Raw genomic sequence first — 114957 nt, 5'->3', positions numbered from 1 at the left:
GAGGGCGGGGCGGCATAATCCGGTCCACTCCCGCTTCCATCCAGATACTCATCGACTTGCCCATGCCTGTTTCCCGGCCCCCCGCTCATCCACCCGCCCCGGCACAGGTTGCGGGGACGGCCGCGTTCTCCAAGTTCATGCATGTGTTGCAGCTGGTGGCCGACTCCACCGAGCCGCTCAATGTGGCCGCGCTGATGCGGGCCAGCGGCTATCCGCGACCCACGGTGCACCGCATCGTCGCGGCCCTGCTGGCCGAGCGGCTGCTGGTGGAGACCACGCGCGGCGCCTTCCTGGCGCTGGGGCCGCGGCTGATCCAGCTGGCCAGTCGCAGCTGGGGGCGCTCCGAGTTGCGCCTGGCGGCGGTGGACGAGCTCAAGCGGCTGCGCGACGTCACGGGTGAAACCGTGCACCTGGCCGTGCCCAATGGCAGCACCATGGTCTTCATCGAAAAGCTCGAAAGTCCAAGTGCCGTGCGCATGTCTTCCCGCATCGGCACCAGCGTGTCCCTGCATGCCACCGCGGTGGGCAAAGCCTATATGGCGGCACTGGGGACGGCAGAACTTGAAGCCTTGTTGCCGACGCTGACCTTGCCGCGCTACACCGAACACACCCTGGTCGAGCTGACCGATCTGCGTGCCGAGTTGCAGCGCATACGAGCGCGCGGCTGGTCGGTGGACAGCGAAGAAAACGAGATGGGCATCTATTGTTTCGGCGCAACCATCCTGGGCAGCCGCGGCGTGCCGGTGGCCGCGATCAGCGTCAGCACCTTGATGTTCCGGAAAAAGGAAAATCCGGAACAGGCTTATGTAGCGCCGCTGCTGGAGGCCTGCAGGGCTATCTCGGCGCGGATTGCCGAGACGCCGGCGCTTTCGGCTGCGGATGTTCTGTAGGGGGGCGTTGGTTTTTTTGAGGGTTGCTGGCCGGGGGTAGCCCGGCGGCTACTCACTTTCTTTTGCTTCGCCAAAAGAAAGTAAGCAAAGAAAAGGCGACCCTGCTGTCTGCGGCCCTTCGCTGCGCTACGGGCACCCTGCGGTGCTCGGTCCAAGCGGGGTCCGCGCAAACTCGCTTCACTGCGTTGCGCTCAAACAGCGCGCGGCCCTGATCCGCCTGGCCCTGCGCTCCTCGGCGCAGCCAGAAGGGCTTGAGGGAAAAATACAAACAGCCAAATACGCAGAACGCGCTTTGCGCGTTCTGCTCCCCGATTCCGATTCCGCTTTTTGTCTCCAACCCGTCCTGGCTGGGCTGAGCAGCGCAGGAGGGGACGGATAAAAATTTTAGATGTCCGAAGGCGGCGAAGCCGACAAGTTTCTAAAATTTCCGTCTCCTCCGAGCAGCGCAAGGTGCCCGGAGCGCAGCGTAGGGACCCAGACTGCGGGTCGCCTTTCTTTTGCTTACTTTTCTTTGGCGAAGCAAAGAAAAGTGAGTCGCCCGCCGGGGCGAGACCCGGCCTCCACCCTCAGCAAATCCAACCCCAGACCTCTCAATCAGCAAAAATTCCGCAAAGCCGCCTCAACCGCCGCCGCCGTAGCCTCAGGCTTTTCCATAGGAAACAAATGGCTGCCATCCAGCATCATGATGCGGCCCTTGGTGACTTTCTGGGTCATCGCCATCCCAACTTGCTTCATCTCCACCGACTGGCATCCGCCGATAAAGGCCGCCGGGCATTTGAGTGGATGGCGCTTGAGCAGGGCTTCCAGGTTGTCGGGCAAGGTGTTGTAGATGGCGGTTTCCACGTCGCGGTCAAAGCTCAGCAGGCGCTGATCGGGCGCTGTGCCGTCGTGGGTGCCGTGCTCGATGTAGTCGAGCAGGACCTGCTCGTCCCAGCGGGCGAAGGCTTTTTTGCTGCGGAAATGCGCCAGCACCTCGTCCCGGTTCTGCCACTGGAATTTGCGTCTGCGGCTGATGGCGCCGGGCGAGACTGAGCCCACCAGTTGCGCGCGCTTGGCCACATTCAGCGCGGTGGCGCGCCAGCCGCCCAGGATGGGCGAGTCGAGCAGCAGTACGCCACGCACAGCCTGGCTGCCCAGCACCGGGTTGCGGGCGGCGCACATCAGGCTTAAGAAACCGCCCAGCGAATGGCCGACCAGAAAGGCCGGCTGGCCGGATTTTTCAACTTCCTGGCTGGTGAAATCGGCCAGCTGCTGCACCAGATGCGGCCAGTTGCTGGTGACCGGGTAGCGCGGGTCGTGGCCGAATTTCTCTATCGCCTTGACCTGAAAGCCCCTGGCTTTCAGGCTTTGGAACAAGACACCATAGGTGCTGGCTGGAAAGCTGTTGCCGTGGGAAAAAATGATGAGGGGTTTGGAACTGGAGGGCACAGTTTGGCGGCGCCGCGGCGCGTGGGTTGCAGGTGTCAGCCTGAGGACTAAATGAGCTTTTGCTCGGGAGTGCTGATTTTTTTCAGCGCCGCATGACGGGGGGCTTGCAACTTGATGGGCGTCTCGGTGGGTTGGTCGTCCCAGACCGGATCTTCAATGCTGTCAAACACGGCGCGGAGTTTTTCGCCCCAGCTGCTGTGCAGCATCTGGTAGTAGGGGTTGTCGTGGTCTATGCAGACCATTTTTTCGCTTTTGAAACTGTCCGCCTCATAGACCACCAGGTCCAGCGGCAGGCCCACCGAGAGATTGGATTTCATGGTCGAGTCCATGGACACCAGCACGCATTTGGCGGCTTCGGCCAGCGGCGTCTCGGGGGTCAGCACACGGTCCAGCACCGGCTTGCCGTATTTGGATTCGCCGACCTGGAAGTAGGGCGTCTCGTCGGTGGCCTCAATGAAGTTGCCGGCCGAGTAGACCTGGAACAGGCGCATGCCTTCGCCGCGAATCTGGCCGCCGAACACCAGCGACACGTTGAAATCCACATCGGCGTTTTTCAGCGCCTCGGCATCGCGTTCGTAGACGCGGCGAATCGCCGAACCCAGCACGCGGGCGGCGTCAAACATGCTTTTGGCATTCCAGATGGTGATGGGCTCGGCGTGCTCATGGTCCTTGAGTTGCTCGATCTGCAGGATCTCGCGCACCGATTGCGAGATGGACAGGTTGCCGGCCGTCAGCAGCACCATGAAGCGGTCGCCGGTCTTCTCGTAGACGATCATTTTGCGGAAGGTGCTGATGTAGTCCAGGCCTGCGTTGGTACGGGAGTCGGACAAAAACACCAGCCCGGCGTTGAGTTTGGCGGCGACACAGTAAGTCATAGGCGAGTTGGAGTTCGTTGTGAGGTAGGGGTGGCGCTGGGTCACGATGCGAGGGACAGCTTTTTCAGCCGGTACAGCGCTTCCAGCGCTTCACGCGGGCTGAGCGCGTCGGGGTCTATGCCTGCCAATGCCTGGATGGCGGCACTTTGCACGGGTGCGGCGGCTTCTGGCGGCGCGGCAAACAAGTCCACCTGGGCCTGGGCTTGGCTTTGGTGAGCCTCCAGCGCCGTCAGCGCGTGGCGCGCATGGTTGACCACGGCGGCCGGCACACCGGCGAGCTTGGCCACGGCAATACCGTAGCTCTTGCTGGCTGGGCCGGGTTCTATGTGGTGCAGGAACACGATGTCGGCGCCGGATTCGACCGCGCTGACGTGCACGTTGATGGCGCCATGGTGTTGGGCCGGGAACTCGGTCAGCTCGAAGTAGTGGGTGGCAAACAGCGTGAAGGCCTGGGTCTTGTTGTGCAGATAGGCGGCAATGCCGCCGGCCAGCGCCAGGCCGTCAAAGGTCGAGGTGCCGCGGCCGATCTCGTCCATCAGCACCAGCGAGTGCGGGGTGGCGGCGTGCAGGATTTGCGCCGCTTCCAGCATTTCCAGCATGAAGGTCGATTGCGCGTTGGCCACATCGTCGGCCGCGCCTATGCGGGTGTGAATGGCGTCTATGGGGCCGAGCCGGCAGTGGCTGGCGGGCACATAAGAGCCCACGCTGGCTAGCAAGACGATCAGCGCCACCTGGCGCATATAGGTCGATTTACCGCCCATGTTGGGGCCGGTGATGATTTGCATGCGGCTCTTGCCGGTGAGGCAGCAGTCGTTGGCAATGAAGGCGCCGCCGCCCGTCTCGGCCAGCCGCGCTTCCACCACCGGGTGCCGGCCCTGGGCGATGTCTATGCAGGGCTCTATGACAAACTGCGGCGCGCACCAGTTCAGGGTCAGCGAGCGTTCGGCCAGCGCGCACAGCACATCGAGCGAGGCGATGGCGCGCGCCAGCCGGCTCAGCGCCGGGACGAAGTTCTGCAACTGATCGAGCAACTGCTCGTACAGCCACTTCTCGCGCGCCAGTGCGCGCTCCTGCGCCGACAAGGCCTTGTCTTCAAAGGCCTTGAGTTCGGGCGTGATGTAGCGCTCGGCATTCTTCAGGGTCTGGCGGCGCCGGTAGTCGTCGGGCACTTTGTCGACCTGGCCCTGCGTGACCTCGATGTAAAAGCCGTGCACCTTGTTGAACTGCACGCGCAGGTTGGCAATGCCGGTGCGGGCTTTTTCGCGGCCTTCCAGGTCCAGCAAAAACTCATCGCAATTGGTCTGTATGGCGCGCAGCTCGTCCAGGTCGGCGTCGCAGCCGTGGTTGATGACGCCGCCGTCGCGAATCAGCGCTGCCGGCTCGTCAAGAATGGAGTGGCGCAGCAGCTCGGCGCAACCGGCCGGTGGCTGCAAATCTTCGAAAATCTTGCTTAAAAGTGCCGCTAGCCCAGTATCCACGGGTGCAAGCAGCTCTGTTTTTTGTAGCGTATCGCGCAAGGCCACGAGCTCGCGCGGCCGCACCTGGCGTAGCGCGATGCGGGCGGTGATGCGTTCCACGTCGCTGCAGCCCTTGAGCCGGGCGCGCAGGCTTTGCTGGGCGCCGCCGCGCAGCTGCGTGATGGCGTCCAGTCTGGCCGCAGCCTGGGCGCGGTCGCGGCGGGGGCTGAGCAGCCAGCTTTTCAGCGCCCGGCTGCCCATGCCGGTGGTGCAGCTGTCGAGCAGCGAAAACAGCGTCGGCGAGTCTTCGCCGCGCAGGGTTTGCGTCAGTTCCAGATTGCGCCGCGTGCTGGGCGGCAGCTCGATCAGCTCGCCCGTGCGCACCACCTGCAAGCCTTGCACATGGGGCAGGGCGCGGCCCTGCGTGTGCTCGGCATAGCCCAGCAGCGCCGAGGCGGCGGCGTGGGCTTCGCGCAGGTCTTCGGCATTCCAGGCGGCCAGCGAGGCCACCTTGAGCTGCTCCAGCAGGCGGCGCGCGCCCAGCGCGCCATCAAACTGCCAGGCCGGCCTGGCGCTGGTGGCGCAGCGCTGGGTTTTCAGGCGCTGCTCGAAAGCCTGCGTGACATCCACGTTGTAGAGCAGCTCGCTGGGCGCAATCCGGGCCAGCCAGGTTTCCAGCTCGTCATTGGGGCAATGGGCCAGGTTGATTTCGCCCTGCGTGACGCTAAGCCAGGCCAGGCCGCAGGTGTTGCGGGGCCCCTGATGCACCGCCAGCAGTATGGCTTCGGTCTTGTCGCTGAGCAGCTCGGTGTCGGTCAGCGTGCCTGGCGTGACCACGCGCACCACCTTGCGCTCTACCGGGCCCTTGCTGGTGGCAACATCGCCGACCTGCTCGCAAATGGCCACCGACTCGCCCAGCTTGATGAGCTTGGCCAGATAGCCTTCCAGCGAGTGAAAGGGGATGCCGGCCATGACCACGGGTTCACCGGCCGACTGGCCGCGTTTGGTCAGGGTGATGTCCAGCAGGCGCGCGGCTTTCTCGGCATCCGCGAAGAAAACCTCGTAAAAGTCGCCCATGCGGTAAAACACCAGCGTGTCGGGGTAGCCGGCCTTGATGCCCAGATATTGGGTCATCATGGGAGTGTGCTCTGAGACTCCTTTTGGGGTGGATTTCAAAACGCCTATTTCCTTGTAAATCAATGGCTTGCAGCCGCCTGGAGCTTCGCTTGCCGTCATGCATCGTCATTATTTTCAACATCCCCAGGCCCCATGGGGCTGTGCGGGGATAGCTCTTTGTGAGAACACGGTTCACTGAAACTTAAGTCCCTGAGTCCGCATGGCGACGAAAAAGGGAGAGAAACCCGCCCGCCACGCCCGTGTTCAAGACCGATCTTGATCTCAGGATTATCGAGGGTTTGGGGCTGTCCCGGATGCCGTTGGGCTAGGGCGCCAGCCACTGCCCGGTATCCGGGCACACCATGGCCGGTGCGCCGTTCAGCCAGACTTGCTCTTCAGTCAGTTGCAATGCTGCCTGAGGGGCTATGTCGAAGACGACGCCAAGGGCGCGCGCCACTTGGGCGTCTTCGATGGGAAGCTCCCAGGTCAGAAACACTTGGGTGCAGTCCAGCTCGGGCGGGAAGTCGGCCTTATTGAAGCCGCTGCTGCTGCGTTGAATGACGGCGTGCGGCTGGCCGGTATCGAAGATCACCACCGTTCCTCGGCTCAGGGGGATGCGACGCCCTGTAGCGGGGAAGTGCAAGTCCAGGCCCCTGTCCTCGCTCAGGAAGAGATTGCAAAAAGCCGCACTGCCATACTGCGCGCCGTCGTGGTGGTATCTCGCACCGCGGCAGGCCATCAGCGCCACATCGCTCTGGGCCAGCAGCTCAGGCAGGCCGAGCGTGCGGATCCACTCGGACACCGCCTGCACGCAGTGCTTGTAGTCCGGCCAGCGCACGCGCGCACGCGCCAATGGCAAGGCTTCGACGTCGCCGGGTTCCAGTTCCAGGCGCGAAGCGAGCTCTTTTTTCCAATCGGTAGTCAGTCGTGCAGGAGGCATGGGCACGTCGAGCGCGCCCGATAGCAGGACATCACTCACGCTGCGACTGCGAATGGCGTCGCCACTCCAAAAATAGGATGTAAGAAGGTCTCGCACGTGATGCTGTTGAAGGGGCTGGCTCATCGGGTTCAGTGTAATGAGGCTAGCCACGGAAGCCGCGAGCGCCACCCCGACTCAAGGCCGTCGAAATGCGGTCCTTTGCTTTGACCAGTAGCCGGAAGCTAACTGATCCATGCGTACCGTGCCCCCGGTGGAGGGCGCGTGCACAAATCGCCCCTCTCCCACGTAGATACCCGCGTGGGTGGGGTTTCTATCCGTACCAAAAATGACCAAATCGCCGGTGCGCAGTTCATCTGGGGCTATGGCTTGGCCAAAACCGCCCAGTTGCGCCACGGTGCGTGGCGGGGCCATGCCGGCGCGGCGGCTGTACACGTAGCCAATGAGGCCGCTGCAATCGAAGCCGCTGTCGGGTGTGTTGCCACCATAGCGGTACGGTGTGCCGACCAGACCTAGTGCGTGGATAGCGATGTCGCTGGCCTGATCGGGTGAGAGGCGGGAATAGGCAGGGGCGCCGCGTGGTGGCGCTGGCACTGGGGCGGTGCTGCAAGCGGCCAGCATCAGCAGTGCGGTGCTCAGGGTCAGGCAGGGAAGAATACGCATGGCTCAAGGGTAACGGATGCACGAGCGGATTCTTTCCCTAACGCTGTGACGTCCGGCTGCTGCAGCGTGACTTAGATTAGATGCGAATCCGGTCGGCCGCCAAGCGCAGCTCCCTGGCCATGGCACAGGCCAGCTGCAGGCGGCGCAGCAGCCAGGGCGTGAGGTCGGTTGCGACCAGCCAATCCGGACGCGACAGATAGGGCTGGCCGGCGATGCTGAAGCCGGGGTCTTGGTCTGGCGCAGCACTGGGCGCCGCGTCTGATAGCACTGCTTCTATGTATTGAGCGGCCTGCTGCAAGGCCGGTGTGGCGCTTTCCATATCGAGCTGGCCGCGCCGCAGCAGCAACAGGGACTTGACGGCGGTGAGCTGGGCCAACAACTGGTAGCTGCGTGCCTGCAGGGCTTCCAGCAGCTTTAGCGGAGGGCGCACCTGGCGCGGTTCGGCCAGGCTGCGCTGGGTTGCCAGGGTCAGCGCCGACAGGCTGTCATAGGCTTCGCGGCGGGCCAGCCGCCAGTGCACATCGGAGGTTTGGGCGCCGCTCAGCAGGGTCAGCGCCAGCTTGGCGTGCTGGCTTTGCGCCTTGACGCTGCGCCGTACCAGGGCCGGAATCTGGTTGCGCTCCCAGGCCGGCAGCACGTAGCTGAACAGCCAGGCCAGCAGGGCGCCGAGCACGGTGTCGGCCAGCCGCTCGGCAATGGCAAAGGTGGGCTGCAGGCCCACCAGCAGCAAATGGGCCTGCAGCAGGCCGCTGACGGTGCCCGCAATCGTGGTGTAGAGGTAGCGGCGCAGGGCAAAGGCGTGGGCGAGGCCGGTGGCCAGCGCAACGATCAGGAATAGCAGCTTGGCGCCCGGATGGGTCATCAAGAGGGCCATCACCAGCAGGCAGCCAAGCACGGTGCCGGCGACGCGGGCATTGCGGCGCTGCAGGGTTTGCGCCAGATTGCCGCGCATGACGACGACGATGGTGATCAGTATCCAGTATTCGTGTGTGGCCCAGGGCAGGTGCAGGGCCACGGCATAGCCGGTGGCCACGGCCAGCGTGGCGCGCAGTGCGTAGCGCAGGGTCGGTGCGCGCCAGCTCAGCTGCCCCAGCAGTGGTTTCCAGCTCCAGGTGGTGGCGCTGACGAAAAGCTGCCACTGGCTGCGCACCTGGCTCAGCTCGGGCGCCACGTCGCCACGCGCCAGGGCCGCGATCTTTACCGCCTCGTCATTGATGTGGCCTATGCGGTCGGCCATGTTGCGCAGCAGCGCGGCGACGTCGGTCGTGTCGGTCAGGATTGGCTCGGGCGCCAGGGGCGCGATGCGGGCCGGGCGCGGTGGCAGCACGCCAACCAGTTGCGGGCGCAGGTCGGGGATGGCGCGTATGGCCAGCTGGCGCCGGCCCAGCAGCAAGGCCAGGCTCAGCGCTTCCAGCTCGGCGGCGCTGCTGTTCAGCGCCTGCTGCAGGTTGGACAGCAGGGGAATGCTGGTTTGTTGTTCCAGCAGTACATCCAGGTCCAGGTCGCAGGCCAGTTGGTGATCGCGCGCCTCCAGCAGGCTGAGCAGCATCGCCGCGTACTGCTGACGCGCCCGTGTGGTGGGCGACTCCAGCACCACATCGCGGGTGTTTTGCAGGTGATCGGCAAACGTTGCTTGCTGGTCCAGCATGACCGCCAGCAAGGCCTGATGATCGGGTTGCGGGGTAAAGCGCCGGGCTTGGGTGCGCAAAATCTGGGCAAAGCTGTACAGACATTCGGCCAGCAGCTGGGCGCGAAAACGTTGGTTGAGCAGATGGGTGGTGAGTACGGCCCAGAGCAGGTAGAGCGCGGCACCGGCCATGAACCAGGCTGTATGCAGGCCGATTTGCGCCAGCGAGCTGATGGGCGGCGCCGCCATTGCAAACAACATGGAAAACAGCAGCGAAAAACAGATGGGGCCACCGCGCTTGCCCCAGGCCATCAGCATCACGGCCAGAAAGGTGCCGGCGACCAGCACAATGCCCAGCAACAGGCTGTCTTGACGCGTCAGTTGCACCAGCACGAACAGGGGCGTGCCCAGCAGCGGCGCCGGTAGTACCTGCATGAGCTTGCGCCGGCGCGGCGCCGGAACGTCGGGCAGGCTGGTGATGATGATGCCGACAGCGGCGCTGGCGGCCGCTGCAAGACCGGCGGTTTCGAACAAGGCCAGCATGATCAGTACCAGGCCCAGCGCGACCGAGAGTCCGTTGGTGACGTATTGGCTGAGAGCAACGCGTAGCCAGCCTTGTGCTCTTGTCTGCAGCCAGGCGGCCAGTGGAGGCAGGGTGTTCCGGTTGGGCGGGTGCTGCTTCATGGTGCGAGGCCCCCACTTTACCGAATCACGGCGCCGGTTTCAGCTTCTGGGGCCAAAAGACTGCAATCCTGGCCTCTGTCGGGTTCGCTGCCCTGGGTGATGCGCGGTGTGTTTGCCGCGTGGTAAGTTCAGCGCCCTGGTCGTTCCGAAGGGGCATTCGACCCCGAAGTACACTTGTTGGACCTGAGTCCGTCATGCCATGCGGGTGGCGATTGGCGGTGTTCAGGGCTAACTTTTTGCATGCTCAAAACCTGGAGTTCAAGCGCTTGTGGCAGGCCATGTGTCCCCGTCTAAATTCAACCATTGCGTCGCTGACGCCTGCGGCACCCCGATACCCGTCGCAAGTACTGATTTATGGAAAACAAGCCGAACGCCGTTTTAAATGAGCCTGTTGCACAGACTGAGAGTCGTGCTGCCCTGCATGAAACCCTCAGGCTGTATCTGGGCTATCTGGCGCTGGGTTTGGTTTGCCTTGTTGTTGGCTTGCTGGCTTTCCCGATGCGCGTGATGCTGCCCCGGGTGTTGAGCAAGCGATTGGGGCGCAAGCTGATCGCCACGACTTTTCGGGCTTACTTGCGTTTTTTGCTGCTTATGGGCGCTTGCCGCTTTGATCTGAGCGAGCTCGATGCATTGCGCCACGGGCCGGCCCTGATCATCGCGCCCAACCATCCTTCGCTGCTCGATGCCATCATGATCGTGTCGCGTCTGCCCGATACGGCTTGCATCATGAAAGCCGAGATCGTCAACAGTGTTTTTTTTGGTGTTGGTGCCAGGCTGGTGGGCTACATCCGCAACACGCCGCTGCGCACCATGGTGCAATTGGCGGTTGCCGATCTGCGCCAGGGTAGCCATTTGCTGCTGTTTCCCGAGGGCACGCGTACGACCCGATTTCCGGTTGGCCCCATGCAGGGAACGACCGGCCTGATTGCCAAATATGCGGGCGTGCCGGTGCAGACGGTTTTTATTGAAACCAACTCGGGTTTTCTTGGCAAAGGCTGGTCAGTCTGGCGGGCGCCGAAAATGCCCGTCACCTACTGCCTACGTCTTGGCCGGCGCTTTGCACCTCCCCAGGATACCGCCCGTTTCACCCGCGAGCTGGATCAGTACTTTCAGTCCGAGCTGGCGCATGCGCAGCTGCCCCGCTTCCCCGCGTCGGTGCCGCCGGCCTGAGTGGCCCCGCGCGCTGTTTTTTATCTTGCCTGAATCCCATGTCGATGAATACCTCTTTACCCAGTGCATCCCGCACGCATCTTGTACTGATTCCCAGCTACAACCCCGGCCCCAAGGTGTATGACACCGTGCGCTCGGCGCGCGCGCAGTGGACGCCGGTCTGGGTGGTCGTGGATGGCAGCACCGACGACAGCGCCGAAAGGCTGCAGGCCATGGCGCTTCAGGATGATGGCCTGCGCGTGTTGGTGCTACCGCACAACGTCGGAAAAGGGGCCGCCGTGCTGCAAGGGCTGGACCTGGCCGCCGCGCAGGGCTTTACGCATGTGCTGACCATGGACTCGGACGGCCAGCATCCGGCCCAACTGATTCCCGACTTCATGGCGGCTTCTGCCAGCCAGCCGGCGACCATGGTGCTGGGCATGCCTGTGTTTGCTGCCGATGCGCCGCGCTTGCGAGTCAACGGACGCAAGTTGTCCAACTGGTGGGCCAACCTCGAAACGCTTTGGGCCGGCATTGGCGACTCTCTGTTCGGTTTTCGCGTCTACCCGATTGAGCCGCTGCGGCGCGTCATGCATGACCAGCGTTGGATGCGCCGTTTCGATTTTGACCCCGAGGCCGTCGTGCGCATGTGCTGGCTTGGCGTCAAGCCGGTCAACATTCCGGCCACCGTCAAATATTTCCGTCCCGACGAAGGCGGCGTATCGCACTTCAACTACCTGCGCGACAACCTCTTGCTGACCTGGATGCACTCTCGCTTGTTGCTGGGTTTTATTTTGCGTTTGCCGGTGCTGCTGGTGCGGCGTATCAGAGGCGGATAGCGGCCAGAGTGCTAAGCGAAGCGTGCTGCCCGCTTTTCAAGCAGGGGTCGCGGATCTGGCTTTACAAGTCCGCAGGCGCAGCGGCCCCCTCGGGGGGCAGAGAGCTACGCGAAGCGAGCGAACGTGGGGGCCATTTTTTAGATCATTCCGCCATTGATAGAAATGACCTGGCCACTGATATAGGCCGCGCGCTCCGACGCCAGGAAACTGACCAGGTCGGCGACTTCCTCGGGCTGGCCGGCGCGTTTCATGGGCACCAGACGGGCGATCGTGGGTGCGTCAAAGCTGTCCTGGCTCATGGGCGTGCTGATGATGCCGGGCGCCACGGCATTGACGGTGATGCCGCGGCTGGCGACTTCCAGTGAGAGCGACTTGGTGGCCGAATGCAGTGCGCCCTTGGCCGCCGAGTAGTTCACCTGGCCGTGGTTGCCGGTAACGCCGGCCACCGAGGTGATGTTGATGATGCGGCCCCAGCGCGTGCGTATCATCGGCATCATCAAGGGCTGGGTAACGTTGAAGAAACCATGCAGCGACACGTCAATCACACGATGCCACTGTTCGTCACGCATGCCTGGGAAAACGGCGTCGTCATGGATGCCCGCGTTGTTGACCAGAATCTGAATCGGGGCATGCTCCAGCAGTGGCTGCAGTGCGTCAGCCACCGCCTGTTTGTCCGTCACATCAAACACGAGCACCTGGGCGCTGCCGCCCTGGGCGCCAATCTCATCCGCTAGCATTTGCGCCGCGTCCACGCCGCGGTTGGCGTGGATCAGTACATGACAACCATCGGCCGCCAAACGGCGGCAAATGGCCGCGCCTATGCCGCCGCTGCCGCCTGTGACCAAGGCGTGTTTCATGGGGTCTCTCCTGAAGGGGCTAGGGGGAGCATGCCGTCGGCGTTCACGACCACGGCAGCTCGGCCATCGAGCAGCAGGCGGCCGGCCGCATGCAGGCTGAATTGGTACAGGATATGCCCCTGGTTGCTGCTCAGGCATACCGCCTCAATGTCCAGGTCGGCGGCTAGGTCGTCCAGCCGTGGTACGTGCAGCTTGGTGCCGCGCACACTCACAAGAAAACCGGCGCGCGGGCGAGGGCTGTTGGCCGGTGCCAATAGTGCGCCATGCACCGCCATGGCTTGCGCCGCATATTCAATGCCGCAGGCGGCGCCCAATTGCTGGTGTGAGCGCAGCGGGTTGTCTGTGCTGCGGTGGCTGCTGGCGCGACACTCGATACGCTGTTCATCCCAGTGCACAACCTGATCGAGCAAGCACATGCTGCCCTGATGCGGGATATGGTCGGCAATCCAGCTGTGATCTAGCATAAGGAAATGTTCACCGCCAGGCGCGTGCCGTCGAGATAGTCCAGCACCACGGCGCTTGATTGACGCTGCGCGAGGCGACGCAGCAGGGGCAGGCTGCGGGCTGCGGGAATGCCGATGCGCAAGGCTTCCAGCGCGTCGTCGTCAAGTCGCTCCGCAGCCGCATCGCTCAGGCTGACGCTGATGCTCGCCAGGGATTGCGCACTGCGCCGGGGCGCCAGCACCAGGGCCACACCGAATGCATCCGGTATGGGGCGGCAGCTGTGCAGGGGCTCGGGATATGGGGTGTCGCAGGCCAGCAGCAGACTAGGCCTGTTGTCGACGACGACCTGGGCCAGTGCCTCCAGCAGGCCGGCGCCGAAGCTGGCGTCAAACGCGCACAACACCGACGATGGGCTCGTCGCGCCGGTGGCAATGCTCCAGTAGCCTGCGGCTGCGTTATGCACCGAGTTGTGGAAACGGGTCGGCGATATCTGTCTATCGTCGGAGGCCAGCATCTGGCAGATTTCGTGGCAGTTATAACCATCGCCGCTGGAGGCGGAAAACACGCTGGGCAACTGGGCGGCATCCAGTCCGGCGGCTGCCACCGCCTCGAGACCGGTGGCCAGCGTGAGCTTGACAATGCCGCTGCTGCGTCGGCGTTCTGCCGCCGGCAGGCTCAGTGGCGCCGGCAACACGGTCGGGCTGCTTTGGTAGGGCTGCTGCCCGGTGAGCAGGGCCAGGCTGTCGGGCCAGCCATTCAAGCCAGGCCCAAGCAGACCTATGCCGTCGATGTAGGCGGTGAGTGCTTGCATGTTAGTAGCCTTCACTCTTGTCGCGTCCAAACACCAGGCTGCAGTTGGTGCCGCCAAAGCCAAACGAATTGCTGAGCACATACGAGACCGCTTGCTCGCGATTTTTCAGCAAGTAGTCGAGCGGCAGCGTCGAATCGGGCTGCTGCGTATTCACGCCACCGGGTAGCAGGCCATGCTGCAATGCCAGCGCACAGATCACGGCCTCCAGGCTGCCTGCGGCACCCAGCGTGTGCCCGGTCGCCCCCTTGGTGGAACTGCAGGGCGTGCCTGAGCCGAACAGCGCTGCGACGGCCTTGGCCTCGGCCGCATCGTTGCTGGGGGTGGCTGTGCCATGCAGGTTGATGTAATCGATATCGGCCGCGTTCAGACCCGCCATTCGCAAGGCCTCCTGCATGGCCATGCGTGCGCCCAGGCCCTCGGGATGGGGCGAGGACATGTGATAGGCGTCACTGGACTCGCCCACGCCCAATAGCAGCACGGTATTTTCATCGGTCTGCTCGGGCCGACGCTCCAGCAGAGCGAACGCTGCGGCCTCACCGATGGAAATGCCATCGCGTGCGACGTCGAAGGGGCGGCAGGGCTGGGCTGAAATCAGTCCCAGGGAGTTGAAGCCGTACAAGGTTGTCAGACACAGCGAATCGACGCCGCCTACCAGCGCCGCGTCTATCAGTCCCGCGGCAATCATGCGGCGGGCCGAGGCAAATACCTTGGCGCTGGAGGAGCAGGCCGATGAGACCACGACGGCCGGACCGGTCAGCTTGAAATAGCGACGCGCGAAATCGGCGACGGAAAAGGTGTTGTGCGTGCCGCCATAAACAAAATCGGCAGGCAGTGCAGCGCTTGCGGGGTCGCGCCGGCGGTAGGCCAACTCGGTTTGTAAGATGCCGGAGGTGCTGGTGCCGATAAAAACGCCGACGCGTTGCGCCCCATATTTCTGGCTGGCAGCGTTGACGGCTTGCGCAAAACCATCTTGCATCAGACCCAGCAGCGCGAGCCGGTTGTTGCGGCAATCAAAGTCGGACAGATGCGCGGGAAGCTGCACCTCATCCACGCCAGCCACCTCGCCAATAAAAGTGGCCAGATCCACGGTGTCAAAGGCACAGGACGCCAGGCCACCACGCTGCTGGCGTAGCGCGTCCAGGGTGGGCTGGAGACCATGACCGATGGCGCTGGTCGCGGTGAAATGGGAAAGCCAGAGCGGGTACAGAGGAAAACCAATCTAAATAAAAAGCTACTTTAGCAAAAGCAGGCGGTCGGTCCAGGTCAGATCGAGGGCGCGTTTGGCACCGTCATTGACATCTTGGTGCGCCGGTGCTGACGCAAGGAGAGATAGGCTGCAACCCCTCCCAGCACCAGGCCCGCCCACATGTCTACGGCGACATGCTGGCGTATGGCCAGGGTGGAGTAGACGATGCCAACACACCATGCTCCGTTGAAGGTGAGCAGCCAGAGTGGTCCGCTCAAACGGTGTAGTAAGTGATGTAACCAGATGCCAGAAAACACCGCGGTGGCAACATGCAAAGAGGGGAAGGCATTGCCCGAGGCATCCATGTTTTTCAGAAAATCCATGCCGGGATACAGGGCCCAGTCGATGTCAGCGGCGGGTGCGGCGGTGGGCCAGAGATAAAAAATACCCAGCCCTATCAGGCAGGTCAGGGTCATCGCCAGACCATAGGCATAGAGCTCCCGCTTGCTCGCCAAAAACAAGGGCGGCAGGGAAACGTAAACCCATAGCGACAGGTACACGGGCAGCGCCAGCGGCTGAAAGCCGATCAGGTGGTCCAGCCAGGTGACTGGCATCAGCGTGGTCGGGTAGGCCGGGTATTTGAGCAAATAAAAGTAGACGCCGAAAAACAGGCTGATGAACAGCATGGTTCCTAGGCTTTTCAGATAGAAGTGCCTGGGCATGAGCTTGGCGGCTTGCCGGTACCAGGGGTCATGACGGGCCGGTGAGTTGTTCATGCCAGTGCCTGCCTGAGGGTTACGGTATGCAGTTGGGCTGCCGCCACGGAGTCCAGCAATTCGGGCAGGACTTCAAGAATGACCGGCTTGCCAGTGGCGCTGCGGGCGGCATTGCCGTCATGCAAGAGCAGGATGGCGCCCGCGTTCAGGCCAGTCAGCAGCTTGGCTTTGACGCGTGCGGCGTCGCCTATCCGGGTATCGAAACCGCGCACCGACCAGCTGGCCAGTTGCAGTCCGAGTCGATGCAGCACCGGATCGAGAAATGGGTTGCGCAAGCCGGCCGGGGCGCGAAAGAACAGTGGCCGTTGGCCTGAAACCGCCGTCAGCGTGTCCTGTGCGGCGGCTATTTCGCGTGTCATGCCGCGCGAGCCCATTAATGAGAAATGATGGCGATGATGCTGGCTGTGGTTTTCCACGGCATGGCCGCGGCGCACGATTTCTCGGCACAAATCCGGGTGGCGCAAGACCTTCTCGCCAATGCAAAAGAAGGTGGCTTTGACCGCATAGCGGTCCAGCAGATCCAGGACTTGCGGGGTGACCTCAGGGTCGGGGCCGTCATCGATGGTCAGGGCAACTTCACGTCTGGCCGTGGCCGCGGCCGGCAGCCGTGTCCAGTTTGAACCCAACCAGTGGCTGCGTGGCCATAGTCCGGTGGCGGCGATGAGCAGGTGGTTGAGCACCAATACAGCCAGTACCCAGGGCCATTGGCCGGGTGCCGCGAGGAGCGCCAGCAAGGCCAGCAGATGCAGCGCGACGGATGCCTGCACCAAGACAGTCGGTCGCCAGCGTGAATCAGACATGGGTTTGCTTTGAAAAAATGGCGGAATACATCAGCGCCAGAATAACGCCAGGCGCCACGGTCACGCCCATGGCTTGCAGTATGGAGACATTGGAAAATGCCAGCAGACCAAAACCGGTCACTGTGGTGAGATTGGCAAACAGCATGGAAACCAGTGTGGTGGGCGGGATGGGCGTTGTCGGATCAGGTCGATCAAAGAACAAGGCGTAGTTTGAGCCCACGGCAACCACTAGCAGCAGGCCCACCAGATGCAAAATAATCAAAGGCTGGCCGAGCACGGCCAGCCCCGCGGTAACGGTGATGACCGCAGCCAGCAGCGGTGCGATGACCCGGAGCACGCGCAGGGGTGAGCGAAAAACCAGCAGCAGCAGCGCGACGATCACCAGCACGCCGCCCAGCGAGAGCAGGACGGCTTCATGCAGATAGCCGGAGTACAGGCGATTTGACTCGGCCTTCATATCCACGAACAGAACATTGGGCAACTGGAGGGTGCCGAGCGCGTCGTGAAGGTGGCTGGCATTGATGTTGCCGCCTGCAGGCGCGGTCAGTGGTAGCAAGGCCCGCCATTGCTGGCCTTGCTGAATCAGCAAGGCATCCAGGGCCATGGCCATGGAGGTTTTTTCAAGATCCGTGGCTTGCAGCAGGGGCTGGTTGCGGGCCGCATCCACATCGGCCAGAAAGGGGGTGAGGCGTTCGGCGTTGATCGGCAGGCCCTGAACCGCTTGCGCGAGCTCTGCCCTTAGTGCCGCGGGAGGTGGCAGGCTGGCCTGTCGGGCGCGCTGCGTCGCCGTGCTGGGCAGGTAGCGGCTGGGGCTTTCAAAGCCGGCGATTTCGCCTTGTTCGACCTGCGTTTGCAGCAGCTCGGAAACCTGTTCGGAGGTGCCTAAGACGGCCTCCCGGCTGGAGCCGGAAACGACCACCAGATAACGCACATCGGGCGCCCCCATGTCGGCGCGCAGGCGCTCGTCTAGCGCCACATCGGCCTGCGATACCGGACTCAAGGCGGAAATCCTGTCGTCCAGCAAGTTGGCGCGAAGGTGGATCAGGGTGGCCGCAGCCGCCAACAGCACGATGGCGGCGGGCCAGCGCAGTACCGAGGCACGCCGCACCAGGCGGGCCAGTACGCTACCGACAGCCGAGACATCATGAATGCGAAACTGTGCCGGCAAGAGATGAGGCAATACGTAACGGGTAACGGCAGCTGCGGCGATCAAGCCGGCAATCGAATACAGGCCAAGCTGTGCCAGGCCCGGAAAGCCGGACAGCAGCAGTGAAGCAAACCCGGCGATGGAGGTCAGCACACCAAGCCTGATGGTGGGCCAAAAGCGCTTGACCCAATGCTGCTGGCCTGCGCTGCCTTGCCCGGATTGCATGAACAGATAAATGGAATAGTCCACCGCTTCGCCGATCAACGCAGTGCCAAATCCCAGCGTGATGCCATGCACCGAACCAAAGCCAAGGCTGACGGCGGCGATGCCTGCCAGCACACCACTGATGACGGGCAAATAGCCCAGGGCGAGTGCGGTGAAGGAGCGGTAAACCAGTAGCAGCAAGCTGGCAATCAGCACGACGCTGATCAAGGACAAGCGGCTGACCTGGTTCTTGATGGTGTCGCGTGAAGTGACCGAAAACACGCCGGGGCCGGTCATCAGCAATTTGGCGGAAGCGGTGGCGCCGGGGGCTGTTTCAAAGGCTTGCCGTATGGCGGCCATGGCGCTTTGCTGGGCGTCGGTGTCTGAGCCTGCGGCGCGCGTTTGCAGCAGCATCAAGGCGCGCTGGCCATCGCGTGAGGCCCAGGCGCCGTCTACCAGTTTGGGCTGACTGCCACTGTTGAGTTGCTCGAGCAATTGCACCATTTCACCCGTCGGGTCGCGCGGCAGCATGGTCTTGACCAGCAGTCCGGCGGGCGAGGCCAGCAAATCTATGCTGTCGCTCAAGGCGGCGTGCAAACCGTCTGCCGTGAAACGTTCGGGTGTCACCGCAGGGCTCAATAGATAGCGGTGGTTGAACAGAAAAGCACGGTCGCGCTCGGCATTGACCGGTTCGCCATTATTGACGCTGGCAAAGGCCGGATCGGCACGCAGGCGCTGGGAAATTTGCTTGGACAGCGCGGCGCGGCTGGGCGCATCGGTGCCTTCAATGCCCACCAGGATCAGGCGTGAGGCCAGGCCGTCACGCAACTGATCCATCAGCAGTTGTTGCTCCGGCGTGGGGGTGCGCGGCAGAAATGCCGATAGATCCGTGGTGAACTGCGTGCGGCCGATGATGGCGCCGCAGGCCAGCAGGAACGCCAGCCATAGCGCGATCATGGTGATGCGGCGGCGACGCGTGGCTGTCATCACGGTGCAGCCAGTGCTTCGATGTTCATCACGGAGCGGTCGCCATCGGCCTGGGTGATTTCTATGCTGCGCACCTGCTCGCGGCTGCCGGAGATATTGATGTGCTTGACGATGGCCTGCATTTTTTCATCCAGCGGCTGCAGTTGCAGGGTCCAGCGTTCGGCTGCGCCTTCCAGGCTCAGCCGATAGCTGCGTTCCAGCGCTTTGCGGTCGCCCGCCAGGGTGCCGCGAATGCTTTCTATGAAAGCTGCCAGTTCCGGATAGGCCTGCAGTTGCAATTGGCGTTTTTGCCGGCCGCGCTCTATGGTCAGCTCGCTGCCGTTGACGATCATGGCTTCGGGCTTGGGTTTGAGCGTGCGCTTTTCGAGCCGGTCCGGCGCGGTGTAGAGCAACTCCCCGGAAGATTCGACGGGCTTGTCGAGCACGGCCAGGTATTTTTTCTCGACAAAGGTGGCGCGGCTCGATTTGTTTTGCGCCAGCGAATCCATCAGTTGCTGGATATCCCAGGCGGCGAAGGCCGAGGTGCTCAGCAGGGCCAGCGTCAAACCCATGGCGAGTGCGGCCAGTGTCAAGGCCAGGCGGCGCTGGCGGCCGCCTGGCGTGCCTGTCCGCGTCATCGCAAGGACCGGGGAAGGAGCAAAGAAGATCATGTGATGTCTGTAGAAGGCTTGCTCTGGCCGGGCACCGGAGCGCGCCAGAAGTCAAAGAAGTTGAACCAGTTGTAAGGCGCGCTGTAGCAGTATTGCGCCATCAGCCCAGCATAGCGCGTCATGGCCGCTTGCACCGCCAGCGTGCGGCCGCGCGGCGGCAGGGCTGAAAAATCGGCCAGGGTTTCAAAGTGGATGTCGTAGCGGTTGCCGCCGCGGTACAGACCGGTCATGAACAGCACCGGGCGTTTCAGTAGGGCGGCCATGCGAAAAGGGCCTGGCGGCAAGGCGGCGGCATCGCCCAGAAAATCAATCATGTGCGTGTCGTCGTTGCCCAGCGAGCGGTCGGCCAGCATGCCGACGACGCCACCCTGGTCCAGCAGCTCGTGTACCCGTAGCATGGAGTCGAGATGGCCCAGCGCAATGATGTCTTGCTGCGCATTCGGGTTGATGGCGCCCAGCGCGGCGTTGATCTTGCGCGCATTGTCTTCGTACATCGCCATGGCCACGCGCAAGCCGGGTCGCTGGCGACCCAGGGCTCTGAGCACTTCAAAGCTTCCCAGGTGAGCGCCTATCAGGAACAGCCCCTGGCCATCGGCCAGGGCCTCGTCGATCAGCGCCTGGTTGTGAATGCGGATATCGAACAGCTCAAAGCGGTTGTTGAGCAGGTAGATGCGGTCGTGGATGACAGAGGCAAAGCTCAGAAAATGCCGGAACAAATGCCGCCAGCCGACCGCAGCCGGTGATGGCAGCTTGAGCGCGCGGCGCAAATATTGGCGTGACATGCGGCGCGCTGCCGGTGCAAACGCCAGGAAGTAGGCGGCGATGCCGTATAGGAAGAAGCGGCTGGCGCTGCGGCCCAGGCGCAGGGAAATCCAGGTCATGAGGCGCAGCCAGAACACGCTGCTGCGCTCCGGGATTTGCTTCCATTCCGCGCTGCTGGCGGCGCTGGCTGTTTTGTGCGCTGCTGTCATGGCCCGGGCTGCAACACCAGTGTGCCGGTGGCCACCTTGCGGCTGCCGCTGGAAATGTCAAAGCGCATGCTGCCCGAGGCGGTGCTGGCGTAGGCAATGCGCAGGAGCTCGCCCGGACCAACCGGACTGAGGAATTTGACCGAACTGACCTGGCTGATCTGATTGACAAGGGGCATGTCCTGCCCGCTTGCTGCGGTATCGGCGCGCAGTGCCTGCAGCACGGCATGTATCGCCGCATCCAGCAGCAGCACGCCGGGCAGAATCGGGGCGCCCGGAAAATGACCGGCAAAAGCCGGGTGGTCGGGGGCAATCAGTAGCGTCGTTTCACCGTGCATGGGGCGCTCCTTGACCTTGATGCGCTTGCGCCAGTGCTGCCAGTGTGTGGCGCGGCAATTTGCCGCTGCTGTTGCGCGGCAGCGCATCGAGCAGCACCAGCGGCCTGGGCATGAACATGGCGTCTATGCGCTCACGCAGGGCTGCCAGCAAGCTGGCTGGCGTCATGCCGGGGGCGACGGCAAAGGCCATCAGGCGCGTCACCTTGTCGTTGTCGCCTTCGTCGGGCATGAAGAATGCGCCATCGATCACGCCCGGCACCGCATTGAGCTGATGGTTCAAATAGCCTAGCGAGCTGCGCTTGCCGGCGATGTTGATGAGATCGGCGGTGCGGCCGTGCAGCAAAAAGCGCTGGTCGCTGAGCAGTTCCAGCTCATCGCCCAGCGGCACGGCCTGCTCCAGGTGTGCGCCGGCGGCCCAGAACTGGCCCTGCACGGCGCTGAGTGTGACGCCGGGGAAAAGCGTCCACTCGGCGGTTTGCGTGATGCGGCGTGTGGCGACCTGCCCGGTTTCGGTGGAGCCATAAATCTCCAGCAAGGGCGCTTGCAAGCGGGTTTCGGCTGCCAGCGCCAGCTGGGGCGACAGGGGTGCGGTGGCCGACAGCACGCTATCGGGCAAGGGAATGTCCAGCTCCGAGGCCAGCAGCACTTTCAGGTGCACCGGCGTGGTGACCAGCATGCAAGGGCGCGGCGTGGCGGCCAGTACAGCGCAGATATCGGCCGGGTAAAACGGATGGCTTGCGCTCATCGCGCCAGCGCTTTGCAGTGGCAGCAGCACGGAAGACTCAAAACCAAACATGTGCTGCGGCGGCACCGTGGCCACAATGCTGTGGCGACGGCCATCGAGCAGACCGAGGCGGGCGGCTTCGGCGCGCACGCTGTGCACCAGGCCGCCCCAGCTTTTGCGATGCGCCACGGGTGTGCCGGTCGAGCCCGAGGTGAACACGATGGCCACCGTTCGTGCCGCGGGAATCTCTGGAATATCCAGTCGGTCCGTCGCCGCGCCGGCCGTCGCCGCGCCTGTCCAGGTAAATTGCGGCAGGGCCAGGGACTGCGGCTGGTCGCTCAGGCAAAACACGTCCGGTGCGAAGCCCTTGACCTGGCGCACCATCTCCGGCGTCAGGGTGGGCGGCAGCAGGCTGATCTTGTCGGCCAGCAAGGCTGCGGCCACGCCGACGGCAAAGCGGTAGCGGTCGCCGCAGGTGTTGAGCACATGCCGGCCCGGGGGCAGGGCGGCGGCCAAATGCCTGACGTCGGCCAGAAATTGCCCTGCGGTGATAGCTTGGCCATGGCCGTAAGCCAGCACGTCTTGTGCATGGGGGTGCGTGATCAGCGGCCAGCTGTTCATGGCAGGCCGGCCTTGCCTTCTGCGGATGCCTGCCGGTAGGCGCGAATCGCCTCCAGCGGCCCGGCCCGGTCGGCCGGTGGCAGCAGGTAGCAGCGCGCGGCATATTCGCCGGCGAACATCAGCACCAGCAGCGGAATGCCAAGCAGATAGGCAAACGCCGACCAGATGGCCACGGGGGCCAGCCAGAACAGCAGTAGCGAGAGCCCGGCAATGGCGCCAAAATAAGCGGTCCAGGCCCAGGTGGCCGCGCGGGTGTAACGAGTCAGCGCCGGCGTGAGGCTGCCATGCACGATGCTGGCAAAGCGCGAAATCATCGGTGTTTCACCCTGGCGCAGGGTCAGGCCAAAGCTTGCGCCAAGCAGTGAATAAGTGCCTGCATGCTCAAGCAGGAAAACCCAGTGGTAGTGAGCGATCAGCCAGTCTTTCAGGCCGTAGAGCGTGGCGCAGCCCGCCAGCCACAGGGCCAGCATGGGCAAGCGTCGCTCTGAGCGCCAGGCCAGCAAAAAAGCCAGCAGCAGTGCGGGTGCCAGGGCCACCAAGGCGCCGGGCAGGCTGTGCAGCTTTGACGACGCCGCCAGATGGGAGAGCAATGCGTAGCCTATTCCCAGGCTGAGTAGGCCGGCCCAACGACAGGCTTGTGTGAGGCTTGTCGTCTGTTTGGCGTTCACTTGCTGCGCTGGGCCGCGATATGGTCGCTCAGGCTGCGCAGCGAATGAAAGATGGCGTGGTTGTCTTCGTGGTCTGCGCGCAGCTGCAGGCCGTAGCGCTTGGAAACCACCAGCGCAATTTCAAGAATGTCTATGGAGTCCAGCCCCAGCCCATCGCCATACAGCGGCTCGTCGGCCTGCACGTCGGCGGCGGCGACTTCCAGATTCAGGGCGCTCACCACCAGCTCGGCGACTTCAAGCAGCAGGGCTGCATCAGCCGGTGTGGATGACGCTTGCGTGGTCAATTCGGACATGCGGAAAATTCAATCGGTGAGAGTAGGGAAATGATTAAAACCCCGTTGCCGGGGCTTTAATTTTAGCGGAGTCGCCCATGTAGCGAGCCTAGGCGGCCCGCTGCTGGCTTTAGAACGGTGCGTCAGGTGCGCCGGCCTGGGCCTTGATTTTGCGGGCTTTGAGCGTGGGTTTTTCCGCCGCCACAGGAGCAGCGCTTTCGCTGTTGCTGCTTTCTGCGCCGGTTTGTTCTGCCGCATCCCGCAGCGTCTGGCGTACCGTGGCCTTGTCGCCGGCGCCGGCAAACTTGCTGTACTTGCCCAGCGTTGCCACCAGCTGGCCGTAAATACGTGGGTTCGCGGCCACGCATTCGCCGTGCTCCATGAAGTCGGCCTCCCCGGTGAAGTTGCCGATCAGGCCGCCGGCTTCGGTGACCAGCAGCGAGCCCGCCGCCACGTCCCAGGGCTGCAGGCCGGTTTCAAAAAAGCCGTCGCTGTTGCCGGTGGCCACATAGGCCAGATCCAGGGCCGCCGCGCCCGGGCGGCGCACGCCGGCGCACTGGCTCATCACTTCACCCAGCATATTGAGATAGGGTTTGAGTTTGTCGCCAGGGCGGTAGGGGAAGCCGGTGGAAATCAGGCTTTCCTGCAGGCGGGTGCGCTTGGACACGCGGATGCGGCGGTCGTTGACATAGGCGCCGCGGCCCTTGCTGGCGCTGTAGATGTCGTTGCGGTTGGGGTCATACACCACGGCTTGCTCAATCTTTCCGCGTACCGACAGCGCAATGCTGACGCAGTAAAACGGAAAGCCGTGAATGAAGTTGGTGGTGCCGTCCAGCGGATCGATGATCCACACCAGCTCTGAGTCTTTGGCACCGTGTTCGCTGCCCGACTCTTCGGCCAAAATGCCGTGGCCGGGGTAGGCGGTCAACAGGGTTTCGATGATCGCTGCCTCGGCGTTTTGATCTACTTCCGTGACGAAATCGTTGGTCTGCTTGAGTGAAACGCGAACCGCCTCGACGTCAAGTGCAGCACGGTTGATGATGGCGCCGGCGGCGCGCGCAGCCTTGATGGCCACGTTGAGCATGGGGTGTAGATTGCTGGACATAAATTGTAGGAAAGAGCGGGCAGGAGCTGCGACCCGGTAACCGGGGGCAGGCGACAATAAGCGCATTTTACAGACTTCCCCTCAAAGCTGCCCGCAAATGCTAGAAACTTCCGGGTTTCAGCGGTGCGAGGGGATTTATATATCCATGAAAACCCGATTTGTCCTGATCAACACCAGCCATGCCGGCAATGTGGGCGCCACTGCCCGCGCCATGAAAGTCATGGGCTTTAACGATCTGGTGCTGGTGGCGCCGCGCTGGGCCAATGTGCTCAATCGCGAGGAAACCATCCAGCGCGCCAGCGGCGCCCTGGATGTGCTGAAAAACGCCCGCATCGTGGCCACCCTGGATGAGGCGCTCGACGGCATGGAGCACCTGTGCGCCACGGCCATGACGCCGCGCGACTTTGGTCCGCCGACCAAGGCGCCCAGAGCGCATTTTGCCGACTTGCTTGGTAGCCCTGAATCACTATCAAATCAGGAGCTGACTGCGCCCGACCAGAAAGCGCTGAGGCCCGATTCGGTTGCTTTTTTGTTTGGCTCCGAGCGCTTTGGCATGCAAAACGACGATGTCTACCGCTGCCACGTGGCGCTGAGCATTCCGACCGACCCCAAGTTTGGCTCGCTCAATCTGGGCGCGGCGGTGCAGCTGGTGGCCTATGACTGGCGCCAGGCGCTGGGCGGCTTTGCGGTGCAGTCGGCTACCGCCGAGCCGCAGCTGGCCGATGCCGCGGCGGTGTCGGGCATGCTCAAGCACTGGGAGGAGGCGCTGACCGATATCGGCTTTCTGGATCCGGCTGCGCCCAAGAAACTGATGCCGCGCCTGAACCAGTTGTTTAACCGGGCCCAGCTCAGCCCGGAAGAAATCCACATCCTGCGCGGCATCGCCAAGGCCATGTCCAAGAGCGCCCTGCATAAAGCCTTGCCGGCTGCGGACAAAGCCGCTGCGCCTGCAGAGACGCCGGCCGGCCAGTAGACTTGCCGCATGTTTTCCAGACTTCGCTCCGATATCCAGTGCATTCTTGAACGCGACCCGGCCGCCCGCAGCGCCTGGGAAGTGCTGACCTGCTACCCCGGCCTGCACGCCCTGGTGCTGCACCGGCGCGCGCACTGGTGCTGGGTGCATGGCTTCAAATGGCTGGGGCGTTTCATCTCGCAGCTGGCGCGCTGGTTTACCGGTATTGAAATTCACCCCGGCGCACAAATTGCCGGAGGTGTGTTTATCGACCACGGCATGGGCGTGGTGATCGGGGAAACCGCAGAGATTGGCGAGGGCTGCACGATTTACCACGGCGTCACCTTGGGCGGCACTTCGCTGTACAAGGGCGCCAAGCGCCATCCAACTCTGGGCCGCAACGTGGTGGTGGGCGCGGGGGCGCAGGTGCTGGGCGGCTTTGTCGTCGGCGATGGCGCCCGCATAGGCTCCAACGCCGTGGTGGTCAAGCCCGTGCCGGCTGGCGCCACCGCCGTCGGCAACCCGGCCCGCATCATCCAGGCCGAAGCCGATGTGAAGCGCGAGCAGGCCGCCAGCCAGATGGGTTTTTCGGCCTACGGCGTGACGCAGAGCGACGATCCGCTGTCGCAGGCGCTGCGCGGCCTGATCGACAACGCCTCCGGCCAGGAGCACCAGATTGCGCTGCTGTGGCAGGCGATAGAGAACTTGTCCGGTCCGTCGGTGGCGGGCGGCCGGGATTGCGTGCCCAAGGATGCTGCGCGGGAAGAGTGCTTTGAGGCCGAGAAGCTGAACCAGCTGGTCGGCAAGTAAGCCTGGCTCGCCAGCTTGGCCGAGGCGAGATGCGCCGACTATCGATTTGATAGCTGTTGGCGCAGTTCCAGCAAGGGCTGCAGGCCTATTTGGCTTGAATTCAAGGCTTGGCCGTGCTCAGCAGCTGGCGGCCGGCCAGATTCAGCATCAGCGCCGTCAGGCCAAAGGTCCAGGGCGCGACCTGGTCTGAATGCCGGACCCGGTTGACCAGGCGGCCCAGTGCGGGCGCGGACACCGTCACCACATCGCCCACCACATGGGTGAAGCCCTGACCCGGGCCGTGCCGGTCTTGCGACGGCGCAAACATGGTGCCCAAAAAGAGCATCACGCCATCGGGGTATTGGTGGTTGGGGCCTATCACCTGCGCCACGATGTCCCGAGGGTCGCGGCTGATTTTTGCCATGGAACTGCTGCCGCGCAAGGCAAAGCCGTCGGGCCCATCCACTTTCAGGGTTAGCTCGCAGTTGCGCACCTCGTCGATACCGAAGTGCGCGTCAAACAGACGGATAAAGGGGCCGATGGCGCAGGAGCCGTTGTTGTCCTTGGCCTTGCCCAGCAGCAGGGCGCTGCGGCCCTCAAAGTCGCGCAGGTTGACGTCATTGCCCAGGGCCGCGCCGACGATATGCCCTTGGGCGTTGACGGCCAGCACCACTTCGGGCTCGGGGTTGTTCCAGGCCGACTTGGGGTGGATGCCGACATCGGCGCCGCTGCCGACCGCCGACAGCACCGGCGCCTTGGTGAAGATTTCAGCGTCTGGCCCAATGCCGACCTCCAGGTATTGCGACCAGGCGCCCCGGGCGATCAGCACCTGCTTCACCTGCTCGGCTTCAGGCGATCCGGGAACGATGCCGCTCAGCTTGTCGCCCAGAATGCTGCTCAACTCATGCCGGATGGCGTCGGCCCGGGTGGCGTCGCCGCGCGCTTGCTCTTCGATCACGCGCTCCAGCAGGCTGGCGACAAAGGTCACGCCGCTGGCCTTGACGGCCTGCAGGTCACAGGGAGCCAGCAGCCAGGGCCGGCTGGCGTCGCGCGAACTCTCATCGCTGTTGGCCAGCACCTCCGCCAGGCTGCCCAGGCGCGGCAAGCGCCCGGCTTGCAGCGCCGCCTGCAGGGCCTGAGCGGGCTGCTCCAGGTTGAGCAACTGGCTGCTGGTGGCGGCCAGCGGCGACACGTCATGCAGATGGCCCTGGGACACGAGGACCAGCGTCGGGCCTATGCCGGGTTGCCACAGGCGCCCTATCAGGGTGGCGCGCGCCGCATCGTCGGGCAGGGATTGGGCCAGGGTGGCAGGCAGCGGGAGTAGGGTTGAGTTCATGGGTTGTTTGAAGTGAGGCGTTCAGGAGGCTGTTGATAAACGGTAGATGCGCCTGGCGGTACCGCCGAAGAGGTTGGCGCGTTCGGCGGCGCTGAGGTGGGCGCTCAACTGCTGCGCCTCCTGCCACCAGTCGCCGTAGCTGCCGGCGAGCTCCAGTACCGGCCAGTCGCTGCCCCACATCACGCGGTCCGCGCCGAAGCTGGCCAGCACATGTTCGCCCCAGTGGCGTGCCGCGTCGGGCCTGGGCTGCGGGCCGGCTTCGGTCAGCAGTCCGGAGAGCTTGCAGACGGCGTGGGTCTCGGCGGCCAGGCGCGCGAGTTGGTCGGCCCAGGGCTGCCACTGGCCGGCGGCAATATCGGGCTTGGCGGCGTGGTCTATCACCAGGCTTAGCTTGGGGTGGCGCGCGGCCAGGGTCAGGAGGCGCGGCAGGTGGACCGGCTTGACGAGGGCGTCGAACACCAGGCCATGGGCCGCCATGGCCTGCAGCGCGGGGCTCAGGGCGGCTTGCAGTATCCAGTCGGGATCGGGGATGTCTTGCAGCATGGGGCGCAAGCCCTTGAGCAAGGGGTATTGGTGTGCCAGCGCTGAGATACGGTCAGCTGCGTTGGTGGCCAGCAGGTCGACCCAGCCGACCACGCCGAGTACGCCGGGCCCATCAGGCGCCTGGGCTTGCGCCTGCGCCAGCAGAAAAAGGGTTTCGGCTTCGGTCGGAGCGGCCTGCACCAGCACGCCGCCGCTGATGCCCAGCGCTTGCGACTGGGCTTGCCAGTCGGCCACGCTCACGTCGCGGTACAGCGGAGCCAGCGCGGGGTTGAGCCAGCCGTAGTCGCCGCGCGCGATCTGCCAGCTGTGAAAGTGGGCGTCAATCATGCGGCGCCGCCGGGCGTGGGTGCCGCGTCGGGCAGCAGCCGTGCCTCGCGCAGGGCTTGCCAGAAGGTGGAGGGGATGGGGTGCCGCATCATGGCGAGGCCGTCTTCCCATTCGGCCACATGGCGCGCGCCCAGCATGACGATGTCGACCGCAGCATGCGCCGCCGCAAACTGCAGCGCGGCGGCGCGCAGGGGTACGTCATGGATGGCGCAAATGGCTTCGATCTGCCGGGTGCGGTCCAGCCAGTCGCCGGAGGCCGGCGCGTAGTTGAAAGTGGCCTGGCCGTTTTGCGTGCCCGTGGCCAGAATGCCCGAATTGAACACGCCCCCCAGGGCAATGCGCACCCCGCGCTGCAGGCACAGGGGCAGTAGTTCGGGCAGGGCGCTGTGGTCCAGCAGGCTGTAGCGTCCGGCCAGCAGCAAGGCGTCCAGATCCGCATGGCGCAGCACGTCCAGCACCACCTGGGTGTCATTCACGCCCAGGCCGACGGCGCGAATCAGCCCCTCGTGCTTGAGCTGCTGCAGCGTGGGCAGCGTTTCCTCTATCACCTGGCGGAGCACGGCCGGGGCCTGTTCGCCATGATTGGCGCGGTCCAGGTCATGCACGTAGACCACATCCAGGCTGGCCAGGCCCAGGCGTTGCAGGCTGTCCTCTATGCTGCGCCGCGTGCCGGCGGCGCTGTAGTCCCAGTGCTGGTCGAAGGGCAGTACGTCCACATAGCCGTGCTGCTCGCGCGCCGCGTCGGGGTTGGGCGTGAGCAGCCGGCCGACCTTGCTGGACAGGGCATAGCTGTCCCTGACGTGAGGGCGCAGGGCGTCACCCAGGCGCCGCTCCGAGCGGCCGTGGCCGTAATGCGGTGCGGTGTCAAAGCTACGGCAACCGCTGGCCCAGGCCGCTTCCAGCAGGGCTTGCGATTGTGCGTCGCTGACCACGGAAAACAGGTTGCCCAGGGCGGCGCCGCCCAGGCCCAGGCGCAGGTTGCCATCCAGGCAAGAAGGAAAGAATGAGTTCATCGTCAGGGTTTTTACCGTTAAACAGTCAGCATGTTATGACTAACATGTCAGTACGTAAACACGGTAAAAACCCGTGAATCCTTGTGACGGCACCTTAAAAAGGGGGCATCACAAGCTGACAAGCCTGACTTTTATTTTGATTGCCCGCCGTGCTGAAAAACCTGCCTTCTCTGCTGACTCCCGATGCGCTGCATGCCTTGGCGAGCATGGGGCATGGTGATGACGTCGCCATCGTCGATGCCAACTTTCCCGCCGCACGCCTGGCCGCCCAGGGGGGCGCTCGTCTGGTGGAACTGGCGGGTGTGGATGCGCCCGCAGCGCTGCAGGCCGTGCTGCAGCTGCTGCCCGTGGACACTTTCCTGGCCGATCCGGTTCGGGTGATGGAGGTGGTGGGCGATCCGGCCGCCGTGCCCTTGCCCGTGCTGCAATTCAAGTTGCTGTTGGCCGAGGCGGGCGAGGCGGCGCCGACCGGCTTGGTGCGCGAGACTTTTTACGCTCAGGCGAGCGCGGCCTTTGTGATCTTGCGCACGGGGGAGCGACGCACTTACGGCAACATCCTGCTGCGCAAGGGCGTGGTGTCGGGGGCAGTGACATGAGCAGCCCCGTGCGCGTGCCTTCCACCAGCCTTCGGGCTCAGGCCTACGAGAGCTTTCAACAGCAAATTGTCCAGGCCAATATCCATCCCGGGCAATTCATTTCACAGCGCGAGCTGATGCAGCTTTTGGGTATGCCTCTGGGCGCCGTGCGGGAACTGATTCCGCGCCTGGAGGCCGAAGGCCTGCTGCACACGGTGCCGCAGCGCGGCCTGCAGATTGCCCATGTCGATCTCAAGCTGATCAACAACGCCTTTCAGCTGCGGCTGCTGCTGGAGCGCGAAGCGGCCATCCGATTCACGACCAGCGTTTCCGACGCCGACCTGCTGGCGATCGAGGAGGCGCACCTGCAGATCGTGCGGCGCGCGCGCAGCGGCACCATTGACGACAGCCTGCTGTCGGATGCCACCATGGTCGACTGGGGCTTGCATGACCTGATGATTGACGCCTCCAACAATGAGCTGATCTCGGACGTGTACCGGATCAACAGCCTGCGCGTGCGCCTGATCAAGCTCGAAGGCACGACGCTGAGCGCCGATGTGCTGCTGCCCGCCATGGAAGAGCACCTGTGGTTTATCGACGCGCTCAAGCAGCGCGACCCGGTGGCGGCGGCGCAGCGCATTACCCATCATATTGAGAGTGCGCACCGGCGCGTACTAGGACTGCCGCGGCCCGAAATGCCGTGGTCTTTGGAGACCTTGAAGTGACTTCTCTTTCCCCTTCGCAAGCCTTTCGCGGCATCTGGCCCGCCATGCTGACCCCTTTGAACGAGGACCTGAGCATCGATCATGCCAAGTTCGCGGCCCATGCCAGTGCGCTGATACGCGCGGGCTGTGGCGGCGTCACGCTGTTTGGCACCACGGGCGAGGGCGCCTCGTTTTCCATGGCCGAGCGGCGCGAGGCGCTGGAAGCTATGGTCCGCCACGGGGTTCCGGCAGCGCAGATCATGGTGTCGACCAGTTGCGCGGCTCTGCCCGAGACGCTGGAGTTGACGCGGCATGCCGTGCAGATCGGCGTGCATGGCTGCCTGATGCTGCCGCCCTTTTTCTTCAAGGGCGTGTCCGACCAAGGCATCATCGACTGCTATTGCCAGGTGATAGACGGTGTGGACGATGCCAGGCTCAAGATCTACCTGTATCACATCCCGCAGGTCAGCGGTGTGAGCCTGTCGCACCACGTGATAGATACGCTCAAAAAGCGCTACCCCGAGACCATTCTGGGCATCAAGGACAGCGCCTGCAGCACCGCGCATTCCGTCGGTCTGGCCGAGAGTTTCATGAAGGACCTGACGGTTTACGTCGGCTATGAGCCTGACCTGCCGGAAATGGGCAGGCTCGGCAGCACGGGCGCGATCAGCGGCCTGGCCAACTTCATGCCGCGCCTGGTCCACCGCCTGGTCACGCTGCCCGATGCGCCGGCCACGCCCGCAGACCGGCAGCGCGCCATTGACCTGATCGGCCTGCTGGGCGACTACTCCTTGATGCCGGCCCTCAAGGGCATCATGGCCATACTGAGCGGCGACCAGGCCTGGCTGCGTGTGCGGCCTCCGCTGGTGGCCTTGAGCCCGGCACAATTCACGGCGCTGGAGGCGGCGATTCGCGCCTTTGGCGTGGAGCGGGTGTCTGACTAAGGCGATATCCGACCGGGCCGGTGGGTGATAGGCTTCACCGTCAATTTTTGGCAATCCATGAACGATAAAAAAGGAGACAACATGACAACTTCCCTGATTCGCCGCAGCTTGCTGGCCACCGCTTCCGCCGTGGTCCTGATGGGCGCGCTGCTGTCCACCGCACAGGCGCAGAACAAGGTGCTCTTGCGCGTTTCGACGCCGGCCGTTCCCGATGACTGGCACGCCAAGATGTGGACGGTTTTCAAGGACAACCTGGAGAAAAGCGCGCCCGGCGAATTCGATGTGCAGATCAACCTGAACGCCTCGCTGTTCAAGCAGGGCACCGAGCCCACCGCCATGGCCCGCGGCAATCTTGAGTTGTCTTCCATCTCGGCCTTTGACATTGCCAAGCTGGTGCCTGAGTTTTCGATTTTCACCGCCGGCTACATCGTGCGCGACCCGGACCACCAGCAAAAGGTGTTCAAAGGCCCCATAGGCGCGGAAATGTTCAAAACCGTGTCGGAAAAAATGGATGTGACGCCGCTGTCCACCGTCTACCTCGGCACCCGCCAAGTCAATCTGCGCGAGGCGCGCACCGTGAAGACACCTGCCGACCTCAAGGGCATCAAGTTGCGCATGCCCGGCTCCAAGGAATGGCTGTTCCTGGGTGAAGCCCTGGGCGCTACGGCCACACCGCTGGCTTTTGGCGAGGTCTACCTGGGTCTGAAGACCGGCACCATTGACGGCCAGGACAATCCTCTGCCCTCGATACGCGCTGCCAAGTTCTATGAGGTGACCAAGCAGATCGTGCTGACCAGCCATCTGGTGGACGGCATCTTCATTGCCATTTCCAACAAGGCCTGGAACGCCATGAATCCAGCGCAAAAGCAAAAGGTCAAGGCGGCTGCCGAGGCTGCGTCCAGCTACAACAACGAGAACCGCATCAAGGAAGAGGCTCAGCTGGTGGACTTCTTCAAGCAGCAAGGCCTGCAGGTCACCACGCCGGATGTGGATGCCTTCCGCAAGTCGGTGCAGACCACCTATCAGAACTCCGACTACGCCAAGGTCTGGCCCAAAGGCCTGGTTGAGCGCATCAACGCCACCAAGTAACGCTGACAGGCCTCATCCCCATGAAAACCTGGCCTCAAAAAGCCGCCAATGCCATTGGCGGCGGACTGTTCCTGACCCTGTTCATCGTGTTCGTGATCCAGGTCACGGCACGCTTCGGCTTCAACAAGCCGATGGCGTGGACCGACGAAGCCGCCGTGATCCTCTATGTCTGGGTCATCCTGTGGGCGGCGGCCGTCGTGGTACCCGAGCGTGAGCATGTGGTGTTCGACCTGGTCTGGAACAGCGTCAGCCGGCGCGCCCGGCAAGTGATGCAAATCGTCGGCAACCTGCTGATAGGCGGCTTGGCGCTGTGCGGCATTCCGGCCAGCTGGGACTATGTGCACTTCATGGCGCGTGAAGGCACCCCCGTGCTGGGTCTTTCCTTTATGTGGGTGTTTTTACCTTTTGTGCTGCTGCTGGTGGCGCTGGTTGTTCGCTCTGCGTGGGCCATCTGGAACGCGATTCGGGGTATTGGTCTTGAAGCGGAGCTGCGTATATGACATCCGGAATTCTGGTTTTGGTTTTGGTCCTGGTGGCCGGCATGTTGCTGCGCATGCCCATCGGTTTTTCCATGGTGGTCTCCGGCATTGCCTACCTGATGGTCAAGGGTCAGGACGTAGGTCTGGTGGCCGAGCAGATTGGCAATGGTTTGTACAACAGCTATGTGCTGCTGGCGGTGCCGCTCTTCGTGTTTGCCGCCAACATCATGAATGCCGGCACGGTCAGCGAGCGGATTTTTGACTTCTGCCGCATCCTGGTCGGACGCGTGCGTGGCGGCCTGGCCCAGGTGGACATTCTGGTCAGCGTGGTGTTTTCGGGCATGAGCGGCAGCGCCATTGCCGACGCCGCCGGACCCGGCCTGGTCACGATTCGCCAGATGCTGAAAAAGCCGGAATACACACGCGGCTTTGCCGGTGCCGTGGTGGTCGCCAGCGCCACCCTCGGGCCCATCATTCCGCCGTCGATTCCCATGGTGATTTACGCCCTGGTGTCGGGCGCCTCGGTCGGTGCGCTGTTTTTGGGCGGCGTGGTACCGGGCTTTTTGATGGCGTTCTTGATGATGGGCGTGGTGCATTTCATTGCCGTCAAACGCAATATGCCGCGTGAGGACAAGATTCCGCTGAAGGAATGGCCGGCCATCATCTATCGCGGTGCCCTGCCGCTGTCCATGCCCATCGTGCTGTTGGGCGGCATTTACTCCGGGATTTTCACGCCGACCGAAGCCGCCGCCGTGGCCGCTTTTCATGCGCTGGTGCTGGCAGGCGTGATCTATCGCGCGCTGACCTGGCGCACTTTCTGGGGCGTGGTGCTGGAGTCGACCCGCGGCAGTGCAGTGATCACCATGATTCTGGCCGGCTCCTTCATGCTGAATTACGCCTTCACCGCCGAAGGCGTGCCGCAGGCCATGGCGATGTGGGTCGACAGCATGCACTTGTCGCAGATCAAGTTTTTGCTGCTGGTCAACGTGATGTTCCTGGTGCTGGGCTGCTTTTTGGATGTGTCGGTGCTGCTGCTGGTGTTTGTGCCCATGCTGCTGCCCGCCGCCAAGCTGCTGGGCGTGGACCTGGTGCACTTTGGCGTGCTGGTGGTGCTCAACATGATGATCGGCCTGATTCACCCGCCGTTTGGCATGCTGCTGTTCGTGACCAAGGCGCTGACCGGTATTCCGATTGGTGAAATGATGAAGGAGGGCTGGCCCTTTCTTGCCATGTTGCTGCTGCTGTTGCTGGCCATGACCTTTTTCCCGCAAATCGTGCTGTGGCTGCCGCAGACCATGGGTTACGGAGCGAAATAAGTGACGCTTGATGACACTGCGGCCTCCGGTGAACACGCTGACGTGGTCTGCGTCGCCAGCTGGAACGCCGACCTGATCTCCAGGGTGGCACGGCCTATCGAACGCGGTGAGACCCTGATGGCCAGCGCCTTCAGCATCAGCCCGGGCGGCAAGGGCAGTAATGCGGCTGTGGCGGCGGCCCGCCAGGGTGCGCGCGTGGCCCTGATTGCCCGTATCGGGCAGGATGATTTTGGCCGCATGGGGCTCAAGCTCTGGCGGGACGAAGGCATTGCCACGGAGCAGGTGGAGCAGGTCGCTGACGAGCCCAGCGGCGTGGCGCAGATTCTGGTCTACGACGATGGCGACAACAGCATTGCGGTGTTCCCCGGCGCCGGCGCGGGCCTGGGCGCGCACCATGCCGAGGCGGCGCGCCTCTTGCTGTCGCACTGCCGCGTGGTCATGGCGCCTTGCGAGGTGCCACTGGCGGTGACTGAGCGGGCCTTTGCCATTGCGCGGGAGGCCGGCGCCAAAACGGTGCTGAACCCGGCGCCTGCGCGACCTTTGCCGGACGCGCTGCTGGCCCTCACCGATGTGCTGACGCCCAACGAGAGCGAACTGCTCCTGCTGGCCGGGCTGGATGCCGGCGCATCGACCGACGCCGCTGCGCAAGTGTTGATCGCGCGCGGTGCGGCCGCGGTGCTGGTGACGCTGGGTGGGGCGGGTTGCCGGCTGTACCAGGCCGGACAGGCGCCCTTGAGCTTGCCGGGACGCCGCATGGCGGTGGCCGACACGATTGGTGCCGGCGACACCTTCACGGGTGCGCTGGCGGCGGCGCTGGCCCGGGGCGAGGCATTGCCGGCGGCCATGGAGCTGGCCAATGCGGCGGCGGCCTTGTCGGTGACCGGCCACGGCGCCATCGGTGGCATGCCAAGTTTGGCGCAGGTGCGGGCCTTGCTGGCCGCCCCTGAATCTGAGTGAACACGGGGAAGGGTTGAGCGCCATGACTGAAGCATTGAATCAAGCCGCGGCGTCCGCCGGACAGTCTGGCGTGTCCCGCGTGATTCGCCTGCACCGCGATGACGACGTCGTCATTGCGCGGGTCCAACTGGTGTCGGGCAGCACCATCTCGGAAGAAGGCCAGGACGGTGTGAAGGTAGTGGGCTTGATCCCGCCCGGCCACAAGATGGCGGTGCGCGCCATAGAGGCCGGCGCGCCGGTGCGGCGCTACGGCCAGATCATCGGCTTTGCCAGTCAGGCCATACTGCCCGGCCAGCATGTGCACAGCCACAACCTGGCCATGGGCGATTTCGCGCGTGACTACGCGTTCAGCCAGGATGCCGTGGCAACTGCTGCCGCTGCAGCGCCGCTGACGTTCATGGGCATCGTGCGCGCGGACGGCCGGGTCGCCACCCGCAACTACATAGGCATCCTCACCTCGGTTAATTGTTCGGCCACGGTGGCACGCGCCATCGCCGACCATTTTCGGCGCGACATTCACCCCGAGATGCTGGCGCCATACCCCCAGGTTGACGGGGTGGTGGCGCTCACGCACGGCCAGGGCTGTGCCGTCGATGCCGAGGGCGAAGGACTGGCGGTGTTGCAGCGCACCCTGGGCGGCTATGCCTGCCATCCCAATTTTTCGCATGTGCTGGTGGTGGGGCTGGGCTGCGAGACCAACCAGATTTCCCAGCTGCTGGCCACGCAGGGCTTGACGCAAAGCGCGCAGTTGCGCAGCTTCAGCATTCAGGATGCCGGCGGCACGGCCAAGGCGGTGGCGCAAGGCATTGCTTGCGTCAAGGACATGCTGGCGCAGGCCAATGCCGCCCAGCGCCAGCCGGTGCCTGTCAGCCATCTGGTGGTGGGCTTGCAGTGCGGCGGCTCTGATGGTTACTCCGGCATTTCTGCCAACCCGGCGCTGGGCGCGGCGGTTGACTTGCTGGTGCAGCATGGTGGCACCGCCATCCTGTCGGAAACCCCTGAAATTTACGGCGCCGAGCATCTGCTGACGCGGCGTGCCGTCACGCCTGCCGTGGGGCAAAAGCTGGTGGACCGCATCCACTGGTGGGAGGCGCATTGTGAGCGCCATGGCGCGCAGATGAACAACAACCCCTCGGCCGGCAACAAGGCCGGCGGCCTAACCACGGTGCTTGAAAAATCACTGGGCGGCATTTCCAAGGGCGGCAGCACCAATCTGGTCGAGGTCTACGAGTACGCCATGCCGGTGAGCGCACGCGGCCTGGTGTTCATGGACACGCCGGGCTACGACCCGGTCTCCGCGACCGGCCAGGTGGCCGGCGGCGCCAACATGATCTGCTTCACCACCGGGCGCGGTTCGGCCTATGGTTGCGCGCCGTCGCCCTCGTTAAAGCTGGCCACCAACACCGCCTTGTGGGAGCGCCAGTCGGATGACATGGATTTCAACTGCGGCCCCATCGTGGACGGCACGCTGTCGATTGCGCAGGCCGGCGCGGCCTTGTTCCAGCTGATGCTGGACGTGGCCTCAGGCACGCAGACCCGCAGCGAGCTGCACGGCTACGGCCAGAACGAGTTCGTGCCCTGGCAGCTGGGCACCATCACCTGAGGTGTTTTTAGATGAAATATGGCCCTGGCCCAATGGGGGCGGGCGCAGATAGCTATTGAATTGATAGTGGCGTGGGGATTTTGAGGTCCGAGCAGCCGCGCCACGCTCAATGATATGCTATCAATTAAATAGCTTTACGCCCTTGATTTGCAAGGGCTAGAGGCTGTTTTTATGGGTTTTTCAGACCGTCTTGGGCCGTTGCGCGGCTTTGGGCCGGAAGGCCTTGCACACCGCGTCGTCGGTTTCCAGGTAAGGCCCGCCTATCAGGTCTATGCAATAGGGTACAGCGGCAAAAATGCCGGGCACCAGCGATTCACCGGTGTCGCTCTTCAAGCCTTCCAGCGTCTCGGCAATCGCCTTGGGCTGGCCGGGCAGGTTCAGGATCAGGCTCTGCTCGCGAATCACCGCCACCTGGCGCGACAGGATGGCGGTGGGTACAAACTTCAGGCTGATCTGCCGCATCTGTTCGCCAAAGCCGGGCATTTCCTTGTGCGCCACGGCCAGGGTGGCTTCTGGCGTCACGTCGCGCAGTGCCGGGCCGGTGCCGCCGGTCGTCAGCACCAGTGAGCAGCCGGCCTCGACCAGTTCGATGAGCGTGGCGCTGATGCCGGCCTGTTCATCGGGAATCAGGCGCTCTTCAAAGGTGATGGGGTTGCGCAGGGCACGCGTCAGCCAGTCCTTCAGGGCCGGCAGGCCTTTGTCGACGTAGACACCGGTGGAGGCGCGGTCGCTGACCGAGACGATGCCGATCTTGACGGACTCAAACGCGCTCATGCGTCGGCTTCCTTGCTCATCGCCTGTTTGACCAGCTGGAAAATCTCGCGGTAGGACTTGCCGTGACGCGGCGCCTCGCCGGGTTTTTCGGGCGTGGCGTCTTTGCGCGCCTGGCGGATCAGGGCGCGCAACTGCTGCGAGTCGGTGTCGGGGTGTTCGGTGAGCCAGGCGCCCAGCGCCTCGTCGTCGGCAACCAGCTTGTCGCGCCATTGTTCGGCCAGGTGCAGCATCAGCGTCAGGTCGGCCGAGCCATTGGCCTGCTCGTCGATGGCGGCGCGGATAGGCGTCATGTCCAGCGGCCGCATTAGCTTGCCGATAAATTGCATCTGGCGGCGTCTGCCCTCGAAGTTGGTGATGCGCTTGACCTGTTTCAGCGCGTCCAGCAGCTTTTCGGGCAGGTCTAGCCTCGCCATCAGGTCGGCACGCAGGGTTAGCAGCGCTTCGCCGAGCGCCTGTTTTTCATCGGCCTCGGCCTTGAGTTGGGTCTTACTGGGCGGGCCTACTTCTTCCAAAGCAATTTCTTCGGGTTTAACGAATCGGCCGTTGGACCAGTAGCCCTTAATAGGCTTGGGAGTCTTGTTGTTCATAGCAGTCAGTATCATAGCTACCCATATGACCCAAAAACCCTCTGCCCGTTCAGCAAGTAATGCTTCTCGCCTTAAAACCAGCCAACCAGAGGCCGGTTTCAGCTTTCATCGTGACTTTTTTGAGGATTTGGTGGACACGGCGCTGAGCCACGCCAAAAAACTGGGCGCCAGCGATGCGGCGGCCGAGGCCTCCGAGGGCTGCGGCCTGTCGGTCAGCGTGCGCAAGGGCGAGCTCGAAAACGTCGAGCGCAATCGCGACAAGTCGCTAGGTATCACCGTTTATGTGGGCAAGAAGCGCGGCAACGCGGCGACCAGCGATTTTTCAAAAGCGGCCATCAAGCAGACGGTGAAAGCCGCCTACGACATCGCCCGCTTCACCGCCGAAGACGAAACCTCCGGCCTGCCCGATGAGCGCGACATCGCTCGCGACTATCCGGCGCTGGACCTGTTTTATCCCTGGTCCATCAGTTCGGAAGAGGCCGCTCAGCTGGCGCTGCAATGCGAAGCCGCCGCCATGGCGACCTCCCGCCTGATCACCAACAGCGAAGGCGCCGGCGTATCGGCCCAGCAAAGCCATTTTTTCAGCGCCCACACCAAGGGTTTTCGCGGCGGCTATGCCAGCTCGCGTCACAGCATCTCGGTGGCGCCGATTGCCGGCAAGGGCAGCAAGATGCAGCGCGATGCCTGGTACAGCTCCATGCGCGATGCCGCCGATCTGGCCCGTCCTGAGGCCGTCGGCCGCTATGCCGCCGAACGCGCCTTGGCACGCCTGAAAAGCCGCAAGATTCCCACCACGCAATGCCCGGTGCTGTTCGAGTCGCCCTTGGCTGCCGGCCTGTTGGGTGGTTTTGTGCAGGCGGTGAGCGGCGGTGCGCTTTATCGCAAGAGCACGTTTTTGCTCGACAGCCTGGGCAAGCCGGCTTTCCCCAAGCACATCGACATTCATGAAGATCCGCATGTGAGCAAAGGCAAGGGTAGTGCCCCCTTTGATGAAGAGGGCGTGTTCACCCAGGCGCGCAAGGTGGTGGATGCCGGACGGGTGGAAGGTTACTTTCTGAGCACTTATTCGGCCCGCAAGCTGGGCATGCGCACCACCGGCAATGCCGGCGGCTCGCACAACCTGACGCTCACCAGCCGCAAGACGCGCGCCGGTGACGACCTGGACGCCATGCTGCGCAAGCTGGGCACCGGCCTGTTTGTGACCGAGCTGATGGGCCAGGGCGTGAATTACGTGACCGGCGACTATTCGCGCGGTGCTTCCGGCTTCTGGGTGGAAAACGGCGAGATCGCCTTTCCGGTGGAGGAAATCACCATTGCCGGCAACCTCAAGGACATGCTGATGGGCATTCAGGCGGTGGGCGCCGATGCCTATAACTACGGTGCCAAAACCGTGGGCTCGGTGCTGATCAACCGCATGAAGGTGGCGGGCAGCTGATCTCACCCTGAGGCATGACTTCTGAAGTTCTGGCCCTGCTGGCTGCCGCCTGCTGGGCCTCATCGAGCTTGTTCTCCGCTGCGGCCTCGGGCCATATGGGGGCTTTTGCCTTCACCCGCTGGCGCATGGCTTTTGCCAGCCTGGCGCTTTGGGCCGCGGCCCTGGCTGGCGGTGGCTGGCAGGCGCTGACAGGCGAAAGCGTGGCCTTGCTGGTGGCATCGGGGCTGGTGGGTATTTTTATCGGCGATACCGCCTTGTTCGTTTGCATGAACCGCCTCGGTCCGCGCCGCTCCGGCGTCCTGTTCGCGACCCATTCGCTGTTTTCTGTCGTGCTGGCCTGGCTCTGGTTGGATGAGCGGATTGCGGGCTGGCAGCTGTTGGGCTGTGCCCTGCTGGCCGGCGGGGTGATGACGGCCATTGCGCTGGGCAAACGTGAGGGCGAGTCGCACCAATGGGAGCGCACGCAGGGCCGGCTGGCCATAGGCATTGCCTTTGGGCTGCTGGCGGCACTCGGCCAGGCGCTGGCGACGCTCATGCTCAAGCCCCTGATGAGTAGCGGTGCCGTCGATGCCATCACGGCCTCCGCCGTGCGCATGAGCGCAGGTTTTGGCGCCCATGCGCTGCTCTGGTGCTTGGGCTTGTCGATTACGCGGCTGAAACAGCCCTTGCGTCGGCAGGATCTGCTCAATACCTTTGCCAGCGCCGGCGTGTCCATGGTGCTGGGCATGACGCTGGTGCTCAAGGCGCTGGAAAGCGGCAGCGCCGGCATTGTCGCCATGCTGTCCTCGGTCTCGCCAGTATTGCTGCTGCCGCTGCTCTGGGTGGTTTACCGCCGCCGCCCGGCACTGGGCGCCTGGTGTGGCGCCGTGCTGGCGGTGGCAGGCTGCGCCCTGATATTTGCCCGCCTTTGAGGTGGCCGGCAAATCTCTGGCGCTCTTTCTTTAGGCGCCGGTTTTAGCTCGCCAGTGCGGCCTTGACGGCGGCCGATACCTGGCCCATGTCGGCCTTGCCGGCCAGTTGGGCTTTCACCGCGCCCATGACCTTGCCCATGTCGCCGGGGCCGCTGGCGCCCAGTTCGGTCACGATGGCTTTGACGGCGGCCGTGACTTCTTCGGCGCTCAGGCGGGCTGGCAGATAAGCCTGCAGTACCACCATCTCGCTCGCTTCCTTGTCGGCCAGGTCTTTGCGATCGGCCTTTTGGAAGGCTTCTATCGAATCCTTGCGCTGCTTGATCAGCTTGTCGACGATGGCGACCACGGCCACGTCGTCCAGCACCACGCGCTCGTCAACTTCCTTTTGCTTGATCGCCGCCAGCAGCAGGCGAATCGTGCCCAGGCGCTCGCTGTCCTTGGCGCGCATGGCGGTTTTCATGTCTTCGGTGATTTGTTCTTTGAGTGTCATGGCGGGCTCCTGAAGGGGGCGGAAAAAGGTAATTGACTATAGGGCTGGCGTGAAAAACAAAAAAGCCCGCAGAGCGTCCTCTTGCGGGCTTGTGCTGCCAGAAGGCTGTACGGATTAGTACAGTTTCTTGGGCAACTGCATGGCGCGAATGCGCTTGTAGTTACGCTTGACGGCAGCTGCCTTCTTGCGCTTGCGCTCGGCCGTTGGCTTTTCGTAAAACTCGCGGGCGCGCAGGTCGGTCAGCAGGCCGAGTTTTTCGATGGTGCGCTTGAAGCGGCGCAGTGCCACGTCGAAGGGTTCGTTATCTTTTACGCGAATGGTGGTCATTGATGAATTGATCCAAAAGGTGCACCTTAATTGATCTGATCAGGATCAGGCCAGGTGCGGGTTTGCTAGCAAAGCCTAAGATTATAGCCGAGGAATTTGGCTCCCGCGCTTATGGCTGTGCCGCTCGTCAGGAATAGCGCGCATGATGCGCGTTTACCCCAGGAGTAATCAGGCCTAGCTCGGCTTGGGTCGGCTATTGTAGCGGCTCAGGCCGCTTGTGCCTCATGGCGTACTGCCAATGCTTCGGCGCAGGCAAAGGCCGAGGCCCAGGCCCACTGGAAGTTGTAGCCGCCCAGCCAGCCGGTGACATCGACGATTTCGCCAATGAAATACAGGCCGGGCTGTTTGGACTCCATGCTTTGCGAGGACAAATCGCGGGTGTCAACGCCGCCCAGCGTGACTTCGGCCTTTTTGTAGCCTTCGGAGCCATTGGGCGTGAGCTGCCAATCGGCCAGGCCTTGCGCCAGTGCCAGCAAGGCCTTGTCGGTGGCGTCGCTGATGGGGCGCTGCAGCGCCGGGTCCTGGCCGACCCAGGCGTCGGCCAGGCGGCTGGGCACCAGGGCGGCCAGCTCGTTGGCCACCAGTTTTTTTGACGTGGCCTTGGCGCGCAAGAGCGTGGCGGGCAGATCCACGCCGGGCGCGAGGTTGATGCGAATCACCTGGTTTTCGCGCCAGAAACTGGAGATTTGCAGCACCGCCGGGCCGCTCAGGCCGCGGTGGGTGAACAGCAGGTCTTCGGCGAAAACCGTGGCTTTTTTGCGTTGTTTGGGGCTGGCGTCAGGCGGGCCGGTTTCTATCAGCACCGGCAGTGCCAAGCCGGCCAGCTGGGCATAGGGCGCCCAGCCCTCGCCGTCAAAGGTCAGCGGCACCAGGCCGGCGCGCGGCTCCACCAGGCGCAGGTCGAATTGTTTGGCGATGCGATAGCCGAAGTCGGTGGCGCCGATTTTCGGGATGGACAGACCGCCGGTGGCGATCACCACCTGAGTTGCCTCGATCAGCCCGCGACTGCTCTCGATCTGGTAGCTGCCAGTGCCCGTCTGCTCCGGGCCTATCATGCTTTTGATGCTGCAAGGCTGCCAGCGCGTGACCGAGCCGGCGACGCACTCGGCCAGCAGCATGTTGATCACGTCTTCGGCCGAATGGTCGCAAAACAGCTGGCCCTTGTGCTTTTCGTGAAAGGCGATGTTGTAGCGCTGCAGCAGCTCGATAAAGTCCTGCGGTGTGTAGCGCGACAGGGCGGAACGGCAAAAGTGCGGGTTCTCGCTGAGGAATTGCGCCGGGGTGGCACCGTGGTTGGTGAAGTTGCAGCGGCCGCCGCCCGAGATGCGGATTTTTTCCGCCACCTTCTCGCTGTGATCCAGCAGCAGCACCTTCAGGCCGCGCTGGCCGGCCTGGCCGGCGCAAAACAGCCCGGCCGCGCCCGCGCCCACCACCACCACATCAAATTTATGCATCAAACAAGCCTCTAGTCCATAAAAGACGGGCGCTGGCAGCTATGAAAAACATAGTGTCCCGGCGCGTCTTTTGAACCGGCGAGTGTAGCCGCGCAAGGCGCACCAGCGCTTGCGCCAGGCGGCAAAACCTTACTGCTTGACGATGACCGGATGAACCGTGAAGACGTTGGCAGTCTTGGTGTTCACCGTGATGCGCACCCAGTGAATCATCGGGCTGCCAAAGGTCTGCAGGCGGGTCAGATTGGCCAGCAGCTTGGTCGGGCTGTAGAGCGGCTTGTCCAGCTTGAAGAAATGGGTGTCGCCATGCACCAGCAGGACCTGGCCGGGGAATTGTTCCGTTTCGGCGACCACGCTGCTGATGAAGTTGCGGTAGCCGCTGACGCCCGGCGCCTGGCTTTCGTCCAGGTCTTCGGTTTCCGGCAGGTCAAAGCCCGGGTCGGCCTGGAACACCAGCACCAGGCCGGGCGCTTTTTGCGCCTTGGCGGCCTGGAAGGCTTGCTGCATCCAGCGCACATTGGCGGCGTCGCGCTCCAGGTACTCGGCGTTGCTGGCCTCGCACTGTTCGGCGCTGCGTGCGCTCTTGTGGCTGCAGTCCTTGTCGTTGAGGATTTTGTTGTTGTTGCTGCCGGGGAGGTTGAGGGTGGCAAACACAATGCCGCGGTGGCTGAAACGCGTGTTTTCGACAAACTTCTCGCCCGGCTGGCCCTGGTGGATCAGCGGCATTTGGCGCTGGCCCAGGCTGCTTGTGGTCGGGAACATGGTTTTGCGCAGATAGGTCAGGCGCTCCAGGCCGTCGTAGCCGCCGTTGTTCAGGCGGTGGCAGTCGGTCCACTCGTTGTCGCCGGGTACATAGACCACGGGCTTCTTCATCTGGCCGAACATGGTCAGGGCCGAAGCGTAGATGTCATCGGTGCATTTGGAACTGCCGTCTTTGATGTCGCCGTCGTAAATCGAAAAGGCGATGTCGGAGCGGTTGATGCTTTTCAGCAGCGCCGGGATTTTCGGGTCGTCGCCGGCTTTCTGGTAAGGCATGTCGCCCCATAGGCCGAAGGAAAAGCTTTGCGCCTGGGCGCAGCTCAGGCTGAGCGCCAGCAGTGCGCCGGCCAGGATACGGTTTGACATGGAAAGGCTCCGGTTGAACAAGCGCCAGCGTAGTCAGGCGCCGTGACAGGGCCGTGACAGGGTGTTGATGGCGGCGCATGGCCTGCGCCGCCGGGTTGCTCAGGCGGCGCGAACCGCGTCCGGGTGCGCCGCCGCCAGTGCCAGGCTGCCGATCACGTCGCCAACAACGATGATGGACGGGCTGGCCAGGCCGGCCGCCTGGATTGCCTGGGCCAGCTCGCCCAGCGTGGTGGTGAGGTGGCGCTGGTCGGGCAGCGAGGCGTTCTGGATCACGGCGACCGGCGTGGCGGCAGGCAGGCCCATCAGCAACTCTTGCTCGATGTGGCTGGCGCCGCTGACACCCATGTAGATCACCAGTGTGAGCCGGACGCTGTGGGCGGTGGCGGCGAGCTGCCGCCAGTTGGTGCCGGCATCGCCGGGCTTGGCGTGGCCGGTGACAAACACCACGCCGTGCGCGTGCTGGCGGTGCGTCAGCGGCACGCCCAGCGAGCTGACGGCGGCCAGGCCGGAGGTGATGCCGTTGACCACCGCTACCGTGATGCCGGCCTGCTGCAGATGCTCGACTTCTTCGCCGCCGCGGCCAAAGATGAAGGGGTCGCCGCCCTTGAGTCGCACCACGGTCTCGCCCTGCTGCACGGCGGCGATCATGAGCTTTTCGATGAAGGCCTGCGGCGTGCTCTTGCAGCCGCCGCGCTTGCCCACGTGCACGATGCGGGCGTCGGGCCGGGCATAGGCCAGCACGGCCTCGTTCACCAGGTCATCGACGAAGAGCACGCTGGCCGCGCCTATCGCCTTGACGGCCTTGAGGGTCAGCAGCTCGGGATCGCCCGGGCCGGCGCCCACCAGGGTGCAAGGGCCGGCGCTGCGCTGGCCGTGGTCGGGAGGCGTGGAGGTGTTCATAGTCGGTCTGCCAGTTGCTGGATGTGGAGAACCTGCTGGGCGATGGCGGCCGGCAGCGGCAGCTCGCCGGCCAGCACCTGTCGCGTGTAGCGAACGGTGCTGTCTATATCGATGTCTTTGGGCAGGCCGGCCACTTCGGCCAGGGTGCCGGGCTGCTGCGCCTGCAGCGCGATGCGCTCGCCGCGCACAAAGCCGTCGATCTGCGCGGTGCGGCGCGGGTCTGACACCACCTCGCCCTCCAGTCCGCGCGACAGCAGGGCGCTGGCGCCCGTCAGCTCGAAGGTGGCGGCCATGGTGCGGGCGTATTCCGGGTGGGTGTAGCTGCTGACGACGATGCAGGGCCCCAAGGTGGGCTGCAGCAGCTTGACCACGCTGTGGCCCGGGTTGCGCAGGCCGACCACGCGGCGCACGTCCAGCAGGCGTTTCAGGCCGGGCAGCAGCAGTTCGGTCGGGGCAAACAGCACTTCGCCATTTGCTATTTTTTTAATAGCTGGTGGCGCTTTATGGTCAAGCGCTTCAAGCACATTTGATGCCAAAACCCGACTGGATTCGGTGGCCGTGCCGTGCACCAGCACCGGCAGTCCTTGGCGCGCTAGCAGCAGCGCCAGCAGCGGGGTCAGCACCGGCAGCTTGCGTGCGCCGTTGTAGCTGGGCAGCACCACCAGCGGCCGGTCGGTGGCGGGGATGGGCGTGAGTCGCGCATGGGTGGCATCGAGAAAGCCCGCCAGTTCTTCGGGCGTCTCGCCCTTGATGCGCATGGCCAGGCAAAAGGCGCCGATTTCAAGGTCGGTCACGGTGCCGTCAAGCACCTGGCCGAAGAGGTCAGCGGCCTGTTCGCGCGTCAGCGGCTTGGCGCCGCGCGAGCCGCGACCAATTTCCTTGATGTAGTGGCTAATTCCCATGGCTTTAATTATGAGCGAATGCAGATAACTTTTGGTTATGAGTTTAAGGGGCTGAAATCGCTGCGCGCGGCCCGTACCCGGCGCTTGAGTTCGGGAATGCAGGAGCCGCAATTGGTGCCGCAATGCAAGGCTTGCTGTAGCGAGGCCAGCCGTGCTTCATCAGCGCCACCGTCCTGGCCGAGGGCCGACAGGTGGGCGGCTATGGCGGTGTCCGTGACATTGAAGCAGGTGCACACGAGCTTCCCGCGCGACTGCACCGCCAGCGGCGGTTTGGCGCCCGGCTGCAGCAAGAGGCGGCCATAGGCCTGCGCCGGCAGCGCGTCTTTGAGCAGCGTGCTGATCCAGGCCTGGGCACTGGTGTCGCCGGCGAGCATGAAGCCGGCCAGTTCGGCCTGCTCGCCGTGGTGAGTCAGCCGTACCGTGCGGCGCTGGCCTTTCTTTTTGTCGGCGTAGCGCAGCGCGTAGGCGCCGTCCAGGCCCAATATGCGTTCCAGCGCTGCCAGTGTGGCCTCGGCGGGCGCTTCATGAGCGGCGGCGCGAAACAGCAGGCCGGTGCGTTCAGAGCCGCGATCCGCCAGGGGCGTGTTGTTGGAAAAGGGCACGCAACTGCTGAAGGGGAAGGCCGTCATCAGCGCCTTCAACTGCTCGCGCGCGGCCAGCGCCTCGCCATCGGGCAGCCAGGCCATGGCCAGCAAGCTCCAGGGCAGCTCGGCCTTGAGGATTTTGACGGCCGCGTGCTTGAGCTCTGGTTGTTTAGAGCCGGGGCAATAGGCCGAGGTGGTGAGCGCATTGACGCCGGCCAGGGGCTGGCCGATGCTGGATTGGCCGCTCAGATATTCCTGGCCCCAGTGCATGGCCATGAAGGCCTGGCTCAGGCCCAGCTCGGCCGAGGCCTCCACCTTCACGACGATGGAGCCGCGCTTGGAAGTGACATGCACCAGATCGCCGTCCGCCAGTTGCCGCCGCGCCATGTCCTGGGCATTCATCTGGATGCTGGGTTCGGCCACATGACCGAACAGCCGGCCCAGGGTGCCGCTGCGGCTCATGCCGTGCCACTGGTCGCGCAGCCGGCCGGTGCTCAGCGAGAAGGGGTAGCGTGATTCGCGCGGCTCGGCAACGGCTTGGTAAACGGCGTTGACGAATCTGGCCTTGCCGTCGCTGGTGGGAAAGATGCCGTCTTCGTAAAGCCGCCGCTTGCCGGTGCTTTCACCTTCGCGCAGCGGCCACTGCTGCGGCGCAGCTTCCAGCATGGCGTAGCTCATGCCGGTGATGTCTAGATCGCGCCCGCGTGTGGATTCGCGGTGCTCGTTCCAGATGGTTTCCGGGCCGTCGTAGGCGAATAGGCTTTGTGGCGTCTTGGCGGGCAGCAGCTTTTCCAGCCGCTGCGCAAAATCCACCGCAATCGACCAGTCGTGCCGCGCCTGGCCGGGCGCGGCCACGGCCGGCCGCACGCGGCTGATGCGGCGCTCGCTATTGGTCACCGTGCCGGTTTTTTCGCCCCAGGTGGTGGCGGGCAGCAGCAAGTCGGCGTAGTCGCAGCTGGCCGTGGTGGCAAAGGCCTCCTGCACGATCACCAGTTCGGCGCGTTCCAGGGCGCGGCGCACCGTGGCCTGGTCGGGCATGGACTGGGCCGGGTTGGTGCAGGCAATCCAGAGCGCCTTGATTTCGCCGTCGGCGGCGGCCTGGAACATCTCGACGGCAGTTTTGCCCGGCGTCGACGGCACCGATGGCACACCCCAGAGGGCGGCGACTTCCGCGCGGTGCGCCGGGTTGGCCAGGTCGCGATGGGCGCTCAGCAAATTGGCCATGCCGCCCACTTCGCGCCCGCCCATGGCGTTGGGCTGGCCGGTGAGCGAAAACGGGCCGGCACCGGGCTTGCCGATCTGGGCGCTGGCCAGATGCAGGTTGATCAGTGCGGCGTTCTTGGCCGTGCCGCTGCTGGACTGGTTCAGGCCCTGGCAGTACAGGCTCAGGGTGGCGGCAGAGGTGGCAAACAGCCGGGCCGCCTGCAGCAGGTCTTCCTTGGCGATGCCGCAGGTCTGGGCCACCTGCTCGGGCGTGCAGTCGCGCAGCGTGGTTTTCAGGGCCTCAAAGCCGCTGGTATGCGCGGCGATATAGGCTGGGTTGGTCCAGCCTTCCCACAGCATGATGTGCAGCATGCCGTTGAACAGCATGACGTCGGTGCCGGGCTGCAGCGGCAGATAGAGGTCGGCGATCTCGGCGGTGTCGGTGCGGCGCGGGTCGGCCACGATGATCTTCAGCGCCGGGTTGGCCGCCTTGGCGTCTTCTATGCGCCGAAACAGTATGGGGTGGGCATAGGCGGTGTTGCTGCCGACGATGAAGATGCACTGGGCATGGTTCACGTCGTCGTAGCAGGCCGGCGGCGCGTCGGCGCCTAGGGTTTGCTTGTAAGCCGCGACGGCGCTGCTCATGCACAGGCGGGAGTTGCTGTCGATGTTGTTGGTGCCTATCAGTCCCTTGGCCAGTTTGTTGAAGACGTAATAGTCTTCGGTCAGCAACTGGCCTGAGATGTAAAAGCCGACGGCGTCGGGGCCGTGCTCGCTGATGATGCGGGCAAAGCTTTCGCTGGCGAAATCGAGGGCGCTGTCCCAGCTGACTGGCTTGGGGGCGTCGCGTCTGTGTTCGCGTTGCATCGGCTGCAGCAGGCGGGTTTGCTGCGTCACGGCTGCCGAGGCTGTCAGGTGCAGGGTTGAGCCTTTGGTGCAGAGGCGGCCGAAGTTGGCGGGGTGGTTGGGGTCGCCGCGTACGCCGGTGATTTGGGTGCCTTGCGATTCGATGATCACACCGCAGCCTATGCCGCAGTAGGGGCAGGTGGATTTGGTTTCATGCATGGCGGGCTTTCTTTTGAACTGCCTTTGCGCGAACGATGGCCGGTCTGCTTTTTGTCGCGTGCTGGCCGGGTGTCGCCCGGCGGCGACTTACTTTCTTTGCTTCGCCAAAGAAAGTAAGCAAAGAAAGGCGACCCCACTGTCTGCGTCCCCGCAGCGATGCTGCGGGGCAGCCTGCGGTGCTCGGTCCAGCCGGGGTCTCGTGCAAACTCGCCTGCGGCTCAGACAAGCACGAGCCCTGATCCGTCTGGCCCTGCGCTCCTCGGCGCAGACAGAAGGGGGCGGGCGGGAGCGGATTCGGAGACGGGTGTGGATGCGGGTTCGGGGTCATTTGGACGCTTTTTTACGCTGCCTGTTTGCACGCGGGGCCGGCTGTGGGTCTGGTCAGGTCGGTGGCGTGGTTGGCCAGTTCGTGGGCGTCGAGGTGGACCAGGCCGTTTTCCAGCTTGACGGCAAAGCTTGGTGTGCAGCCTTGGTCGGGGGCGGCGGCCTGGCCGTCGCACAGGCTAATCGTCCAGTTGTGCAGCGGGCAGGCGACGCGCTGGCCCATCACCATGCCCTGGCTCAGCGGGCCGCCCTTGTGGGGGCAGCGATCTAGCAGGGCGAAAACTTCGTTGGCGTCGTTGCGGAACACGGCGACATCCATGCCCTGCGCGCGGGACACGCGGCGCGCGCCCAGCACCGGGATGTCATCGATGCGGCAAATCATTTTCCATTCGGTCATTGCTATTCCTTTAGGAGCGGCTTGCGTTTATGCAGTAAGCGCTAGAGGCTTTTTTTGCTTGAATTTAGAGGGTGGCGATGGGAATGAACTGGCGCCTGTCCACGGCGGCCTTGTCGAACTCGAACCAGGGGTCGGGTTCGCCGTCCAGGGCAAACTGCAGCTGCTCCCACAGCGCCTTGCGGCCGGCGTCGTCGTCCAGGATTTTTTTCTTCACGTAGTCCAGGCCGACGCGGTTGACGTAGTGCACGGTGCGCTCCAGGTACCAGCCTTCCTGGCGATACAGCTCGCAAAAAGCGCCGGTGTACTCCAGCACTTCTTCGGCGGTTTTGAGCTTGGTGAAGAAGTGCGCGACTTCGGTCTTGATGCCGCCGTTGCCGGCGATGTACATCTCCCAGCCGCTGTCCACGCCTATGATGCCGACGTCCTTGATGCCGCTCTCCGCGCAGTTGCGCGGGCAGCCGCTGACGGCGAACTTGACCTTGTGCGGCGCGTACATGCGCCACATCGCGCGCTCCAAGTCCTTGCCCATTTGCGTGCTGTCCTGCGTGCCCATGCGGCACCACTCGCTGCCGACGCAGGTTTTCACCGTGCGCAGGGCCTTGGCGTAGGCATGGCCGGACGGCATGCCAATGTCTTTCCAGACATTGACGAGGTCTTCTTTTTTCACGCCCAGCAGGTCTATGCGCTGGCCGCCGGTGACCTTGACGGTGGGGATCTTGTACTTGTCCACCACGTCGGCAATGCGGCGCAATTCGCTGGCCGTGGTTTCCCCGCCCCACATGCGCGGAATCACGCTATAAGTGCCGTCTTTCTGGATGTTGGCGTGGCTGCGCTCGTTGATGGCGCGGCTTTGCGGGTCGTCTTTGGCTTGCTTGGGCCAAGTGCTGGTGAGGTAGTAGTTGATGGCGGGGCGGCAGCTGCTGCAGCCGTTGGGCGTGCGCCATTCCAGGAAGCTGTAAACCGCGGCAATCGACAGCAGTTTGTGCGTGCGTATCGCGTCGCGCACCGCCTGGTGGCCGTGCTCGGTGCAGCCGCACAGGGCCTTGAGTTTGGGCGTGGCCGAGTAGTCGCCGCCGGCGCTGAACATCAGGATTTGCTCCACCAGTCCGGTGCAGGAGCCGCAACTGGCGCTGGCCTTGGTGTGCTTGCGCACCTCGTCCAGCGTGAACAAGCCCTTGTCCTTGATGGCCTTGCAGATGGCGCCCTTGCTGACGCCGTTGCAGCCGCAGACTTCGGCTTCGTCGGGCATGGCGGCGGCCTTGCTGTGGCCTTCATGGCCGGCGTCGCCGATGTTGGATTCGCCAAACATCAGCTTGTCGCGCAGGCCCGCCACGCTGCGGCCCTCGCGCAGCAGCTTGAAGTAGTAACTGCCATCGACCGTGTCGCCATAAAGGCAGGCGCCAATCAGCTTGTCGTCTTTGATGACCAGTTTTTTGTAGACGCCGCCCCCGGGTGAGTAAGGGTCGCTCATGATGATTTCTTCCGTGCCGTCGCCGCCCATGAACTCGCCAGCGCTGAACAGGTCTATGCCCGTCACCTTGAGCTTGGTCGAGGTCAGCGAGCCGCTGTAGCGGCCAATGCCGAACTGAGCCAGATGGTTGGCCAGCACCTTGCCCTGTTCGAACAGCGGCGCCACCAGGCCATAAGCTATGCCGCGGTGCGCAGCGCATTCGCCCACCGCATAAATGCGTGCGTCGGTGGTCGTCTGCAGCGTGTCGTTGACCACGATGCCGCGGTTGACGTGCAGGCGCATTTTTTCGGCCAGCGCCGTGTTGGGGCGTATGCCGACGGCCATGCAGACCAGGTCGGCGGGCACCTCTGTACCGTCCTTGAAGCTGACCGCCTTGACGCGACCGTCCTCTCCGGCCAGCAAGGCCTGGGTTTGCGCACCGATCAGGAATTTCATGCCGCGCTCGGCCAGGGATTTTTGCAGCAGCTTGCCCGCCACGTCATCGAGCTGGCGCTCCATCAGCCAGTCGCCGACATGCACCACGGTCACCTCCATGCCGCGCTTCATCAAGCCGTTGGCGGCCTCCAGTCCGAGCAGGCCGCCGCCTATGACGACGGCATGCCGGTAAACGGCGGCGGCATCAATCATGGCCTGCGTGTCGGCGATGTCGCGGTAGGCCAGCACGCCAGGCAAGTCCTTGCCGGGAATCGGCAGGATGAAGGGGCTGGAGCCGGTCGCCATCAGCAGCCGGTCGTACTCGGCGCTGATGGTTTGCCCGCTCGCGTTCTGCGCATGCACCAAGCGGCGCACCCGGTCCACTTCGGTGACGGTCCAGCCGGCGTGCAGGGTGATGCCATTGGCTGTGTACCAGGACCAGTCGTTGAGCACGATTTCTTCCAGCGTCTGTTCGCCGGCCAGTACCGGCGACAGCAGGATGCGGTTGTAGTTGGGATGCGGCTCGGCGCCGAACACCGTGATGTCGTAGAGCTCGGGCGCGATTTTCAGCAGTTCTTCAAGGGCGCGCACACCGGCCATGCCGTTGCCAATCATCACCAGTCTGGATTTTTTCATCATGACCCCTCTATCCGATTCGGCAGTTCGCAAAAACAAAAAAAGCGTCCGCACGGGTTGCCAGGGCCTGAGGCCAGCACATCCGTGGGGACGCCATCGTCCTGCGGGCCTAATGCGCCATTGCACCGGGCCCGCATGCGGCCATTCCTGGCCGTGCCAGCCTCCATGCAAGCGCTGTGCCAGCTGGCGGGTTCAAGCGGAGTTGAAAGATGACATGTGCTTGTTTACCTTTCTGGTCGGGCGCAGGCAGCTATCAAAATGTGAGTTATCCGGTGCTGCGGCGCGAACGGCCTTGGTGCATGATGCTGGCACCGGTGCCTTGAAGTTGTGCATGTCAGGCCGCCCGGTAGACAGGCTCTTAGAGAAACCAACAAGAAACGGCGTGGTGAGAACAACCCACAACGCAAGTCCATGTCGTCATTGCGCTTTTCTGGTTTCTGGCATCGGATTCAGCGGCCATCGTGCTTTGCTGAATTTTTGGGGGGAAACCGCGTTTCAGCGGTTGCATTTTTAGCGTGTAAATGGGCGCCTTGACGGCCCGAGGTCATCCTCACGCCACGCATGTGGACGAGCATTGCCAGGCGAATGCGCAGTGTCGATGTCGACTATCGGGGTCGAAGGTGCGCTTGCCCACACGCGACCCGTTGCGGTCTGTCGCCGCGTGAAATCGACTGCCCGCTCTGCAGGGCAGATTCAACCGGTCGTCGTTGTCGGCTTACCGGAGATCCAATCGCTGACGCCAGGAACGCTTTGCTGATAGTGGGACTCTCGGAATCCATATTGAAAGCGCGCGTGAGTCATGCGTCGTGAGATGCCAAAGTACGATCAGGGTGCAGGGTGACCCAGAAACTTACCGGCAACGGCCCAGTCGGATGAACGACCAACTCGGCGATACCTCGCCCAGCTGCAGGTGCAGCCGAGAAGTCAGAAGCAGTGTCACCACGGCGCGGTACAGTCTTACTCTGCCCGCCGCAGTGCCTCGATCAGCATGGCGATGTTGCCAATTTGCAGTTTTTCGTAAATGACTTGGATCTGGTTTCGCACAGTCGCCGGAGAGCGGTTCAGCGCCTGGGCGATCTCCTTATGGCTCTCACCCTTGGCAATCAGCCGCGCAATCGTCCATTCGCGCAGGGTGAGTAGATCCGCCAGGCAACGCGATCGGGCTTTCAGGAAAAGTAAACCATGCTCGACGTACTGCCGCACCACAATAGTCTGGCCCATAAAGCGCTCATGGCCTGAAGACAGGGCGTCCATCAGGACTGCTGGCAATAGAGGCCCGCTCCAGTCATTCCATTCGGCTTGCACCAAGTCCTTGAACTGAGCATTGGAGTGGTACAGCACACCGTGCATATCGGCTATCGCGGAGCCATGCGGCGACATGGCTTTGTCCGCAGCCTCCAGATGACCCAGATGCATAACGCGGTTAAACGCCAGTGCTTGCATCACATGTGGAGCCAGTTGAGCCAAGAGCAGGCGTTCGCCCTCTGTGCAGTGGGCCTCCTTATCGGCCCGATATAGGCTGATCCAGTGGACAAAGTTGGTCTGGGGGTTGCTGTCGGCCGCAATGAAGATGTTTTCATGTTCGAAACGTCGCAAGAAATCCCGCAGCTCGCGTGTTCCCGGGTCACTGAACCAGCTCTGCGCATGGAAGGTCCGGGTCACGTGGGACTTGCCAAACACCGTGGCCGCAGCACTATCCTGGTGTTTGAGAGGCTCGTACGCCAGCAGCATATCGGGAGACTTTTCGTGCAGATGCACGGTGTGGATAGCTATGCCTTCAGGCGTGGTCGTAGCCGTGCCCCACATGGATGAATCAAACGGCAATACCTGCTTGATTTGAGTCAACACCGCATCCTGAAAGTGCTGGATGGGTAGTTCTTCCGACAACCGATAGAGCCGCAACAGCAATGTGTTGAAGTCCGCAGGCATGCTCATGTCGTTGTTCATCAGCGCTCCTAAGTCAATAGTGCATTTAGACCATTGTGACTTCTTGTATCTTGATCGAGACTTTCCAGCAGGGCGCAAAACTGGGGAGAAATCCTTATTCTGTGTGCGCCAGCGCTGAATTGAACAATTTCTTGGCGATGTGCCGACCCGGGAATGAGCCATCCGCAACGTCGGTTTCTATGGCTGGCTATGGCCAATCTGAGTCTGGGGGTGGCCACTTTGAGATTGTCGCTCCCGATCAAATTCTGGTCCGCGCCAACAGGCAAGGCGCTCATTTGGCCGCTTTCTCGGGAATTTCTCACAGATTTCTACATTGCTTTTTGTTGCTCTTGGTTTCAAATTTAAAGACGGACGGTGATGAGCAGTTATTCAAACGGTCTTGGGCTAACACTGGGCGGCATAGCCCTGCTGATGGGCGCAGGCCTTGGCGCCCTGGTTCACGCCTGGTGGCTGCGGCGGACCGCACGCATGCGTCGCCGCATTCCCAAACACTGGCCTTTGCGCCAGCGACTGGTCGCCAGTAACGAGGAACGCAAGGTCTGGCGCTGGCTCAGCTTGGCCTTTCCGGACCATTCGGTGATGGTCAAGATGCCTGTGACGCGCTTCCGCTGCCGATCACGAAGGACCTCGGTCTGCACTGGTTTGAACTGCTCAGCGGCTTGTATTGCACCTTCACCATCACCACCACCGCCGACGGTCGGGTCATCGGTTGCGTGGACGTCGCAGGCTTCTTTGTTTTATCGCCTACATCGTGATGGACGCGGCCGATCTGCCTAGCGTGGATGACATGCGCCGTGAGTTCTTGGGTGACATGGCATTCGTGCCGCAGGACCGTGAAAATGAGCGTAACCAAGCTGCCATCATTTCTGCCAGTACCAGCCTGCGCGAATCCCTGACGCGTCAGCGCAAGACCCGCGACAGCGGCCAGACGCCAAACGGTGACGACCACCATGACTCTCTTGACCCCAACGACTCCAGCTCTTTTCCCACCCTGTGGCAGCACAACTCCTTCATCATGCCGCTTGACAGCCACAAGAGCGAGTTGCACTAGTTGTGAAGAGCCAAGAGGCTATTTCGAGAGTGATTGAGTCGGGACCTGGGTGCGACACCTCCGATGCCTTGGTGTGGATGGTGCCAGTTGTCGTGATGACTCCAGTGATCCCGGGCAGCTGTTCGCTCGCTGGAATGCTGGTAAGTAAAACCATTGGCCACTCGCGCAGCGCTGACTGGATGAACTGCTCAGCCTTGCCGTTGGTCTGCGGCGGGCGTCGCTACCGCTGGTGACCACACCATGGGCAACGAAGAGAAGGTGTCGGGTAGGCACTACGAAGACTGTTGACAGCCTGAAACCGACTTCCGTTATACAGCGCTTGCTGCCGATCGTCGATGTCGGCTTATCGGCAACCCAATGATTTCCCGTCAACGTTCGTTCATGACTGGCTCTTGACGACCCTTAGCGGCCGTACGAAAGTCGAACTGCTGTCGTTGAAGGAGCCGTTCTGGCTTCCCTTTAATCTGTATTTTCCGACTGTTTGACTGCGGGCTTCGCTGCCTTCTTTGCATCCTGTTCTGCCTTTGCCTTCTCGGCCGCTTTCTGCTTCGCGAACTGGCGCACGCCCTCGGCGATGTCCTTCGGGATGTTCACGTACTTGACCACCTCATCGATGATCTCGGGATGCAGGAAGAACGGCGAGTTGCCTGCTTCCCAATCCGGTCGCATCTTCACGCCCGTGCGTCGTGACGGACCGAAGAACAGGTTGTTCCAGATCAGTGCTTCACGTGCTGGGTGATCCTTCTTTTCGACGATCTTTTCCAGGATGCCTCCCATGACGCACGTCCCCTTTTCGTGCTTCGCCTTCGCCCGATGAACGCGATCAAGCTCATCGGTCAGCAAGTTCACCGTCTTGCCGTTCATGTCAACGGTGTCGTAGTCCAGCGGCTGGCAGTACCTTCTGAGTTCCCAAACTGCGCGGTCGAATCGGGCAATGTCGAACGGCTCAATGTCGTATGAGACCAAGTAGTACCGATCCTCTGCTCCATCGTCTTCGAGATTCTTGATGAACTTGGCAGTATCGGGACTGAGATCGAGTTCGAACTTGCCGTGCTGCTTCATCCTCTCGATTCCGGGAAGCACGCTGTGTCCTAAATTTTTGGCATCCACGCGATTGAGTAAAAGAATGCCTTTGACGTACTTCTCCAGGCAGTGCAGGGCCGACCACCGGAACGGCTGAATCAGCCGCGCTCGATAAGCCATCCGTGCAGTAATGTAGTCCTTGTCTGCGGTCTCACGGAAGCTTCTGATTGCGAAGTCGTTGACTAGGATATGCATCGGGTAGGACATGCTGATCCTCAAAAGTAGTAGGCCTTGATTGCATCGGTGAGCACTGAGCACATCGTGGGCCGCGATCAAGCAAGGTGTCAGCGCGGTCACAGCATGCAGGTGGCACGCATGTTACCTGTCCGAGGGCGGTGCCGTACGCAGCTCGATGGATGCAATCAGCAGAGGAGAACACCGCAAAGCTGCCTTCGTCGAGCGGCTGCTCATGGCCGGTTGCAGGTGTTCCGGCAGGCAAAATCGTCGCCACATTGCCGACACCCAATCGGCCGACGTCAATGTCAGGAATAAAGCGACCAATTCGGAGTGTTCTACAGCCGCCTTCAGTCTGAGGCGGACTTCCAATCTGGGAGCAGCAAAAGGTTGGACAGTCTGGCGTGTCGTGCTCAAGGCGCAGCCAACAAACGACCCGTGGATCGAAGTTTGCGCCTGGGTTCTCTAACATCGGCCAACCTTGTTGGGCTCTCTAAGTAATCCCGCCGGTCGGGCATGAAAAAAAGCCTCCAGTGCATGCGCTGGAGGCTTTTGTTTTGATCGCGACGGGGCTATCAGGGCTTGCTTGGAAGCGGGCTCGCCGCGGCTGCGTCGTCCGCCGCGTCCTCATTCCTGAAGCGCTGGAACAGCGTAGCCACCAGCGGGCCGGAGATGTTGTGCCAGACGCTGAAAATGGCGCTGGGCACGGCGGCCAGCGGCGAGAAGTGAGCGGTGGCCAGCGCCACGCCCAGGCCGGAGTTCTGCATGCCGACTTCAATCGAAATCGCCTTGCGCTTGGACACGCTCATGCCGCTCAGCTTGGCCAGCCAGTAGCCCAGCAGCAGGCCCAGGCCGTTGTGCAGCACGACCACGGCAAAAATCATCAGTCCGCTGCTGGCAATGCGCGCCTGGTTGCCGGCCACCACGGCGGCCACGATGGCAACAATGGCCACCACGGAAACCAGCGGCAACACCGCCACGCAGGCCTTGACCTTGTCACGCAGCAGCGACTGCGCCAGCACGCCGAAGGCAATCGGCAGCACCACCACCTGAACGATGGACCAGAACATGGCGCCGGCGCTGACCTCCAGCCACTGGCTGGCCAGCAGGTAGATCAGCGCTGGCGTCACGATGGGCGCCAGCAGCGTGGTGACCGAGGTCACGGCGACCGACAGCGCCACGTCGCCGCGCGCCAGAAAAGTCATGACGTTGGAGGCCGTGCCACCCGGGCAGCAGCCGACCAGAATCACGCCAACCGCAATTTCGGGCGGCAGTTGCAGTGCCTTGCTCAGGATCCAGGCCAGCGCCGGCATGATGACGAACTGGCCGGCCACGCCAATGGCCACATCGACCGGGCGTTTGACGACTTCCTTGAAATCGTCCTTGGACAGCGTCAGGCCCATGCCGAACATGATCAGGCCCAGCAGCGGCACAATGTATGGGCCAATCCACTTGAACTGGGCGGGGGCGAAAAAGGCGAGTACGGCAAACAGCAGCACCCAGATGGCAAAGGTGTTGCCAACGAAACGGCTCAGGCGAGCGATAGCCTGCATGGTGAATATCCTCAAAAAAAGGGTGGTGGCGCTCGCTGACCGGCGCGCGGCTAGGGCGCGAGGCTCACCTGATCAAGATGGTGTGGTGGACCAAAAGGGCCGGTCCCCAAGTCGCGTGTGGCGCTGGGACGGTCGCAGGGCGCGCAGATCATGCGCTGACAACAAGCACCTGCAGGGTGGGCAGGGCTCATGTTAATGGTTAACCCTAATTGTATAGACTGGTAAACACCATTGGCCTGACCGAGTTATCTGGCCTTGAGCTGCTTTGTGCCTGTTGCATTGCAGGGGCTTATGGGCACACACTCTGTCAGGTGTGCGACTTTTCTTCAGGAGGCCTCTCATGACCGCTGTCACCGACATTCTGAAGTCCAAAACTGACTCCGCCGTGCATAGCATCGCGCCCACGGCCTCGGTCTTCGATGCGCTCCAGCGCATGGCCGACAAGGGCATTGGCGCCTTGCTGGTGATGGAAAACGGCGCCATCGTCGGCATCCTGACCGAGCGTGACTATGCCCGCAAGATTGCCCTGCTGGGCCGCACCTCGGCGGCAACGCTGGTGCGCGATGTCATGACCAGCGCGGTGATGTTTGTCGGGCCCACGGAAACCAGCGAGCACTGCATGGCTCTGATGACCGAAAACCGGCTGCGCCATCTGCCGGTGGTTGAAGACGGCAAGCTGCTGGGCCTGATTTCCATAGGCGACCTGGTCAAAGACATCATCTCCGAGCAGAAATTCGTCATCGAACAGCTGGAGCACTACATCACCGGCCATCGCGGCTGATCGCGCTGCCCGCTGCTTATCGCTTCAGGCCGTTTTCTCCACATGCGTCTGGCGCGTGTATAAAAAATCCATCACCGCCTTGCGGTAGCGCTGGTAGGGCGCACTGTCGGCCAGCGCCACCCGGTCGCGCGGCCTTGGCAAGTCCACCGCCAGCAGTTCGCCAATCGTGGCGGCTGGGCCGTTGCTCAGCATCACGATCTTGTCGCTGAGCAGTACGGCTTCATCGACATCGTGCGTCACCATCACCACCGTGCTGTGGGTCTTGGCGACGATTTGCAGCAACTCGTCCTGCAGCTTGGCGCGGGTCAGCGCGTCGAGTGCGCCGAAGGGCTCGTCCAGCAGCAATACCTTGGGCTCCATGGCCAGCGCTCTGGCAATGCCGACGCGCTGCTTCATGCCGCCAGAGATTTCGCCCGGGCGCTTTTGCGCAGCGGCACCCAGGCCGACCATGGCCAGCGCCGCATCGGTGCGGGCCCTGAGCTGGGCCTTGTTTTCCGTCGCCGCAAAGACGCGTTCCACCGCCAGATAGACGTTTTCAAAGCAGCTCAGCCAGGGCAGCAGGGAGTGGTTTTGAAACACCACGGCGCGCTCCGGGCCGGGGCCGGCGATTTCGCGGTTGGCGCACAGCAGCACGCCCTGGGTCGGCAGGGTCAAGCCGGCCATCAGGTTGAGCAGGGTGGATTTGCCGCAGCCCGAATGGCCTATCAGCGCGACGAATTCGCCCCTGGCCACCGTCAGGTTGATGTTTTGCAAGGCGCAGAACGGCCCCTTCTTGGTTGGGAAGGTCTGGGCCACGCCCTGTATGTCTATGTATTTGGTGGAAAGGGACGCGTTCATGCTTTCACCTCTTCAAACGTAAAGGCCGTGGCCAGCCGGATCAGCGCGAACTCCAGCACCAGACCGACGATGCCTATGACAAAAATCGCGATGATGATGTTCATGACGTTGAGGTTGTTCCACTCGTCCCAGACCCAAAAGCCTATGCCGACGCCGCCGGTCAGCATTTCGGCGGCCACGATCACCAGCCAGGCGGTGCCGACGGCCAGGCGCACGCCGGTCAGCATGTAGGGCAGCACGGAGGGGAAGAGAATTTTGGTGATGATCTTCCATTCCGACAGGTTGAGCACGCGCGCCACGTTCATGTAGTCCTGCGGCACGCGCTGCACGCCCGCGGCGGTGTTGATGATCATGGGCCAGATCGAGCAGATGAAGATGGTCCAGATCGCCGCCGGATTCGCGCCCTTGAAGACCAGCAGGCCAATCGGCAGCCAGGCCAGCGGCGAGACCGGGCGCAGCAGGCTGATCAGCGGGTTGACCATGCGGCTCAAAAACGTGAAGCGGCCAATCAGAAAGCCGGCCGGAATGCCGACTAGCGCCGCCAGGCCAAAGCCCAGGGCGACGCGCTGCAGCGAGGCCAGCACATTCCAGCCCACGCCCTGGTCGTTGGGGCCGTTGCGATAAAACGGATCGCTAAAGAGTTTTACCGCCTGCCAGAAGGTGTCTTGGGGCGAGGGAATGCGGGCGCCCGTGCCCATGGACAGCAGTGCCCAGACCAGCAGCAGCAGGCCCAGGCCTAGCAGGGGCGGCAGCAGGCGCTGCCAGACAAAGGACGCATCCCAAGGCGGCCGGACGCTCTGAGTAGGCGTTTTCTTTATGCTTTGTATGGCTGCAGCGCTTTCTGGGTGAGCGTGAGTAGCTACTGAATTTGTAGCGGATTCGGGCGGGCTGTGAAAAACGGCACTGACCATGGTGTGACCTCTTCAAGTGGGGTGCAATGAAATTTCCAGAGCGTTTCAGGCGCGAAGCTTGAAGCTGTCGGCATACTTTTTCGGCTCCTTGCCGTCCCAGACCGTGCCGTCCATCAGCTTGGTTGTGCGCATGGCGTCCTTGGGCAGGCTGACCTTGGCGGCCGTCGCGGCTTGCTTGTAGATATCTATCTTGTTGATCTGCTTGGCCACGGCCAGGTAGTCGGGGTGCTCTTTCAGCAGGCCCCAGCGCTTGTGCTGCGTCAAAAACCACATGCCGTCGGACAGGTAGGGGAAGTTCACCGCGCCGTCGTTGAAGAACTTCATGTGGTTGGAGTCGTCCCAGGTTTTGCCCAGCCCGTTTTGGTAGCGGCCCAGGATGCGCTGGTTGATGGCGTCCACGCTGGTGTTGACGTAGGCCTTGCCGGCGATGGTTTCGGCCATCTTGTTCTTGTTGGCCAGGCTGGCGTCAATCCATTGGCCGGCCTCCAGAATGGCGGCGGTCACGGCGCGGGTGGTGTTGGGGTATTTCTGGGTGAATTCGGCGGTGGTGCCCAGCACTTTTTCCGGGTGATCTTTCCAGATCTCTTGCGTGGTGGCGGCGGTGATGCCTATGCCATCCATGATGGCGCGCTGGCCCCAGGGCTCACCGACGCAGAAACCGTCCATATTGCCTATGCGCATGTTGGCGACCATTTGCGGCGGCGGCACGGTGATGACCTTGGCGTCGCTCATCGGGTTGATGCCGTGGGCGGCCAGCCAGTAGTAAAGCCACATGGCGTGGGTGCCGGTGGGGAAGGTCTGGGCGAAGGTGTATTCGCGTTTGACGCTGGCCATCAGTTTGGCCAGACCCGCGCCATCGACCGCGCCTTTGTCGGCCAGTTGTTTGCTCAGCGTGATGGCCTGGCCATTGTGGTTCAGATTCATCAGCACGGCCATGTCTTTTTTCGGGCCGGCGGTGCCCAGATGCACGCCATACATCAGGCCGTAGAGCACGTGGGCAAAGTCGAGCTCGCCGTTGACCAGCTTGTCGCGTACGCCGGCCCAGCTGGCTTCCTTGGTCGGGATGATGCTCACGCCGTATTTTTTGTCTATGCCCAGTACCGAGGCCATGACCACCGAAGCGCAGTCGGTCAGCGGAATGAAGCCTATCCTGACCTCCTTTTTTTCCGGCGCGTCCGAGCCCTGGGCGTAAACGGCGGCGCGCAGCGCCGGGCTGATGCCGACGGCACCGACGGCGGCGGCTTGCAGCACGCTGCGGCGGCTCAAGGAGGATTTCAGCAGATGGCTCATGTCAGCGACTCCAGAAAGTGAAGAGAAAAACAAAAAAGGCGCTAGCCCCGGGCCAGCACGAGAGAGTCGTGAGGGCAGGGTGCGAACGCCTTTGTTCTTGAGGCCCTGCACTTCGCCGTTGAAGTGCAGGGCCGGTGCTTAATGCAGTGCAAAAGCTGTGCCAATGTCTTTGCTGGCTGCTTTGCCTTCTGATTTTTAATGAAATAGGGCTCTGGCCCTTGGTGGGTAAGCGCAGGCAGCTATTTAATTTATAGCGAAAGGCGGTAGGGCCGGTGTCGTGCCGGATTTTTGTGTGCTGCACCGTCTTTGTGCGCCGCACCATTTCGGCGGCTTCAGAGTGGGCCTAGCCCAGCAGCTCGGCCATGTCCAGCATGCGCTGCGCCACCTCGCCCATCCGCAGGCCCTTGTCCATGGCGGCCTTGCGCAGCTTTTCGTAGGCAGCCGGTTCCGACAGGCCCTGGCGCTGCATCAGCAGGCCCTTGGCCCGGTCTATCAGCTTGCGCTCTTTCAGCTGGCTTTGGGCATCGGCCAGTTCGCGGCGCAGGCCCTGCTCTTGCTCGAAGCGCGCCATCGCCAGGTCCAGCACCGGGCGTATGCGCAGCGGCTCCAGCCCGGCCACGATATAGGCGCAAACGCCGGCCGCCGCGGCGTCCCTGACGTGGCGGCTGTCGTCGTCGTGGGTAAACAGCACTATGGGGCGGCGCGCGTCGCGCGTCGCCATCACCACATGTTCAAGCGAATCGCGGGCGTCGCTTTCGGCATCGACAATGATCATGTCGGGCTGCAGCTGCGCCAGCCGCTGGCATAAAAAGGTGTCGGCCGGCAGCGTGGCGATCAGGTTGAAGCCGCCTTGCAGCAGGCCAATGCGCAACTGGCGCGAGCGTTCCCTCAGCGCCAGGGCAGCCTCGTCCCCGCTGTCGGGGTCGACCAGATCGGGCGCAATCACGACCAGGCGCAGGGAGTGGGGGGAGTTCATACACCGAAAAAGCAAGATTCGCGCCTGACCATTGGCTGGTCTTGTTGGTCTGGTGCTATTGCCCACATTTCGGGGTGATTCGCTCAAACCTTACACTTGGGCGATGCTAGTCCTAGGAATTGAATCGAGTTGTGATGAAACCGGCGTGGCGCTGGTCGATGCCAGTGGTCAGAACGTGCCGCGCTTGCTGTCGCACGCGCTGTTTAGCCAGATTGACATGCACCAGGCCTACGGCGGCGTGGTGCCCGAGCTGGCCAGCCGCGACCATATCCGGCGTGTGCTGCCGCTGACGCGGGAGGTCATGCAAGGCGCGCAGCGCTCGCTGGCCGAGGTGGATGTGATTGCCTACACGCGCGGACCCGGCCTGGCCGGTGCCTTGCTGGTGGGCGCGGGCGTGGCCTGCTCGCTGGCCGCCAGCCTGGGTAAACCGGTGATGGGTGTGCACCACCTGGAGGGGCATTTGCTGTCGCCGTTTTTGAGCGCCGATCCGCCGGAGTTTCCCTTTGTGGCGCTGCTGGTGTCGGGCGGCCACACCCAGCTGATGCGGGTTGACCGTGTCGGCAGCTATGAGCTGCTGGGCGAAACCATTGACGACGCGGCTGGCGAGGCTTTTGACAAGTCGGCCAAGCTGATGGGCCTGCCTTATCCCGGCGGGCCGCATCTGTCCAAGCTGGCGCTTGGCGGTGACGGCGCGGCATTCAAGCTGCCCAGGCCCTTGCTGCACAGTGGCAATCTGGATTTTTCATTCGCCGGCCTGAAAACGGCGGTGCTGACGCAGGCCAAAAAGCTGGGCGCCGAGCTGGACAGCCGCAAGGCCGACCTGGCCGCGTCCACGCAGGCCGCCATCGTCGAGGTGCTGGTCAAAAAAACACTGGCCGCCATGTCGCAAACCGGGCTCAAGCGCCTGGTGGTGGCCGGTGGCGTAGGGGCTAATGCCTTGCTGCGCGGCCAGCTCAACGCCGCTTGCAAGCAGCGCGGTATTCGCGTGCATTACCCCGAACTGGAGTTCTGCACCGACAACGGCGCCATGATTGCGCTGGCCGCCGGCATGCGACTGCAGGCCGGGCTGGTGAATCTGCAAGTGCTGCAAAAGGGCTATACCTTTGACGTGAAGCCGCGCTGGAATCTGGCCGAGCTGCAGCGCGAGCCGGCCTTGGCCGGCTGAACGCTTGACACGCTAGACCTCATCGCCGCCGGCTTGAGGCTTGGCCTGATCCGGCAACCCAAAACGAAATCTGCCATTTCATGAAAAAACTTTTCAAATACACCTTCGCGGTCCTGGGCCTGGGTCTGGCGCTGGCCGTACAGGCTCAGCCAGCCAGTTCGCCACCCCTGCGCATTGCACTCATCGAAAGCCTGTCGGGGCCGTTTGCCAATACCGGCGAGGCGGTGTTTCGCAACCTGGTGTGGGCGACCGAGCGCGTCAATGCGCGCGGCGGTGTCAAGCTCCCCGCTGGCGCGCGCAATCTGCTGATAGAGCGCTATGACAACAAGGGTCAGAACGAGGAAGCGCTGGCGGCCTTGCGCTCGGCGATTGACGATGGCGTGAACATCATTGCCCAGGGCAACTCTTCGTCGGTGGCGGCGGCGCTGATCGATGCCATCAACAAGCACAACGAGCGCGAGCCGGGCAAGCGTGTGCTGTTCCTCAACTACTCGGCGGTCGACCCCATACTGACCAACGAAAAATGCAGCTACTGGCATTTCCGATTTGATGCCCATGCCGACATGCGCATGGCCGCCCTGATGGAGGTGCTCAAGGACGACAAGGCACTGAAAAAGGTGTACCTGATAGGCCAGGACTACAGTTTTGGCCAGGCCGTGCTGCGCGAGGCGCGCAAACAGATAGGCGTGCAACGCCCGGACGTGCAAATCGTCGGTGACGAGTTGCATGCGCTGGGGCGCGTGAAGGACTTCATTCCCTACGCCGTCAAGATCAAGTCCAGCGGTGCGCAAGCCGTGCTGACGGGCAACTGGGGAAATGACCTGACCCTGCTCATCAAGGCCGCGAAAGAGGTTGGCTACGAAGGCAAGTTCTACACCTTTTACGGCAACGCGTTGGGCGTGCCAGCGGCGCTGGGCGATGCCGGTGTCGGCAAGGTGATTGCCGTGGCCGACTGGTTCCCCAATGCCCCGGGCGCGGCATCCGAGGCCTTTTATCAGTCCTTCCGCCAGCGTTTCCCCAAGCCGCAGGATGATTACGTGCACATGCGCATGCAGCTGATGATAGAAGCCCTGGCCCAGAGCATAGAGAAGGCCGGCGCGACCGAAGCTGCTGCCGTGGCGGCGCAGATGGAGCGTGCCGTGGTGAAGTTTTCCGGTTTCCAGGGCAGCATGCGCGCCGCCGATCATCAGTTCCAGCAACCGCTGGAGGTGGCCATGATGGGCAAGCAGGGCGCGCCCGGCGTCAAGTTTGATGTCGAAGGTTCGGGCTACGGTTTTCGCGTCATCAAAACCATTGCGCCGCAGCGCGCGGAGCAGCCCACCAGCTGCAATATGGTCAGACCCTGAGTCATCGATAAGCTCATCACTGAAAGGCCACAGGCATGAGACAGGTTGTTTTGAATCTTGAAGAATCCATGATCCGCCAGGTGGCCAATGCCGGCATGGGGCGCAACGACGTGCTCAAGTTCTGGTTTGGCGAGAGCGATGAGGTGACGCCGGAATTCATTCGCGAGGCCGCCATGGCGTCGCTGCGCCAGGGAGAGACTTTTTATGCGCACAACCTGGGACTGCCCGAGTTGCGCGAGGCGATTGCTCACTACGCCAGCGCCTTGCGTTGTCCGGGCGCGGCGCCGATTGGGGCCGAGCGCATTGCCGTCACCTCGGGCGGCGTCAATGCCCTGATGCTGGCGGTGCAGGCGCTGGTGAATGCCGGCGACGAGGTGGTGGCCGTGACGCCGGTCTGGCCCAATCTGACGGCGCAGCCCGCCATCATGGGGGCGACGGTCAAATGCGTCAGCCTCAAGCCCGTGGCCGGGCAGTGGCAACTCGATATGGACGAGCTGCTGGCTTCCATCACGGTAAAAACCAGGTTGTTGATCGTCAATGCGCCCAACAACCCGACCGGTTGGACCTTGAGTCGGGCCGAGCAGGAAACCCTGCTGGCGCATTGCCGCAGCACCGGGACCTGGATTCTGGCCGATGAGGTCTATGAGCGCCTGTACTTTGAAGCCACGCCCAATGGTTGCGCGCCCAGCTTTCTGGGTATCGCCGCCCCCGAGGACAGGCTGGTGGTGGTGCACAGCTTTTCCAAGAGTTTTTTGATGACCGGCTGGCGCCTGGGCTGGCTGGTGATGCCGCCCAGCATGACGCCACACATGGGCAAGCTGGTCGAGTTCAACACCTCCTGCGCGCCGGTGTTTATTCAGCGCGCCGGCCTGGTTGCCTTGCAAAGAACCGATGATGTCACGCCGCCGCTGGTGGCACATCTGAAAACCTGCCGCGACACGCTGGTGCCTTTGCTGCAAGCCGTGCCGGGGGTGGAGGTCGCGTCCGCCCGGGGCGGTATGTATGCCTTCTTCCGGCTGGCCGACCAAAGCCGTTTTGGCGATTCGCTGGACACCGCCAAGCGGCTGGTGGTCGAGGCCGGGCTGGGGTTGGCGCCCGGCAACGCCTTCATGGTCAATCCAACTCCGGCGGCACAGGGCTGGCTGCGCTGGTGTTTTGCCAGCCGGGACGTGGCCAGGCTGGAGCAGGGCGTGGCCAGGCTCAGGCATTGGCTTGAGCTATAATTCATGGTTCTGCGTGACAGTGGCGGCTACTCGCAAGAGTACGGCGCGACTGGCAGATAACACGACGAAAGCGGTCAAATCCCAATAGTGGGAACACTGCTTCGCTCGCAAGTGCACTTGGTGCAAGAGGAAAATACATGATTGCAAAATCAATCAAAGCCGAAATCGTCAAGGACAACGCCCGTTCCGCTACGGATACCGGTAGTCCAGAAGTTCAGGTTGGTCTGCTGACCGGCCGCATCAATGAACTGACCCCCCATTTCAAGACCCATGCCAAAGATCACCACGGTCGCCGTGGCCTGCTGCGCATGGTGAGCCGTCGCCGCAAGCTGCTGGACTACCTGAAGTCCAAAGATGCGGCCCGTTACATCGCGCTGATTGCCAAGCTTGGCCTGCGTAAGTAATCGCTAAACCCAATAGGAAGCGCCTGAGTTAGTTCACTAGCTCAGGCGTTTTTTACTTCGGAGCAAGGCAAAACGAGCACGCGCTGTGTCATTCCACAAGAAAAGTCCTGAGTTCAGGTGTTTTGTGGAATGGCATCGTGTTCAGTCTGCCGTCACTCCGGGCTCCTTGCGCTGCCTAATGTGCGAATCTAGTGCTTAATCCGACGCCTCATGGGTGTCTGAAAAACAAGTGGAGTAATGAATATGAGCATTTTCAATAAAGTCACCAAGTCCTTCCAGTGGGGCCAGCACAAGGTCACGATGGAGACCGGCGAAGTCGCCCGTCAAGCCAGCGGTGCCGTCATCGTTGACATGGACGGCACCGTGGTGCTGGCCACCGTGGTTGCCAAGACCGATGCCAAGCCCGGCCAGGATTTCTTTCCGTTGACCGTTGATTACCTTGAGAAAACCTATGCCGCCGGCCGCATTCCCGGCAGCTTCTTCAAGCGCGAAGGCCGCCCCAGCGAATTCGAAACGCTGACCTCGCGCCTGATCGATCGCCCGATTCGTCCGTTGTTCCCCGAAGGCTTCTTCAACGAAGTGCAGGTCGTGATTCACGTGCTGTCGCTGAACCCTGAAGTTGAAGGCGACATTCCCGCGCTGATCGCTTCGAGCGCCGCGCTGTCGATTTCCGGCATCCCGTTCAACGGCCCTATCGGCGCCGCACGCGTGGCTTACATCGACGGTCAGTACGTGCTGAACCCCGGTAAGACCCAGCTCAAAGAGTCGAAGATGGACCTGGTCGTGGCCGGCACCGAAGCCGCCGTGCTGATGGTCGAGTCTGAAGCCCAGCAACTGTCCGAAGAAATCATGCTCGGCGCCGTGGTGTTTGGCCATGAGCAGGGCAATATCGCCATCAACGCGATCCACGAACTCGTTCGTGACGCCGGCAAACCGGTCTGGGCCTGGGAAGCACCCGCCAAAGACCTGCCGCTGATCGCCAAGGTCAATGAACTGGCCGGCGCCAAGCTGCAAGCCGCTTACCAGATCCGCGCCAAGCAAGCTCGTACGCAAGCTTGCCGCGTGGTGACGGCCGAAGTCATGAGCGCGCTCAAGGCCGACGGCGTGGCGTTTGACGGCGTCGCCGTTGAGGGCATGTTGTTCGACATCGAGGCCAAAATCGTTCGTAGCCAGATCCTGGCCGGCGAGCCACGCATCGACGGCCGCGACACCCGCACCGTGCGTGCGATTGAAATCCGCAACAGCGTGCTGCCCCGTACCCACGGTTCGGCCCTGTTCACGCGTGGCGAAACCCAGGCACTGGTGGTGACCACGTTGGGTACCGAGCGCGACGCGCAGCGCATCGACGCATTGAGCGGCGACTACGAAGACCGCTTCATGCTGCACTACAACATGCCTCCGTTCGCCACCGGCGAAACCGGCCGTGTTGGCTCGCCAAAACGCCGCGAAATCGGTCACGGCCGTCTGGCCAAGCGCGCGCTGATCGCCGTGCTGCCTTCGAAAGAAGAGTTCCCTTACACCATGCGTGTGGTGTCGGAAATCACCGAGTCCAACGGCTCCTCGTCGATGGCTTCGGTCTGCGGCGGCTGCCTGTCGCTGATGGACGCCGGTGTGCCGATGAAAGCCCACGTGGCCGGTATCGCCATGGGCCTGATCAAGGAAGACAACCGCTTCGCCGTGCTGACCGACATCCTGGGTGACGAAGATCATCTGGGCGACATGGACTTCAAGGTTGCCGGTACCACCTTTGGTATCACCGCGCTGCAGATGGACATCAAGATCCAGGGCATCACCAAGGAAATCATGCAAGTCGCTCTGGCTCAAGCCAAGGAAGCTCGCATGCACATCCTGGGCAAGATGCAGGAAGCCATGGGCCAGGCCAATGCCGAAGTCTCTGACTTCGCGCCGCGCCTCTACGTGATGAAGATCAATCCGGAAAAGATCCGTGACGTGATCGGCAAGGGCGGCGCCGTCATTCGTGCGCTGACCGAAGAAACTGGCACCCAGATCAACATCGAGGAAGATGGCACCATCACCATCGCATCCAACGACAGCGCCAAGGCTGATGAAGCCAAGCGCCGCATCGCGGAGATCACCGCTGAAGTTGAAATTGGCAAGGTCTACGAAGGCGCCATCACCAAGATTCTGGACTTCGGTGCACTGGTTAACCTGATGCCCGGCAAAGACGGTCTGCTGCACATCAGTCAGATCGCCCACGAGCGCGTGGAGAAGGTCACCGACTACCTGAGCGAAGGCCAGATCGTCAAGGTCAAGGTTCTGGAAACCGACGAAAAGGGCCGCGTCAAGCTGTCCATGAAGGTGTTGCTGGACCGTCCTTCGCAGAATCAAGACCAGGATCGCGGTTGATTTTTATTTGCTATTGATTTTGTAGCTGCTGGCGCTCGTCAAATGGGCGCTGGCGGCACAAATGATTTGAAATAAGCCATGAACGTTATTGAAATTACCGCATTTGGCGCGCCTGACGTGCTGCGCTTGGGCGAGCGTCCGGCTCCGATTGAGGGTCTTGGTGAGGTGTTGATACGCGTTGCTGCCTCGGGCGTGAACCGTCCCGACGTGCTGCAGCGTACCGGTAACTATCCGGTGCCGGCCGGTGCGTCTGACATTCCCGGTCTGGAAGTTGCGGGCGAAATCGTCTCTGGCGATGCGCAGGCCATGGCTGCGGCTGGTTTTAAGATTGGCGACCGGGTTTGCGCCCTGGTAGCGGGCGGCGGCTACGCCGAACTGTGCGTGGCGCCTGTCGGTCAATGCTTGCCGGTGCCGGCAGGCTTGAGCGATGTGGAGGCGGCTTCCTTGCCGGAAACTTTCTTCACGGTCTGGAGCAATGTCTTTGATCGGGCTCGCCTGCAGGCCGGTGAAACCCTGTTGATCCAGGGTGGCTCCAGCGGCATAGGCGTCACGGCTATTCAAATGGCCAAGGCGCTGGGCGCAACCGTGCTGGTGACGGCGGGCAGTGATGACAAGTGCGCCGCCTGTCTGGCCCTGGGGGCCGATCATGCCATCAACTACAAGAGCTCGGACTTTGTCGCCGAGCTCAAGGCGCTGACCAATGGTCGCGGTGTGGATGTCATTCTGGACATGGTTGCCGGCAGCTATGTGGCGCGTGAAGTCGAATGCCTGGCCGAGGATGGCCGTCTGGTCATCATCGGCTTACAGGGCGGCATCAAGGCTGAAATCAATGCCGGTCTGGTGCTGCGCAAGCGACTGACGGTGACCGGTTCAACCCTGCGCCCTCGCTCGATTGAATTCAAGACGGCGATTGCCAAGGCGCTCAAGGACAGGGTCTGGCCGCTATTGGCCAGCGCGGCCATCAAGCCGGTAATCCACAGCACTTTTGCAGCCGCCGATGCGGCTAAGGCCCACACGCTGATGGAATCCAATCAGCATGTCGGAAAAATCGTCTTAACCTGGTAACTGGCAAGCAAGATGAAGAAACTGATTGCAGGTAACTGGAAAATGAATGGCAGCCTGGCTGCCAATGAGGTCTTGCTCACGGAGCTGGCGCAAGGGCTGACCAGCCAACCGTCTTGCGACGTCGCCGTGTGTGTACCGGCGCCTTACCTGGCGCAAGTGCAGGCGCTGAAAGCGGCCCAGGCTGCGCTGTCATGCGTAGAGGTGGGCGCACAGGATGTGTCGGCGCATGCATCCGGTGCTTACACCGGCGAGCTTGGCGCGGGCATGTTGAAGGACCTGGGTTGCTGCTACGTCATCGTCGGTCATTCGGAGCGCCGTCAATACCATGGTGAAACCGATCTGCTGGTGGCGGAGAAAGCCAAGGCGGCGCTGGCCGCTGGCGTCACGCCTATCGTCTGCATTGGCGAAACACTGACCGAACGCGAAGCGGGTCGCACCGAAGAGGTGGTCAAGCGTCAGCTGGCCGCCGTGATTCACGGCAATGGTCACTGCATCAGCGAGATCGTGCTGGCTTACGAGCCGGTGTGGGCCATAGGGACGGGCAAGACCGCCTCACCAGAAGAGGCGCAGGCGGTTCATGCGGTGTTGCGGGCTCAGCTCAAGGCGGCAACTGACCAGTCGGCGCGTGTGAAAATTCTGTATGGCGGCAGCATGAATGCCGTCAATGCGGCTTCACTGCTGGCGCAGCCCGATATCGACGGTGGCCTGATAGGCGGTGCTTCGCTCAAAGCCCAGGATTTTTTGAAAATTATTGCTGCAGCCCAGGTTTGACGGGCGCATAACGCTATTAAATTAGGAGTAAGTATGAACGTTGTTTTGACCATTGTTCTCGCTGTGCAAATGCTGTCGGCGCTGGGCATGATTGGCCTGATTTTGGTGCAGCATGGCAAGGGTGCCGATATGGGGGCGGCATTTGGTAGTGGCGGCTCGGGCAGTCTGTTTGGTGCCAGCGGTAGTGCCAATTTCCTGTCTCGCACCACTGGCATTTTGGCGGCCTTGTTTTTTGCCTGCACCTTGATGTTGGCCTACTTTGGCAGTGCGCAGCCGCGCACCAGCTCCAGTGTGCTGGAGGGTGTGGCAGTCACGGCGCCCGCAAGCGCTGCTTCCGGCGCGGCACAAATCCCGGGAACGACGGCGCCAGCCGCCGCTGCTTCTGCGGTTCCTGTGCCGCCAGCAGTCGCTGCATCCGGTGCTGCGCAAATTCCGACGAAATAAGCATATAAAGCTGTCGCTTTCAGCTGGAAGCGACTGAGTTTCAGGGTAAACTCTGAGATTGTTCGGAAAGCTAAAAAACTGAAAAGTTTCCTCATGCCATCCGGACAGTTAAACATCGCGGACGTGGTGAAATTGGTAGACACGCTATCTTGAGGGGGTAGTGGCGAAAGCTGTGCGAGTTCGAGTCTCGCCGTCCGCACCAGATAAAGCATCGGTAGCAACGCTCCGGCGATGCTACCGCTCCAAGCGGCAAACTGGTACAAGCTATGTAAGCATGCTGCATAAGCCGCCTTCCAGAAGTTGAGTCCAAGATGAACCTCGATCAATACCTTCCTGTCTTTCTATTTATTCTGGTTGGTATCGGTGTCGGTGTTTTGCCCCAGGTCCTGGGGCGTCTGTTAGGCCCAGTGCGGCCCGATAGCGAAAAAAATTCCCCTTATGAGTGCGGCTTCGAGGCTTTCGAAGATGCCCGCATGAAGTTCGATGTGCGCTACTACCTGGTCGCCATCCTGTTCATTCTTTTTGACCTTGAAATCGCGTTTCTTTTCCCTTGGGCCGTTGCGCTCAAGGAAATCGGCGCGGTGGGTTTTTGGTCGGTCATGATTTTCCTGGGCATTCTGGTCGTGGGCTTCGTCTACGAGTGGAAAAAGGGTGCGCTGGACTGGGAATAAGAAAAACCTCCTGAGGTTTTTGCCACAAAGGTACGGGTATGTCGCTTGAAGGTGTTTTCAAAGAAGGTTTCATGACCACGGGTTACGACTCGGTGGTTAATTGGGCCAAAACCGGTTCGCTCTGGCCCATGACTTTTGGTCTGGCTTGCTGTGCGGTTGAGATGATGCATGCCGGTGCGGCACGTTATGACATCGACCGTTTCGGCATGCTGTTTCGTCCCAGCCCGCGCCAGTCCGACCTCATGATCGTCGCCGGCACGCTGTGCAACAAGATGGGTCCGGCGCTGCGCAAGGTCTACGACCAGATGGCCGAGCCGCGTTGGGTGATCTCCATGGGTTCGTGTGCCAATGGCGGCGGTTACTACCATTACAGTTATTCCGTGGTGCGCGGTTGTGACCGCATCGTGCCGGTGGATGTCTATGTGCCTGGTTGCCCGCCCACCGCCGAGGCTTTGCTGTACGGCATCATCCAGTTGCAGCAAAAAATTCGCCGCACCAACACGATTGCGAGGGCCTGATGCTGTCATCTCCTCCTGTTTCCATGGCGCAGCTTGCTGAAACCATTGCTGCCGTGTTGGGCTCCAACGCTAAAAGCGTCAAGATAGCGCTCGGTGAAGTGACGGTCGTCGTCGCTGCCACCGATTACCTGGCGGCGGCAACCCTGTTGCGTGATGCTCCGGGCTGCAAGTTCGAGCAACTGATTGACCTTTGCGGCGTTGACTACTCCGAGTACAGGGACGGCCAGTACGACGGCTTGCGCTATTGCGTGGTCTCGCATCTGTTGTCGGTCAGTCTGAATCAGCGTGTAAGGCTCAAGGTGTTTTGTCCTGATGACGATTTCCCCGTCGTCGATTCGCTCAATGGCATCTGGAATTCCGTGAACTGGTTCGAGCGTGAAGCCTTTGACCTGTTCGGTATTGTTTTTGAAGGTCATAACGACCTGCGCCGCATCCTGACCGACTACGGTTTCATCGGTCACCCCTTCCGCAAGGATTTCCCGACCACGGGCCATGTGGAAATGCGTTACGACCCAGAACAAAAGCGCGTGATTTACCAGCCCGTCACCATCGAAACCCGCGAGATCACGCCGCGCGTGATCCGTGAAGACAACTACGGCGGCCTGCAGTAAGCGGTCCCGGCAAGAGATACGACATGGCTGAAATCAAAAACTACACCCTTAATTTTGGACCGCAGCATCCGGCCGCACACGGTGTTTTGCGTCTGGTGCTGGAGCTCGATGGTGAAGTGATCCAGCGCGCCGATCCGCATATCGGCCTGTTGCATCGCGCCACCGAAAAACTGGCCGAAAGCAAGACCTACATCCAGTCCTTGCCCTATATGGATAGGCTGGACTATGTCTCGATGATGTCTAACGAGCACGCTTACTGCTTGGCGATCGAGAAGCTGACCGGTGTTGATGTGCCGATTCGTGCGCAATACATTCGTGTGATGTTTTCGGAGATCACGCGCCTGCTGAATCACTTGCTGTGGCTGGGTGCGCACGGCATTGATTGCGGTGCGATGAATATTTTGATTTACTGCTTTCGCGAGCGCGAGACGCTGTTTGACATGTATGAGGCGGTATCAGGCGCGCGCATGCACGCGGCCTACTTCCGTCCGGGCGGCGTCTACCGCGACCTGCCTGACAGCATGCCGCAGTACAAGGTCAGCAAGATCAAGAATGCCAAGGCCATTGACGCGCTGAACGAAAACCGCCAGGGCTCCTTGCTTGATTTCATCGATGATTTTGTCAAGCGTTTCCCCAAGATGGTTGACGAATACGAAACCTTGCTGACCGACAACCGCATCTGGAAGCAGCGCACGGTTGGTGTTGGCGTGGTGTCGCCCGAGCGTGCACTCAATCTCGGTTTCACCGGACCCATGCTGAGGGGCTCGGGTTTCGCCTGGGATTTGCGCAAGCAGCAGCCTTACGAAGTCTATGAACACATGGATTTCGATATCCCTGTGGGCAAGACCGGCGACTGCTACGACCGTTATCTGGTTCGCATCGGGGAGATGCGCCAGTCCAATCGCATCATCAAGCAGTGCGTCGACTGGTTGCGTGTCAACCCCGGCCCGGTGATCACCAGCAATCACAAGATTGCGGCGCCCGATCGCGAATCCATGAAGTCCAACATGGAAGAGCTGATTCACCATTTCAAGCTCTTCACTGAAGGTTTTCACGTGCCCGAAGGCGAGGCTTATGCCGCCGTTGAGCATCCCAAGGGTGAGTTCGGTATTTACATCGTCAGCGATGGTGCCAACAAGCCTTATCGCCTGAAGATTCGTCCGCCAGGCTTTCCGCATCTGGCTGCCATGGATGAAATGTCGCGTGGCCACATGATTGCCGACGCCGTTGCCGTGATCGGCACGATGGACATTGTTTTCGGTGAAATTGACCGCTAAACCGCATGACTTCCCCCATGATTTCTGAACAAACCAAAGCGCGTTTCGACCGCGAAGTCGCCAAATATCCTGCGGACCAAAAGCAGTCGGCCGTCATGGCCTGCCTCACCATCGTGCAGCAGGAGCAGGGTTTTGTCAGCGCCCAGAGCGAGCAGCTTGTGGCCGACTACCTGGGCATGGCGCCGATTGCCGTGCATGAAGTCACCACCTTCTACAACATGTACAACCAGCAGGCGGTGGGCAAGTACAAGCTCAACGTTTGTACCAACCTGCCATGCCAGCTGCGCGATGGCGCCAAGGCGCTCAAGCATCTGGAGCACAAGCTGGGTATTGCCATGGGCGAGACCACTGCGGATGGCCTTTTCACGCTGCAGCAATCCGAATGCCTGGGCGCTTGCGCGGATTCACCGGTGATGCTGGTCAACGACGTCACCATGTGCAGCTTCATGAGCAACGAAAAACTGGACCAGCTCATCGATGGTCTCAAATCCGCCGAGGCGAAGTAAACATGACGCTCGCATCGCAATCCAATCACAACGCAGCAGCGCAGGGCGTGCTGTCGCAATTTGCCGCCACCGGGGTGCAGACCTGCTTTCACGGCCGGCACATTAGTCCCCAAATCCTCGCCAATCTGGATGGCAGCAACTGGCACCTAGCGGACTATCAAGCCCGTGGTGGCTACCAGGCCCTGCGCAAGATCCTGGGCCAAGACGGCGGCGAAGGCATGACGCCTGACCAGGTGATTGCCGAGGTCAAAGCCGGCGGCTTGCGCGGCCGTGGCGGTGCGGGTTTTCCGACCGGCTTGAAGTGGAGCTTCATGCCGCGCCAGTTCCCAGGCCAAAAATACCTGGTCTGCAACTCCGATGAAGGCGAGCCGGGCACCTGCAAGGACCGCGACATCATGCAGTACAACCCGCACAGCGTGATCGAGGGTATGGCGATTGCGGCTTATGCCATGGGCATCAGCGTGGGTTACAACTACATTCACGGCGAAATCTTCGCCACCTATCAGCGCTTTGAAGCCGCACTGGATGAGGCGCGTGCCGCCGGTCTGCTCGGCGACAACATTCTGGGCAGTGGTTTCACGTTCCAGTTGCATGCGGCGCACGGTTTTGGCGCTTACATTTGCGGTGAAGAGACCGGTTTGCTGGAGTCGCTGGAAGGCAAAAAAGGCCAGCCGCGCTTCAAGCCGCCATTTCCGGCAAGCTTTGGCCTGTACGGCAAGCCCACCACCATCAATAACACCGAAACCTTTGCCGCCGTGCCCTGGATCATCCGCAACGGTGGCCAGGCCTATCTGGAATGCGGCAAGCCCAATAACGGTGGCACCAAGATTTATTCGGTTTCTGGCGACGTTGAGTTGCCGGGCAACTATGAAGTGCCCATGGGCACGCCGTTTGCCAAGTTGCTGGAGCTCGCTGGTGGTGTTCGCAAGGGGCGCACGCTCAAGGCCGTCATTCCCGGCGGCTCGTCGTCGCCCGTGTTGCCGGCCGCCATCATGATGGACTGCACCATGGACTACGACTCGATCGCCAAGGCCGGCTCCATGCTGGGCTCGGGGGCCGTGATCGTGATGGACGACACCCGTTGCATGGTCGAGTCGCTCAAGCGCCTCTCCTACTTTTACATGCACGAGTCCTGCGGTCAGTGCACGCCTTGCCGTGAAGGAACAGGCTGGTTGTGGCGTGTCGTGGATCGCATTCACAAAGGCGAAGGGCGGGCCAACGATATGGACTTGCTGAACTCTGTGGCCGACAACATCCAGGGCCGCACGATTTGCGCGCTGGGCGATGCAGCGGCCATGCCGGTGCGGGCCATGATCAAGCACTACCGTCATGAGTTTGAAGCCATGATCCAGAAAAACATTCCTCAAGCCTCAGCTTCGCAGGCCGCTGGGCACGTGGCCACGCAGGCTTGAAGGGCGAAAAGAAACATATGGTTGAAATAGAACTCGACGGCCAAAAGGTGGAAGTGCTCGAAGGCAGCACGGTGATGCATGCGGCCGAAAAGGCCGGCACCTATATTCCGCATTTTTGTTACCACAAGAAGCTGAGCATTGCGGCCAACTGCCGCATGTGCCTCGTGGATGTGGAAAAGGCGCCCAAGCCCATGCCGGCCTGCGCCACGCCTGTGACGCAGGGCATGATCGTGCGCACCAAGAATGACAAAGCCATCAAGGCCCAAAAGGGCGTGATGGAGTTCCTGCTCATCAATCATCCGCTGGATTGCCCGATTTGCGATCAAGGTGGCGAGTGTCAGTTGCAGGATCTGGCCGTGGGTTATGGTGCTGGCGAATCCCGCTACGAAGAAGAAAAGCGTGTCGTGTTCCACAAGGACGTCGGCCCACTGATTTCCATGGAGGAAATGAGCCGCTGCATTCACTGCACTCGTTGCGTCCGCTTCGGCCAGGAAGTCGCTGGCGTGATGGAGTTGGGCATGTCGCACCGCGGCGAACATGCCGAGATTGAGACCTTTGTTGGCATGTCGGTGGACTCCGAACTGTCGGGCAACATGATCGACATCTGCCCGGTCGGAGCACTGACCAGCAAGCCTTTCCGCTACAGCGCCCGTACCTGGGAGCTGTCGCGCCGCAAATCGGTCAGCCCGCACGATTCGACCGGTGCCAACCTGATTGTCCAGGTCAAGAACAACAAGGTCATGCGCGTGGTGCCGTTGGAAAACGAAGACGTCAACGAATGCTGGATCGCTGACCGCGACCGCTTCTCTTACGAAGCGCTGAATAGCGATGAGCGCCTGCTAAATCCCATGCTCAAGCAGGGCGGCGAGTGGAAAACCGTCGACTGGCAAACCGCGCTCGAATATGTCGCCAATGGCCTGAAGCAGATCAAGGCCGATCACGGTGCCGACAGCGTGGGTACCTTGGTCAGTCCGCATAGTACGCTGGAAGAGTTGCACCTGGCAGGCGCCCTGATGCGCGGCCTGGGCAGCGAGAACATCGACTACCGCCTGCGCAACGCCGAGTTTGCCAATTCGACCGCTGTGCGCTGGTTGGGCACTTCCATTGCCTCGCTGTCACAACTGCAGCGCGTACTGATAGTTGGTTCCAATCTGCGCAAGGACCATCCGCTGTTTGCGCAACGAATTCGGCAGTCTGTCCGGAAGGGCTGTGCGCTGAATGCTATCAATTCAGTAGTTGAATTGAGCTCCGCAGACGCGTGGGCGATGCCGGTTGCCAACACCTTGCTGGCAGCACCCGAAGCCTGGGCGCAAATGCTGGCCGATGTGGCCGTAGCGATTGCGGCAGAGAAGGGCGTGTCCGCACCGGCAACGGGGCAGGCCAGCAATGCAGCCAAGGCGATTGCCACTTCACTGCTGGGCGGTGAGCGCAAAGCCATCTTGCTGGGCAATGCCGCAGCTCACCACGCCAATGCATCCAGCCTGCTGGCTCTGGCCAACTGGATTGGTGCGCAAACCGGTGCCTCCGTGGGTTATCTGACCGAAGCCGCCAACACCGTAGGCGCGCAATTGGCCGGTGCCTTGCCGGGCGACAAGGGCTTGAACGCCGGCCAGATGCTGGATGGCAAACTGAAAGCAGTCATCCTGCTGAATAATGAGCCCGAGTTTGATTCGGCACCAGGTGCCAAGGCCAAGACTTCGCTCAATGCCGCCCAGATGGTCGTCACCCTGAGCCCCTTCAAGGCCAATATGAGTTTTAGCGATGTGCTCTTGCCCATCGCTCCCTTTTCCGAAACTTCTGGCACGTTTGTCAATGCAGAAGGCCGCGTTCAGGGCTTTCATGCGGTCGTCAAACCATTGGCAGAGACGCGGCCGGCCTGGAAGGTCTTGCGCGTTCTGGCCAATCTGCTGGACTTGCCCGGTTTTGATTTCGAATCCTCACAGGACGTGCTCAAGCAGATCCCGGGCGCGGATGCGGCTCAAGTGCCGGCAGACCGTTTGAGCAATGCGAGCCAGGCCACCATCGTGTTGTCTGCCCAGGCCGGTCCGGCACCCGCCGTGGCCAGTATTTACCAGCTCGACGGTCTGGTCAGGCGTGCGACATCGCTGCAGTTGACGGCAGATGCCCGGCAAGCTGCAAGCCTCGAAGGAGTGGCCGCATGATTGATACGATTTACGCTTTCGGCCAGGGTTTGATGGGCGGTATCTGGCCGGCAACGGTCTGGCCGGTGCTGTGGGTTCTCATCAAGATCGTCTGCGTGCTGCTGCCGCTGATGGGTTGCGTCGCCTACCTCACGCTGTGGGAACGCAAGGCCATTGGCTTTACGCAGATCCGCTTGGGCCCCAATCGCATTGGTCCTTCTGGTTTGCTACAGCCGATTGCCGATGCACTCAAACTGCTGACCAAGGAAATCATCATTCCTACGGCCGCCAGCAAGGGTTTGTTCGTGCTGGGTCCCATCATGACCATCATGCCGGCCCTGGCGGCCTGGGCGGTGATTCCTTTTGGACCTGAAGTGGCGCTGTCCAACCTTAACGCTGGTCTGTTGTTCCTGATGGCCATCACCTCGATGGAAGTCTACGGCGTCATCATCGCCGGCTGGGCCTCGAATTCCAAGTACGCCTTTTTGGGTGCCATGCGGGCCTCGGCTCAGATGGTGAGTTACGAAATTGCCATGGGCTTTTGCCTGGTGGTGGTGCTCATGGTGTCGGGTAGCCTGAATATGACCGATATCGTCATGGGTCAGGCCAGCGGCATGGCCGCTGACAAGGGGCTGAATTTCCTGTCCTGGAACTGGCTGCCCCTGTTGCCAATTTTTGTGGTGTATTTCATCTCCAGCCTCGCCGAAACCAATCGCCACCCGTTCGACGTGGTGGAGGGTGAGTCCGAGATCGTAGCCGGCCACATGGTCGAGTACTCCGGCATGTCCTTTGCCATGTTCTTCCTGGCCGAGTACGCCAACATGATTTTGATGTCGGTGCTGTGCGTTCTCCTGTTCCTGGGTGGCTGGCTGTCTCCGATTGACAGCGCACTGTTCAACTGGATTCCCGGCTGGATCTGGCTGGGCATCAAGACCTTTGTGGTCGTTACGACCTTTCTGTGGGTGCGCGCCACCTTCCCGCGCTTCCGTTACGACCAAATCATGCGTCTGGGCTGGAAGATATTCATCCCCGTGACCCTGGTCTGGCTGGTCGTCGTCGGGGCCTGGATGCAGACCTCATACAACATCTGGAAATAGGCGAAAAGTCATGTCTGCAGTTGCCTCCGTCAAGGATTTTGTTTCTAGCTTCATGTTGACCGAGCTGTTCAAGGGCATGGCCCTGACCGGCAAGTACATGTTCAGCCGCAAGATCACGGTTCAGTTTCCCGAAGAAAAAACACCGCTCAGCCCGCGCTTTCGAGGGCTGCATGCATTGCGTCGCTATGAGAATGGCGAAGAGCGCTGCATTGCCTGCAAGCTCTGCGAGGCGGTGTGCCCGGCCATGGCCATCACCATCGAGTCTGATGTACGAGAGGACGGCAGCCGTCGCACCTCGCGCTATGACATTGACTTGACCAAGTGCATTTTTTGCGGTTTTTGCGAAGAGAGTTGCCCGGTCGATTCGATCGTCGAAACCCATATTTTCGAATACCACGGTGAAAAACGTGGCGACCTGTATTTCACCAAAGAAATGCTGCTGGCGGTCGGCGACCGTTATGAGGGCGAGATTGCCGCCAACCGCGCGGCAGACGCCAAATACCGTTGATCCTCGCCGCCAAGTAGTTCGCACAAGAAAGAATCCACCACGATATGGACGCTAAAACAGGTCTTTTTTATGTCTTCGCCGCGGTGCTGCTGTTTGCAGCCTTCCGGGTGATCACGGCACGTAATCCGGTGCATGCCGCGCTTTTCCTGGTGCTGGCATTTTTCCAGGCGGCCGCCGTCTGGATCTTGCTTAAAGCCGAGTTTCTGGCCATCACGCTGGTGTTGGTCTACGTGGGCGCGGTGATGGTGCTGTTTCTCTTTGTGGTGATGATGCTGGACATCAATATGGACAGTGTGCGCAAGGGCTTCTGGAAACATTTTCCGCTGGCCGGTTCTGTGGGCGCCATCATTGCGCTGGAAATGTCCTATGTGCTGATGGGCGGCTTTCGTGAGCCGCCCAAGCTGGCTTCGGCAGCCGGCTCATTGGGCGAGCAGGTTTCCAATACCAAGGAGTTGGGCAAGCTGCTTTACTCCGAGTATGTATATCCGCTTGAAATTGCGGCCGTGATTCTGCTGGTGGCCATCATTGCCGCTATCGCGCTGACCCTGCGTCAACGCAAGGACTCCAAGAGTGTCAACCCTGCAGATCAGGTCCGAGTCAAGGCGGCAGATCGTGTCCGCCTGGTCAAGATGAAATCAGTGGTCGCAGCACCCGTGGCAGTGGCTTCGGTCGAGGAGAAACAAGCATGATGCTCACGCTGGGTCATTTTCTTTCGCTGGGCGCCATGCTTTTTGCCTTGTCCATCATCGGGATTTTTCTAAACCGAAAAAATCTGATTGTCCTGCTCATGGCGATTGAACTCATGCTGCTGGCAGTCAACATGAATTTCGTGGCCTTTTCCTACTATCTGAACGATATGGCTGGTCAGGTATTTGTGTTCTTCATCCTGACCGTCGCGGCGGCCGAGTCCGCTATTGGACTGGCCATTTTGGTGCTGCTGTTCCGTAACAAGTCCAGCATCAACGTCGACGAACTCAACACGCTCCAGGGTTAATAAAAAGATGAGTCAAACCCTTTCTGCCTCGGCCCTGCTGGCCGTTCCGCTGGCCCCACTGGCCGGCGCACTGCTTGCCGGTATTCTCGGCACATCGTTTGGTGGCAACTGGATAGGTAAACGCCTGTCGCACTCCCTCACCATTCTGGGTGTGCTGGTGGCTTTCATCATCTCGGCCATGACGCTGCAAAGTGTCGTGGTGGATGGCGCGCGCTTCAACGAAACGCTTTACACCTGGATGGTGGTGGGCGGTTTGAAAATGGAAGTCGGTTTTCTGGTCGATGGCCTGACCGCCATGATGATGTGCGTGGTCACCTTCGTGTCGCTGATGGTGCATATCTACACCATTGGCTATATGGAGGAAGACGAAGGCTATAACCGTTTCTTCGCCTACATCTCGCTGTTTACCTTCTCCATGCTGATGCTGGTGATGAGCAACAACATGCTGCAGTTGTTCTTTGGTTGGGAAGCGGTTGGCCTAGTGTCCTATCTGCTGATCGGTTTCTGGTTCAACAAGCCTACGGCGATTTTCGCCAACATGAAGGCCTTTCTGGTCAACCGGGTGGGCGACTTTGGCTTCATCCTTGGCATTGGCCTGATCGCCGCTTACGCCGGTACGCTCAATTACGGCGAAGCCTTTGCCAAGGCGGACGAACTGTCCAAACTGGCTTTCCCCGGCACCGGCTGGATGCTGGTGACGGTGATCTGCATTTGCCTGTTCATTGGCGCCATGGGCAAGTCGGCCCAGTTTCCGCTGCATGTGTGGTTGCCCGATTCCATGGAAGGCCCGACCCCCATTTCTGCGTTGATTCATGCGGCGACCATGGTGACCGCCGGCATCTTCATGGTGGCGCGTATGTCGCCGCTGTTTGAGCTGAGTGACACGGCCCTGAGCTTCATCATGGTGATAGGCGCCATCACGGCGCTGTTCATGGGTTTTCTCGGCATCATCCAGAACGACATCAAGCGCGTGATTGCTTACTCCACCTTGTCGCAGCTGGGCTACATGACGGTTGCGCTGGGCGCATCTGCCTACTCCGTGGCTGTCTTTCACCTGATGACGCATGCTTTTTTCAAGGCGCTGCTGTTTCTGGGTGCCGGCTCGGTCATCATCGGCATGCACCACAATCAGGACATCCGCTGGATGGGCGGCGTGCGCAAGTACATGCCTATCACCTGGATTACTTTCCTGCTGGGCTCTTTGGCGCTGATGGGCACGCCGCTGTTCGCTGGTTTTTATTCCAAGGACAGCATCATTGAAGCAGTGGCCGAGAGTCATTTGTGGGGCAGCGGCTTTGCACATTTCGCGGTATTGGCGGGTGTTTTCGTCACGGCGTTTTATTCATTCCGTCTGTACTTCCTGGTCTTTCACGGCAAGGAGCGATTTGACGACAATCCTGACGCGCATCACCACGATGCAAGTGAAGAGCCCGATCCTCATCATCACCATGATGATCATCAGCCACCGCACGAGTCGCCATGGGTGGTGACGGTGCCTCTGATACTGCTGGCCATTCCCTCTGTGCTCATTGGTTTCATGACGATTCAGCCCATGCTGTTCGGCGAGTTTTTCAAAGACGCCATCTTCGTCAATCTTGAGCGCCATCCCGCCATGGAAGAGCTGGCCAAGGCTTTCCATGGCCCGGTCCAGATGGCCTTGCACGGCTTGTCGACGGCGCCTTTCTGGCTGGCGCTGGCTGGAGTCGCCGTTTCGTACTACATGTACATGGTCAACCCGGCGCTGCCTGCGGCTATCAAACGCATGGCGCAGCCTCTTTACACGCTGCTGGAGAACAAGTACTACCTCGACTGGTTCAATGAGAACGTGCTGGCCCGCGGCACGCGCGCTCTGGGTACGCTTCTGTGGAAGGGTGGCGATCAGAAATTGATCGACGGTGCCTTGGTTAATGGCTCCTGGAAGCTGGTGGGCTGGATCTCCAGCATCGTTCGTCGTCTGCAGTCGGGCTATATCTATCACTATGCTTTCGGCATGATCATCGGCGTGTTTGTTTTGATGACGTATTTCGTCTGGCTCAATCGCTAAAACAATCTACAAGAAGAAGGAAGAGCAAAAATGGGATTGTTGAGCCTTGCCATATGGACGCCGATTATTTTTGGCGTGGTTTTATTGGCCCTGGGCCGGGACGAACAGGCACGCAGCGTGCGCTGGATCGCTCTGGTGGGTGCTGTCGTCAGCTTGCTGGTGACCTTGCCCTTGTATGACGGCTTTCAGCTGGGCACCTCGGCCATGCAGTTTGTCGAGAAAAGCAGCTGGATCCAGCGTTTCAATGTCAATTACCACCTCGGCGTGGATGGCATCTCGCTGTGGTTCGTGTTGCTGACGGCCTTTATCAACGTGGTGGTCATCATTGCCAGCTGGGAATCGATCACCACGCGTGTCAACCAGTACATGGCCTCCTTCCTGATCCTCAGCGGTCTGATGATTGGTGTGTTCAGTGCGCTGGACGGTATTTTGTTCTACGTGTTCTTCGAGGCCACGCTGATTCCGATGTACCTGATCATTGGTATCTGGGGCGGGCCTAACAAAATTTACGCGGCCTTCAAGTTTTTCCTCTACACCTTGCTGGGCTCATTGATGCTGCTGGTGGCGCTGATCTTCCTGTACAACAAGTCGGGTGGCAGTTTTGACATTCTGAGCTGGCATAAACTGCCTTTGGGCGGCACGGTGCAAACCTTGTTGTTCTTTGCCTTCTTTGCGGCCTTTGCCGTCAAGGTGCCGATGTGGCCGGTCCACACCTGGCTGCCCGACGTGCACGTGGAAGCGCCTACCGGCGGCTCTGCCGTGCTGGCCGCCATCATGCTCAAGCTTGGGGCTTACGGTTTCCTGCGCTTCTCGATGCCGATTGCCCCGGATGCTTCCCATGAATGGGCCTGGCTGATGATTGCCCTGTCGCTGATCGCCGTGATCTATGTGGGCATGGTCGCGCTGGTGCAGCAGGACATGAAGAAACTGGTGGCCTATTCCTCGGTGGCACACATGGGTTTTGTGACGCTGGGCTTCTTCATCTTCAATGACCTAGGCGTTTCGGGCGGTATCGTGCAAATGATTGCCCACGGCTTTGTCTCCGCGGCCATGTTCCTGTGCATTGGCGTGCTTTACGACCGTGTTCACTCACGCGAAATCGCCAGTTACGGTGGCGTGGTCAACACCATGCCCAAGTTTGCCGCCTTTGCCCTGCTGTTTGCCATGGCCAATTGCGGTTTGCCAGCAACCGCCGGTTTTGTCGGCGAATGGATGGTGATTCTGGGTGGCGTGAAATTCAATTTCTGGATCGGTCTTGGCGCCGCCACGGCACTGATTTTTGGCGCCGCCTACACCTTGTGGATGTACAAACGGGTCTATCTGGGTCCGGTGGCCAATGACGAGGTCAAGGCGCTGAAAGACATCAACGCCCGCGAGTTCCTGACACTTGCCTTGCTGGCCATTGCCGTCTTGTACATGGGCATTTATCCCAAGCCATTTACCGACGTGATGGACACCTCGGTGGCTGACTTGCTCAAGCACATGGCCATCTCGAAACTGAACTGACGCAACCTATCCAAAGAATTCAGATGATTGACAAACTCAGTTGGATCGCGGTTTTCCCCGAGATCGTCCTATTGGTGATGGCCTGCGTCATTGCGCTCACGGATTTGAGCGTGAAAACGCCGCGCCGTACCAGCACTTATGTGCTGTCCCTGCTGACCCTGGCCGCAGTAGCTGCTCTGGAAGCCTGCTATGCGCTGGGCGACAAGACCTTTTATGGCTTTGGCAACATGGTTGTCGTCGACCCCATGGGCAGCTGGCTCAAATGTTTTTCCAGCATCGCCCTGATGGTCACGCTGGTGTATGGCCGGCCTTATGCGGCCGATCGGGACATGTTGCGCGGCGGTGAGTTCTTCACCCTGAGCCTGTTTGCCTTGCTGGGCATGTTCGTGATGATTTCAGGTCACAACTTCCTGGTGCTCTACATGGGCCTGGAATTGCTGACGCTGTCCAGTTACGCACTGGTGGCCTTGCGCCGTGACAACGCTACCGCAACGGAAGCGGCCATGAAGTACTTTGTGCTGGGTGCGCTGGCCTCCGGCTTCTTGCTTTATGGCTTGTCCATGCTCTACGGCGCGACCGGCTCCCTGGATATCAATGAAGTGTTCAACGCCATTGCCAGCCGTCAGGTCAAGCATCAGGTGCTGGTGTTTGGTCTGGTGTTCATCGTCGCCGGCCTGGCCTTCAAACTGGGTGCCGTGCCTTTTCACATGTGGTTGCCCGACGTCTACCAGGGCGCGCCTACGGCCGTTACGCTGCTGATTGGCGGTGCACCACAACTGGCCGCCTTTGCGATTTGCATTCGCTTGCTGGTTGAAGGCATGCTGCCGCTGGCGATTGACTGGCAGCAGATGCTGGCGCTGATGGCCATTGGCTCTCTGCTGGTCGGTAATCTGGCGGCGGTGGCCCAGTCCAACCTCAAGCGCATGCTGGCGTTCTCAACGATTTCGCAAATGGGCTTCCTGCTGCTTGGCCTGCTGGCCGGTGTCGTCAACGGCAATCAGCTCAATACCGAATCGGCCTACGGCGCGGCGATGTTCTACGCCCTGACCTATGTGCTGACCACACTGGCTGCCTTTGGCATCATTTTGCTGCTGGCTCGTGCAGGGCATGAGTCCGAAGAGATCACCGACCTGGCCGGCCTCAATCAGCGCAGCCCGCTGTATGCCGGCGTCATGGCCATGGCCATGTTCTCGCTGGCCGGCTTGCCGCCCTTGGTGGGTTTCTATGCCAAGTTGTCGGTGCTGCAGGCCTTGATTTCTTCGCAGCAAACCAGTTACATCGTTCTTGCCGTTTTTGCGGTCTTGATGTCGCTGATTGGCGCCTTCTACTACCTGCGCGTGATCAAGGTGATGTATTTCGATGCGCCACATAGCCATAATGCCCAGCCGATCTCGGCACCGGCAGACGTCAAGGTCGTGCTGAGCGTCAATGGCGCGCTGCTGCTGATTCTTGGCATTGCGCCTGGCGGCCTGATGACCCTGTGTGCGCAAGCCATCAGCAGCATCGTCAAGTCTCTGGGAAGCTAAGCGTCCTATGACTCAGACTGGTTTCGTGTGGCTGGTGGTGTTGCTGGCCTTGCTGGCCGCCAATCTGCCCTTTATCAGCAACCGCCTTTTCGTCGTCGTGGCACTCAACAAGCCCAAGAATTTGGCGCTGCGGCTGGTCGAGCTGGTCGTCTGGTATTTTGTGGTCGGCGGGATTGGGCTTTACCTTGAGCGCAGCCTCGGGCAAATCGCCCCTCAGGGTTGGGAGTTTTATGCCATCACCGGCACGCTGTTCCTGACCTTTGCCTTTCCTGGTTTCACCTACCGTTATCTGTTCAAGCCCCGGGCATGAAGCCAGTGTGCGCTTCTGACGGGGAAGAGAGCCTGGCCGACGGCCATTTGCTTGAAACCCGTGTCAGCTCCGAAGCGCTGCTGAAGGGACATTTCCTTCATGTTTGGCGCGATACCGTGGGCTTGCCCGATGGCAGCCAGGCCACGCGCGAATATGTGATTCACCCGGGCGCGGTCATGATCGTGGCCCAGCTCGACGATGGTCGGCTGGTGCTGGAACGCCAATACCGCTATCCGGTGCAAGCCGTCATGATCGAGTTTCCGGCCGGCAAGCTGGATGCTGGCGAGGCTTCGCTGGCCTGCGCGCAACGCGAACTGCTGGAAGAAACCGGCTATAGCGCACGCGAATGGGCCAAGGCCGGCGTGCTGCATCCGGTGATTTCCTACTCCACCGAATTTATAGATATCTGGTTTGCGCGCGGCCTGACGCTGGGCGAGCGCAAGCTGGATGCCGGCGAGTTCCTGGACGTGTTCGCCGCCAGTCCGGCTGAACTGCTGGCCTGGTGTGGCAGCGGCCGGGTGACTGACTCCAAGACTTTGACTGGCGCGCTGTGGCTGCAAAACGTGATGTCGGGCGCCTGGCAGCTTGACTGGCAGGTCGCCGCGCCGTAATTGGCGCGACAATCATGCTGTCATGAAAGTTCTGAATCTTCAGTGTTCCCACCAGCATTCGTTTGAAGGCTGGTTTGCGTCCGAGGATGATTTTCAGTCGCAGCTGGCGCGCGGCCTGATTGAATGCCCCTTGTGCGCCGACAAAGGCATTCACAAATTGCCCAGCGCGCCTCGGCTCAATCTGGGCAATCACCAAAATCCCGGCAGCACAGGCAAGCATGAGCAGAAAGACCTGGATAGGCGTTCAGCCGCGCCAGCGCCTGCTGCACCCGTGACCGATACCGTGATGGCTGCTTCGGGCGGCTCCAGTCCTGCGGCGCAGGCCGCCTTTCTTGCTGCCTTGCGCCAGGTCGTGGCCAATACCGAAGACGTTGGCGAGCGCTTTGCCGAGGAGGCACGCCGCATGCATTACGGTGAGCTTGAGGCCCGCGGTATTCGCGGCCAAACCACAGCCAGGGAGGCCGTGGAACTGCTGGAAGAAGGCATAGAGGTCATGCCCTTGCCAATGCTGCCGGCCCTCAAGGAAACCCTGCAATAACAAAACAGGCTGCCCGTGGCAGCCTGTTTTTTCACACCATCAGCCCAAGCTGGGCTGTTGGCTCATCAAGGGTAAAGGCCGCGCAGTTCGCGGGTATGCAAGATGCGCTTGCAAGCCACGATAAAGGTGGCGGTGCGCAGGGTGACCTTGTGATCTTGCGCGACTTGCCAGACGCCGGCAAAAGCCTCTTTCATGATGCGCACCAGGCGCGCATTGATTTCGGCCTCGTCCCAGAAAAAGCTGGAAAAGTCCTGCACCCATTCAAAATAGCTGACCGTAACGCCACCGGCGTTGGCGATCACGTCCGGCAGCACCAGCACATTGCGCTCTTGCAAAATGTCGTCGGCTTCTGGCGTGGTCGGGCCGTTGGCGCCTTCGATGATCATGCGCGCCTTGATGCGCCCGGCGTTGTCTTTGGTGATTTGCTGCTCCAGCGCCGCGGGAATCAGGATGTCGCAGTCGACTTCCCAGAACTTGTCATCGGCGATCACTTCTGCCTCGGCAAAACCCTTCACGCTGCCGTTTTCGGCCACATGCCTGAGCAGGGCCGGAACGTCCAGCCCGGCTTCGCGGTAAATGCTGCCTCCATGGTCTTGCACGGCGACCACGCGGGCGCCGGTTTCGGCAAACAGCTTGCCGGCGATGCCGCCGACATTGCCAAAGCCCTGCACCGCGACTCGTGCGGTGCTGACGTCCATGCCAATGTGTTTGGCGGCTTCAACGCCCACGGTGAAGACGCCGCGGCCTGTGGCTTCGCGCCGACCCAGCGAACCACCCAGATCGACCGGCTTGCCGGTCACCACGCCGGTGGAGGTGGAGCCGGTGTTCATGGAATAGGTGTCCATCATCCAGGCCATGATCTGCTCATTGGTGTTGACGTCGGGCGCCGGAATGTCCTTGTTGGGGCCGATGATGATGCCAATCTCGCTGGTGTAGCGGCGCGTCATGCGCTCGAGCTCGCCGCGCGACAGCTTTTTCGGGTCCACGCGAATGCCGCCCTTGGCGCCGCCGTAGGGTACGTTGACCGCGGCATTCTTGATCGACATCCAGGCCGACAGCGCCATCACTTCCGACAGCGTCACGTCCTGGTGAAAACGCACGCCGCCCTTGCCGGGGCCGCGTGAGACGTTGTGCTGCACGCGGTAGCCCTCAAAGTGGGCGATGGTGCCGTCGTCCATGTGAATCGGCACGTCCACAACCAAGATTCGTTTGGGGCGCTTCAGGGTTTCGGCCCAGCGCGCCAGACTGCCCAGGTGCGGGATGACCCGATCGACTTGCTGCAGATAGTTGCCCCAGGGCCCGAGTTGGTCGGCCTGAAGATAGGAGGGCAGTGGATGGGAGCCTGGGGCGGCAGCGGGGCCGGAAGCTTGCGACATGAATAAAACTCCTTGTGGACAATCAAGGTATGCAGCTTAGGCTTCTGCCCGCAAACTGTCCAAGGCTAGCTTGATTTGTTTTTATGCATTTAACGCATAACCATGGATTTTCGCTGTAAGCGGAGGCCTTCAGATCTCGAACTGCAGCGCCGCCAGCCGGGCATAAATGCCACCGCGATTGACCAGCTCGGTGTGCGTTCCCTGTTCCACCAGCCGGCCGTGGTCCAGCACCAGAATGCGGTCGGCCTTTTGTACGGTGGCCAGGCGGTGGGCAATCACCAGCGTGGTGCGGCCCTTCATGGCCGACTCCAGCGCCGCCTGCACCATGCGTTCGCTCTCGGCATCGAGCGCGCTGGTGGCCTCATCCAGCAGCAGCAGCGGTGGGTTTTTCAGCATGGCGCGGGCAATCGCAATGCGCTGGCGCTGGCCACCCGAAAGCCGCACGCCGCGCTCGCCCAGAAAAGTGGCATAGCCTTCAGGCAGGGCGCTGATGAATTCATGGGCAAAGGCTGCTTGCGCGGCGGCCCTGACCTCCTCGTCGCTGGCTTCGGGCTTGCCGTAGCGTATGTTTTCCAGCGCGCTGGTGGAGAAAATCACCGCATCCTGCGGCACGATGCCTATGCGCTGGCGCAGGTCTTGCAGCGCCATGTCGCGGGTCACCACGCCGTCCAGCGCTATCTGCCCCGAGCCCGGATCGTAATAGCGCAGCAAGAGCTGGAACACGGTGCTCTTGCCGGCGCCGCTGGGCCCGACGATGGCGACGGTTTCTCCGGGCCGCACGTTCAAGCTGAAGTCGATCAGGGCCGGCTGCGTTGGGCGCGACGGGTAATGAAACGTCACTGCTTCAAATTCAATAGCGCTTCCCGCCCGTGTTATCTGGGCTGGAACCGGATTTGATGGTGAAACCACGGGAGAGCGGCTGGCCAGCAGCTCCATCAACCGCTCGGTGGCGCCCGCGGCGCGCAGCAAGTCGCCATAGACCTCACCCAGCACCGCCGAGGCGCTGGCCAGAATGATCACGTAAACCACGGTCTGCCCCAGGTGACCGGCCGTGATCTCGCCGCGCATCACCGCCTGCGTGCCCTGGTACAAGCCCCACAGCAGCGCCGCCGAGGTGGCAATGATGATGAAGGCCACCAGCACCGAGCGCGCCTTGGTGCGGCGCACGGCGGTGTTGAAAGCATTGGTCGTCGAGGCGTCAAAGCGCGCGGCCTCCCGGGCTTCGGCGGTGTAGCTTTGCACCACGGGAATGGCGTTGAGCACCTCGGCGGCAATCGCGCTGGAGTCGGCGATGCGATCCTGGCTGGCGCGCGAGAGTTTGCGCACGCGCCGGCCAAACCATACCGAGGGCGCCACGATCAACACCAGCCCGCCCAGCACCTGCACCATCAAATAGGGATTGGTGACCACCAGCATGCCAAGCGCGCCCACGCCCATCACAGCGTTGCGCAGGCCCATGCTCAGCGACGAGCCGACCACGGTTTGCACCAGCGTAGTGTCGCCGGTCAGGCGGCTCAAGACCTCGCCGGTTTGCGTGGTCTCGAAAAACTCCGGGCTTTGCCGCAGCACATGTGAATACACCGCGTTGCGCAGATCGGCCGTCACCCGCTCGCCGAGCCAGCTCACCAGGTAAAAGCGGCCGGCCGAAAACAGGCCAAGCGCCGCCGCCACGCCGAACAGCTCGAAAAAATGATGGCGCAACGCCAGCAGTTTTTCGCCCTTGTCGGCAGCGCCCAGGCCGCCGTCAATCAAGCCGCGCAGCGCCAGCGGAAACACCAGCGTGGCGACGGCCGCCATCACCAGGAACAGCATTGCCAGCGCAATCCGGCCCCGGTAGGGCCGCAGAAAGGGCAGCAAGCCTGAGAGTGAGCGGGGAGAGCCCTTGGGGCTTGAGGAAATTGAAGTGCTTGCCATCCGGGGAGTTTAGTCAAAAACCAGGCTGAGAGTTTGCCTGTGCAAAAACAGCCTTGACAATGATTGTCTAGGCAGTTAATATCGACGCCCATGAAATCCAAGCTCACCCCACCAGAATCCACGGAGGTTTCCGCCTGCGGATTGCCCGAGTTTTATTGCGCAGACGCTTACGACGCGGGTCAGAGCACCGGCTACCTGATGCGCCAGATCCTGAGCAGCGTGGCGCAACAGGTGGCGAGAGAGCTTGAGCCCAGCGGCCTGACCAATGCCCAATGGGTGCCCATGCTCAAGCTCTACCTGGGTCGTGCTTCCACCGTCGCCGAGCTGGCGCGTGAATGCCAGCTCGATGCCGGCTCCATGACCCGGCTGCTGGACCGGCTGGAGGCCAAGGGCTTGTGCCGCCGGATTCGTTCCTCAGAGGACAGGCGTGTCGTCAATCTTGAACTGACGCCCGAGGGGCGCGACGCCGCCAAAGAAATTCCCGCCATCCTCAGCCGCGTGCAGAACGCTCACCTGGCCGGTTTTTCGGTCGAAGAATGGCAAACCCTCAAAAGCTATTTGCGCCGCATGCTGGAAACCGCGCAAACCCTTCAAGCCTCGGCAGAAAAAAAATGACCCATCAAACCAACACCCCTCAAACGCTAGTCGCCATGGCAGCAGCCGGGCGCGCGCCAGAGTCGCTGCCGCTGTGGCGTGCTTCGTTCCGCATGACTCTTGTTAGCGTGGCCAGCTTGCTGGCGGTGGGCTTGATCGTCAGCGGCTGCGCCGACATGTCGGGCATCGCGCCGCAGGCCAGCCTGCGCGATGCGCCCTCGCTGGGCCTGAAGACCGAGGCGGCTGCGCAGCCGCAAGCGTCTGTTGCCGCCGACTGGTGGCAGGGCTTTGGCGACGCGCAACTCAACGGCCTGATAGACCAGGCGCTGCAAAGCAGCCCCAGCCTGAAGCTGGCGCAGGCCCGGTTGGCGCGGGCGCAAGCCGTGACCGAAGTGGCCAACGCGGCGACGCTGCCGCAGCTTAACGGCCAGCTCGACCTGACGCGCCAGCGCTACACCGCCAACGGTGCGGTGCCGCCGCCGCTGGCCGGCTCCATTCAGGAAAGCGGAACGGCGCAGCTCAACGCCAGCTGGGAGCTTGATTTTTTTGGAAAAAACCGCGCCGCGCTGGACGCCGCCCTGGGCAGTGTGCATGCCGCCGAGGCCGATGCCCAAGCCGCCCGCGTGCTGCTGGCCAGCCAGGTGGCGCGCAGCTATTTCCAGCTGCTGCGCCTGAATGAGCAGACGCTGGTGGCGCGCCGTACCCTGGCGCAGCGCGAGGAAACCCTCAAGCTGGTGCAAGACCGCGTGCGCGCCGGCCTGGATACCCGGCTGGAATTGCGCCAAAGCGAGGGCGGCCTGCCCGAGGCGCGACTGCAGCTGGAAAGCCTGCAGGAGCAGATGACGCTGACGCGCAACGCGCTGGCCGCCTTGATGGGTCAGCCCAATGGCGATGTCGCCAAGAATCTGCCGGCGCTGAGTGCCATCAACAGCGTCGCTTCCGTCAGCAGCCTACCGGCCGATTTGCTGGGCCGCCGCGCCGATATTGCCGCCGCGCGCTGGCGCGTCGAGGCATCCGCCAAAGACGTGGTGAACGCCAAAATGCAGTTCTATCCCAACATCAACCTGGTCGCCTTTGCCGGTTTTTCCAGCATAGGCCTGGGCCAGCTGCTGAACACGGGCAGCCAGCAGTGGGGCGTGGGTCCGGCCTTGCGCCTGCCGATTTTCGATGCCGGCCGGCTGCGCGCCAATCTGCGCGGCAAAACCGCCGATCTGGATGCCGCCGTGGAAAGCTATAACGCCGCCGTGATTGACGCCGTGCGCGACGTGGCCGACCAGGTCGCATCCTCGCAAGCCATCGTTCGCCAGCAAACCCAGCAAGTGGCGGCCCAGGAAGCCGCCGAGGGCGCTTATGAGATTGCCGTGCAGCGCTACCAGGCCGGCCTGGGCAACTACCTCAATGTGCTGACGGCTGAAACCAGCGTGCTGGCCCAGCGCCGTCTGGCGGTGGACCTGGCCAGTCGCGCCCTGGACACCCAGGTGGCGCTGATTCGCGCGCTGGGCGGCGGCTACACGGCGCAGGCCGGGACCGCCACCTTGCCTCTGGCTGCTCCTGAAAAAGTAGCTGCCAGCGCAGGAAGTACAAGGGCTACAGGCCTTTTTCCCTTGAATTCTGCGGCGCCAAGCCACTAAAGGCAGCTTAAGACCGCCCCCTGCATTCACTCCCCGACCACAACAAACACATCAACGTCGAACCGCCATCATGAACACTCCCCAAACCACTGACTCCCGCGCACCCGGCAACCCCAAACGCAAGAAGGCGCTGACCGCGCTGGCGGCGGTCGTCGTCGTGGCCGGCCTGGGCTGGGCCGCCTATGAATACCTGGTGGCCAGCCATTACGAGTCCACCGACAACGCCTATGTGCAGGGCAATGTGATCCAGATCACGCCGCAGATCGGCGGCACCGTCACCGCCATCATGGCCGACGACACCGATTTCGTGAAAGCCGGCCAGCCGCTGGTGCAGCTCGACCCGGCCGACGCCAAGGTGGCGCTGGACCAGGCCGAGGCGGCGCTGGCCCAGGCGGTGCGCCAGGTGCGCACCCTGTATGCCAACAACGGCACGCTGGCCGCGCAAATCACGCTGCGCGACGCCGACGTGGTCAAGGCCCAGAGCGACATTGCCCGTGCCAGCGACGACCTGAACCGCCGCCAGTCGCTCACCGGCAACGGCGCCGTGTCCAAGGAGGAACTCAACCACGCGCAGACGCAACTGGCCAATGCAAAAAGCGCACTGGCCGCTGCCCAGGCCGGCGTGGTGGCGGCGCGCGAGCAGCTCAGCAGCAACCAGGCCCTGACTGACGGCACCAGCATAGAGCAGCACCCCAGCGTGCTGGTGGCAGCGGCCAAGGTGCGTGAAGCCTATCTGGCCACGCAGCGCACCGCCCTGGTGGCACCGGTCGATGGCTATGTGGCCAAGCGCACGGTGCAACTGGGCCAGCGCGTGGCCGCCGGCGCGCCCATGATGGCCATCATCCCGCTCAACCAGGTCTGGGTCGATGCCAACTTCAAGGAAGTCCAGCTGCGCAACATCCGCATTGGCCAGCCGGCCAAGCTGCTGGCCGACCTGTATGGCAAAAAGGTCGAGTACCCCGGCACGGTGGTCGGGCTGGGCGTGGGCACAGGCGCGGCGTTTTCGCTGCTGCCGGCGCAAAACGCCACCGGCAACTGGATCAAGGTGGTGCAGCGCGTGCCGGTTCGCATCGCGCTGGATGCCAAGGCGCTGGCCGCGCACCCGCTGCGGGTGGGCTTGTCGATGGACGCTGAAGTCGACATCAGCAACAAGGACGGTATCGCCCTGGCCGAGGCCCCGCGCAGCGCCGCGCAGGCCGACAGCCAGGCCTATGCCGCCACCAACGATGGCGGCGATGCGGATGTGCGCCGCGTGATCGCGGCCAATGCAGGCAAGGCCTTCAAACCCCTGCTGGCCAGCGCCGCTGCTGCTGCGCCAACGGCGGCGAAAGCCGCGCCATAGGTTTAGCGGCAAGCCCAGGCACAGGTGTAGATCCGCGCTGCGACATCGATCTTCCTGTTGCCCTGGTTTTTGACGCGCTTTCCGTTCTTTTCGCTTCTTTCTTTCAGGTATCCCATGGCTTCTGCTACTGCCTCTGAACCCGCTGCGGCCTACGCGCCGCCGCCGCCTTTGACGGGTTCGGCGCGCCTTTGGGGCACGCTGGCGCTGTCGGCCGCGACCTTCATGAACGTGCTCGACTCGTCGATTGCCAACGTCTCGCTGCCCGCCATTGCCGGTGACCTGGGCGTCAGCCCCAACCAGGGCGTCTGGGTCATCACCAGCTTTGGCGTGGCCAACGCAATTGCCGTGCCGCTGACGGGCTGGCTGTCGCAGCGCTTTGGCCAGGTTCGCCTGTTCACCACCAGCGTCATTCTGTTTGTGATCACTTCCTGGTTGTGTGGCCTGGCGCCCAACATGACCACGCTGATTTTTTTCCGCGTGCTGCAAGGCCTGGTGGCCGGGCCCATGATTCCCCTGTCGCAGGCGCTGCTGTTGTCGAGTTACCCGAAAGCGATGGCGGGAACGGCGATGGCCTTCTGGTCCATGACCACGCTGGTGGCGCCCGTCATGGGGCCGCTGCTGGGCGGCTGGATCACCGACAACATTTCCTGGCCCTGGATTTTCTACATCAACATTCCCATTGGTTTCGGCGCGGCCTTCATCACCTGGAGCATTTTTCACAAGCGCGAAAGCGTCACCCGCCAGCTGCCGATCGACTCGGTCGGACTGGCGCTGTTGGTGATCTGGGTGGGCGCGCTGCAGATCATGCTGGACAAGGGCCAGGAGCTGGACTGGTTTCATTCCGGCGAGGTGGTGGCGCTGGCCATCGTCGCACTGGTCGGACTGGTGGCTTTCGTCATCTGGGAGCTGACCGAAGAACACCCGGTGGTGGATCTGACGCTGTTCAAACGGCGCAATTTCTGGGCCGGGGCGGTGGCCACCGCTGTCGGTTACGGTTTGTTTTTTGGCAACGTGGTGTTGCTGCCGCTGTGGCTGCAGCAATACATGGGCTACACCGCCACCCAGGCCGGAATGGTCATGGCGCCGGTGGGCGTCATGGCCATATTGCTGGCGCCGCTGGTGGGCAAGAACATTACCAAGGTGGACCCGCGCCGCTTTGCGGCATTTTCTTTCGTGGTGTTTGCGCTGGTGCTCTGGATGCGCTCCAACTTCAACACCCAGGCTGATTTCGGCACCATCCTGATTCCGACCATCATCCAGGGCGTGGCCACGGCCTGCTTTTTCATCCCGCTGGTCACCATCACGCTGTCCGGGCTATCGCATGACAAGATCCCGGCGGCCTCGGGTCTGTCCAATTTCTTGCGCATCACGGCGGGCTCGTTTGGCACCTCGATTGCCACCACCATCTGGCAAGATCGCGCCGCCATGCATCACGCGCAAATCAGTGAGTACGTCAACCAGGGCAGCACGGCTACCAGCAGCGCTTTGTCAGGCCTGGCCAGTGCCGGCCTGACGCCCGATCAGGCGCTGGGCAGCATCAACCGCCTGGTCGATCAGCAGGCCTACATGCTGGCGGCCAACGATGTGTTCTACGTCTCGGCATTGATTTTTCTGCTGCTGATTCCGCTGGTCTATCTGACGCGGCCTGCGCGCGCAGACGCCAGCAGCGCGGATGCGGCGGCGGGGGCGCATTGAGCCAGGGGCCGTGTTTGCCAGCGATCGCTGGTGACCGCCACTTAAACTCCGGGCCTGCCTGATACCGGCGTTTAGGTGCCCCGCTTTTCCGCAGACGGGTCAAGCCTTTCGGGCCTGTAGCCCAGCGCCTTCGAAATTTCTCCGGCTCGCAGCTGAAGCTCTTGCAGATAGCGGGCAATCCTGTCCTTGGTCATGCGGGTGACCGGCGTCGTGATGCTCAGTGAGGCGATCACGCCGCCGCTGTTGTCGCGTATGGGAACGGCGATCGCGGCTGTGTCGGCAACGCGCTCGCCGATGGAAATGGCGTAATCCTGCTCCCTGACCTTGGCGAGCGCTTGCAGCAGCTCGCTATCTGACACCGGTGTGCTCTCCGTGAAGCGCGTGCGATCGGAGGCCAGTATGGCGTCAAGCACCTCTTGTGGCGCATAGGCCAGCAGCAGCTTGCTGGGCGCGCCTGCCTGCAGCGAGCGCCGATCGCCGATCTGGCCTGGGACGCGCAGCGATTGCGTCGACTCCCAGCGCGCTACACAGACGGTTTCCAGTCCGTCGCGGATACGAACCACCACGCCCTCGTTGAAGGTGGCGCCCAAGGCCTCTAGCGCCTCCTTGGCGTGCCTGGCCAGATCGATTTGATCTTGCGCCGCCGCACCCAGGCGCAAGGCCTGAAAGCTTAAGTAATAGGACGCGTAATCGCCGTGGCGTTTGACGAGGTCGCGTTGCTCCAGCGTGGTCAGCAGGCGAAACGCGCGTGCCTTGGTAATGCCAGCGCGCCTGGCGATTTCCGTGACGCCCAGACCGGGATCGGCGGCCACAAGAAGCAGCAAATTGATGGCTTCATCTACGGCGGCAACGGTGTAGTCCAAAGTGAATCCTTAGCAATGAGGGCGCAATTGTCGCTGTTGTTTCGTCGTGTTCACTCATGCCACAGATGCTTCGGTGGAAACCCTAGGATGGCATTTGTTTTATTGATTAAACCGATGTATCGCTGAATAATACATTGAGGCAATTATTTAAGGCCATGAAAAGCGTCACTTTGAAACCGATCACTGGTGCCATGCAGTGCTGTCATCAAATAAGCAGCCATTCGGCCACGGCCTTCCAGAACCACACTACTGAATCTCAGCCATGAACCCTGTTGAACTATTTCCCCTCATAGAACTGTCTGGTGATGCACGGGAGCGTGGCCGCCAATACGGCCAGAAGGCCGCCGTGAGAATTCGTCGCAGTGTCGATCTCTATGCCTCACAGCTCGGTGCGATGTCACTGACCAGCGACGCCATTCGCCAGCTGGTCAATACCTTTTTGCCCAGCATCGACGAGTTCGATCCCCTTTATGTGGAGGAGATGCGGGGCATCGCGGAAGGCGCCAATCTGGATCTGGCTGACATCGTCCTGATCAATGCGCGCACCGAAATCCTGCGCCTGGGCAAGCTGCAGGCCGACGCCCAGCGAGCCGATCGCGAACCTGACGGCTGTACCGGCGCGGTGCTGCTGCCCGAGGTGACGGCGAGTGGCCGGCTGCTGCACGGCCAGAACTGGGACTGGAAGGCCGAATGCGCCACCACCGGCGTGGTGCTGAAAATCCGGCGTGAAGACGGACCGGATATCTTGACCTTTACCGAGGCAGGTGGACTGGCGCGCTGCGGTCTGAATTCCGCCGGTATCGCGGTCACGGCCAATTACCTCAGCTCGGACCGGGACTACAGCCAGGTGGGGGTGCCGCTGGCACTGTTGCGCCGAAAAATCCTGGAAACCGAGCATGTGGCGCAGGCCTTGAAGACGGTCTATTGCACGCCAAAATCAGGCTCGAACAACCTGATGATCAGCCATGCCGACGGCTTCGCATTGGACATCGAGTGTGCGCCCGACGAGAGCTTTCTGATCTATCCCGAGCGGGACATCGTGGTGCATTCGAATCACTGGCAAAGCCAGGTTGCGCTTGGCAAACTCCGCGACCTCGGCATCGCCAGCTCACCCGACTCGCTGTACCGGGACTTCCGGGTACGCCAGATTCTGGAAAGGGCACGGGGCCAACTGACCCTGGATCACCTGCGTGAAGCATTTTTTGATGACTTCGCAACGCCCTGGTCGGTTTGCCGCCCGCCGCGCGATACGGAGGAGAGCAATCTCAGCGCGACGGTCGCCATGATCCTGATGGATCCCGCTCTGGGCCATCTTGAAGTCGCGCCACTGCCGGCACTCAACCGCAAGTTCGCGACCTATTCGCTGAAGATGGACCGCTCTTTCAGTGCAGCAGCCGCTCCCGTTTTGGCCTGAGGCCGCAGGAAAATCATGAATCAAGCGACTCCTTCTGCAGCCGAACTTCCCGTGGCGGGCGATCCCGGCGAGCGTGGCAAGCTCATGTATGACATGAACGAGACCACCGTCTTTGCCTATGCCAAAGACCCCCGTTTCAGCTATTGCCTGTATATGCCCAGCGACATGCTGGAGCGCGATGAGCCGCCCGAACTGCTGGTGATGGTGCATGGCACGGGGCGTACCTTCATCAAGTACCGCGACGCCCTGGCGGAGTTTGGCCGCTGGAACTATTGTGCGGTGCTGTGCCCGTTGTTTCCTGTCGGCGTTCTGGGCGACGGCAACCGCGACGGCTTCAAGCAGCTGCGCGAAGGCGACATCCGCTATGACGAGGTGCTCCTGGGCATGGTGGAGGAGGTCGGCGCCAAGTACGGCACCACTTTCAATCGCTTCGCTCTGGCTGGTTATTCCGGCGGCGGGCAGTTCGTCAACCGCTTCACCTATTTGCATCCCGGGCGGCTTTGGGCCAGCAGTGTAGGAGCACCTGGATCGGTGACCTTGCTGGATACCGATCGCAACTGGTGGGTTGGCGTGGCCGACATGCAGCAGATCTTCGGCATAGGCCTGGACCTGGATGCCTTGCGGCGCGTCCCGGTTCAGTTGGTGGTGGGGGGCGCCGACCGGGAGACCTGGGAAATCACCCATAGCGAGGGCGGCCGTCACTGGATGCCGGGCGCCAACGACGCCGGCCGCACCCGACCCGATCGCCTGGCGACCTTGCAGCGAACGCTGCTAGCCGCAGGAGTCCAGGCGCAACTCGACATCGTTCCCGAGGTGGCGCACGACGGCATCAACTGCCTGGGCGAGATGAAAACGTTTATTGCCGCATCCTTGAAAAAACTGCGCGCAGGCCGAGCCGCTGCGGCCGGGCCGCTGGCCGCGCAGACGGTCAATGTTGCGCTCAACGCCGACATTCGCAGCATCAACCCCGGTGTCAACCGCGATGACAACACCGATACCGTGATGCTGCATCTGGTGGAGGGCCTGGTCGCACTGCGTGAGGACGGCGCCGTGGGCCCGTTGCTGGCAGAAAAGATGGTGATGTCGCCCGATGGCCTGACCTATACCTTCACACTGCGCCGGGGTGTCAAGTTTCACAATGGCATGGCCCTGACGTCGGCAGATGTGCTGTGGAGCTGGAACCGTTATATGGACCCCAAAACTGACTGGCGCTGCCTGAGCGAGTTCGACGGTCGCAGCGGGCTGAAGGTCGAGTCGGTGACGGCACCGAATCCGCAGACGGTGGTGATGCGCATCAACAAGCCTAATGCGCTGTTCCTGGATTCCCTGGCGCGCACCGACTGCGCCATGGCCGGCGTGATTCACAAGGATTCGGTGAATCCTGATGGCAGCTTTAAAGCGCCCATAGGCACCGGCCCGTTCACTCTGGGCGAGTGGAAGCGCGGTGAGTATGTTTTGCTCAACCGTTTTGACGGCTATGTGTCACCGGCCGGCAAGGCACCTGACGGCTACCTCGGGGCCAAGCGCCCTATGGTCAGCGCCGTCAAGTTCATGGTGATCCCGGACCCGGCGACCACCAAGGCCGCGCTACTGTCGGGCGCGGTGGATGCCGTTCAGCTGCTGGACAGCGACCTGCTCGAGATGTCCAGGGTGCCTAGTGTGGAAGTCAAGACGACGCCGACCAGCGCCAAGGAAGTCTTGCTGTTTCAGACCCGCGACCCGGTGCTGGGCAACCCGAAAATTCGCCAGGCCATTGCTGCCGCGCTGGACGTGCGCCAACTCACCAGTGCTGCCTCGAACGGCTTGACCCGCCCCAATGCATCGGCGATTTATGCCAGCTCGCCGTTTTATACGGAAACGCAGCGGCAAGGCTACAAGCACGATCTGGCTCTGGCCAAAAAGCTTTTGCAGGAAGCCGGTTACAAGGGCCAGAAGATCAAGCTGATCACGAACAAGCGCCCGGGACGGCCCAGCTTCAACATCGCGCTGATTTCCCAGCAAATGATGATGGCCGTGGGTCTCAATGTGGAGGTCGAAGTGCTCGAATGGGCCACGCAGTTGGACCGCTATAACAAGGGCAACTACCAGATGATGGCTTTTTCGTACTCGGCCCGACTTGACCCGGCGCTGAGCTATGAGCAGTTTTCCGGTCCTAAAGACAGGCAACCACGCAAAGTTTGGGAAAATCCCGAGGCTCTGGCGCTGATTGATCAGGCCAGCACGATCTCCAACCCAGCCCAGCGTTCCAAGATCTTCGACGACCTGCACAAGCGTTTCATGGCCGACGTGCCCATGATCATGCTTTACAACTACGTTGACATCACCGCCAACACCAAGAGGCTGCAGGGCTACACGCCATGGGTTGCCTCCAAGCCGCGACTGTGGGAAGTCAAGGTCAGCAAGTGAGCTGAAGGACGGCTGCGACCTCCTGCCCCTACCAACGCGCATAAGAAGTTATCTACCGGGACCACAGCGTGCTTCACTTCATCCTAAAACGGCTGCTGACGGCCTTGCCGACCCTGTTCATCGTGGCGGTAAGCGTCTTTGTTCTGATACGCCTGGTGCCGGGTGATCCGGCCTCACTCATGCTAGGCGACCTGGCTACCCCCGAGGCGCTGGGTGACCTGCAGCAGCGGCTGGGGCTGGACAAGCCCTTGCTGGAGCAGTTCAGCATCTGGTTTGGCAATATTTTGCGGGGCGACCTAGGTCAGTCCATCACCTCGCAGCAGCCAGTGTTACCGCTGGTCTGGGACCGTTTTCTTGTCAGCGGCCGCCTGGTGGTGATCGCCGTGCTGATGGCCGCGCTGGTGGCCGTGCCTGCCGGCATGTTGGCCGCCTGGCGCCAAAACAGTCTGACCGATTTGGCGCTGGTGGGCGCATCGACTTTGCTGCTGTCCATACCGACCTTCTGGCTGGGCCTGTTGATCCTGTTGTTCTTTGGCCTCAAGCTGGGCTGGTTGCCGGTGGTGGGCTATGTTTCCTTCGCTGACAACCCGGGCAAGGCCTTGCTCTACATGGTGATGCCCATCCTGACCCTGTTCCTGCACGAGATTGGCGTCGTGATGCGTATGGCTCGCGCCAGCACACTTGAAGTGCTGCGGCTTGACTACATCACTCACGCCCGCGCCAAGGGTCTGAGCGAAGGGGAGGTCATGTGGCGGCATGCGCTGCGCAACAGTTTCGGGCCAACCTGGACGCTGCTGGGCCTGGTGTTGGGCAATCTGCTGGGCGGTATCGCCGTGGTTGAAACCGTCTTCACCATTCCGGGTCTGGGCCGGCTGCTGGTCGATTCGATTTTTGGCCGGGACTACCCGGTGATTCAGGGCTGCCTGCTTTTCATCGCCTTTGTGTACGTGGTGGTCAACCTGATTGTCGATCTGCTCTATCCCCTATTCGATCCAAGGGTTACCGCACAATGAAACTCTTTAAACGGGCGCTCGCGCCCAATGCCGTGCTGGGGGGGCTGATCGTAGCCAGCGTGCTGCTGGTGGCGCTACTGGGCACATTCTGGACGCCGCACGATCCTATGGCGCTCAACTTTGCGGTTAAATTGGCGCCGCCCAGCGCCAGCTACTGGCTAGGTACTGACGAATTCGGGCGTGATGTCGTCAGCCGACTCATGCTGGGGGCCGCGACCAGTGCCTGGATCAGCCTGCTCTCGGTCAGCTGCGCGGTCATGGTCGGCGCCACCCTGGGGGTTCTGACCGGTTTTCTGCGCGGCGCCTTTGACCGCATCGTGATGACATTCAATGACGCGCTGCTGGCGTTTCCCGGCATCTTGCTGGCGCTGGGTCTGCTCGCGGTGTTCGGTGCCAACCTCTACGGTATCGTCGGCGCGCTGGCCTTCGCCTACACGCCCTCGGTGACGCGGGTGGTTCGCGGTAGCGTGTTGTCACTGCGCGAGCGCGAGTTCATTGACGCTTCGCGCGTCATGGGAAATTCCGAAATTTATACGATGTGGCGCCATGTGCTGCCCAACTGCATGGCGCCGCTCACGGTGCTGGCCACGTCGATGTTCGGTTGGGCGCTGCTCGCCGAAAGCGCCTTGAGCTTTCTCGGACTGGGCGTGCCGCCGCCGGCGCCGACCTGGGGCAATATGCTGGCGGCCAGCCGCCCTTACTTTGAACAGGCCGTGTGGCTGGGCATTGTGCCCGGGGCTTGCATTTCGATCACGCTGCTGGGCATCAATCTGCTTGGGGACGCCTTGCGCGACCGTTTCGATCCGCGCATGCGAGGTGTTCAATGATGGCTAACCGTATAACACCCCCCTTGGTGCGGGTACAGGATCTGGTGCTGGAGCTCGGCCACAGCGGTCGGCGTGTCGTCGATGGCGTCAGCTTTGTGGTGGAGCCCGGTGAACTGGTGGGCATCGTTGGCGAGTCCGGTAGCGGCAAGACACTGGCAGCCCGCGCCATCATGGGCCTGGAACCACCGGCGATACGGCGCGCCGGTGGAAGCATTGAAATTGAAGGGCGTGACATCGCCGCGATGTCGCCTGCAGACATGCGCGCTCTGCGCGGCGGTCGCGTCGGCATGGTGTTTCAGGAGCCCATGACCTCGCTCAATCCCGCCATGAAGATAGGCCGGCAACTTGAGGAGGGGCTGATCCGCCATCGCAAGCTCGACCCTGTCGAGCGCCGTCGCCTGGTCATGGAGATGCTGCACCGGGTTGGTATCAAGGACGCAGAACGGGCGCTGCAGGCCTATCCGCACGAGTTCTCTGGTGGCATGCGTCAGCGCATCATGCTGGCCTCGGTCATGTTGCTCAAACCCGCGCTGTTGCTGGCAGACGAGCCAACCACGGCGCTCGATGCCGTGGTGCAGCGAGAAGTGATAGAGCTGATGGTGGAACTGGCACGCGATCACCAAACCGCCGTGCTGATGATCAGTCACGATTTGTCCATGGTGGCCCGCTATACGCGCCGCATGATCGTGATGCGCCAGGGTGTGATCGTCGAGCAGGGATTGACCGAGCAACTGCTGCAGCGCCCCGAGCACCCCTATACCCGCAAGCTGCTGGCCGCCTTGCCCAGGCGTGCGCCGGCGCGTCCGCTGCCTGAAACGGCGCCGATTGTTGAAGTGCGCAAGTTGGTGATCGATTACGGCGCGCGCGGCGGCTTTTTCCGTAAAAAAAGCCACGGCAAGCGTGCCTTGCACGGCATTGATCTGACAATCCGGCCGCGTGAAGTGGTGGCAGTGGTCGGCGGCAGCGGTTCCGGCAAGACCACACTGGGCCGCGCCATTGCCGGCCTGCTCGCGCCCAGCGGCGGCGAGATACTGTTTGAGGGCACGCGCCTGGGCGAGGGCGATGTGGCCGTTCTGCGCAATTACCGGCTCAATTGCCAGATGGTGTTTCAGGATCCATATTCATCGCTGGACCCGCGCATGACTGTGGCTGACCTGATTGGTGAGGCTTTGCGCCAGGTTTCAGGGCTTACCGCACCGCAGCGCCAATCGCGCATTGCCGCCGCGCTTGACGAGGTTGGCCTGGATGCGAGCTATACGACTCGCTTTGCGCATGAGTTGTCGGGCGGGCAGCGCCAGCGTATCGCCATTGCCCGTGCCGTGGTGCGACGGCCGAAGTTCGTCATTGCCGACGAGCCCGTTTCCGCGCTCGATATGACGGTGCGCGCGCAGATTCTGGATCTTTTTGCCGACTTGCAGGAACGCCACGGCTTTGCCTGCATGTTCGTCAGCCACGATCTCAGCGTGGTCGAGCAGGTGGCGGACCGGGTGGTCGTGATGCAGGAAGGGCGAATTGTGGAGCAGGGCAGTCGCGATGAAATCTTCGACCGGCCGCAACACGCCTACACGCGTCTTCTCTTGTCGGCCATCCCGGCACTGGAGGCTACGCCCGGCGGTGGCGTGCAACTGAAGTGGCGCTTTGACGCACCCGTGGTCGGCAGTGCTGCTGCCGAGGCGACAGTGGCAGCTATCGATTCCTTGGCTGATTTGCGGCTGGCTTGAGTGCCCGGCCTTCAAGCCACATTCAGCCCCAGCTCGCCCAGCAACTGCGCGGCTTGCCGGTAGGAAACGGTGGCACCTTTGAAGGCTTTGGTATCGAGCAGCTTCAAGCCGCCCAGTTCCGCCTCGCGCAGGTCGGCGCCTTCGAAGCGCGTGAGCTTGAGGTGGGCATGGCGCAGGCTGCCGCCTTCGAACACGGCCTCGCGAAAATCGCAGCCCGAGAGGTCTGCTTCGGACAGGTCCAGCTGGCGCAGTGTCATTTTTCGGAAAGACATTTTGCGCAGATCGGCACCGATGAGCAGGGTGTCTTCGAATGTCAATCCCAGTGATGCAACTTCTTCAAAGTTTGCCCCGGTCAGCTTGCAGCCCTTGAAGGCGGCCGATGACAGTCTGGCCCGCCGCCATGCGCTGTTGTTGAGGTCGCAGTCGATGAACTGTGCGTCCGTCAGGTCGACCGCTTCGAAGTTGGCTTGCCGCCCCCTGCAGCCCAGCCAGGATGCTTGCGACAGATCCGCGGCGTAGAAGGCGGTTTCTGCAAAGCTGCAGTTTTTGAACTCGATGCCGTGCAGCTTCAGTCGCGACAGGTCGCTGCCATCAAAGTCGCATTGCTCGAAAACCAGCGGGCTGGCGGCGCTGGCGATGCAGGCCTCCAGCCGGTCGCGCGAGATGGCTTCGCCGGTGATGGCTGAGGCAGGGCTCGTCATGAGTGAGATGAAGTTGCTGGCGCTGAGACGCCGCATGCAGCCGCTGCAATGTCCAGCGAGCGAAGCCGCAAGGCCGGATCGAACACATCGCTGACCAGCATGAACTCGTCGGCCTGGGTTGCCTGGGCCAGCGCGAGCAGGCCGGCATGCACCGTCTGCGGGCCGCCAATCACGGCGGCGGCCAGAAAATCGGCTATGGCGGCGCGTTCCTGGGGGTGGCGTTGCGCCATGAAGTTTTCCACCGGCGGCTGCAGTCCGCGCCTGTCGCCCGTCAGAATTCCCAGCACGCGCTGGTAGGTGCTGCTGGCCAGGTATTCGGCTTCCTCGTCGGTGGGCGCGGCAATCAGCGGCACGCCAACAATCACATAGGGCTTGGCCAAGGTGGCAGAAGGGCGGAAGTGTTGCCGGTACAGCGCCAGGGCCTGCAACAACAGGCGCGGCGCGAAGTGCGAGGCAAAGGCGTAGGGCAGGCCGCGCTCGGCTGCCAGCTGCGCCGAAAACAGGCTGGAGCCTAGCAGCCAGATCGGCACCTGGGTGCCTGCGCCGGGCATGGCAATCAGGCGCTGGTTTGGTTCAGCCGGCGCCAGCAGGCGCTGCAGCTCGGCCACATCCTGCGGAAAATCATCGGCCGTTTCGGTGCGATCGCGCCGCAGTGCCCGCATGGTGGCCTGGTCTGTGCCGGGTGCGCGGCCCAGGCCCAGGTCAATGCGGCCGGGGTAGAGCTCGGCCAGCGTGCCAAAGGCCTCGGCCACCACCAGCGGCGCATGGTTGGGCAGCATGACGCCACCCGAGCCCACGCGCAGCGTACGTGTGCCGCCAGCGATATAGCCCACCAGCACAGCCGTCGCCGAACTGGCAATGCCCTGCATGTTGTGGTGCTCGGCCAGCCAGTAGCGGGTAAAGCCCAAGCGCTCGGCATGCTGGGCGGTGCGCAGAGAAATCGCCAGCGCATCGGCCACCGTACCGCCTTCGCGGACGGCGACCAGGTCGAGCATGGACAGCGCGATGTTTTGAAGTGCTTTCATGATTTGGATTGTCGTGCCTTGCCTGCGGCGGCGCTGGTGTGGGGCCTTGCGGCGGAAAGGCCAGTTCGGACGCGCTACCGAGCTTTATTGGGGGTTATTGCGAAAGGCGCCCAGTTGTTCCTCGGTCATGCCGTCCAGCACCTCGCAGGCGTGTGCGTGGCCCTGCTGGGTGATGCTGTCGAAACGGTCCCACTGCAACATGCCCACGCGTTCAAGCGGTGGGTTGAAGTACAAATCGGTCTGTCTTTGGGATTCCCGTTGGCGCGAAGTGCTGTACATGATGGTCACGTTCAGCAAATAGGCCATGAGGGAGGGCAGCTTGAATCGGCGCTTGGTGCGCGGGCGCAAGCGATCACGCAGCAGGGCCCAGCCGCCTGGCATCTCCTCCAGCGCGAAGAGGCGTGGCTTGCGTGTACCGAGATCCATCCCAATGACTTTTCCCACCCCGCGGCGCCCACGCATGATGTCGGCCGGGAAGTTGTTGAAGGTGCCGCCGTCACAAAGCAGTTCACCGCCGACAAGCACCGGCGGAAACGCGCCGGGTATGGCAATGCTGGCCAAAATCGACTTGAGCAAGGTGCCCTGTGTGATGACCTGTTCACGGGCGTGGGTGTAGTTGCTGGCGACGCAGAAGTAGTTTTTCCAGACATCCTCGATATCCGCCGGATGGCCAAAAATATCTTTCACCGCCACCTGCAAAATTTTCCGCATGCGCCGTCCGCGAATGAGTGAGATCAGCGGGATCAGGTTGAAGTCACTGGTGGGCTTGTCGGAAAACGCCCTGCGCGCGATGGACATCAGCTCTTCCAAGGGTCTGTCCGACCCCAGCATTGCGGCCATCACAGCCCCTATGCTGGTGCCGCCCACAAAGTCCACCGCTATGCCTCGCTCCTGGAGCGCCCGGTACATACCCAGGTGGGCCAGACCTTTGGCGCCGCCGCCGGCCAGCACCAACCCCACCGCGGTCCGGCTCTGGATGCGGGCCAGGCGGGCCATGTCGCCGTCCAGGCCGCATCGCACATGCACGTGATCCGTTACGGGGCGGCGCGTCAGCCATCGCCGCGTGTCGCTGGGGCAGCGTGTGTCGGCGTGGTGCAGCAAGACCAGGATCTGCGCCGCGTCGCTGCGGTCGTTGCGCTGCGCAAGACATAGCGCCTCGGTCTCATGAACATCGGGCGGGTGAGTTGCGTCGGCCAACAACAGCATCTCGTCGCTGTGGCGACTGCAGCGCTGGGTCCAGGGGCTGGCGTCGGCGTCACCCACGAGCAAAACGAACTCGTGAGCCAGCTCCAGCTGGTCCAGATAGATGGCAATGCGACGGCTACCGCTTGTATCGGTGATCGCGGTGCGGGCCAGGCCGGGCTGCTGCAGGGCAGCGTCAACGCTGGCGGCATCCACGATGCAGACCTTGCCTATGCGTCCCAGGTGCGCGGCGAAGCGCCGGGCAAAGTCGGTGGCATCCAGGCCGCTGGTAATGGGCAGCATCGCCATGGTGACGGGTGGCGGGATCACGGGACGCGTGCCGGCGCTGGCCAGGCGCTTGATGATGCGCCGCGTCAGGGCAATCGACACCTGGGCGCTGCTGGCGAGTAGCTTGGTGAACTCGGCCTTGGCCAGGCGCACCAGCACCGAGTCACGGATAGCCACCACCGTGGCGGAGCGCGGCTCGTCGACGTAGAGGCTCATCTCGCCAATGATTTCGCCGCGGCTCATCTCGCGCACCATGCGCTCTTGGCCGTCTTGATCGCGCACCGAAGCGCGCAAGCGGCCGCTGATGGAGAGGTACATGGAGTCACCGGGGCCGCCCTGGTCCATGAGGACTTCACCGGCAGCGAGCTCTACCCACTCCAGGTTGCGGTGCAGCAGGTCCATGGCTGCCGGGTCAATGTCGCTCAGCATGGTCTGCAAATGCTGCCTGAGCACGTCGTCGGGAAAGTTGCATGGCATGGACATGATGGGCTTTTAGAAGATCGTGGTGACGCGGGCAGTGTCGCGAGTCATGGAAGTACTGACCTGCGGTGATCCGTTGCGCGCCAGGCGGATCATCTTCTCGTTGCTTGGCAGGATCTCGGCCAAAAAACCGCGCACGCCGCGCCGCTTGGCATGCTGGACCATGCGTTCCTGCAAGGCCGAGCCCAGACCGCAGCCCTGCCATTCGGGATGCACCATGAAGGCCGTTTCGGCAATATTGGTGGAGGCATCAATGACGTAGCAGCTGTGGCCCACGATTTGTGGATTCTCGCGATGGCCGGTGACGGCGACAAAGGCGACTTCACTCTCGAAATCGAGGTTGCACATGCGCTGCATGTCCTGGCTGTTGAGTTCGCGCACATTGCGAAAAAAACGGGTGTAGATGTCTTGCTCGGGCAGGCCATGAAACAGGGTTCGAATTGCCTCGCCGTCCGACGAGGTGGCGGGGCGCAGCAGCACCTTGCGCTGGTCCTTTAGCGTAGCGTTGGCCTCTTCTTCCACGGCGTAGGAGCGCATGTTGTGCAGCGTCTGGCCTAGCGGCAGGTAGCCCAGTGCCTTGGCCTCTGCAAATAATTCCGTACGAAACTTTGGGTGCGCCACTTCTATCAGTGCCACGGCGCGTTCGCGAATGGACTTGCCAAACAAGTAGGCAATTCCAAATTCGGTGATGACGTAATGCACGCTGGTGCGGGGAATGGTGGCGCCCTCGCCGGGGCGCAATACGGCCCGAATGCGCGAGGTCTGGCCATCGTCCTCTGTCGACGTCAGGCAAATAATCGGCTTGCCGCCTTCAGACAGTGAGGCCCCGCCAAGAAACTCTACCTGGGCCTCGACCCCGCTATAGAAGTCGCCTTGCAGTTGGTCGGTGCAGACCTGGCCGGTGAGATCCACCGCGAAGGCCTGGGTCACCGAAACCATGCGGTGCTGCGCGGCAATCGTGGCGGCGTTGCACACCATCTCTATGGGCTGAAAGGAAAACAGGGGGTTGCGGTCTATGAGGTCATACAAACGGCGCGAACCCATGGCGAAGCTGGTGACGATTTTTCCGGTCTGGTTGCTCTTGCGCCGCCCGGTCAGGATGCCGCGTTCTAGCAAGGGAATGATGGCATCGGTGATCACATCCGAGTGGATGCCGATATCTTGCCGATCGACCAGGTACTTGAGGGCCTCGTTGGTGATGCGGCCCAAGCCAATTTGCAGGGTGGAGCCGTCCTCAATGATGCCGCCGATGTAGCGCGCAATCTGCTCCATGGCCTGCTCGGACGCAGCGTGGTGAACGAACTCAATCACGGGTGTGTCTACCGGAACCAGGTAGTGTATCTGGCTGATATGCAGAGTCGATTCGCCCATGGAGCGGGGCATGGCCGGATTGACTTCGGCAATCACCACCCGCGCTTTGGCCACCGCGGCAGGGGTGATGTCGACCGACACGCCCAGGTTGACATAGCCGAATTCGTCGGGTGGTGAAACCTGAATCAGCGCCACGTTGACCGGAATGCGGCCTATCGCCATCAAGCCGGGCACCCGTGCAATTGACATAGGGACGTACTCAGCCAGGCCCTGCTTGACGGCCGCACGCATGTCTTGCCCGACAAAAAAAGTACGGTGCCGGTAGTTGGAAATGCACAGACCCGCCGCGTCGTGGGGGACGGCGTGGTCGGTCAGGAAGTGCACCAGTTCCACATCAACCGGATGGGGCGTACGGGCTTCAAGTGCGGCGACCAAAGAGCGCGGTGTGGCGCAAGCCGTACCGACAAAAACATGGTCGCCGCTGTGAACTTGCATGACGGCTTGTTGGGCCGTCGTGACCTTGTCGGCATAAGGCTGCAACAAAGGTGGGATACCAGGGAAAGGATCGGCCGGTTTTTTCGGTGAGCCTCCCAGCTTGACATGCAGGCTTTTGCTGAGGCGCGAAAAAAGATTTTCGGCAGGTTGATTGATGGAGTCGGCAGGGCCGGGCAAACCATGGGCTGGATTGACTGTGCCCGGATTGTTGGAATCCATAGTCGGTCCTTATAGCAAACGAATTGCGTCAACGCAAAAGCTGACAAGCCCGAGGGAAAGCGCCGCTGGCGTTCAAGCTGTAGGCCTGTGCGCCTGATCAAGGTCGACAGGCGATGCCTGCGGGCGGCGTTATCCAGACTAAAAGTGGCTAGGCGTACTTCGTGCGTAAGCTTTTATGAAATCGATATCCGGTTCGAAAAACATGTCGCTTTCTTTTACAGACGAAAGGTACTCCCTTTGCAAGATATTGTCAGCAAACAAGATTTTTTGTTAGCACAAAACTTGCTTGTACTTATTTTTCCGACTTTCTCTGTCTGCAGACGTCCATTTGCGGCACTGCGGCAGGATCAACTCACCCTCATTTCCATGGAATTTCAGCGCCTACCTTGGGACGCAGGAAGGAATAGGTATGAAGCTGTATTCATGTCTTTGGAGCTTGATTTTTGCCTGCGGCCTGAGCGTTCTGTCGTGCCCGGCACAGGCCCAGCCAGAGCCAGTGGCTTATGTCAAAACCGTTGTCGGTGAGGCCTGGATCACGACCCTGGGCCAGCGTGTCAAAGCAGAGTTGGGGACTGCCGTCATGATTGGCAGCCTGATCAAGACCCAGCCGGCGGCATCTCTTGGCGTGACCTTCAAGGACAACACGGTCATGTCATTTGGGCCTGATACCGAGATGACCGTGGATGAATACGTTTACGCGCCGGCACAAGGGCAGTTGAAGCTGGCAACGCAAATGGGCAAAGGCACGCTGAATTATGTTTCCGGCGTCATTGCCAAACTCAAGCCCGAAGCGGTGACCATCAAGACCCCCTCGGGCATCATTGGCGTCAGGGGCACGCAGTTTCTCTTGCAAGTGGAAGAAGCCAAGTGAATGGGTTCAACACCATGGGGCGAGCGGTAGCCGTTTTGGCTATGGCCGCATTGCTGGCCGCCTGTGTCAGTCCGCCAAACTCCTATATTGTTTTGCTGCCGAATCCAGACGGAACGGTGGGCAGTGTGATGGTTAGGAGTGAGCGCGGCGAGCAAGTTATTTCGCAAGCCCGGCAAGGCGTCTTGCTCGATGGCAGCAAAGATATTTTTGCTATTCCGCAGGCACAAATTGAACAGGACTTTGGCGCGGCCATTGCAGCCCGACCGCCACTGCCGGAGCATTACCTGCTTTTCTTTGAACTGGGCAGCAACAAATTAACCGCCGAGTCGCAAAGGGAGTTGCCTCGCATCCTGGATCGCGCCCGCGCCCGGACGACTGCCGATATTTCCGTGATTGGGCATACGGACACCTTGGACAAAGCCTCTTCCAACGAGGTCCTTGGACTCAAACGCGCCGAGGCCATCGCAGAGCAATTGAAGCAATTGGGCCTGGAGAACATCCAGCTCTCCATTGAATCGCAGGGGCTGCGAAACCTGTTGGTTCCCACCCCTATGGGCGTGGCCGAACCCCGTAACCGCCGCGTTGAAATCACGATACGGTGAAATGGCGTGGATGCGCTGGGGCATCTGAGAACAAGAAAGAACAAGGCCTTGCGCTTTATTTTTCGCGCATCACGATGAGGTCATCTGTGGCGCCAAATCGCAGGCGCTGCAAGTGCAGGCTCACCAGCGGGTCGTGCGGGTATTTTTCAAAGAGCACTTCGAAATGCGCCAGTGCCAAGCTGGGATGGTTCAGGTCTTGATTGTCCAGCGGGCGCAGCAAGCGCATGCCGGCCGCGTAGTCGGCGACGGGCGCGCTCAATGCGTCGTTGGCGGCCGCCAAGGGCTCATAAACCTCCAGTGGCTGGACCTTGCCTTGCAGCACCAGGAAGCCAACGAGGCGAGCAGGAACCCCGACGCAGCCGTCCAGGATCGCCCTGGACACACAAACCCGTGTGCCCAAGTGCTTGTTGACACTCTCCAGGCGTGACGCGGTGTTGATCGGGTCACCCAAGGCCCGGTAGTCAAACAGTGTCTTGCCGCCGAAATTTCCGACAATGACTTCTCCGGTGTGCACCCCGATTCGGGTGTGTCCCCAGGCGGTTCCGGATGCTCGCAGCTGCATGGCATACGCCGTGGCAAAACGGTCCATTTCGAGTGCGCAGTTCATCGCGCGTTGACGGTGATCCGGCTGCGGGACGGGTGCGGAAAAAAGAACGGCCACCGCATCGCCCACAATGCGGTCCAGCGTGCCGTCGTGTTTGAAAATAATGGCGAGCATGCCATCCAGGTATTCATTGAGCTGCGTCACGGCCTGCGCTGGATCACCGGCTTCCATCATGCTGGTAAAGCCTGCCAGATCCGTAAAGACAAAGCTGCAGGCCTGACGCTGCCCGCCCAGTTGGAGTTGCTCGTGGTGCGCGACCAGATGCGCCACCCGATTGGGCGAGACATAGCGAGAAAAAGCCTCGCGTACCCAGCGCTGCTCTCGTTCGGTAAGCCAATGGTGAATGCTGCCACCCAAGGCAAAGCTGATGGCTGCAACCAGGGTGGGATAGATCGCATCGAGCAAGAGATGGTGCGCAACGAATGCATAACACGCCCCTGCGACCATCACAGCCAAAACGATCAACATCGCGATGACCACCGACCGGGCAGACGAAGCCAGTGCAAAAAGGCCGGCCGCCAAGGCAAACAAAACAATCACCAGCGCCTCCAGCCCAGCCAACCAAGCGGGCCGCTGCAAATGTTCGCCAAGCAATATTTGCTCCAAAGCCAGTGCGTGGGCTTCCACACCCGGCATGACATCGCCCATCGGGCTAAAGCGCAGGTCCATCAGTCCGGCGGCCGAACTGCCAATCAGAACAATGTGCCCATCCAACTTTTCCTTGCCGACCTGCTTGTCCAGTACCCGCGCAGCGGAAACATAGCGATCAGGCTGGGGCCGGGTGTAGTACAGCCAAATTTCCGCCTTGGCGTCGGTAGGCACGGTCAGATCACCAATGCGGACCTCCTGGACGCCGGCTTCACTGCTGCGCAGCAGGTAGTTGCGCGTGCCTTTGGCCACGCGCAAAGCTTCAGCGCTAAGGCTTGGAACCATATCGTTCCCAAGCCGGGAAAGCATGGGTACCCGGCGCACCACGCCATCCGCATCGGACGCGAAGTTAAGTGCCCCCACTCCCTTGGCCGATGCCATCAGATTGGGCAGTGGCAGCACGATGGCATCGAAAGCATTCAACCACTGTTCCGGGTGACTCCCGCCACGGTTGATGATCCGATAAGGAGGGGGTGCTTGGCTTGAACCATTCACGGGCTCGGCACTGTGACCGCTGCCTGACAAACTGGCGCCCAAAACGACGCTTTGCTCTGCCAAGCTTTGCTGCAGCACCTGATCGTGATCGGGTAGGGTTTCAAGGAGCGCGCTGACTTCTGGATGCTTCCAAAGCCGCGCCATGGGGGCTGGAGAAGTCCTGTCAGGCTCGACCAACAGTACGTCAAACACCACCACAGCGGCGCCGGCATCCTTCAGGCGGTTCACCAGTTCTGCCAAACGAGTGCGGGGCCAGGGCCACTGTCCAAACTCCCTCAGACTGGCCTCGTCAATGTCCACCACGCGAACGCCGGCCGGGGAATAGGCTCGTGGATACCAACGCTGCAACTGGTCGAACTGTGCCAGCCGCAGGTTTTGCAATGGAATCGGGTTGAGCAGCCACAACATCAAAGCCCCGACAGCAAGCGCGATGACGAGCGATACCGCTACGAGGTTGGATAGCACCCCTGGAAGCTTGTGAAGCTGCGGTTTTGAAAACATGGTTGAACCGGCATTCTCACTGTAGACACGATCGTAGGCAACTCATAAGAGTTCCACGAACTATCCGTGGTGGGCGGCTTGATGTGCTGGCTCAAAATACGCGCCAAATGGTGATACACGGCAGAGCGAATTGGTACTATCGGCCAGCAGCGGATCTTCGACGCGCCAACCTGATTCCCCATTCAATGCACTCTGCAATGTTTTTCTCCCTCGTATCGAATGGCTCCCTAGTGCGGCACGAAGAGCACGATGCGGTGGTTCCCTGGTGGAGCTTTACGAAGTCGGTGCTATCGGCAGTGTCCCTGTCACTTGTACGTGATGGGTTGGTTCGACTCGATGACGCGGTCCCTGAAGGTCCGTTCACCCTTCGTCAACTACTGAGACATGAAGCCGGGCTGGCGGACTATGGCGAGCTTGTCGAATACCACGCTGCCGTTGCTCGCGGCGATACACCTTGGCCGCCGGATGAAATGGTGCAACGCCTCGATGCTTCGAGGTTGCGTTATGCACCTGGAGTCGGTTGGAGGTACTCGAACGTCGGCTACATGTACGTAGCGAGGCTTATCGAACGTGTGACAGGCCTCACGCTTGAGGCCGCGGTGATGCAACAAGCGTTGGTGCCGCTGGGTGTGTCGCGAGTTCGCGTCGCAAAGACGCGAGCGGACTTGGACGGCGTGTGCCTGGGGGCCGCATCCACTTATGACCCAGAATGGGTTTATCACGGCTTGCTTGTTGGCCCTCTCTCGGGCGCTGCCCTTTTTTTGGACCGCTTGCTGGCTGGATACCTCTTGCCTGATTCGCTGCTGCAGGAGATGCAAATGGCACGTGTTCTTGGTGGACCGCTTCCTGGGCGCCCTTGGACTTCTCCGGGATATGGTCTCGGCCTGATGCAAGGCGTGGTGGATAAGGGTCTAACTTTGTGTGGACACACCGGAGTTGGGCCCGGCAGCGTAGTGGCCGTTTACCGCTGCGCCTACGGTATTAACACGGCGAGTTGCGCCGTTTTTCGTGAGGGCTCTGACGAAGGTTTTGCTGAAGCAGAAGTCGTTAATCGCCTGTTGGCAACCCTGAAACCTGAGAAGTCTGACGATTGATTGTGCTGACTCTCTGAGTGTCTGCTTTCAGGAAGGCCACAAGACAGCTTTGGTTAAGGGTTGTCCGATACCTGCCCGAGCGACACGACAGCGCCAGACACGACAACGGCCTGAGGGCAGGTGTTGGACAAGCCTCTAAGG

General features: G+C 61.8%; 102 protein-coding genes, 1 tRNA gene and 2 pseudogenes (1 of these 105 only partly in view). 56 read left to right on the top strand and 49 right to left on the bottom strand.

All coding sequences use genetic code 11. The features are described from left to right. Both BM160_RS02305 and BM160_RS02300 read left to right on the top strand, forming a co-directional pair. Window positions 1-2: a 2-nt sliver of an SDR family NAD(P)-dependent oxidoreductase gene (locus BM160_RS02305; RefSeq protein ID WP_092000425.1), read on the top strand. Its footprint begins 718 nt before the window's first position; a 2-nt sliver of its 720-nt coding sequence is all that appears in the window; its start codon lies off the left edge, out of view; its stop codon straddles the left edge of the window (only 2 of its three bases are visible, at window positions 1-2). 60 nt (window positions 3-62) lie between these two features. Continuing rightward, window positions 63-890 carry an IclR family transcriptional regulator gene (locus BM160_RS02300; RefSeq protein ID WP_091999797.1) on the top strand — a complete coding sequence of 276 codons (828 nt, stop codon included), beginning with the start codon at window positions 63-65 and terminating at the stop codon, window positions 888-890. A 594-nt stretch (window positions 891-1484) separates the two neighbouring features. Here the strand turns inward: BM160_RS02300 and BM160_RS02290 are convergent. From BM160_RS02290 to BM160_RS02265, 6 genes are all read right to left on the bottom strand, one after another. Beyond that, window positions 1485-2318 (bottom strand): alpha/beta hydrolase, encoded by an 834-nt coding sequence (locus BM160_RS02290; protein ID WP_091999794.1) that lies wholly within the window; start codon window positions 2316-2318, stop codon window positions 1485-1487. A gap of 47 nt (window positions 2319-2365) precedes the next feature. Then, the gene (locus BM160_RS02285; protein ID WP_091999791.1) at window positions 2366-3193 is read right to left on the bottom strand and encodes a proteasome-type protease; all 828 of its coding nucleotides are present in this window, start codon (window positions 3191-3193) and stop codon (window positions 2366-2368) included. Between the two features lie 41 nt (window positions 3194-3234). Next, a complete protein-coding gene (gene mutS, locus BM160_RS02280; RefSeq protein ID WP_091999787.1) occupies window positions 3235-5787 on the bottom strand; it encodes a DNA mismatch repair protein MutS in 2553 nt (850 codons plus the stop codon). Window positions 5788-6091: 304 nt separating this feature from the next. After that, window positions 6092-6829, bottom strand: a complete 738-nt coding sequence (locus BM160_RS02275; RefSeq protein WP_091999784.1) for a hypothetical protein — start codon at window positions 6827-6829, stop codon at window positions 6092-6094. Between the two features lie 51 nt (window positions 6830-6880). Further along, entirely contained in the window at window positions 6881-7366 is a 486-nt protein-coding gene (locus BM160_RS02270; protein WP_091999780.1) for a C40 family peptidase, read from the bottom strand. A 76-nt stretch (window positions 7367-7442) separates the two neighbouring features. Beyond that, window positions 7443-9677, bottom strand: a complete 2235-nt coding sequence (locus BM160_RS02265; protein WP_091999775.1) for an FUSC family protein — start codon at window positions 9675-9677, stop codon at window positions 7443-7445. 354 nt (window positions 9678-10031) lie between these two features. On the opposite strand from BM160_RS02265, the gene BM160_RS02260 reads away from it, so the two are divergent. Beyond that, complete coding sequence (locus BM160_RS02260; protein ID WP_091999770.1) at window positions 10032-10847, top strand: lysophospholipid acyltransferase family protein; 816 nt, start codon at window positions 10032-10034, stop codon at window positions 10845-10847. 44 nt (window positions 10848-10891) lie between these two features. Beyond that, the gene (locus BM160_RS02255) at window positions 10892-11665 is read left to right on the top strand and encodes a glycosyltransferase family 2 protein (RefSeq protein WP_091999765.1); all 774 of its coding nucleotides are present in this window, start codon (window positions 10892-10894) and stop codon (window positions 11663-11665) included. Between the two features lie 137 nt (window positions 11666-11802). Here the strand turns inward: BM160_RS02255 and fabG are convergent, their stop codons facing one another. The 13 genes and pseudogenes from fabG to BM160_RS02185 all read right to left on the bottom strand — a co-directional run bounded on the left by fabG (window position 11803) and on the right by BM160_RS02185 (window position 24223). Then, window positions 11803-12522 carry a 3-oxoacyl-ACP reductase FabG gene (gene fabG / locus BM160_RS02250; RefSeq protein WP_091999762.1) on the bottom strand — a complete coding sequence of 240 codons (720 nt, stop codon included), beginning with the start codon at window positions 12520-12522 and terminating at the stop codon, window positions 11803-11805. Continuing rightward, the gene (locus tag BM160_RS02245; protein WP_091999758.1) at window positions 12519-12986 is read right to left on the bottom strand and encodes a hotdog family protein; all 468 of its coding nucleotides are present in this window, start codon (window positions 12984-12986) and stop codon (window positions 12519-12521) included. Before BM160_RS02245 ends, fabG begins: the two co-directional genes overlap by 4 nt. Beyond that, window positions 12980-13777: a beta-ketoacyl synthase chain length factor gene (locus BM160_RS02240; RefSeq protein WP_091999754.1), complete on the bottom strand. Its 798-nt coding sequence runs from the start codon at window positions 13775-13777 to the stop codon at window positions 12980-12982. Before BM160_RS02240 ends, BM160_RS02245 begins: the two co-directional genes overlap by 7 nt. Window position 13778: 1 nt before the next feature. Further along, the gene (locus BM160_RS02235; RefSeq protein WP_091999751.1) at window positions 13779-14984 is read right to left on the bottom strand and encodes a beta-ketoacyl-[acyl-carrier-protein] synthase family protein; all 1206 of its coding nucleotides are present in this window, start codon (window positions 14982-14984) and stop codon (window positions 13779-13781) included. A gap of 56 nt (window positions 14985-15040) precedes the next feature. Next, complete coding sequence (locus tag BM160_RS02230; RefSeq protein ID WP_091999748.1) at window positions 15041-15739, bottom strand: phosphatase PAP2 family protein; 699 nt, start codon at window positions 15737-15739, stop codon at window positions 15041-15043. Further along, window positions 15736-16539, bottom strand: coding sequence for a polysaccharide deacetylase family protein (locus BM160_RS02225; protein WP_091999744.1), 804 nt, complete (start codon window positions 16537-16539; stop codon window positions 15736-15738). Before BM160_RS02225 ends, BM160_RS02230 begins: the two co-directional genes overlap by 4 nt. Beyond that, the gene (locus BM160_RS02220) at window positions 16532-18877 is read right to left on the bottom strand and encodes an MMPL family transporter (protein WP_091999741.1); all 2346 of its coding nucleotides are present in this window, start codon (window positions 18875-18877) and stop codon (window positions 16532-16534) included. The genes BM160_RS02225 and BM160_RS02220 overlap by 8 nt, the downstream gene beginning before the upstream one ends. After that, window positions 18877-19527: a LolA-related protein gene (locus BM160_RS02215; protein ID WP_369821738.1), complete on the bottom strand. Its 651-nt coding sequence runs from the start codon at window positions 19525-19527 to the stop codon at window positions 18877-18879. Before BM160_RS02215 ends, BM160_RS02220 begins: the two co-directional genes overlap by 1 nt. After that, window positions 19524-20498, bottom strand: coding sequence for an LpxL/LpxP family acyltransferase (locus BM160_RS02210; protein WP_091999738.1), 975 nt, complete (start codon window positions 20496-20498; stop codon window positions 19524-19526). Before BM160_RS02210 ends, BM160_RS02215 begins: the two co-directional genes overlap by 4 nt. Then, a pseudogene (locus BM160_RS02200) lies at window positions 20495-22178 on the bottom strand (AMP-binding protein). Before BM160_RS02200 ends, BM160_RS02210 begins: the two are co-directional and overlap by 4 nt. After that, a complete protein-coding gene (locus BM160_RS02195) occupies window positions 22175-22768 on the bottom strand; it encodes a COG4648 family protein (RefSeq protein ID WP_255368567.1) in 594 nt (197 codons plus the stop codon). The pseudogene BM160_RS02200 and the gene BM160_RS02195 overlap by 4 nt, the downstream one beginning before the upstream one ends. Before the next feature lie 74 nt (window positions 22769-22842). Then, complete coding sequence (locus BM160_RS02190; protein ID WP_091999724.1) at window positions 22843-23139, bottom strand: phosphopantetheine-binding protein; 297 nt, start codon at window positions 23137-23139, stop codon at window positions 22843-22845. 109 nt (window positions 23140-23248) lie between these two features. Continuing rightward, window positions 23249-24223 carry an inositol monophosphatase family protein gene (locus BM160_RS02185; RefSeq protein WP_091999721.1) on the bottom strand — a complete coding sequence of 325 codons (975 nt, stop codon included), beginning with the start codon at window positions 24221-24223 and terminating at the stop codon, window positions 23249-23251. Window positions 24224-24368: 145 nt separating this feature from the next. Between BM160_RS02185 and BM160_RS02180 the strand changes: the two genes are divergently transcribed. Both BM160_RS02180 and cysE read left to right on the top strand, forming a co-directional pair. Further along, a complete protein-coding gene (locus tag BM160_RS02180; protein WP_091999719.1) occupies window positions 24369-25196 on the top strand; it encodes an RNA methyltransferase in 828 nt (275 codons plus the stop codon). Window positions 25197-25205: 9 nt separating this feature from the next. Then, complete coding sequence (gene cysE / locus BM160_RS02175; RefSeq protein WP_091999716.1) at window positions 25206-25985, top strand: serine O-acetyltransferase; 780 nt, start codon at window positions 25206-25208, stop codon at window positions 25983-25985. A gap of 100 nt (window positions 25986-26085) precedes the next feature. On the opposite strand, the gene BM160_RS02170 is transcribed toward cysE, so the two are convergent. Genes BM160_RS02170 through BM160_RS02160 form a run of 3 tightly spaced genes read right to left on the bottom strand, consistent with a single transcriptional unit; the run spans window position 26086 to window position 29183 of the window. Then, entirely contained in the window at window positions 26086-27300 is a 1215-nt protein-coding gene (locus tag BM160_RS02170) for a fumarylacetoacetate hydrolase family protein (protein WP_091999713.1), read from the bottom strand. Between the two features lie 21 nt (window positions 27301-27321). Beyond that, the gene (locus BM160_RS02165) at window positions 27322-28170 is read right to left on the bottom strand and encodes an amidohydrolase family protein (protein ID WP_091999710.1); all 849 of its coding nucleotides are present in this window, start codon (window positions 28168-28170) and stop codon (window positions 27322-27324) included. Further along, window positions 28167-29183 carry an aldo/keto reductase gene (locus tag BM160_RS02160; RefSeq protein WP_091999707.1) on the bottom strand — a complete coding sequence of 339 codons (1017 nt, stop codon included), beginning with the start codon at window positions 29181-29183 and terminating at the stop codon, window positions 28167-28169. Before BM160_RS02160 ends, BM160_RS02165 begins: the two co-directional genes overlap by 4 nt. A gap of 149 nt (window positions 29184-29332) precedes the next feature. On the opposite strand from BM160_RS02160, the gene BM160_RS02155 reads away from it, so the two are divergent. The 8 genes from BM160_RS02155 to BM160_RS02120 all read left to right on the top strand — a co-directional run bounded on the left by BM160_RS02155 (window position 29333) and on the right by BM160_RS02120 (window position 36850). Then, on the top strand, window positions 29333-29779 hold the full coding sequence (locus tag BM160_RS02155; protein ID WP_092000419.1) for an RbsD/FucU family protein: 447 nt from the start codon (window positions 29333-29335) through the stop codon (window positions 29777-29779). Continuing rightward, window positions 29776-30483, top strand: a complete 708-nt coding sequence (locus BM160_RS02150; protein ID WP_091999705.1) for a GntR family transcriptional regulator — start codon at window positions 29776-29778, stop codon at window positions 30481-30483. The genes BM160_RS02155 and BM160_RS02150 overlap by 4 nt, the downstream gene beginning before the upstream one ends. Beyond that, window positions 30480-31406 carry a dihydrodipicolinate synthase family protein gene (locus tag BM160_RS02145; protein WP_091999702.1) on the top strand — a complete coding sequence of 309 codons (927 nt, stop codon included), beginning with the start codon at window positions 30480-30482 and terminating at the stop codon, window positions 31404-31406. Before BM160_RS02150 ends, BM160_RS02145 begins: the two co-directional genes overlap by 4 nt. A gap of 81 nt (window positions 31407-31487) precedes the next feature. Beyond that, a complete protein-coding gene (locus tag BM160_RS02140) occupies window positions 31488-32495 on the top strand; it encodes a sialic acid TRAP transporter substrate-binding protein SiaP (RefSeq protein WP_092000417.1) in 1008 nt (335 codons plus the stop codon). A gap of 20 nt (window positions 32496-32515) precedes the next feature. Then, the gene (locus BM160_RS02135; protein WP_091999700.1) at window positions 32516-32995 is read left to right on the top strand and encodes a TRAP transporter small permease; all 480 of its coding nucleotides are present in this window, start codon (window positions 32516-32518) and stop codon (window positions 32993-32995) included. After that, window positions 32992-34290 carry a TRAP transporter large permease gene (locus BM160_RS02130; protein ID WP_091999697.1) on the top strand — a complete coding sequence of 433 codons (1299 nt, stop codon included), beginning with the start codon at window positions 32992-32994 and terminating at the stop codon, window positions 34288-34290. The genes BM160_RS02135 and BM160_RS02130 overlap by 4 nt, the downstream gene beginning before the upstream one ends. After that, window positions 34291-35247 (top strand): ribokinase, encoded by a 957-nt coding sequence (locus tag BM160_RS02125; protein WP_091999694.1) that lies wholly within the window; start codon window positions 34291-34293, stop codon window positions 35245-35247. It abuts the gene before it with no gap. A gap of 22 nt (window positions 35248-35269) precedes the next feature. Beyond that, window positions 35270-36850: a UxaA family hydrolase gene (locus BM160_RS02120; RefSeq protein ID WP_091999691.1), complete on the top strand. Its 1581-nt coding sequence runs from the start codon at window positions 35270-35272 to the stop codon at window positions 36848-36850. Window positions 36851-37030: 180 nt separating this feature from the next. On the opposite strand, the gene mog is transcribed toward BM160_RS02120, so the two are convergent. Together mog and yjgA are read right to left on the bottom strand one after the other, a co-directional pair. Further along, complete coding sequence (mog, locus tag BM160_RS02115; RefSeq protein WP_091999688.1) at window positions 37031-37624, bottom strand: molybdopterin adenylyltransferase; 594 nt, start codon at window positions 37622-37624, stop codon at window positions 37031-37033. Next, the gene (gene yjgA, locus BM160_RS02110) at window positions 37621-38211 is read right to left on the bottom strand and encodes a ribosome biogenesis factor YjgA (RefSeq protein ID WP_255368563.1); all 591 of its coding nucleotides are present in this window, start codon (window positions 38209-38211) and stop codon (window positions 37621-37623) included. Before yjgA ends, mog begins: the two co-directional genes overlap by 4 nt. A 25-nt stretch (window positions 38212-38236) precedes the next feature. On the opposite strand from yjgA, the gene pmbA reads away from it, so the two are divergent. Continuing rightward, window positions 38237-39646, top strand: coding sequence for a metalloprotease PmbA (gene pmbA / locus BM160_RS02105; protein WP_091999680.1), 1410 nt, complete (start codon window positions 38237-38239; stop codon window positions 39644-39646). A gap of 14 nt (window positions 39647-39660) precedes the next feature. After that, window positions 39661-40557: a DMT family transporter gene (locus BM160_RS02100; protein WP_091999677.1), complete on the top strand. Its 897-nt coding sequence runs from the start codon at window positions 39661-39663 to the stop codon at window positions 40555-40557. A gap of 43 nt (window positions 40558-40600) precedes the next feature. On the opposite strand, the gene BM160_RS02095 is transcribed toward BM160_RS02100, so the two are convergent. The 10 genes from BM160_RS02095 to BM160_RS02050 all read right to left on the bottom strand — a co-directional run bounded on the left by BM160_RS02095 (window position 40601) and on the right by BM160_RS02050 (window position 53793). Next, a complete protein-coding gene (locus tag BM160_RS02095) occupies window positions 40601-41047 on the bottom strand; it encodes a GatB/YqeY domain-containing protein (protein ID WP_091999673.1) in 447 nt (148 codons plus the stop codon). A 114-nt stretch (window positions 41048-41161) separates the two neighbouring features. Then, window positions 41162-41374, bottom strand: a complete 213-nt coding sequence (gene rpsU / locus BM160_RS02090) for a 30S ribosomal protein S21 (protein ID WP_011484193.1) — start codon at window positions 41372-41374, stop codon at window positions 41162-41164. Between the two features lie 206 nt (window positions 41375-41580). Then, window positions 41581-42828, bottom strand: coding sequence for a BaiN/RdsA family NAD(P)/FAD-dependent oxidoreductase (locus tag BM160_RS02085; protein ID WP_091999670.1), 1248 nt, complete (start codon window positions 42826-42828; stop codon window positions 41581-41583). A 129-nt stretch (window positions 42829-42957) separates the two neighbouring features. After that, window positions 42958-43950, bottom strand: coding sequence for a metallophosphoesterase (locus BM160_RS02080; protein WP_091999666.1), 993 nt, complete (start codon window positions 43948-43950; stop codon window positions 42958-42960). A gap of 99 nt (window positions 43951-44049) precedes the next feature. Further along, window positions 44050-44850: a uroporphyrinogen-III C-methyltransferase gene (cobA, locus tag BM160_RS02075; protein ID WP_091999663.1), complete on the bottom strand. Its 801-nt coding sequence runs from the start codon at window positions 44848-44850 to the stop codon at window positions 44050-44052. Next, window positions 44847-45752, bottom strand: a complete 906-nt coding sequence (gene ybiB / locus BM160_RS02070; protein ID WP_091999660.1) for a DNA-binding protein YbiB — start codon at window positions 45750-45752, stop codon at window positions 44847-44849. The genes cobA and ybiB overlap by 4 nt, the downstream gene beginning before the upstream one ends. A 35-nt stretch (window positions 45753-45787) precedes the next feature. Then, window positions 45788-48604, bottom strand: a complete 2817-nt coding sequence (locus BM160_RS02065; protein WP_091999656.1) for a nitrate reductase — start codon at window positions 48602-48604, stop codon at window positions 45788-45790. 340 nt (window positions 48605-48944) lie between these two features. Then, entirely contained in the window at window positions 48945-49325 is a 381-nt protein-coding gene (gene nirD, locus BM160_RS02060; protein WP_091999654.1) for a nitrite reductase small subunit NirD, read from the bottom strand. Window positions 49326-49389: 64 nt separating this feature from the next. Then, window positions 49390-51846, bottom strand: coding sequence for a nitrite reductase large subunit NirB (gene nirB / locus BM160_RS02055; protein ID WP_092000414.1), 2457 nt, complete (start codon window positions 51844-51846; stop codon window positions 49390-49392). A gap of 957 nt (window positions 51847-52803) precedes the next feature. After that, window positions 52804-53793 carry a helix-turn-helix transcriptional regulator gene (locus BM160_RS02050; protein ID WP_255368560.1) on the bottom strand — a complete coding sequence of 330 codons (990 nt, stop codon included), beginning with the start codon at window positions 53791-53793 and terminating at the stop codon, window positions 52804-52806. A 754-nt stretch (window positions 53794-54547) separates the two neighbouring features. Here BM160_RS02050 and BM160_RS02040 point away from each other — a divergent pair. After that, on the top strand, window positions 54548-54844 hold the full coding sequence (locus BM160_RS02040; RefSeq protein WP_091999646.1) for a hypothetical protein: 297 nt from the start codon (window positions 54548-54550) through the stop codon (window positions 54842-54844). On the opposite strand, the pseudogene BM160_RS22875 reads toward BM160_RS02040, so the two are convergent. From BM160_RS22875 to BM160_RS02025, 3 genes and pseudogenes are all read right to left on the bottom strand, one after another. Then, a pseudogene (locus tag BM160_RS22875) lies at window positions 54841-55055 on the bottom strand (integrase core domain-containing protein); the annotation flags it as partial. The gene BM160_RS02040 and the pseudogene BM160_RS22875 sit on opposite strands and share 4 nt — an antisense overlap. A gap of 248 nt (window positions 55056-55303) precedes the next feature. Continuing rightward, a complete protein-coding gene (locus tag BM160_RS02030) occupies window positions 55304-56134 on the bottom strand; it encodes a HEPN domain-containing protein (protein ID WP_143093159.1) in 831 nt (276 codons plus the stop codon). Between the two features lie 542 nt (window positions 56135-56676). Beyond that, entirely contained in the window at window positions 56677-57654 is a 978-nt protein-coding gene (locus BM160_RS02025) for a bile acid:sodium symporter family protein (protein WP_091999639.1), read from the bottom strand. Between the two features lie 340 nt (window positions 57655-57994). Here BM160_RS02025 and BM160_RS02020 point away from each other — a divergent pair, with 340 nt between their 5' ends. Then, on the top strand, window positions 57995-58435 hold the full coding sequence (locus BM160_RS02020) for a CBS domain-containing protein (protein ID WP_091999636.1): 441 nt from the start codon (window positions 57995-57997) through the stop codon (window positions 58433-58435). A gap of 24 nt (window positions 58436-58459) precedes the next feature. Here BM160_RS02020 and BM160_RS02015 read toward each other — a convergent pair whose 3' ends face one another. The 4 genes from BM160_RS02015 to BM160_RS02000 all read right to left on the bottom strand — a co-directional run bounded on the left by BM160_RS02015 (window position 58460) and on the right by BM160_RS02000 (window position 62449). Continuing rightward, a complete protein-coding gene (locus BM160_RS02015; RefSeq protein ID WP_091999633.1) occupies window positions 58460-59272 on the bottom strand; it encodes an ABC transporter ATP-binding protein in 813 nt (270 codons plus the stop codon). Next, window positions 59269-60183 carry a nitrate ABC transporter permease gene (gene ntrB / locus BM160_RS02010; RefSeq protein WP_091999630.1) on the bottom strand — a complete coding sequence of 305 codons (915 nt, stop codon included), beginning with the start codon at window positions 60181-60183 and terminating at the stop codon, window positions 59269-59271. The genes BM160_RS02015 and ntrB overlap by 4 nt, the downstream gene beginning before the upstream one ends. A 45-nt stretch (window positions 60184-60228) precedes the next feature. Further along, window positions 60229-61473, bottom strand: a complete 1245-nt coding sequence (locus BM160_RS02005) for a CmpA/NrtA family ABC transporter substrate-binding protein (RefSeq protein WP_091999627.1) — start codon at window positions 61471-61473, stop codon at window positions 60229-60231. Between the two features lie 343 nt (window positions 61474-61816). Beyond that, entirely contained in the window at window positions 61817-62449 is a 633-nt protein-coding gene (locus tag BM160_RS02000; RefSeq protein ID WP_091999624.1) for an ANTAR domain-containing response regulator, read from the bottom strand. A gap of 103 nt (window positions 62450-62552) precedes the next feature. On the opposite strand from BM160_RS02000, the gene tsaD reads away from it, so the two are divergent. From tsaD to BM160_RS01870, 26 genes are all read left to right on the top strand, one after another. Next, entirely contained in the window at window positions 62553-63614 is a 1062-nt protein-coding gene (tsaD, locus tag BM160_RS01995) for a tRNA (adenosine(37)-N6)-threonylcarbamoyltransferase complex transferase subunit TsaD (RefSeq protein WP_091999621.1), read from the top strand. 80 nt (window positions 63615-63694) lie between these two features. Then, window positions 63695-64960, top strand: coding sequence for a branched-chain amino acid ABC transporter substrate-binding protein (locus BM160_RS01990; RefSeq protein ID WP_091999618.1), 1266 nt, complete (start codon window positions 63695-63697; stop codon window positions 64958-64960). Window positions 64961-64995: 35 nt separating this feature from the next. Beyond that, on the top strand, window positions 64996-66183 hold the full coding sequence (locus BM160_RS01985) for a pyridoxal phosphate-dependent aminotransferase (RefSeq protein WP_091999615.1): 1188 nt from the start codon (window positions 64996-64998) through the stop codon (window positions 66181-66183). 137 nt (window positions 66184-66320) lie between these two features. Further along, window positions 66321-66587 carry a 30S ribosomal protein S15 gene (gene rpsO, locus BM160_RS01980; RefSeq protein WP_091999612.1) on the top strand — a complete coding sequence of 89 codons (267 nt, stop codon included), beginning with the start codon at window positions 66321-66323 and terminating at the stop codon, window positions 66585-66587. A 243-nt stretch (window positions 66588-66830) separates the two neighbouring features. After that, a complete protein-coding gene (gene pnp / locus BM160_RS01975; protein ID WP_092000406.1) occupies window positions 66831-68954 on the top strand; it encodes a polyribonucleotide nucleotidyltransferase in 2124 nt (707 codons plus the stop codon). Window positions 68955-69032: 78 nt separating this feature from the next. Further along, window positions 69033-70019 carry an NAD(P)H-quinone oxidoreductase gene (locus tag BM160_RS01970; protein WP_091999609.1) on the top strand — a complete coding sequence of 329 codons (987 nt, stop codon included), beginning with the start codon at window positions 69033-69035 and terminating at the stop codon, window positions 70017-70019. A 12-nt stretch (window positions 70020-70031) separates the two neighbouring features. Then, window positions 70032-70790, top strand: a complete 759-nt coding sequence (gene tpiA / locus BM160_RS01965) for a triose-phosphate isomerase (RefSeq protein WP_091999607.1) — start codon at window positions 70032-70034, stop codon at window positions 70788-70790. Between the two features lie 33 nt (window positions 70791-70823). Then, window positions 70824-71234 carry a preprotein translocase subunit SecG gene (secG, locus tag BM160_RS01960; protein ID WP_091999604.1) on the top strand — a complete coding sequence of 137 codons (411 nt, stop codon included), beginning with the start codon at window positions 70824-70826 and terminating at the stop codon, window positions 71232-71234. Window positions 71235-71351: 117 nt separating this feature from the next. Then, window positions 71352-71436, top strand: a tRNA-Leu gene (locus BM160_RS01955). A gap of 109 nt (window positions 71437-71545) precedes the next feature. Beyond that, a complete protein-coding gene (locus BM160_RS01950) occupies window positions 71546-71905 on the top strand; it encodes an NADH-quinone oxidoreductase subunit A (protein ID WP_091999601.1) in 360 nt (119 codons plus the stop codon). A gap of 38 nt (window positions 71906-71943) precedes the next feature. Next, on the top strand, window positions 71944-72423 hold the full coding sequence (locus BM160_RS01945; RefSeq protein WP_091999597.1) for a NuoB/complex I 20 kDa subunit family protein: 480 nt from the start codon (window positions 71944-71946) through the stop codon (window positions 72421-72423). After that, window positions 72423-73034 carry an NADH-quinone oxidoreductase subunit C gene (locus BM160_RS01940; RefSeq protein ID WP_177218885.1) on the top strand — a complete coding sequence of 204 codons (612 nt, stop codon included), beginning with the start codon at window positions 72423-72425 and terminating at the stop codon, window positions 73032-73034. The genes BM160_RS01945 and BM160_RS01940 overlap by 1 nt, the downstream gene beginning before the upstream one ends. A gap of 23 nt (window positions 73035-73057) precedes the next feature. Continuing rightward, a complete protein-coding gene (locus BM160_RS01935) occupies window positions 73058-74311 on the top strand; it encodes an NADH-quinone oxidoreductase subunit D (RefSeq protein WP_091999591.1) in 1254 nt (417 codons plus the stop codon). Window positions 74312-74328: 17 nt separating this feature from the next. Beyond that, window positions 74329-74817 (top strand): NADH-quinone oxidoreductase subunit NuoE, encoded by a 489-nt coding sequence (nuoE, locus tag BM160_RS01930; RefSeq protein WP_091999588.1) that lies wholly within the window; start codon window positions 74329-74331, stop codon window positions 74815-74817. Window positions 74818-74819: 2 nt separating this feature from the next. Continuing rightward, the gene (nuoF, locus tag BM160_RS01925; protein WP_091999584.1) at window positions 74820-76229 is read left to right on the top strand and encodes an NADH-quinone oxidoreductase subunit NuoF; all 1410 of its coding nucleotides are present in this window, start codon (window positions 74820-74822) and stop codon (window positions 76227-76229) included. Between the two features lie 17 nt (window positions 76230-76246). Continuing rightward, complete coding sequence (gene nuoG / locus BM160_RS01920; RefSeq protein WP_091999580.1) at window positions 76247-78391, top strand: NADH-quinone oxidoreductase subunit NuoG; 2145 nt, start codon at window positions 76247-76249, stop codon at window positions 78389-78391. Next, window positions 78388-79467 (top strand): NADH-quinone oxidoreductase subunit NuoH, encoded by a 1080-nt coding sequence (nuoH, locus tag BM160_RS01915; protein WP_091999576.1) that lies wholly within the window; start codon window positions 78388-78390, stop codon window positions 79465-79467. The genes nuoG and nuoH overlap by 4 nt, the downstream gene beginning before the upstream one ends. 10 nt (window positions 79468-79477) lie before the next feature. Continuing rightward, window positions 79478-79975: an NADH-quinone oxidoreductase subunit NuoI gene (gene nuoI, locus BM160_RS01910; protein WP_091999572.1), complete on the top strand. Its 498-nt coding sequence runs from the start codon at window positions 79478-79480 to the stop codon at window positions 79973-79975. 44 nt (window positions 79976-80019) lie between these two features. Next, window positions 80020-80664 carry an NADH-quinone oxidoreductase subunit J gene (locus tag BM160_RS01905; RefSeq protein ID WP_091999567.1) on the top strand — a complete coding sequence of 215 codons (645 nt, stop codon included), beginning with the start codon at window positions 80020-80022 and terminating at the stop codon, window positions 80662-80664. After that, window positions 80661-80969 carry an NADH-quinone oxidoreductase subunit NuoK gene (gene nuoK, locus BM160_RS01900; RefSeq protein WP_091999563.1) on the top strand — a complete coding sequence of 103 codons (309 nt, stop codon included), beginning with the start codon at window positions 80661-80663 and terminating at the stop codon, window positions 80967-80969. Before BM160_RS01905 ends, nuoK begins: the two co-directional genes overlap by 4 nt. 7 nt (window positions 80970-80976) lie before the next feature. Further along, window positions 80977-83013, top strand: coding sequence for an NADH-quinone oxidoreductase subunit L (nuoL, locus tag BM160_RS01895; RefSeq protein ID WP_091999559.1), 2037 nt, complete (start codon window positions 80977-80979; stop codon window positions 83011-83013). 30 nt (window positions 83014-83043) lie between these two features. Next, the gene (locus BM160_RS01890) at window positions 83044-84519 is read left to right on the top strand and encodes an NADH-quinone oxidoreductase subunit M (protein ID WP_091999557.1); all 1476 of its coding nucleotides are present in this window, start codon (window positions 83044-83046) and stop codon (window positions 84517-84519) included. A gap of 23 nt (window positions 84520-84542) precedes the next feature. Further along, entirely contained in the window at window positions 84543-86045 is a 1503-nt protein-coding gene (gene nuoN / locus BM160_RS01885) for an NADH-quinone oxidoreductase subunit NuoN (RefSeq protein ID WP_091999554.1), read from the top strand. 7 nt (window positions 86046-86052) lie between these two features. Next, window positions 86053-86355 carry a DUF2818 family protein gene (locus BM160_RS01880; RefSeq protein ID WP_091999550.1) on the top strand — a complete coding sequence of 101 codons (303 nt, stop codon included), beginning with the start codon at window positions 86053-86055 and terminating at the stop codon, window positions 86353-86355. Next, a complete protein-coding gene (locus tag BM160_RS01875; protein WP_091999547.1) occupies window positions 86352-86966 on the top strand; it encodes an NUDIX domain-containing protein in 615 nt (204 codons plus the stop codon). The genes BM160_RS01880 and BM160_RS01875 overlap by 4 nt, the downstream gene beginning before the upstream one ends. A 22-nt stretch (window positions 86967-86988) precedes the next feature. Continuing rightward, window positions 86989-87504, top strand: coding sequence for a DUF1178 family protein (locus BM160_RS01870; protein WP_092000403.1), 516 nt, complete (start codon window positions 86989-86991; stop codon window positions 87502-87504). A gap of 65 nt (window positions 87505-87569) precedes the next feature. On the opposite strand, the gene BM160_RS01865 is transcribed toward BM160_RS01870, so the two are convergent. Both BM160_RS01865 and BM160_RS01860 read right to left on the bottom strand, forming a co-directional pair. Beyond that, on the bottom strand, window positions 87570-88880 hold the full coding sequence (locus BM160_RS01865) for a Glu/Leu/Phe/Val family dehydrogenase (protein WP_091999544.1): 1311 nt from the start codon (window positions 88878-88880) through the stop codon (window positions 87570-87572). A gap of 129 nt (window positions 88881-89009) precedes the next feature. Continuing rightward, window positions 89010-90794, bottom strand: coding sequence for an ABC transporter transmembrane domain-containing protein (locus BM160_RS01860; protein WP_091999541.1), 1785 nt, complete (start codon window positions 90792-90794; stop codon window positions 89010-89012). A 90-nt stretch (window positions 90795-90884) separates the two neighbouring features. On the opposite strand from BM160_RS01860, the gene BM160_RS01855 reads away from it, so the two are divergent. The 4 genes from BM160_RS01855 (at window position 90885) to BM160_RS01840 (ending at window position 96056) form a co-directional block, all read left to right on the top strand. Next, entirely contained in the window at window positions 90885-91409 is a 525-nt protein-coding gene (locus tag BM160_RS01855) for a MarR family winged helix-turn-helix transcriptional regulator (protein ID WP_091999538.1), read from the top strand. Between the two features lie 92 nt (window positions 91410-91501). Next, complete coding sequence (locus BM160_RS01850) at window positions 91502-93019, top strand: efflux transporter outer membrane subunit (protein WP_092000400.1); 1518 nt, start codon at window positions 91502-91504, stop codon at window positions 93017-93019. A gap of 70 nt (window positions 93020-93089) precedes the next feature. Then, window positions 93090-94361 (top strand): HlyD/EmrA/EmrK family protein, encoded by a 1272-nt coding sequence (locus BM160_RS01845; RefSeq protein ID WP_091999533.1) that lies wholly within the window; start codon window positions 93090-93092, stop codon window positions 94359-94361. A gap of 114 nt (window positions 94362-94475) precedes the next feature. Next, entirely contained in the window at window positions 94476-96056 is a 1581-nt protein-coding gene (locus tag BM160_RS01840) for a DHA2 family efflux MFS transporter permease subunit (RefSeq protein ID WP_091999530.1), read from the top strand. Between the two features lie 71 nt (window positions 96057-96127). Here the strand turns inward: BM160_RS01840 and BM160_RS01835 are convergent, their stop codons facing one another. After that, entirely contained in the window at window positions 96128-96919 is a 792-nt protein-coding gene (locus tag BM160_RS01835) for an IclR family transcriptional regulator (RefSeq protein WP_091999527.1), read from the bottom strand. A gap of 262 nt (window positions 96920-97181) precedes the next feature. Here BM160_RS01835 and BM160_RS01830 point away from each other — a divergent pair, with 262 nt between their 5' ends. The 5 genes from BM160_RS01830 to BM160_RS01810 all read left to right on the top strand — a co-directional run bounded on the left by BM160_RS01830 (window position 97182) and on the right by BM160_RS01810 (window position 104300). Next, on the top strand, window positions 97182-98333 hold the full coding sequence (locus BM160_RS01830) for a C45 family autoproteolytic acyltransferase/hydolase (protein ID WP_091999524.1): 1152 nt from the start codon (window positions 97182-97184) through the stop codon (window positions 98331-98333). Between the two features lie 15 nt (window positions 98334-98348). Next, the gene (locus BM160_RS23110) at window positions 98349-100739 is read left to right on the top strand and encodes an ABC transporter substrate-binding protein (protein ID WP_369821737.1); all 2391 of its coding nucleotides are present in this window, start codon (window positions 98349-98351) and stop codon (window positions 100737-100739) included. Between the two features lie 68 nt (window positions 100740-100807). Then, complete coding sequence (locus BM160_RS01820) at window positions 100808-101752, top strand: ABC transporter permease (RefSeq protein ID WP_091999521.1); 945 nt, start codon at window positions 100808-100810, stop codon at window positions 101750-101752. Then, complete coding sequence (locus tag BM160_RS01815) at window positions 101749-102579, top strand: ABC transporter permease (protein ID WP_091999518.1); 831 nt, start codon at window positions 101749-101751, stop codon at window positions 102577-102579. The genes BM160_RS01820 and BM160_RS01815 overlap by 4 nt, the downstream gene beginning before the upstream one ends. Then, on the top strand, window positions 102579-104300 hold the full coding sequence (locus BM160_RS01810; protein WP_091999515.1) for an ABC transporter ATP-binding protein: 1722 nt from the start codon (window positions 102579-102581) through the stop codon (window positions 104298-104300). Before BM160_RS01815 ends, BM160_RS01810 begins: the two co-directional genes overlap by 1 nt. Window positions 104301-104311: 11 nt before the next feature. On the opposite strand, the gene BM160_RS01805 is transcribed toward BM160_RS01810, so the two are convergent. The 4 genes from BM160_RS01805 to BM160_RS01790 all read right to left on the bottom strand — a co-directional run bounded on the left by BM160_RS01805 (window position 104312) and on the right by BM160_RS01790 (window position 110001). Next, on the bottom strand, window positions 104312-105001 hold the full coding sequence (locus BM160_RS01805; protein WP_091999511.1) for a pentapeptide repeat-containing protein: 690 nt from the start codon (window positions 104999-105001) through the stop codon (window positions 104312-104314). Then, the gene (locus BM160_RS01800) at window positions 104998-106026 is read right to left on the bottom strand and encodes an LLM class flavin-dependent oxidoreductase (protein WP_091999507.1); all 1029 of its coding nucleotides are present in this window, start codon (window positions 106024-106026) and stop codon (window positions 104998-105000) included. Before BM160_RS01800 ends, BM160_RS01805 begins: the two co-directional genes overlap by 4 nt. A gap of 84 nt (window positions 106027-106110) precedes the next feature. Next, the gene (locus BM160_RS01795; RefSeq protein WP_091999504.1) at window positions 106111-107979 is read right to left on the bottom strand and encodes a cyclic nucleotide-binding and patatin-like phospholipase domain-containing protein; all 1869 of its coding nucleotides are present in this window, start codon (window positions 107977-107979) and stop codon (window positions 106111-106113) included. A gap of 9 nt (window positions 107980-107988) precedes the next feature. Further along, entirely contained in the window at window positions 107989-110001 is a 2013-nt protein-coding gene (locus BM160_RS01790) for a bifunctional acetyl-CoA hydrolase/transferase family protein/GNAT family N-acetyltransferase (protein WP_091999499.1), read from the bottom strand. A gap of 409 nt (window positions 110002-110410) precedes the next feature. Here BM160_RS01790 and BM160_RS01785 point away from each other — a divergent pair, with 409 nt between their 5' ends. Continuing rightward, window positions 110411-110872: a FecR family protein gene (locus BM160_RS01785; RefSeq protein ID WP_091999496.1), complete on the top strand. Its 462-nt coding sequence runs from the start codon at window positions 110411-110413 to the stop codon at window positions 110870-110872. Further along, a complete protein-coding gene (locus tag BM160_RS01780) occupies window positions 110869-111474 on the top strand; it encodes an OmpA family protein (protein ID WP_091999493.1) in 606 nt (201 codons plus the stop codon). The genes BM160_RS01785 and BM160_RS01780 overlap by 4 nt, the downstream gene beginning before the upstream one ends. Before the next feature lie 55 nt (window positions 111475-111529). Here the strand turns inward: BM160_RS01780 and BM160_RS01775 are convergent, their stop codons facing one another. Continuing rightward, window positions 111530-113686, bottom strand: coding sequence for a CHASE2 domain-containing protein (locus tag BM160_RS01775; protein ID WP_255368553.1), 2157 nt, complete (start codon window positions 113684-113686; stop codon window positions 111530-111532). Between the two features lie 233 nt (window positions 113687-113919). On the opposite strand from BM160_RS01775, the gene BM160_RS01770 reads away from it, so the two are divergent. Then, window positions 113920-114816, top strand: a complete 897-nt coding sequence (locus BM160_RS01770; RefSeq protein ID WP_091999487.1) for a serine hydrolase domain-containing protein — start codon at window positions 113920-113922, stop codon at window positions 114814-114816. Window positions 114817-114957: the final 141 nt, after the last annotated feature.

It is taken from the genome of Polaromonas sp. OV174 (assembly GCF_900112285.1).
GTDB lineage: Bacteria > Pseudomonadota > Gammaproteobacteria > Burkholderiales > Burkholderiaceae_C > Polaromonas.
This window is presented reverse-complemented; position numbering and strand designations above follow the sequence as displayed.

Bases quoted from the DNA above. Each gene is read 5' to 3' on its own strand.
- BM160_RS01875 (WP_091999547.1), top strand. From the start codon at position 86,352: ATGAAGCCAGTGTGCGCTTCTGACGGGGAAGAGAGCCTGGCCGACGGC.
- BM160_RS02135 (WP_091999700.1), top strand. From the start codon at position 32,516: ATGAAAACCTGGCCTCAAAAAGCCGCCAATGCCATTGGCGGCGGACTG.
- BM160_RS01790 (WP_091999499.1), bottom strand. From the start codon at position 110,001: ATGGATTCCAACAATCCGGGCACAGTCAATCCAGCCCATGGTTTGCCC.
- BM160_RS02265 (WP_091999775.1), bottom strand. From the start codon at position 9,677: ATGAAGCAGCACCCGCCCAACCGGAACACCCTGCCTCCACTGGCCGCC.
- mog (WP_091999688.1), bottom strand. From the start codon at position 37,624: ATGAGCGCGTTTGAGTCCGTCAAGATCGGCATCGTCTCGGTCAGCGAC.
- BM160_RS02100 (WP_091999677.1), top strand. From the start codon at position 39,661: ATGACTTCTGAAGTTCTGGCCCTGCTGGCTGCCGCCTGCTGGGCCTCA.
- BM160_RS02120 (WP_091999691.1), top strand. From the start codon at position 35,270: ATGACTGAAGCATTGAATCAAGCCGCGGCGTCCGCCGGACAGTCTGGC.
- BM160_RS01845 (WP_091999533.1), top strand. From the start codon at position 93,090: ATGAACACTCCCCAAACCACTGACTCCCGCGCACCCGGCAACCCCAAA.
- BM160_RS02215 (WP_369821738.1), bottom strand. From the start codon at position 19,527: ATGATCTTCTTTGCTCCTTCCCCGGTCCTTGCGATGACGCGGACAGGC.
- BM160_RS01795 (WP_091999504.1), bottom strand. From the start codon at position 107,979: ATGTCCATGCCATGCAACTTTCCCGACGACGTGCTCAGGCAGCATTTG.
- BM160_RS02275 (WP_091999784.1), bottom strand. From the start codon at position 6,829: ATGAGCCAGCCCCTTCAACAGCATCACGTGCGAGACCTTCTTACATCC.
- nuoG (WP_091999580.1), top strand. From the start codon at position 76,247: ATGGTTGAAATAGAACTCGACGGCCAAAAGGTGGAAGTGCTCGAAGGC.
- fabG (WP_091999762.1), bottom strand. From the start codon at position 12,522: ATGAAACACGCCTTGGTCACAGGCGGCAGCGGCGGCATAGGCGCGGCC.
- BM160_RS02030 (WP_143093159.1), bottom strand. From the start codon at position 56,134: ATGTCCTACCCGATGCATATCCTAGTCAACGACTTCGCAATCAGAAGC.
- BM160_RS02085 (WP_091999670.1), bottom strand. From the start codon at position 42,828: ATGCATAAATTTGATGTGGTGGTGGTGGGCGCGGGCGCGGCCGGGCTG.
- BM160_RS02240 (WP_091999754.1), bottom strand. From the start codon at position 13,777: ATGCAAGCACTCACCGCCTACATCGACGGCATAGGTCTGCTTGGGCCT.
- nuoN (WP_091999554.1), top strand. From the start codon at position 84,543: ATGATTGACAAACTCAGTTGGATCGCGGTTTTCCCCGAGATCGTCCTA.
- BM160_RS02185 (WP_091999721.1), bottom strand. From the start codon at position 24,223: ATGTCCAGCAATCTACACCCCATGCTCAACGTGGCCATCAAGGCTGCG.
- nirD (WP_091999654.1), bottom strand. From the start codon at position 49,325: ATGACCGAATGGAAAATGATTTGCCGCATCGATGACATCCCGGTGCTG.
- ntrB (WP_091999630.1), bottom strand. From the start codon at position 60,183: ATGGTCAGTGCCGTTTTTCACAGCCCGCCCGAATCCGCTACAAATTCA.
- BM160_RS02180 (WP_091999719.1), top strand. From the start codon at position 24,369: ATGAAAACCCGATTTGTCCTGATCAACACCAGCCATGCCGGCAATGTG.
- yjgA (WP_255368563.1), bottom strand. From the start codon at position 38,211: ATGAACAACAAGACTCCCAAGCCTATTAAGGGCTACTGGTCCAACGGC.
- rpsU (WP_011484193.1), bottom strand. From the start codon at position 41,374: ATGACCACCATTCGCGTAAAAGATAACGAACCCTTCGACGTGGCACTG.
- BM160_RS01905 (WP_091999567.1), top strand. From the start codon at position 80,020: ATGGACGCTAAAACAGGTCTTTTTTATGTCTTCGCCGCGGTGCTGCTG.
- BM160_RS02170 (WP_091999713.1), bottom strand. From the start codon at position 27,300: ATGAACTCAACCCTACTCCCGCTGCCTGCCACCCTGGCCCAATCCCTG.
- nuoK (WP_091999563.1), top strand. From the start codon at position 80,661: ATGATGCTCACGCTGGGTCATTTTCTTTCGCTGGGCGCCATGCTTTTT.
- BM160_RS02270 (WP_091999780.1), bottom strand. From the start codon at position 7,366: ATGCGTATTCTTCCCTGCCTGACCCTGAGCACCGCACTGCTGATGCTG.
- BM160_RS01940 (WP_177218885.1), top strand. From the start codon at position 72,423: ATGCTGTCATCTCCTCCTGTTTCCATGGCGCAGCTTGCTGAAACCATT.
- BM160_RS01935 (WP_091999591.1), top strand. From the start codon at position 73,058: ATGGCTGAAATCAAAAACTACACCCTTAATTTTGGACCGCAGCATCCG.
- nuoH (WP_091999576.1), top strand. From the start codon at position 78,388: ATGATTGATACGATTTACGCTTTCGGCCAGGGTTTGATGGGCGGTATC.
- BM160_RS01880 (WP_091999550.1), top strand. From the start codon at position 86,053: ATGACTCAGACTGGTTTCGTGTGGCTGGTGGTGTTGCTGGCCTTGCTG.
- BM160_RS02140 (WP_092000417.1), top strand. From the start codon at position 31,488: ATGACAACTTCCCTGATTCGCCGCAGCTTGCTGGCCACCGCTTCCGCC.
- BM160_RS02095 (WP_091999673.1), bottom strand. From the start codon at position 41,047: ATGACACTCAAAGAACAAATCACCGAAGACATGAAAACCGCCATGCGC.
- BM160_RS02300 (WP_091999797.1), top strand. From the start codon at position 63: ATGCCTGTTTCCCGGCCCCCCGCTCATCCACCCGCCCCGGCACAGGTT.
- secG (WP_091999604.1), top strand. From the start codon at position 70,824: ATGAACGTTGTTTTGACCATTGTTCTCGCTGTGCAAATGCTGTCGGCG.
- BM160_RS02260 (WP_091999770.1), top strand. From the start codon at position 10,032: ATGGAAAACAAGCCGAACGCCGTTTTAAATGAGCCTGTTGCACAGACT.
- BM160_RS01970 (WP_091999609.1), top strand. From the start codon at position 69,033: ATGAACGTTATTGAAATTACCGCATTTGGCGCGCCTGACGTGCTGCGC.
- pnp (WP_092000406.1), top strand. From the start codon at position 66,831: ATGAGCATTTTCAATAAAGTCACCAAGTCCTTCCAGTGGGGCCAGCAC.
- BM160_RS01850 (WP_092000400.1), top strand. From the start codon at position 91,502: ATGACTCTTGTTAGCGTGGCCAGCTTGCTGGCGGTGGGCTTGATCGTC.
- BM160_RS02225 (WP_091999744.1), bottom strand. From the start codon at position 16,539: ATGTCTGATTCACGCTGGCGACCGACTGTCTTGGTGCAGGCATCCGTC.
- BM160_RS02050 (WP_255368560.1), bottom strand. From the start codon at position 53,793: ATGAACAACGACATGAGCATGCCTGCGGACTTCAACACATTGCTGTTG.
- BM160_RS01990 (WP_091999618.1), top strand. From the start codon at position 63,695: ATGAAAAAACTTTTCAAATACACCTTCGCGGTCCTGGGCCTGGGTCTG.
- BM160_RS02025 (WP_091999639.1), bottom strand. From the start codon at position 57,654: ATGCAGGCTATCGCTCGCCTGAGCCGTTTCGTTGGCAACACCTTTGCC.
- BM160_RS01950 (WP_091999601.1), top strand. From the start codon at position 71,546: ATGAACCTCGATCAATACCTTCCTGTCTTTCTATTTATTCTGGTTGGT.
- mutS (WP_091999787.1), bottom strand. From the start codon at position 5,787: ATGATGACCCAATATCTGGGCATCAAGGCCGGCTACCCCGACACGCTG.
- BM160_RS02220 (WP_091999741.1), bottom strand. From the start codon at position 18,877: ATGACAGCCACGCGTCGCCGCCGCATCACCATGATCGCGCTATGGCTG.
- BM160_RS01945 (WP_091999597.1), top strand. From the start codon at position 71,944: ATGTCGCTTGAAGGTGTTTTCAAAGAAGGTTTCATGACCACGGGTTAC.
- BM160_RS01805 (WP_091999511.1), bottom strand. From the start codon at position 105,001: ATGACGAGCCCTGCCTCAGCCATCACCGGCGAAGCCATCTCGCGCGAC.
- BM160_RS02015 (WP_091999633.1), bottom strand. From the start codon at position 59,272: ATGAACGCGTCCCTTTCCACCAAATACATAGACATACAGGGCGTGGCC.
- nuoE (WP_091999588.1), top strand. From the start codon at position 74,329: ATGATTTCTGAACAAACCAAAGCGCGTTTCGACCGCGAAGTCGCCAAA.
- nuoF (WP_091999584.1), top strand. From the start codon at position 74,820: ATGACGCTCGCATCGCAATCCAATCACAACGCAGCAGCGCAGGGCGTG.
- BM160_RS01890 (WP_091999557.1), top strand. From the start codon at position 83,044: ATGGGATTGTTGAGCCTTGCCATATGGACGCCGATTATTTTTGGCGTG.
- BM160_RS01870 (WP_092000403.1), top strand. From the start codon at position 86,989: ATGAAAGTTCTGAATCTTCAGTGTTCCCACCAGCATTCGTTTGAAGGC.
- cobA (WP_091999663.1), bottom strand. From the start codon at position 44,850: ATGAACACCTCCACGCCTCCCGACCACGGCCAGCGCAGCGCCGGCCCT.
- BM160_RS02160 (WP_091999707.1), bottom strand. From the start codon at position 29,183: ATGAACTCATTCTTTCCTTCTTGCCTGGATGGCAACCTGCGCCTGGGC.
- BM160_RS02190 (WP_091999724.1), bottom strand. From the start codon at position 23,139: ATGTCCGAATTGACCACGCAAGCGTCATCCACACCGGCTGATGCAGCC.
- pmbA (WP_091999680.1), top strand. From the start codon at position 38,237: ATGACCCAAAAACCCTCTGCCCGTTCAGCAAGTAATGCTTCTCGCCTT.
- BM160_RS02255 (WP_091999765.1), top strand. From the start codon at position 10,892: ATGAATACCTCTTTACCCAGTGCATCCCGCACGCATCTTGTACTGATT.
- BM160_RS02285 (WP_091999791.1), bottom strand. From the start codon at position 3,193: ATGACTTACTGTGTCGCCGCCAAACTCAACGCCGGGCTGGTGTTTTTG.
- BM160_RS01840 (WP_091999530.1), top strand. From the start codon at position 94,476: ATGGCTTCTGCTACTGCCTCTGAACCCGCTGCGGCCTACGCGCCGCCG.
- nuoL (WP_091999559.1), top strand. From the start codon at position 80,977: ATGAGTCAAACCCTTTCTGCCTCGGCCCTGCTGGCCGTTCCGCTGGCC.
- BM160_RS01855 (WP_091999538.1), top strand. From the start codon at position 90,885: ATGAAATCCAAGCTCACCCCACCAGAATCCACGGAGGTTTCCGCCTGC.
- tsaD (WP_091999621.1), top strand. From the start codon at position 62,553: ATGCTAGTCCTAGGAATTGAATCGAGTTGTGATGAAACCGGCGTGGCG.
- BM160_RS02020 (WP_091999636.1), top strand. From the start codon at position 57,995: ATGACCGCTGTCACCGACATTCTGAAGTCCAAAACTGACTCCGCCGTG.
- BM160_RS02130 (WP_091999697.1), top strand. From the start codon at position 32,992: ATGACATCCGGAATTCTGGTTTTGGTTTTGGTCCTGGTGGCCGGCATG.
- BM160_RS01810 (WP_091999515.1), top strand. From the start codon at position 102,579: ATGGCTAACCGTATAACACCCCCCTTGGTGCGGGTACAGGATCTGGTG.
- BM160_RS02065 (WP_091999656.1), bottom strand. From the start codon at position 48,604: ATGCATGAAACCAAATCCACCTGCCCCTACTGCGGCATAGGCTGCGGT.
- BM160_RS02005 (WP_091999627.1), bottom strand. From the start codon at position 61,473: ATGAGCCATCTGCTGAAATCCTCCTTGAGCCGCCGCAGCGTGCTGCAA.
- nuoI (WP_091999572.1), top strand. From the start codon at position 79,478: ATGTCTGCAGTTGCCTCCGTCAAGGATTTTGTTTCTAGCTTCATGTTG.
- ybiB (WP_091999660.1), bottom strand. From the start codon at position 45,752: ATGGGAATTAGCCACTACATCAAGGAAATTGGTCGCGGCTCGCGCGGC.
- BM160_RS01800 (WP_091999507.1), bottom strand. From the start codon at position 106,026: ATGAAAGCACTTCAAAACATCGCGCTGTCCATGCTCGACCTGGTCGCC.
- BM160_RS01860 (WP_091999541.1), bottom strand. From the start codon at position 90,794: ATGGCAAGCACTTCAATTTCCTCAAGCCCCAAGGGCTCTCCCCGCTCA.
- BM160_RS02230 (WP_091999748.1), bottom strand. From the start codon at position 15,739: ATGAACAACTCACCGGCCCGTCATGACCCCTGGTACCGGCAAGCCGCC.
- BM160_RS02000 (WP_091999624.1), bottom strand. From the start codon at position 62,449: ATGAACTCCCCCCACTCCCTGCGCCTGGTCGTGATTGCGCCCGATCTG.
- cysE (WP_091999716.1), top strand. From the start codon at position 25,206: ATGTTTTCCAGACTTCGCTCCGATATCCAGTGCATTCTTGAACGCGAC.
- BM160_RS23110 (WP_369821737.1), top strand. From the start codon at position 98,349: ATGAATCAAGCGACTCCTTCTGCAGCCGAACTTCCCGTGGCGGGCGAT.
- BM160_RS02245 (WP_091999758.1), bottom strand. From the start codon at position 12,986: ATGCTAGATCACAGCTGGATTGCCGACCATATCCCGCATCAGGGCAGC.
- BM160_RS01785 (WP_091999496.1), top strand. From the start codon at position 110,411: ATGAAGCTGTATTCATGTCTTTGGAGCTTGATTTTTGCCTGCGGCCTG.
- BM160_RS01865 (WP_091999544.1), bottom strand. From the start codon at position 88,880: ATGTCGCAAGCTTCCGGCCCCGCTGCCGCCCCAGGCTCCCATCCACTG.
- BM160_RS01815 (WP_091999518.1), top strand. From the start codon at position 101,749: ATGAAACTCTTTAAACGGGCGCTCGCGCCCAATGCCGTGCTGGGGGGG.
- BM160_RS02210 (WP_091999738.1), bottom strand. From the start codon at position 20,498: ATGACAGCAGCGCACAAAACAGCCAGCGCCGCCAGCAGCGCGGAATGG.
- BM160_RS02165 (WP_091999710.1), bottom strand. From the start codon at position 28,170: ATGATTGACGCCCACTTTCACAGCTGGCAGATCGCGCGCGGCGACTAC.
- BM160_RS02150 (WP_091999705.1), top strand. From the start codon at position 29,776: ATGAGCAGCCCCGTGCGCGTGCCTTCCACCAGCCTTCGGGCTCAGGCC.
- rpsO (WP_091999612.1), top strand. From the start codon at position 66,321: ATGATTGCAAAATCAATCAAAGCCGAAATCGTCAAGGACAACGCCCGT.
- tpiA (WP_091999607.1), top strand. From the start codon at position 70,032: ATGAAGAAACTGATTGCAGGTAACTGGAAAATGAATGGCAGCCTGGCT.
- BM160_RS02080 (WP_091999666.1), bottom strand. From the start codon at position 43,950: ATGTCAAACCGTATCCTGGCCGGCGCACTGCTGGCGCTCAGCCTGAGC.
- BM160_RS02040 (WP_091999646.1), top strand. From the start codon at position 54,548: ATGGACGCGGCCGATCTGCCTAGCGTGGATGACATGCGCCGTGAGTTC.
- BM160_RS01985 (WP_091999615.1), top strand. From the start codon at position 64,996: ATGAGACAGGTTGTTTTGAATCTTGAAGAATCCATGATCCGCCAGGTG.
- nirB (WP_092000414.1), bottom strand. From the start codon at position 51,846: ATGAAAAAATCCAGACTGGTGATGATTGGCAACGGCATGGCCGGTGTG.
- BM160_RS01770 (WP_091999487.1), top strand. From the start codon at position 113,920: ATGTTTTTCTCCCTCGTATCGAATGGCTCCCTAGTGCGGCACGAAGAG.
- BM160_RS01830 (WP_091999524.1), top strand. From the start codon at position 97,182: ATGAACCCTGTTGAACTATTTCCCCTCATAGAACTGTCTGGTGATGCA.